The following is a 115343-nucleotide window of genomic DNA, read 5'->3' on the forward strand; positions in this document are numbered from 1 at the left end:
AACACCGTGCCGGCGAACATCGCGATACCGACGAAGAGCGAGGCCAGCGAGGCCAGCGTGATCGTGCGGTTACGGAAGAGCCGCAGTGGGATGATCGGCTCGCGCGCCTTCGACTCGACGAGGATGAACGCGGCGCCGAGCAGCACCGATCCGCCGACCATCGCGTACGACTGCCACGAGATCCAGTCGTACTTGTTGCCCGCGAAGGTGACCCAGACCAGCAGCAGCGAGACGGCCGCGCTGATGAAGAAGGCTCCGAACCAGTCGACCTTGACCCCTTCGCGCTTGACGACCGGGAGCTTCAGGGTCTTCTGGAGCACGACCAGCGCGATGAAGGCGAACGGGACGCCCACGTAGAAGCACCAGCGCCAGCCCAGCCACGAGGTGTCGGTGATGACACCGCCGAGCAGCGGGCCGCCGACGGTGGCGACGGCGAAGGTCGCGCCGAGGTAGCCGCTGTACCGGCCCCGCTCGCGCGGCGCGATCATCGCGGCCATCACGATCTGGGCGAGGGCGGAGAGACCGCCGACGCCGATGCCCTGGACCACCCGGCAGGCGATCAGCATCCCGGCGCTCTGCGAGAGGCCGGCCACGATCGAGCCCGAGACATAGATGACCAGGGATATCTGAACCAGGAGCTTCTTGCTGAAGAGGTCGGAGAGCTTGCCCCACAGCGGGGTGGTCGCCGTCATCGCCAGCAGCGACGCGGTCACCACCCAGGTGTAGGCGCTCTGTCCGCCGCCGAGGTCGGAGATGATCTCCGGCAGGGCGTTCGAGACGATCGTCGACGACAGGATCGCGACGAACATGCCCAGAAGCAGCCCGGAGAGCGCCTCCATGATCTGACGGTGTGTCATCGGCGCACCGCTCGCGGAGGCGGGGGCGCCGCCTCCGCGCTTGGCGTGGCCGCCCCGCACACCCGCTGGTGTGGTCGTAGCCATTGAATTCCTTGTCTTACGTTTCTTGCCGCATGGGTGTACGGGTGTACGAATCGTGGTAACGCCAGTCCCGGCAGTCGCCGAAGCTGCTGCGCAGCCGCTCCAGCATCGTCACCAGCTGCCCGACCTCGTCGTCGGTCCAGTCGTCGAGCGTGCGCGCGAACATCTCGGTCGTCCGCCGGGCGAGCTCGTCGATCAGCTCCGCGCCCGCCGGCGTGAGCCGCAGGATGCGTGAGCGCTTGTCCGCGGGGTCCGGGGACCGCTCGATCCAGCCGCGCTCGGCGGCATGGGCGACATGTCTGCTGGTCACCGACATGTCGACGGCGAGCAGCTCGGCGAGGCGGCTCATCCGCATCTCGCCGTGGCGGTCGAGCAGGGTCAGTACGGCGGCCGTGCCGGCCGGGCACTCGGCGGGCAGGATGCGCGCCAGCCCTCGTTTGACGGCGCCGATGGCACTGAGCTGTCGGGCCAGTTCCGCGTACTGACTCTGTGCTGCGGCCATGGGCCCTCCCGACATCTTGTTGCTTAGAGCAACCATAGAACCATAGAAGCCGTTGGTTGCTGCAGGCAAACGAAAACGGGCTGAGTGGAGTAAAGGAACCCAAAAGGCTTCGCATGGCCGAGGTCAATGCCCGGCGCGGGGGCTGTCCGTCCTGGCAAAGGGAGCACCGGTCGGCCCGGCAAGGGGAGCGATCGGCCCGGCAAGGGGAGCGGTCGACCTGGCAAAGGGGGGCGTATCAGTCGGCGGGCAGCGCCATATCAGTCAGCGTCGGGCCCGGCGTTGGACGGGGTCCGCGCGTTCGCTAGGGTCCTGGCGTATGGCACACAATCCCCATGCCCCGCAGGGCCCCGAGGGCAATCCCGACCCCGCGGGCAGCACCCAGATGTTCCGTGCGTTCGTCGACGACGGCGAGCCGCAGCGCCGGCAGGCGCCGCCTCAGCAGAGCGGGCCGAAGGCCGGAGTGATCGTCGGCGTTGTCGCGGCCGTCGTGGTCCTGGCCGTGGTGGCCTGGCTGGCCTTCGCCTGACCCGGTCCGGTCGTTTCCGAACCCCGCCCGCGACATCGCCCGAGAACGGGCGAGGGGCGGGGTCCGCGGGCCTCAGTCCGAGATCAGCCCTTCCCGCAGCTGCGCGAGCGTACGGGTCAGCAGCCGCGAGACATGCATCTGGGAGATGCCCACCTCTTCGCCGATCTGCGACTGGGTCATGTTCGCGAAGAACCGGAGCATGATGATCTGCCGCTCGCGGGGCGGCAGTTTGGCCAGGAGCGGCTTGAGCGACTCGCGGTACTCGACGCCCTCCAGCGCCATGTCCTCGTAGCCGAGCCGGTCCGCGAGCGAGCCCTCCCCGCCGTCGTCCTCCGGAGAGGGCGAGTCCAGCGAGGACGCGGTGTACGCGTTGCCGACCGCGAGGCCGTCGACCACGTCCTCCTCCGACACGCCCAGTACGGCGGCGAGTTCGGGGACGGTCGGCGAGCGGTCCAGCTTCTGCGCCAGCTCGTCGCTGGCCTTCGTCAGCGCGAGACGCAGCTCCTGGAGCCGGCGCGGCACCCGCACCGACCAGGAAGTGTCCCGGAAGAACCGTTTGATCTCGCCGACGACGGTCGGCATCGCGAACGTCGGGAATTCCACGCCGCGTTCGCAGTCGAACCGGTCGATCGCCTTGATCAGGCCGATCGTGCCGACCTGGACGATGTCCTCCATCGGCTCGTTACGGCTGCGGAACCGGGCCGCCGCGTACCGCACCAGCGGCAGATTCAGCTCGATGAGGGTGTCACGTACGTAGGTGCGCTCCGGGCTGTCCTGATCCAGCACGGCGAGCCGCAGGAACAGGGAGCGGGACAGAGTGCGGGTGTCGATGGCTTCCGGCTGGGACACACGCGGCTGGACCACGTGGTCGAGAGCATCGGGCGCGGGAGCGCTCTTTGTGAGCGTGAGCACCTTCGAGCTGCCCTGTTCTACGGACATGCCACCCCCTTGAGGTCGCGGACGGTCGCGTCGGCCGCTCCCGTCGGTGGAACGCAGCCTCCACCTGAATACCGGCGCCGGGACTGCGGCAAACGCGGTTCCAGCAGAATGTCACATGTCGGCAACACGCTGTAGTGACATGTCGACAAGTAAGCGCTGAATCCGCCCTGGAAAGAGGGGGTGTGGGGCTTTTCGGACCGCGAAGAGGAGTCGAAGCGGGTCTACCCCTGAGAGTTACGACTCGATCCGATTTGCGGATCGCAGCCGGGCAAAACTTCTGGCCAGAAGCCTTGACACATGCATCTGGGAAACCCCCAATTCCTGACTGATCTGTGACTGCGTCAGGTTGTTGTAATAGCGCAGCATCAGGATCCGCTGCTCCCTCTCGGGCAGTTGTACGAGCAGATGCCGCACCAGATCGCGGTGCTCGACCCCGGCCAGCGCCGGGTCCTCGTAACCGAGCCTGTCCAGCAGGCCCGGCAGCCCGTCGCCCTCCTGGGCGGCCTCCAGTGAGGTCGCGTGGTACGAGCGCCCCGCCTCGATACAGGCCAGTACCTCGTCCTCGGAGATCTTCAGCCGCTCGGCGATCTCGGCGGTCGTGGGGGAACGGCCGTGCGCCGTCGTCAGGTCCTCGGTCGCGCCGGTGACCTGTACCCACAGCTCGTGCAGCCGACGCGGGACATGGACCGTCCGCACATTGTCCCGAAAGTAGCGTTTGATCTCGCCGACGACGGTCGGCATCGCGAACGTGGGGAACTGCACCCCGCGGTCCGGGTCGAACCTGTCGATGGCGTTGATCAGACCGATCGTGCCGACCTGGACGACATCCTCCATGGGCTCGTTGCGGCTGCGGAACCGGGCCGCCGCGTACCGCACCAGCGGCAGATTCGCCTCGATGAGCGCTCCGCGTACGCGGGTGTGTTCCTCGCTGCCCGGCTCAAGCTCCTTCAGTTCGGCGAAGAGGACCTGGGTCAGTGCCCTGGTGTCCGCGCCCCGGCTCTGCGACGTGGGGCGGGGCTCGGTCTCGATCTGGGGCAGCAGTTGAGGCGTAGTACTGGCCGGCACGGTGACGCCACCCCTTTGCGGTCGACTACGTCAACTCATCCGTCAAAAGCGGTCATAGCATCACAAGACATGTCCACTGTGTGCAAGCACCTGAAAAAACCGTGTTGACGGCAAAATGGAGCAATAAACCTCAAAAGCCCCACACCGAATGGGTGCGGGGCGAGGAGGCGGACGGCTCAGAACTCGTAGTCGGCGATCACCCGGGTGGCGAATTCACGCCACTGCGCGACGCCCGCCTGGTGCGCCGGATGGTCCAGATAGCGCTGGAGCGCATCGCGGTCGGAGACGGCCGAGTTGATGGCGAAGTCATAGGCGATCGGGCGGTCGGTGATGTTCCAGGCGCACTCCCAGAACTCCACCTCGGGCACCTGCCCGCCGAGCTCCTTGAAGGCCTCCGCCCCCGCGACGACGCGCGGCTCGTCGCGCGAGACACCCTCATTGAGCTTGAAGAGGACCAGGTGGCGGATCACGGGCACTCCTTGGAGGACGCGGAGGAGAGAGGGAGGGAGCGCGGACCGGTCCGTGGCTGAATGTCGGTCAGTTGATGAGCTCGGACATGAACTCGCCGACACCTTGGGCGGCGCTCGAAATGCCCTCGAACCCTACCTGGACAAGATCGGCGGCCCGGGCAGGCGACGTGATGATCGTGTACAGCACGAAAACGGCGACCGCGTACAGCACGATCTTTCTCGCTTGCCCCATCCGCCGCTTCCTCCCCTGTCTCCCCAGTGCGGTCGCGCGTGAGTCTAACCGTATGAACGCCTGTGCCCAGCGGTCGTTCTCCCGCACCGCTCCGGTCCCGGACGCCGGACTTCCTGGCCCATACATGCCGGAAGGGCCCCGGCGCACTGCGCCGGGGCCCTTCCAAGAGCGGTAGCGGAGGGATTTGAACCCTCGGTGAGTTTCCCCACACTCGCTTTCGAGGCGAGCTCCTTCGGCCGCTCGGACACGCTACCGAGAGAGAGCTTAGCCCAAGGTGTGCCGTGCTCCGAAATCGATATCCCGAGAGCGGCCCGAAAGCCGCCGGATGGCTGGTCAGCGGCTGCCGGACGACCGGTCAGCGATCCCGGAAGAACGACGTCAGCAGCTCGGAGCACTCCTCCGCGAGCACCCCGTGGATTACCTCGGGCCGGTGGTTGAGCCGCCGGTCCCGTACGACATCCCAGAGCGAGCCGGCCGCCCCCGCCTTCTCGTCGAGCGCGCCGAACACCACGCGGTCCAGCCGGGACTGGACGATCGCGCCCGCGCACATCGTGCACGGCTCCAGGGTCACGACCAGCGTGCACTCCGTGAGCCGCCAGGCTCCGAGCTTCCCGGCGGCCCTGCGGATCGCCAGGATCTCCGCATGTGCCGTCGGGTCGCCCGTGGCCTCGCGTTCGTTGTGGCCCGTGGCGAGCACCGTGCCGTCCGGGGACAGCACGACGGCGCCGACCGGTACATCACCGGACAGGGCAGCCCGTGCCGCCTCCTCCAGGGCAAGGCGCATGGCCGCCCGCCACGGTGCGCGTACCGGATCGGGCGCGGGGTCGTGCCGGATCACTATCGGACGGTCTCCAGCACCTCGGCGGCTCCCAGAGCCTCCGCGATCTCGGCCATCGCGTCGGAATCCAGCGCCAGCAGATCGGCCTCGGACAGGCCGAGGTCGGTGAGAATCTCGCGGTCGCCGACGGCTCCCGCGGGCACGGTCTCCCCGTTCTTCACGGGAATGTCCTCTTCCTCCTCGTCGTTCTCGTCCGGTTCGCCGTCCTCCGTACCGTCGAGGTCCAGCGTGTCCAAGTCGTCGGCCGGGTCGTCGTCGTCCCTGCCGAGCAGTTCATCAATGAGGATCTCCCCGTACGAGGAGCGTGCGGCCGCGGCCGCGTCGGAGACGTAGATGCGAGGGTCTTCCTCGCCCTCCACGCGGAGGATGCCGAACCAGGCATCCTCCTGCTCGATAAACACGAGCACCGTGTCCTCGTCCACCGAGGCTTCGCGGGCCAAGTCGGTCAGGTCCGACAAGGTCTCCACATCGTCGAGCTCTGTGTCGCTCGCTTCCCACCCGTCTTCGGTGCGCGCGAGCAGTGCGGCGAAGTACACCGTGACTCTCCCACTGGTCAGAGGTGTGACGATCCGGCGGTGCGCTGGTCTGCCCCGCCCACTCGGAATCGTGGCAGAAACGAACGCTTCGCGAGAGGTCTTCCACCGTTGCGTCGTCGGGCCATTTTATTAGGCCCCTGTTCGGCCCCGGGCGCCGGATGCCTTCCATGAGCATGCGGGACGGACGTGACGTACGTCGCGCGCCGGGCGCGGCTATCGGCCGGTCACCACCGGAACGTACGCATCCGCATCTGCTGACGCATCCGCGCCGCGCGGGCCTGCCGCGGTTTCACGCGCTCGCGCAGCGCCTTGGCCTCGTTCAGCTCCCGCAGGAACTGCGCGCGCCGCCGACGGCGCTCCGCCTCGCTCTCCTGCGCGTCGTCCTGACTGTCCGCCCGGGCCTCCGCCTCGGCGCGCTGATCCCGGCCTTCCCGGTCCTCGTCCGGCATGGAAGCGTCACCACCTCAGGCTGCTCACTCGGCTCCGGGGTCGTACCGGGGCCTTCTCACACCTTCCCTCGCTGACCGGGGTTGATGCCAGCCGGGCGGTGGCAGCGCGTACAGCCTTGGCCCCCGGTTACTGTGTCGCCATGCGGATTCATGTCGTCGACCACCCGCTGGTGGCGCACAAACTCACCACGCTGCGCGATCGGCGCACCGACTCCCCGACCTTCCGGCGCCTCGCCGACGAACTGGTCACCCTGCTGGCGTACGAGGCCACCCGGGACGTTCGGACGGAACAGGTCGACATCCAGACACCGGTGACGGGCACGACGGGCGTGAAGCTCTCGTATCCGCGCCCGCTGGTGGTCCCGATCCTCCGGGCCGGCCTCGGCATGCTGGACGGCATGGTGCGGCTGCTGCCGACCGCGGAGGTGGGCTTCCTCGGGATGATCCGCGACGAGGAGACCCTTCAGGCGTCCACGTACGCGAACCGTATGCCCGAGGACCTCTCGGGGCGCCAGGTGTATGTGCTCGACCCCATGCTGGCGACCGGCGGCACGCTGGTCGCGGCGATCCGCGAGCTGATCAAGCGCGGCGCGGACGATGTGACCGCGGTCGTCCTGCTCGCGGCGCCCGAGGGCGTCGAGGTGATGGAGCGCGAGCTCGCGGGCACGCCGGTGACGGTCGTCACGGCGGCGGTCGATGAGCGCCTCAACGAGAACGGCTACATCGTGCCGGGTCTCGGCGACGCGGGCGACCGTATGTACGGGACGGCCGAGTAGGACATTCCTTGGGCCCCGGTTCGCGCGGCAGGCGAACCGGGGCCCACAAGAAGGTACGGCGGTCAGTGCTTCGGGGTCGCCCCCAGATCCCCGCAGGCGGGATCCGACGCGGGGCTCGACACGGTGGCCAGGGCCAGGTCGGCGTCCTTCTGTTCGGTCAGCTCCTTGAAGGCCGCGCCGAGGATCAGATCGACATCCGGTGTCTTACGGGTGTCGGTCTTCGACGTGGCCCCCTTCAGTTGGGCGCCGAGGACGGTGAAGAACCCGTCCTCGGGCTTCGCCCCGCCGACCAGTATCCCGGCGCCCGGGACCTTCTTGTCGTACGCGGCGGGGGCGTTGCCCACCTTGCCGATGACGAAGCCACGTTTCTTCAGCTCGTCGGCGGTGGTCTTGGCGAGTCCGCCTCGCGGGGTCGCGTTATAGACGTTGACCGTGATCTGGCCGGGCTTGGGGAGCGCCTTGACGGGCGCGGACGAGTGCTCGCAGCCGGACTTCCGGGCGGCGGCGGCGCTTTTCGTGCCGCCCCCCGTGAAGACGTCGATGAGCTGCAGCGTTCCCCAGCCGGCCAGGCCGAGGGCAACGACGGAGGCGACGGCCGCGAGCACGATCCTGCGACGATGACGGGGGCGGCGCATGCGCGGGTACTTGGAACCCGTAATGCGGTACTTTCCGCCCATGCCGGGGGGAGTCAGCATGCTCATGGCCGCAGCGTAGTGCGCGCTGCAGGTGTTTCCTACTAAATGATCAACTGGTTGCGCGGTCCGGGTGACGATAGGCCCCGAAAGGCTCAGTGCCCGAAGGGCCGGCCCGCCGCGGACCTCGCCGTAGACCCTGTCCATACGGACCGGATCAGCCCAGATCGAGCTCCAGCACGCGCGCGTGCAGCACCTGGCGCTGCTGGAGCGCGGCGCGGACGGCGCGGTGCAGACCGTCCTCCAGATAGAGATCGCCCTGCCACTTCACGACGTGGGCGAACAGGTCCCCGTAGAAGGTCGAGTCCTCGGCGAGCAGCGTCTCCAGGTCGAGTTGACCCTTCGTGGTCACGAGCTGATCGAGGCGGACCGGGCGCGGCGCGACATCCGCCCACTGCCGGGTGCTTTCCCGGCCGTGGTCGGGATACGGCCGCCCGTTACCGATGCGCTTGAAGATCACACGGAAAGCCTACCGGGCGAGCGGCTCCGGGCGCAGCCATGGCGCCCGAGTGCAAAGGTCGCATTCGGTGGCAAAGGGGGAGCGAAGCGTGAGTGGAACCAACCCCTCCGGTGCCCGCGCCCCCAGGAACGCGGCCGTCGGCGGCCGGAGCGTGCCGCTGATTCGCTCGAAAGGGGTCCGGTGAGGCGCGCACGGCTCACCCCGGCCACCCGTCCCTGGGCCCCGTCAGACGGGCGGGGTGCCCGGTGGGGACTGCGGGCGCGGGTTCGGCGGCGGATGCGGGCCCGGATCGGGGGGTAACTTGGGGCCGCCAGGTTTCGCGTGCTTTCCGTTGCTCATTCCGGTCTTCCGGTTCGAGAGCCCGAAGATTCCGAACGGAGGAAAGATATCCACGCGCCTCGGGAAATTCGCCTCGGCGCATCTGAGGCACAGCAGGTCCATACAGCCGTCCTGGGTGGTGCGTGCCGCCTCCACGCTGTTTATCCAGCAGGATTCGCAGTACCAGCAGTCCGTCTTTGAAAGCAGCACGGTGGTCAAGGTCGCCCTGGGCATCACGTCACCTTTCCGTGCGCCGCGTTCTGGTGCCCTCCAGGGGATCCCTGAAAATAGACCGGCTCGTGCAATTCACCTGCTTCGGCGGGTAGTTGTTCCGCCCGGCGCCGCCGGGGCATAGTCGTGCCGAGGACCACGGCCTCCAATTCAGGGGGACGGTGTGTCATTGAGTTCGATTCCTCGCGCATTGTCGTCCTCGGGGCGATGCAACTACGTTGCACAGGACAAGGGTTGCGTTGCGCGGGGCGGGCGCACAACGTTGCACGCGTTCCAGTCGAGATCTGTCACATGACATGAGGGGAGCGGCCATGGGCCGACGCAACGCAGGGGGCGGGGAGAAAGGCGCCAGCACGGCCGATGTGTTCGGCGAAGTTCTCAAGCACTGCCGTGAGTCCATAGGTGTTACGCAAATAGCACTGGCTGGCGAAGTCCCCTGCGATCGCTCCTACGTTGCCCGTGTGGAAGCGGGAACACGTGTTCCTGACGAGAAATTCGCTGAGACGTGCGACATCGTGCTGCGTACCGGCGGCATCCTGCAGAAGCTCTGGCACAAGATCGACTGGTATCCGGAGGTGGACCATCCGGACTGGTTCAAGCGCCGTGCCGCCATGGACGCCGAGGCGACGGCGCTCCGTGAGTACCAGACCCAGATGATGCCGGGGCTGCTGCAGACCGAGGACTACGCCCGCGCGCTGCTCTCGCGCCGGGCCGGCGGGGACGAGCTGGAGAGACGCGTGCGCGCGCGGCTCAGCAGACAACACAGGTTTCTCTCCCCCGAGGGGCCGCTTCTGCTCATGGTCCTGGATGAGAGCTGCATCAGGAACACCGTCGGAAGCGCGGCCGTCATGCGGGATCAGTGCGCACATCTGCTGCGCGTGGGAAAGCAGCCGAACATCCGTGTTCAAGTCGCCCCCGCGGGTCTCCCGGGTATTTGGCGTCCCAATACGTCCATGTCCCTGATCACCCTCTCGGATGGCCATGTCTGGGTGTACTCGGAATCGCTTGACCGCGGGCACTTCAGCGACGATCCGGAAGTTACCGGCCGTCATGCACAGACCTATGCTGTTCTGAGGGCGGATGCGCTGTCCGCCTCCGAGTCTGCCGCGTTGCTCCATGACGCGATGGAAGGGTACGGGCACCATGATGAATCGCGATTTCAGAGCGACAACGTGGGTAAAGAGCAGTTACAGCGGCGACAACAGCGGAAACTGCGTGGAAATAGGCACCGGTATCCCGGGCATTATCCCCGTCCGTGACAGCAAGAATACCGAAGGCCCGGTCCTTGTGTTCAGCAGAGCTGTTTTCTCCACTTTCGTTTCCGGCGCCAGAACTGCCGCGCACCCCACCGCCTGAACGCAATGGGGTGCGCTGCGCCGTCGGGTCTCCCCGCTACGCGGTGGGCGTGTGGCCGCGGGAGTGCGAAACAGTGCCGGTCTTGCCGCCCTTGAGCGGGATCCGCGCCGCTTCGGCCTTCGCCGCCGGCTTGGTCAGCGAACTCAGATCGTGGGCGTAGGTGCCCACCGCGTTGGCGATCACACCGATGTTAATGCCGAACGCCTTCATATTGATGTTCGAGAGGTCGTCGCAGGCCGAGTGGTAGCACTTGTCGTACGCGATACCGGCCTCGCCGCCGTACTTCAGGGCCTGGGCCTCGGACTTGATGCCCTCGGCGCCCGTGAAGGTGCCGCCGGACGGGATGCCCGCGTCGATGAAGGGCCCGTAGTCGGAGCGGCCGTCGAAGTCCGTGCCCTCGTGCGGAACGTTCCTGCTGTCGAGGAAGTCGGTGATGCCCTTCTCCAGCTGGGCGGAGCCCTCGGGGCCGGGGCCCGCGCCCGCACCGTCCGAGTCGTCGCCGTCGTACACGAACTGGGCGAAGTTCGGCGAGGCGATCATGTCGAAGTTGAGGTAGAGGGCGATGTCCGCGCGCTGTGCGGCGGTGAGGCCGTTGACGTACGCCTCGGCGCCGAGCAGGCCCAGTTCCTCCGCCGACCACCAGGCGAAGCGCACCTTGTTCGCCGGCTTCTCATGCGTCTTGGCGAGCTTGAGGGCGACCTCCAACAGCCCGGCGGAACCGGAGCCGTTGTCGTTGATGCCGGGGCCCTCGGTGACGGAGTCCAGATGGGAGCCGAGCATCACCGTCCGGTCCGCCCTGCCGCCCTTGGTCTCGGCGACCACATTGCGGGTGGTGCGCTCCTCCTGGAGCTGGCGGATGTCCAGGGAGACCTTCACCGCGCCCTTGGCGGCCTCGGCGGCGAGTGCCTGGCCCTCGGCCTGCGTGATGCCGCCCGTGGGGATCTTCCCGGCGTCCGGGCCGCCGAGCGTTCCGTTGAGCGAGCCCGCGGTGTTGTTGTAGATGACCGCGGCCACCGCACCGGCCGCCGCCGCTTCCTTCTGCTTCGTCGCGAAGTCGCAGCCGCCGCGCTGGATCAGCGCGATCTTGCCGGTGAAGGCGCCGGCGGCGTAGTCGGCGGGCTCGCATCCGGTGGTCGCGTCGACCGGGACGGCGGCGAGGTCGGCCGCGATCCCGCCCTCCTTGGTGGACGTCGTGTACGACATGGCCACGATCTCGACGTCGCGCGGCGTCGGCGCGGTGACCGTGAGCTTCTCGGCGAGCGTCTCGATATAGGTGATGTCGAACGTGTCGTACGAGACCTGGTAACCGGCCTTCTTCAGCTGGCTGTACACATACGCGGCGGAGGCGTCGTGGCCGAGCGTGCCCGCCGCCCTGTTGCCGCTGGCGGAGTCCGCGATGGCCTGGAACTTCTCCAAGTGCCGGTACGCGTCGCCGGCCGATGCCTCGCGCACCAGCTTCCGGGAGAGCTTCGCCGCGTCCTTGGCGGCGTCCTTGGCCGGGTCGTGGGAGCGCGCGGTGGCGGGCGAGGCGGACAGGAGAAGCGGGGCGGCGAGCGCGGTGGTGGCGGCGACTGCCAGGAGTCTGCGGGACGTTGCGTTCACAGGGGCTGGGATCCTTCCGGTGCGAACAAATGTGAGGGAAAGCTAGCCAGCGCCGCGCTCCCTGGGAACAGCTGTGTCACAGCTCACGGTGCGTATCGGTGGATCAGCCGCGGATCAGCCGCGGATCGGGCGGCGGTCAGTCGGTCCTCGGCGCTCGCGCCGCCTTCGCCGCGCGCTTCGTCTCCTGCTTGAACGCCCGTACCTTGGCCAGCGATTCGGGTCCGGTGATGTCCGCCGCCGAGCGGTACGACCCCACGTCCCCATAGGCGCCCGCGGCCTCGCGCCAGCCCTTGGGCTGCACCTCGTACTGCTTGCCCAGCAGCGCCAGGAAGATCTGGGACTTCTGCGTGCCGAAGCCGGGCAGCGCGTTGAGCCGGTCCCGTACCTCCGCGCCGGTGGCGACGTCACGCCAGATCGCGGTGGGATCGCCGTCGTAGTGCTCGACGAGGTACTGGCAGAGCTGCTGGATCCGTCTGGCCATCGACCCCGGATAGCGGTGCACGGCGGGCTTGTCCGTGAGCAGCGCGACGAACGCCTCAGGGTCGTACGCGGCGATCTCGCGGGCGTCGAGGTCGTCGTGTCCCATGCGTACGGCGATGGTGTAGGGGCCGGAGAACGCCCATTCCATCGGGACCTGTTGGTCAAGCAGCATGCCGACGAGCGCGGCCAGCGGACTGCGGCCGAGCAGCTCATCGGCCTCGGGCTGTTGTGCGAGGCGGATTGTGGTGCTCATTCAGCGATGATCACCCGGGCCGTGCCGTGGGGCGCGTACGCCACGCGCTTGCTGTGTGTTCATATGACTAATTTGTGGTCCGGATGGCGGAGTCGGGCGAGGGGTAGATCACGACGGAGGGAAAACCACCGGAACCGTCGGGAAAGGCCGCTCGCCCGTGACACAGCCGTTTGAATTGCCGGATTTCTATATGGCTTATCCGGCCCGACTCAATCCGCACCTGGAGGAGGCCAGGGCGCACTCCAAGCAGTGGGCCAGGGACATGGGCATGCTGGAGGGGTCGGGTGTCTGGGAGGAGCACGACCTCGATTCCCATGACTACGCGCTGCTCTGCTCGTACACGCATCCGGACTGCGACGGTCCGGCGTTGTCGCTGGTCACGGACTGGTATGTGTGGGTGTTCTTCTTCGACGACCACTTCCTGGAGGTCTACAAGCGGCCCCAGGACCGCGAGGGCGGCAAGGCGTATCTCGAACGGCTGGCCGCCTTCATGCCGATGGATCTCGCCGCCGGATTCCCGGAGCCGACGAATCCGGTCGAGGCGGGGCTGGCGGACCTCTGGGCGCGTACGGTCCCGAGCATGTCCATGGCGTGGCGGCAGCGGTTCGCGGAGTCCACGGAGAATCTCCTCAACGAGTCCGACTGGGAGCTCGCGAACATCAACGCGCGCCGGGTCGCGAATCCCGTCGAGTACATCGAGATGCGCCGCAAGGTCGGCGGAGCGCCCTGGTCCGCGGGGCTCATCGAGTACGCGGCGAGCGCCGAAGTGCCCGCGCAGATCGCCGACTCACGCCCGCTGCGGGTTCTCAAGGACACGTTCTCGGACGGTGTCCATCTGCGCAACGACCTGTTCTCGTACCAGCGGGAGATCGAGGAGGAGGGCGAGCTGAGCAATGGCGTGCTCGTCCTGGAGACCTTCCTCGGCTGTACGACACAGGAGGCGGCGGACGCGGTCAACGATCTGCTCACCTCCCGCATCCAGCAGTTCGAGAACACCGCGCTGACCGAACTGGGGCCGCTCTTCGCCGCGAAGGGGCTGGATCCGCAGTCGTGCGCCGACACCCTCGCCTATGTGAAGGGGCTCCAGGACTGGCAGTCGGGCGGCCATGAGTGGCATATGCGCTCCAGCCGGTATATGAACGGCGCCGGTTCCGGCTCGGGTGGCGAGGCCGCCCAGGGGACCGGTGGCGGGGCGGGCGCGTCGTTCTCGATGGTGCCGGTCGGTCTCGGTACGGCCGCGGCCGATGTCGCGAAGACGATCGGCGCGGGTGCGCCGGCGCGGGTGCGCAGCCACAGCCATATCCCGTTCCAGCGGGTCGGCCCCGCCGTACTGCCCGAGTTCCGGATGCCGTTCGGGCTGTCGCTGAGCCCGCATCTGGACCACTCGCGGGAGCACACCGTCGAGTGGGCCCACCGCATGGGGATCCTGGAGGCGCAGCCGGGTATCCCCGGCTCGGACGTCTGGGACGAGCGGCGGCTGCGCCGTATCGATCTGCCGCTCTGCGCGGCCGGTATCCATCCGGACGCCACGGCGGAGGGGCTCGATCTCACCTCGGACTGGCTGACGTGGGGGACGTACGGCGACGACTACTACCCGGTGGTCTACGGCGCCGCGCGCGATGTGGCGGGCGCGAAGGCGTGCAATGACCGGCTGGCGCTGTTCATGCCGGTCGAGAGCTTCGAGACGCCGGTGCCCGCGACCGGGCTGGAACGGGGGCTGGCCGATCTGTGGGTCCGTACGGCGGGCCCGCTGGACCCGGACGCGCGCCGCGTTTTCCGTAAGTCGGTCGTGGACATGACCGACAGCTGGCTGTGGGAGCTGGCCAATCAGGCGCAGAACCGTATCCCCGACCCCGTCGACTACATCGAGATGCGCCGGCAGACCTTCGGCTCGGACATGACGATGAGTCTGTCCCGGCTGAGCCACGGCCAGGTGGTGCCGCCCGAGATCTACCGCTCCGGCCCGATGAAGTCCCTGGAGAACGCGGCTCAGGACTACGCGGCGCTGATGAACGACGTCTTCTCGTACCAGAAGGAGGTCGAGTTCGAGGGCGAGGTGCACAACGGTGTGCTCGTCGTGCAGAACTTCTTCAACTGCGACTACCCGACCGCCCTCGCCATCATCGACGACCTGATGAACTCGCGGATGAGCCAGTTCCAGCATGTCGTCGCCCACGAACTGCCCACGCTCTATGACGACTTCAACCTCGACGCGGACGCGCGCCGGGTGCTCGACGGCTATGTGAAGGAGCTGGAGAACTGGCTGGCCGGGATTCTCAGCTGGCACCACGGCTGTAAGCGGTACAAGGAGGCCGAGCTGCTGGAGGACCGGGCCGGTATCCCCCGCTGGCGGCCACCCGTTCCGAGCGGGCTCGGCACCTCTGCGGCACGGATTCACCTACCTGGGTGGGAACCGGCTCGATCTTTGCCCCAAATGGCGCAGTAACTCGCCTACGGGCGCGCCCGTTTGTCATCCGGTCGATGTGATCGTTTACCGGATGGGGGCCGTGGGTGGCGAGCGGAAACGCACTGTACGGGCGCATGGAGGCGCGAGGCCCGCGCGCGAGGGGGCGCGCGGAGAGCAACCGGGAGGGGGTGGAGTCACGGACGGCGGTGCTTGAGGGCGTCGCCGGATGGGTCCCGGGGGAGCCGGTCCCCAATGGAGCGTTGCCCGCTGAGTGGGAGGTGGATGACGCCTGGATCCGTAGGCGCACGGGCATCGCCGGCCGCCATCGGGCGGCTCCGGGGATGTCCACGGGGGACCTCGCGTACGAGGCGGCGAGGCTGCTGGTCGGGGAGGCGGCTTCGCCGGGGGCGGGTCCGGGGCGGGCGGGGTCGGTGGGGTCAGTGGGGTCCGCCCCTGCGGGGCAGGTGGACGCCGTGGTGCTGGCCACGGCGACGCCGGACCATCTCTGTCCGGGGACCGCGCCGGCGCTGGCGGCGCGGCTGGGGTTGGGGACGGTACCCGCGTTCGATATCGGCGCGGTGTGCAGCGGCTTTGTCTACGGTCTCGCCGTCTGCCATGGACTGGTGGTGTCGGGGCTCTATGAACGGGTGCTCCTGGTGGGCGCCGATGTGTACTCGACCTGGCTGGACCCCCGGGACCGCTCGTCGGGCGTGGTGTTCGGCGACGGCGCCGGCGCGGCGCTGATCGGTGCGGGCAGGGCCGGGGATCCGGGCGAACTGCTCGCCTTCGATCTGGGCAGTGACGGCACGGGATATGACCTGATCACCGTGGTGGGCGGCGGGGCGCGGTCGAGGTCGGTGGCGGAACCGTCCGCCGAGGGCGACGAGTACTTCCGGATGCGGGGGCGGGCGGTCTATCAGCACGCGGTCGAGCGGATGACCGGTTCGTGCCGCTCGCTGCTGCGCACGGTGGGCTGGGACGCCGCCGACGTCGACCATTTCGTACCGCACCAGGCCAACGCCCGGATCCTGCGGGCCGTCGCCGAACGGGTGGGGATCGGCGCCCGGAGCTGTGTCACCCATCTCGACCGGGTGGGCAATACCGGCGCGGCCTCCATCCCTCTCGCCCTGGCGGACGCGGACGCGCGGGGACGTTTCCGCGCGGGCGACCGCATGCTGCTGACCGCCTTCGGCGGCGGCCTCACCTGGGGAACGGTGGCGCTGCGCTGGCCGGCGACGACTGCGCCCGCGACGGAAACGCCCGCGACGGAAACGCCCGCGACGACCACGTCCGAGGCCGTACGGCCCGAGAACGCACGGGCCACGGCCCTCGACGGAAGGAACGGATCATGACGCCGACGGCTGAACGGGGGCGCGAGCAGGGGAACAGGCAGGGGAACAGGCAGGGGAACGCGCAGATGGGCGGACAGGAGAGCGGGACGGTCGCGGTGACCGGGCTCGGGGTGGTGACCCCCGCCGGTCATGATGAACGGTCCTTCTGGGAGGGGCTGTGCGCGGGGCGGTCGGTGGCCGGGCAGCGCCCGGAACTGGCCGGAATGCCGGTCGACTTCGCCTGTGCGGTCGAGGGCATCGATCTCGACGCGGTGATCGGCGGTCGGTCGGTCTGGCGGATGGCGCGGTTCGTGAAGCTTGCGCTGATCGCGGCCAGGCAGGCCGTGGCGGACGCCGGACTCGACCCTGTGAGCTGGGACGGCGGCCGGGTGGGCGTGGTGCTCGGCGTGGGCGTCGGGGGCGTCTCCGTACTCGTCGACAACGCGCTGAAGCTCCAGGCGGACGGCCCACAGGCGGTCTCCCCCGTACTCGTGCCGATGATGATCCCCAACGCGGCGGCGGGAGAGGTCGCCATCGCGCTCAAGGCCCGGGGGCCGAGCCTGGCCCCGGCGACCGCCTGTGCCTCGGGGGCCACCGCGATCGCCGTGGCCAGGGATCTGCTGACGAGCGGTCAGTGCGATGTGGTGGTGGCCGGGGGCGCCGAGTCCGTACTGACCCCGCTGGTGGTGACGGCCTTCGCGCGGATGGGCGCGCTGTCGACGCGTACCGGCGATCCGGGCGGGGCGTCGCGGCCGTTCGCGTCGGACCGGGACGGGTTCGTGATCGGCGAGGGCGCCGCCATGCTCGTCCTGGAACGGGAGGCCGACGCACGGGCCCGGGGCCGGGTGCCGCGCGCGCTGCTGGCCGGCGCGGGCGCCAGTACGGACGCGCACCACCCGACGGCGCCCGCGCCGGACGGCCGGTGGGCCCAGATGGCGGTGGAGGCGGCGCTCCGGGACGCGGGGTGGAGCCCGTACGACGTCGCGCATGTCAACGCGCACGGCACGTCGACGCCGCTCAACGACGCGATGGAGGCGACACTGATCGACCGGGTCTACCCGCACCGGCCGTCGGTCACGGCGCCGAAGGGGGTGGTGGGGCACACGCTGGCGGCGGCGGGGGCGATCGAGGCGGTGGCGACGGTGCTCACCCTCGAACATGGCGTGATTCCGCCGATCGCCAACGTGGACGCGCCCGCTGTCGAGTTCGACCTCGACTGTGTGACGAAGGAACCCCGGCGGCAGTGGGTGGAGACGGCGGTCAGCCACTCATTCGGGTTCGGCGGGCACAACGTGGCGCTGGCGTTTCGGCAGGCCTGACGACAGGTCACATCAGGGAGCTGATCGTACGAATGTCCCATGGTTCTGCGGGTGGGAGAGTCGTTTCTTCGCCATTGATTGATCGTTATACCGGCGTGAGTATAAATATCAACGCCGTTGTCGTGAACTCGGTGAATCAGGCGGGCTCAACGGACCCGACGGTGGATCCGCTGACGCGCGTGCTCTTCGGGGAGAACTTCGACCGGGAGCACGCGCCGTGGCGTCGGCTCGCCGCCGCGGCGCCGTTCCGCCGCCGGCCCGGTGCCTCGTCCGGGGAGCGGCTGGCGATGGCGTACGAGCGGCTGCGCACCGTCAACGACACGCTCGACAGCCCGGCGGAGCTGGTGGCCGACCCGCGCGGGCTCGCCGCGCTGCATGAGTGGCTGGGCCCGGTCGATCCGGCCTTCACGACGGTCGCGGGCATTCACTACAACCTGTTCCTCGGCAGTCTCCTCGACCACGCGGAGGGCGAGAAGGAAGTGGCGCGCGGCACGGCGCGGGATGCGGTGGGCTCGGCGGATGCGGCGGATGCGGCGGATGCGGCGGATGCGGCGGATGCGGCGGAACTGGCCGACTTCTTCGCGCTGCGCCGGGTCGGCACCTTCCTCTGCACGGAGGTGGCGCATGGAAACGACGCGGTCGCGGTGGAGACGACGGCGGCCTACGACCGGGAGCGGGACGGCTTCGTCCTGTGCACGCCGCATGCCGGGGCGCAGAAGTTCATGCCCAACACCAGCCCGGTGGGCGGCCCCAAGTCCGGTGTGGTGGCGGCCCGGTTGCTGGTGGACGGTGCCGATCAGGGCGTTTTTCTGTTTCTGACGCCGCTGACCGATGCCGTCGGGGCGCTTCCCGGCGTTCGGGTGCGCAGGCTGCCCGCGCGGCTGGGCAGCCCGGTGGACCACTGTCTGACCTCGTTCGACCGGGTCTTCGTGGGGCGCGACGCGCTGCTGGGCGGTGCGCAGGGGCGGATCGGCGAGGACGGTGTGTTCCGGAGCGAGCAGAGCAACCGCCGACGGCGTTTCCTGACCTCGATCGGGCGGGTCACGGCGGGCAAGCTCTCGATGAGCGCGTGCGCGGTCGGTTCGGCGCGGGTCACGCTGGCGCTCGCCGTGCGGTACGGCGGGCACCGGCGGATCTCCGGTTCGAGGGGAGGGGAGCGGGTACCGGTGTTCGCGCACCGCAGCCATCACGGCCCGCTGGTCGGAGCCCTGGCCATGGTCTTCGGGATGACGTTGCTGCACCGTACGGCGCTGGACGCCTGGGAGTCGCGTACGGAAGCGGGTACGGCCGAGGCCGAGCGGCTGGTGGCCGTCGCCAAGGGCTGGATCAGCTGGCGGGCGCGTGAGGTCATCGTGGAGTCGCGGGAACGGTGCGGTGCGCAGGCGCTGTTGGAGAACAACGGCATGACCGAGCTGCTGGCGGGTATCGAAGGCGTCATCACGGCCGAGGGCGACAATGTCGCGATCTACGCGAAGGCGGCGGCCGAGATGCTGTTCTCGGCAGCCCTGGCCCCGGGGCCGGGGCCGGGTCCGGAGCAGGGTCAGGGGCAGGGACCAGGTAGGGAGCCGGTTGCGGTTTCGGGTCCGGAGCCGGGGGACGGATCGTACGGTCCCTCGCGCCGCGAGCTGACCGACCCGCTGTTCCTGGACGGTCTCCTCGTCGCCGTCGAGGCCGTATGGCTGGCGCGGGCCCGCCGCCGGATGAGCCAGGTGCCGCACGGCGACTCGCTGGCGCGGTGGAACGCGGCGTCCGGGGCCGCGCTGCGCGCCGTGGAGGCGTACGCGTACCGGCGCGCGTCCGAGGCGTACGCGGTGGCGGTGGCAGGACTGGAGCCCGGCTCGTCGCCCTCGTCGCCCTCGTCGCCCTCGTCCGGTTCCGACACGTCGACGACCTGTGCCCATGACCTGCTGCGTTCGCTGCACCGGCTCTTCGCGCTCCAGTGGATCGACCGCAACAGCGGCGATCTGCTGGCCGGTGGCCGACTGGCCCCCCGTCATCTCGACGAACTGCCCGAGGCCGTCGAACAGCTCATCTCGCGGCTGGCCGGCCATGCCCCCGCCCTCGTCGAGTCCTTCGCGCTGCCGGAGGAGATGTTCGCCGACTGGCCCATCTCCGGGGCCGGTTACGTGGACGCCTACGACGACGCGGAGGGCGCGTGGCACGCCGTACTCGCCGTACCCGTCGCACCCGCTTGAAACCACCGACCCCTTCAACCGACCCAACCCCTGAAAGGACATCCCATGAGCGAGATCCACCCGAAGATCACCGAGGTGCTGACAGCGACGTTCAAGGTGCCCGCCGCGGAAATCATCCCCGAGGCCACGATGGACAGCCTGGAGATGGACTCCCTCGCCGTCGCCGAGTTCGCCGTCATCATCAAGGAGACGCTGGGGATCGACGCCGACTCGGACTCGCTGCTCAAGGGCGCCACGCTGGCGGAGATCACCGCGTTCCTCGACGGGGCGCGGACGGCGCGCACGGCGCGCACCGCGCACGCGGGGCACGCGGCGCACGCGGGGCACACGCTTCGCGCGGTGCACACGGTTCACGTGGCGGGCACGACTCACGCGGTGAGCACGGCGAGCGGCGTCAGCGAGACGAACGAGGCCCCGGTGGGCGTCGGCCGATGACCGGACCCGCCATCGCCATCACCGGCCTGGGGATGATCACCCCGGCCGGGAACGACACCGATTCCACCTGGCACGGCGTGTGCGAGGGGGTCTCCCCGGCCCACCGGGTGCCCGAACTGAGCGGCTGCGCGGTCGACTTCGCCTGTACGGTCGAGGGCATCGATCTCGACGCCGCGATCGGCGGGCGTACGGCCTTCCGGATGGGCCGGTACGTGAAGTTCGCGCTGCTCGCCGCGCGCGAGGCGGTCGCCGACGCCGGACTCGACCCGGCGAGCTGGGACGGCACCCGGGTCGCCGTCGTGGTCGGGACCAGCAGCGGGGGGTCCGCCAGCCTGACGGAGCAGTCCGTCGCGCTTGACCGACGCGGGCCCGAGGCGACCTCCCCGTCCGGCATCCTGCTCACGATCCCCAACATGCCGGCGGCCGAGATCGCCATCAAGATGCGGGCCACCGGACCCAGTATGGCGCCGTGCACGGCGTGTTCCTCGGGGGTCACGGCGCTCTCCGTGGCGCGGGACCTGCTCTCCACCGGGCAGTGCGACATCGCCCTGGCGGGGGCGACGGAGTCCATCGTCTTCCCGGTCGCCATAACCGGGTTCGTGCGCTCGGGCGCCGCCGCGCTGGCGGGTCCAGGCGATGACCCGGCGCTGCTGTGCCGGCCCTTCGCCTCGGACCGCGCGGGGCTGGTCCTGGGGGAGGGCGCGGCGATCATGGTGCTGGAGCGCGAGCAGGACGCGCGGGCGCGCGGCGCGGGGCCACGCGCGCTGCTGGCCGGCGCCGGTGCCACGACCGACGCGCACCACCCGACGAGCCCGCACCCCTCGGGCGCCGTCGCCCAGCGCGCGGTGGAGGTGGCGCTGCGCGACGCGGGCTGGCAGTCCGGTGATGTCGAGCATGTCAACGCGCACGGCACCTCGACGCCGCTCAACGACGCGACCGAGGCGGCGCTGATCAGCCGGGTCTATCCGCACCGTCCGCCGGTCACGGCGCCCAAGGGCGTGCTGGGGCACTGTATGGGGGCGGCGGGCGCGATCGAGGCGGGCCTGACCGTGCTGACGCTCCAGCACGGCGTCGTACCGCCCATCGCCAACCTGGACGCGCCGGCCGTCGAGTTCGACATCGACTGCGTGACCAAGCAGCCGCTGCGCCAGCGGATCGACCGCGCGGTCAGCCACTCGTTCGGCTTCGGCGGGCACAACGCGGTACTGGCGCTGCAACGCGCCTGACCCGCGCCGCCGCACGCCGTCCCGCACGCCGTCGTACGTACCGCCACACGCCGTCGTACGTACCACCGTGCTCACCGCCGTACGGACCGCGTCAGCGCGCCCTCGTACCGCGACAGTGCGCGCGATGCGCCGGTGCACACAATGCGCCGGCGCACGGAATGCCGTCCTCCAGCCACGCGCCGGGGGGCGGCCTCCCCTCACTCTCACCCCGGAGGCCCCACCATGAGCAGGCACCCGCCGCTCCGAGGACGTACCGCCGTCATCACCGGCGCCGCGCGCGGCGTCGGCGAACAGCTCGCCCGGTCCCTCTCCGAGCGGGGCGCCCGGCTGGCGCTCGTCGGCCTGGAGAAGTCCGAACTCGCCCGTGTCACCGAGTCATTGACGGGCGAGGCGGAGCACTGGCACGCGGATGTCACCGACGCGGCGGCCATGCTGCGTACGGCACGGCTCGTCGAGGAGCGCTTCGGTACGGTCGACGTCGTCGTCGCCAACGCCGGGGTCGCGGCGGGCGGACTCTTCCGTCACTCCGAGCCCGACGCGTGGCGCCGCGTCATCGAGGTCAACCTGATCGGCAGCGCCAACACCGCCCGCGCCTTCCTCCCCGCACTGCTGGACTCCCGCGGCTACTACCTCCAGATCGCCTCGCTGGCGGCCCTCGCCCCCGCGCCGATGATGACGGCCTACTGCGCCTCGAAGGCCGGGGTGGAGTCCTTCGCGCACACCCTGCGCACCGAGGTGGCGCACCACGGGGTGGAGATCGGCGTCGGCTATCTCACCTGGACCGACACCGACATGGTCCGGAGCGCCGAGCAGGACTCCACGCTCCGCGAGCTGCGCTCCCGTATGCGCTGGCCCGCCAACCGCACCTACCCGCTGGCGCCGGCCGTGGACCGCCTCACCACCGGCATCGAACGCCGCGCCCGCCACGTTTACGCCCAGCCCTGGCTCCGCGCGGCCCAGCTTGTCCGCGCGGCCCTCCCGCCCGCCGCGGCCCGCCGGGCCCGCCGCGCCCTGCCCGCCCTGGAACCCGCCTCGGCCGCGACCCCCACCACCCTCCTGGGCGCGGGCGGAGCCGCGAACGAGGTCGGCGGCGCAGACGGCCCGCGGTAGTCCGGCCCGAGAGCCGGGCCTCTCATCAGGCCGCGTCGGCCGCGCGTCCTGCCTCCCGGGACATACCTCCCAGGGACGGCACATGTTCATGGTGCACGTTTCGTGCGTCGTGCATACGCTGGGAACTCCCCGCTCATCCGGCGGAAGCCGCGTGGCGGAAATATGATGAAGATGAGGCTTGAGCGAGAGGCCCCTCTGTACTCCGTTGCGAGGAACAACTCACAGCGGTCCACCAACGGACGTACCTCGGAGCGGTGCATGACCCGGCGTCGTCCCAGCCGGTCGGCGAGCGCCGACGACCTGCTGACCACTCTCGGCCGGCTCACCGCCCAGGCGCGGCGGCGGGTGGAGCTGCAGCACGCCCGGGTGGAGCTGGCGGAGGCCCTCCAGCGCGCGATGCTCCCGCCCTTCCTGCCCGCCGTACCCGGACTGCGGACCGCCGCCAGATACGCGCCCGCGCGGGACGGTCTGGATATCGGCGGCGACTGGTACGACGGTTTCCTGCTGCCCGACGGCGCGCTCGCGTTCTGTGTCGGTGATGTCCAGGGCCACGATGTCGAGGCGGCCGTGATCATGGGGCAGGTACGGATCGGTCTGCGGGCGGTCGCGGCGGCGGCCGGCGACCCCGGGCAGGTGCTGAGCCGGGCCAACGATCTGATGCTGTCGGTGGACTCCACCCTCTTCGCGACCTGTACGTTCCTCCGCTTCGACCCGGTCACGCGCGTGCTGGAGAGCGCCCGCGCCGGCCATGTGGCCTCGGTGTGGGCCGCGGCGGACGGCAGCTCGGGGGTCGCCGAGGACCCGGGCGGGCTGCCGCTGGGCATCCTGCCGGGGGAGACGTACCCGGTGATCCGCCGCCGGCTCACGGACACCGGGGCGTTCGTTCTGGTCACAGACGGTGTGGTGGAAGGCCCCGCGTTTGCTGTCGAGGACGGTCTCGGGCGGGTGGCCGCACTGGCGAGTGCGGCGGTCCTGGCCGGCGAGGCCGCCCGTGACGGTGCGGACCCCGGCGCGCTGGCCGCCGAAGTGCTGAAGGTGGCCGAGCTGACCGGTCACTCGGACGACGCCGCCGTGCTCGTCCTCTGCCATGACTCCGTACCGGAAGGTCCCGTCGGCGCCTACGGTCCGGGGTGACGCGAGCCCTCCGGCAGTGCGTGTCACGGCGTACCCGGGCGGCGGGCGTTGTCTGATGGCTGATGTGGTCCGTACCGAGGAAGTCCGACGTCTGTCCCTGGCCGTTCCGCGGATTCTCGGCGTCGCCGTCGCCTACTACGGGGCCGCACAGCTCGGCCTGCTGAAGCAGCTGGTGATCGGGGGCGCGGTCGTGACGCCTCTCTGGCCGTCCTCGGGGATCGCGCTGGCCGGCCTGCTCTTCCTGGGCCTCGGGGTGTGGCCGGGGATCTCGCTCGGTGCCCTCTTCACCATCGTGACGCTCGGCCCCATCCACCTCTTCGACATCGGGATCATCGCCGCGAGCACCCTCGCGCCGGTCTGCGCCTGTCTGATGCTCCGGCACGTGGGCTTCCGTACGGAGCTGGACCGGCTGCGGGACGGGGTCGCCCTGGTGTTCCTGGGGGCGCTGGCGGGGATGCTGATCAGCGCGACCCTGGGCACGGCCATGCTGGTGATCGGTGGCAAGCTGCGGGGGGAAGGGTTCTGGCCGGCCTGGTCGGCGTGGTGGGCGGGCGACGCCATGGGGGTGCTCGTGGTCACCCCCATGCTGCTGATGCTGCGTGGGGCCCGGTGGCCCCGGGCAGCGGACTTCCGCCGCTGGCCGGAGGCGCTGGCCCTGCTGATCGTCGCCGTCGTAGTGACGCCGCTGGCCACCATGAGCGCCCTCTCCTTGCTCTTCCTCGTCTTCCCGGTGCTCATCTGGGCCGCGCTGCGCTTCCAGCTCGCGGGGAGCGCGCCGTACGCGCTGTTCGTCTCCGTACTGGCGATCTCGGAGGCGACCGACCTCGTCGGGGCCTTCGCCCACCACACTCTCATCCAGCGGATGATCGCGCTCCAGGCCCTCAACGGGTCCGTCGCGCTGACCTCGCTGCTGCTGGCGTCGATCGTCACTGAGCAGCGGAACGTACGGCTGAAGATCGAGCAGGCGTGCGTGGAGCTGGCGGACCTGGTGGCGCACCTCAGCCCGGCGGAGTCGCCGAAGCGGTGGCGGCCTGGCCGCGGCAAGAAGCCCGGGAAGAAGCCCGGGGGCGGCTGATCCCCGTCGGCCCCTGTCGCCCCGCGACCGACGCCACAGGACGTCCGACGAGCCCGACGAAGCCCAGAGAGGCGAGGAAGCGCACCATGCCCCTGACAGGAGCGATGTTTCTCGGCGCCGAGCGGCGGACCGGCCGAGGCCCGGCGGTCGCCTCGATCGATCCCCGTACGGACACCCCGCTGGAGCCCGGTTACGGCTCCGGCACCGCCGAGGACGTCGCCCGCGCCTGCGAACTGGCCGAGCAGGCCGCCCCCGGCTTCCGCGCCACCTCCCCCGAGCGGCGGGCGACCTTCCTGGAGCGGATCGCGGACCGTATCGAGGCGCTCGGCGAGGAGCTGATCGTCCGGGCCGTCGCGGAGAGCGGCCTCCCCGCCGTCCGGGTCACCGGCGAACGGGACCGTACGACGGGGCAGTTGCGGCTTCTCGCCGCCGAGGTGCGGTACGGCGCCTGGGCGGAGGTACGGATCGACCGGCCCCTGCCGGACCGCGTCCCCGAGCCGCGGCCCGATCTGCGGGAGCGTCATATCGGCATCGGGCCGGTGGCGGTGTTCGGCGCGAGCGACTTCCCGCTCGGCTTCTCGGTGGCGGGCGGCGACAGCACCGCCGCGCTCGCCGCCGGCTGCCCCGTCGTGCTCAAGGCGCACAGCGCCCATCTGGGCACCTCGGAACTGGTCGGCTCGGCCGTGGCCGCCGCCGTACGCGAGAGCGAGCTGCCGGCAGGCGTGTTCTCGCTGCTCTTCGGCTCCGGCGCGGAACTGGGCCGGGCCCTGGTCGCCGACCCCCGGATCCGGGCGGTCGGCTTCACCGGATCGCGGGCGGGCGGCGAGGCGCTGATGCGTACGGCCGCCGCCCGCCCCGAACCGGTCCCGGTGTACGCGGAGATGAGCAGCGTCAACCCGGTCTTCCTGCTGCCCGGCGCCCTCCGCGACCGGTCCGCCGCGCTGGTCGAGGGGTTCATCGGCGCGCTCACGGCGGGCGCCGGGCAGTTCCGTACCCGGCCGGGGCTGCTGGCCGCCGTCAACGGACCCGAGCTGGCGGAGTTCCTGGCGGCGGCCGGCCGCGCGGTGTCCGCGCAGATCGCGCGGACGGTGCAGACCCGCGCCTTCCATGACGCGTACGAGCGCGCCGCGGCGGCGCTGGCGGCGGTCGAGGACGTACGGGAGATCGCCGCCGGACAGCCGGGTGAGGGCGCCAACACCTGCGCGCCCCGGCTGTTCACGGTCCCGGCCGAGACGTTCCTGGGCCGGCCGGAGCTCCAGGACCAGCCGTTCGGCGCCGCCGCGACCGTGGTGACCTGCCGTGATACGGCTCAACTCACCGAGGTGGCCCGCGCCTTGCGGGGCCAGCTGACCGCCACGGTCCACCACGGCACGGGAGACCGGGACACCGCCGCCGCCCTGCTGCCGCTGCTGGAGACCAGGGCGGGCCGCGTCCTGTACGACGGCTGGCCCACGGCGGTCGAGGTCAGCCACGCCATGGTGCACGGCGGTCCGTACCCCGCCACCTCGGACGTACGCACGACCTCGGTCGGCACCCTGTCCGTCCGCCGCTTCCTGCGCCCGGTCTGCTACCAGGACGTCCCGGCCGACTTCCTCCCCGCCGATGTCTCCGACGGCAACCCACGCGACCTGCCGCGCCGGCTGGACGGCGCCCGGGAACACCGCTGAGCGCTTCGGCCGCGCCGACCGCCGAGCAGGCCCCGCCCCTTAGTGGTAGACGGGGAACGGCGTGGTCGCCGGGCTGATGAGCGCCGCGTACGGGTCCTCGTGCCGGCGATGACGGCCGGACTGACCACTGTCGGAGGGCGGGGTACGGGGCGTGAGCAGCCCGTCGTTGGCCAGGGTCTGTACGCGGAGCAGCAGCGCCCGCAGGTCCAGGCCCAGTTCGGCGGCGACCGTCTGGAGGTCGAGGCCGGACTTCCAGCTCCACAGCAGGACGGAGTCCATGCTCGCCGACCAGATCACGGTCTCCTCCACGGCGGGGGTGTGGAAGACCGTGGGCGCGGCGACCGTCTGCGCGTCCTGCGGCATCGAGTCCGGCTGCGGGGGCATCTCGCCCCGGGGCTGCGGCAGCTGGACCTCCGACACCGAGAAGGTGTCGACGCCCGGATCGTGCATCGGCGCCTGCGTCGTGGGGGTCTGCGAGGGCTGGGCCGGCGGTGTCTGTGGTGGCCCCTGCGGGGCCTGCGGTGTGAGCGGTGGCGGTGGTGGCTGCGCTCCGCGGATCAGGAGTTCCTCGGCGACGGAGCGGGCGTCCTCCCTGCCCACCGTGCGCCGCGCCACCCGCACTTCCCGTTCGTTCAGCCCCATCAGGTCGGCCACCGCGCCGTCGTTCCCGACCGTCACGGAGAAGGCCGCGAGCGTCCTGCTCCGCTCGGCCTGCGCCTCGTCCAGCACCGACTGCGCCTGGCGCACACGCTCATCGCTGGCGCAGAACGCTTCGGCCAGGACAGTGTTCCGCTCCCAGAGTTCACGTGGATCCACGTGCGTAACAACGTCCATGGCGCGCACAGGAATGGACTATCTGTTCAATTGCACCCAAAGGGCCTAAAGATAGAATAAGGGCCAGTTGGATCAGATCCTTCATGAAGATGTCATTGAATGACAATCTCCGGGTGGCGGCGCCCATCCCGGGGCAGCAGCCGGCGATCGGTCGATCAGCGGGCCGTCTCCCGTACGGGGACGGCGCGGGACGCCTGCGCGGGGGTCCGTTCGGACGCGGTTTCCAGTGGCCGGCGGGACCAGCGGCCCGCGAGGACCGCGCACACCATCAGCTGCACCTGGTGGAAGAGCATGAGGGGAAGGATCACCGGGCCCGCCGAGGCTCCGAACAGTACCGCCGCCATGGGCAGCCCCGTCGCCAGGCTCTTGTTGGAGCCGCAGAAGACGATGGTGATCCGGTCCTCCCGGCTGAACCCCAGGCGCCGCGCGGTGAACGAGGTCACCGCGAGGGCCAGCGCCAGCAGAAGCGCGGCCAGCGTCAGCAGACCGGCCAGCCGCACCGGAGTGATCTGCTGCCAGATGCCTTCCGCCATGCCCCGGCTGAAGGCGGTATAGACGACGAGAAGGATGGAGAACCGGTCCAGCAGGCCGATCCGCTTCTTGTGGCGGCCGATGAACCCGCCGATCCAGCGGCGCAGCAACTGCCCGGCGACGAAGGGAAGCAGGAGCTGGGTGGCGATGGCCACCGCCCCATGCGCCGAGAAGCTGACGGTGGAGCCGATGAGCCAGGCCGCGAGCAGCGGGGTGGCGACCATGCCGAACAGGCTGGAGTACGTACCGGCGCAGATGGCGGCCGGGACATTGCCCCGGGCGGTGGAGGTCAGCGCGATCGACGACTGGACGGTCGAGGGGACGACGCAGAGGAAGAGGAGGCCGGTGTAGAGCTGGTCGGTGAGGAGGAGCGGTACGAGTCCGCCCGCGGCCAGCCCGAGCAGCGGGAAGAGCGCGAACGTACTGGCCCCGACCACGAGATGGAGCTTCCACTGCCGCAGTCCGTCGACCGCCTCGCGGGTGGAGAGCCGGGCGCCGTAGAGGAAGAAGAGCAGCGCGATGGCGAGGTCGGCGGCGCCGCCGACGGCCACGGCCGCCCGGCCGCTCGCGGGCAGCAGCGCCGCGAGCACGACCGTGCCGAGAAGGGCGACGACATAGGGGTCGACCGCCCTTCCCAGCCGGCCCGGCCACGACATCAGCCAGGACTTGGAGGTCACGTCATTCACCGTTCTCGCCTTGGTACGGCGGATGCCCGATCTGCCCGATCTGCTCGATCACACCACCCGAGCCGGAGCCGGAGCCGGAGGACGGGCCGGAGCCGGAGGCCGGGCGGGAACACGAGCAGGGCCCGGCCTGATCGCCGTTCCCGTTCCCGTTCCCGGACCCGTTCCCGTTTCCGTTTCCGTTCCCGGATCCGTTTCCGCGTTCGGAGACATCCCCGGTCTGTACGTCGATGGCGCCACCACCCCCGTCGTGGTCGCTGCCCGCCGTGCCCTTGCTCCTGAACAGCATGTTGAGCGTCCGGTCGACCTCCAGCCACGAGTCGGCGTGGGAGTTGTCGATCACCAGCAGGCCGACGTTACGTCCGGCGACGGGCCCCGACCGCTCGGGCTCGTCGTCGTCGGCCTGTGCGATGCCGGCACCGCACAGGACGCTTGTCGTCGCCGCGACGAGGACACTCGTCGTGGAGACTCCCCTCAGGAGGGGTGTTTTCTTCGGAAGTCGGTGCCGGCCGGTGCCGGACCGAAGGAAATGAGAGGACAAGAGGAAATTCCCGCGATCACACCGAGACCGATACGCGGCTGTCGTGGTGTCTGCTGATGTTCTTTTCCAGCAATTCCGTTGATCCCTTGACCCCGATCGCCCCCGTCTCTCTGGTGTCCGGCAGCCGTCCGTCGGCCATTTTCAGATCGGACAGCGCGCCGTCGATCGCGCCGTGCGCGGCGAAAAGGCACGGCGTGCTGTAGATGGCGAGATTGACGCCCAGGTCGGAGAGTTCGGAGAGGGAGAGCCGCGGCGACTTTCCGCCCGCGATCTGGTTGAACAGCAGCGGCTTGTCGCCGACGACCGAGCGGATCTTACGAATCCACTCCACGCTCCGCACGCCGTCGACGAGGACGACATCCGCGTCCGTCTCCGCCAGCGCGGCGGCGCGCCGTACGATCTCCGACTCCTCCGTGGCGTCCGTACGCGCCACCACGAGCATCTCCTCCCTGCTGCTCAGGACCAGGTCGAGCTTGGCCAGATACTCCTCCAGCGGCAGGATCAGCTTCCCGTCCGCGTGCCCGCACCGCCGTGGCCGCTTCTGATCCTCCAGGATCACCCCCGAGGCCCCGGCGCGCTCCAGCCGCTGGACGACATGGCACGCGACCTCGGGGTCCACATACCCGTCGTCGATGTCGACGAGCATGTGATGGCGGGGAAACGCCAGACGGAGCCGCTCCACGAAGGCCACCATGTCGGGCCAGGCGATGAAACCGATGTCCGGCAGCCCGTAATGGGAAGCGGCGAAGCCGAAGCCGGAGACAAAGAATCCGTTGTAGTGCTGGGCCGCGATCGAGGCCGAGTACATGTCGTAGATGCCGATGAGAGGTGTCGTACGAGGTGATTCGACCGCTTCTCGCAAGGCATTGCCGTAGCGCATGGTTCTCCCTCATTCCAGAACCCGCCCGGTCACGAGTTCAGGCGACGTGCTGACGGGCACACATTTACAGAAGACCAAGACTTCGTAAAACGACACACCGCATCGTTGCCCGATCTGGCAAAAAATACAGAGTGATCGATATGTGTGACATTTCAACGAAGTGACGATTCCTCACCGATGCGGACCGACGCCCGGTGAGGTACAACTGCCGTGCGGGAAGTATGACTTGCGCTGAACGGTGGGCGCCGGGGGACCGAACAGGGGGATGGGATGGCCGGAGAGTCCGTACTCGCGAACCTCCACTTCGGACGGGAGGACGCCGAGCGGGACGTCACCGACGGGCTGTTGCTGCGCGGTGGGTTCCTGTCGACGAACGCGACACGCGCGGCGGTGTCCGGCCGGAAGATGCTGATCATCGGGCGCAAGGGGTCGGGCAAGAGCGCGATCTGCATGCGTCTGATGGCGGACGGGGTGCACGGCGGCGGGAAGGTGCTGATCACGCCCGACGACGCCGCGGGGGACGAGATCCGCCGCTTCGAGCTCCAGGGACTGCCGGGAGACTCGGCCAAGTCACTGATCTGGCGGTATGTGTTCGCCGTCAACGCCGCGCGCCATCTGGTGACGCACGCGGCGGACGCGCACGGCCGGAAGGCCGACTCGGTGAAGGCGCTGCGCCGTTTCCTCAAGCAGAACGACGAGCTGCCGTCCGACTATCCGGGTGACCGCCTCGGCGACCGACTGGCCCAAGGCGCACGGGGGTTGCAGACGGCGCTGTCGCTGGAGGCGTTCGGGTTCAAGGCCGGTGTGGAGCTGGCGCACTCACCCTCCGAGGGCGCGCGGGCCGCCCGCCAGCTGGACGTGGTGGAAAGAGGGGTGGCGGACGCCTTCGCCGAGCTGGACTGCGCCGCCGCGCACGAGCCGTTACTGCTCCTGGTCGACCAGTTGGAGCAGGTCTGGTCGGTGGAGCCGGAGAGCAACTCGATGGTGATCGGGCTGCTGCTGGCGGCGAAGCACGCGGCGGGGCTGTACGGACAGGCGGTGCGGTGTCTGCTGTTCCTGCGCTCCGACATCTACGACTCGCTGTCGTTCGGCGAGGGGGACAAGTTCCACGGGGACGAGCTGCGGATCGTCTGGACGGACCACGCCCTGCGGGAGCTCGCCATGGCCCGCGCGCGGGCCTCGACCGGGGCCGCGGGTCTGTCGGCGGAGCAGCTGTGGCGGGAGATCTTCCCGGAGAGCGTGCGGGGAGAGGACACCGCGGCGTTCATTTTCAGCCGCTGTCTGCCCCGGCCGCGCGACGCCATCCAGTTCCTCAACCTCTGCCAGGAGACGGCCTGGCTGACCCATGGCCGCGACCGGATCACGGACACCGATGTCCTCCAGGCGAGCCGGCAGTTCTCCGCGTGGAAGCTCAAGGACCTGGCGCAGGAGTACCTGATCGCCCACCCGTTCCTCGAACGGCTCTTCCCGCTCTTCCAGAACACGGGGTACGTGGTGTCGCGCGCCGCGCTCGGCAGCCGTTTCGAGGAGGCCGCTCAGACGCTGCACCGGCTGTTCCCCGCGTACGCCGAGGCGCTGACCCCGTCCGGCGCGATCGACATCCTGTACAGCGTGGGCTTCCTCGGGGTGCGCCGCGGCAATGACGTGGTGTTCGCGGGCGGCGGTGAGCTGGCCCCCCAGCCGCACGAGGCGGAGTTCCATGTCCATCCGTGCTTCCGCGAGGCGTTGGGCGCCACCAGCGCGATCGACCTCCGCCGCTTCGAGCCGGTGGTGGCGGGCGACCGTATCGCGTCCGGCAACATCAGCTTCGGCGGGGCGGGCAATACGGGGGTGAGCCGTGAGTACCGGCTGCTGGCGGAGCTGACGCGCTCCTGCCACTCCATCCTCTCCCAGGTCGGCCGGGCGGTCGGGATGGCCCAGGACGCGCGGGACGAGATCACGCAGCAGATCGGCCGCGTACTGGACGACGCCGGCGCCGCTCGCCCCCGCGCCGACGGCGGCGGGCACGGCGATACGGAGGGTCATCTCCTCACTGCCGCACACTACTTCAACGCCCTCGCCGCCCAGCTGCGGGCGAGCGGGCTGGACGACGCCACGGGGGCGGGGAGCGTCACGCAGCGGATCGAGGACGAGGCGCGCCGGCTGAGACGGCTGGCGGGCGGCTCCTACGGGAGTTCGGGCGACTCGGGGGGCCGCTGAGAGGCGTAACGGTATAACGCACGTAGGGCTCGGCTGACGGGGTCCTTTGGCGGGGGCTCAGGCGCGGGCGCGCCGGGTCTCCAGGCCGTCGAGGACGCAGGCCAGTCCGCCGTCGAAGTGGTCCTCGCGGGCGCCGCCCATGTCCTGGCCGCGCTGTGCGGCGTACAGCCTGCGCAGGCGGGGGTACGGCGCCACGGCCTGTTCGGCGGCCGGCCACAGCCGCTCCGTCCACTCCTGCTCGCTCCGGCCGCTGCGCGCGAGCATCGTCAGCCACGCGGCCTCGCTGGTGGACACCCCGATGACGAACGAGACAACGGTGTTCACGGCCTGGTCGGCCTCCGCCAGGGAGAAGCCCGCCTCCTCGAAGACGGTGAGCAGGCTCTCGAACAGCCGCATCATGTTCGGACCCAGGTAGGCCATCCCCGCCTCGCCGAGCACGGAGACGATCCAGGGGTGCCGCAGGAACGCCGAGCGCAGGCTGTGGGCGCAGTGGGTGGTGGCCGCGCGCCACCGCGCCGGGTCGCCGGCGTCCGGCAGCTCGATCTCGCCGTAGACCTCGTCCACGACCAGCTCGATCAGCTCGTCCTTGTTGGCCACGTGCGAGTACATGGAGGTGGCACCCGCGTTCAGCCGGGTACCGAGCTTGCGCATGCTCAGGGCGTCGATGCCCTCGGCGTCCAGCAACTGGAGGGCCGTGGACACGATCTGCTCGCGGCTCAGCGCCGGCTGCTCCCGCCGTTGCCGGCGCGGACGGGTCCACACGGACGGGAACGGCTGCTCGTCGGCCGACATGCGCACTCCTCGGTGTCCTGCACTGCTCAGCGCACTCCTCAGTGGCGCCGGCCGCCCAGGATAGCTCAGTGCGCGCACGGCGTACGGATGTACGTACAGTGTGCGGGCCGGGGTCATCGGCCCGAAACGGGGTGCCGGCTTTCGGCAGGTGGCCGTGGCAGTTGGCGTCGCGTGCGGACCGGTGAGAGGAAGGTGGGGAGAAAGGCCCCCGCGAGGACGGCGGCGCCTGTCCAGAGCGTGCTCTGTACGGAGACCAGCTCGCCGAACAGGCCCGCCAGGGCGGAGCCGACCGCGAGCGCGCCGGTGAGGAGGAAGCGGAAGGTGGCGTTCATGCGGCCGAGCAGGGAGTCCGAGGTCATCCGCTGGCGCAGGCTGACGCCGAGGACGTTGTCCATGCCCGTCTTGAACATGGCCAGCAGATAGCCGGTGCCTGCCAGCCAGAGCCCGGGACCGCGGTCGATCAGCGGTACGAGGAGTCCTGCCGGGGCCAGGCACAGGCCGGCGACGGCGAGTGTGCGGCCGTGGCCGAGGCGGTCGGCGACGGGTCGGGCGCAGCGGGCTCCCAGGAGCAGACCGGCGCCGCCCACCGCCCAGAACAGGCCCAGCGCGCTTGCCGGAAGGCCGAGTTCGCGGATGAACAGCACCGGCAGCATGGTGTTGATGATCTGCGAGCCGAGGTTGGCGAGGGCCGCCGTGAGAGCGAGAGCGCGTAGCTCCTTGTTGCCGAAGACATGGCGCAGACCTTCCGCGATCTGGGCGCTCAGCCGGACGGGGTGCCCCGCCGGGGGCCGCGGAGGCGCCGGTGCGCGGCGCAGGGCGGTGAGCCGGAGAGCCGAGGCCAGATGGGCCCCGGCGGTGCATACGAGGGCCACCGGCGCCGTGAGCAGTTGGACGAGCCCGCCGCCCGCGCCGCGTCCGCTCACATTGCCGACGGCGATGAGGGTCATCACGGCGGCGTTCGCCCGGACGAGCCCGTCGCGGTCGACCAGCCGCGGCAGCGTGCTCTGCGAGCCGATGTCGAAGAAGACGGTGGCGCAGCCGGTCAGCACGACGACCACGTACAGGTGTGTGAGCGTGAGGGCGTCGAACCACCAGACCACGGGAACGGAGGCGAGCAGCGCCGCCCGCGCCAGATCCGCGGTGATCAGCACGCGCCGGTGGCGCATCCGGTCCACCCATGCCCCGGCGGGCAGTCCGATGAGGAGGAAGGCGACCGTGCTCAGGGTGGCGAGGGCTCCGACCTGGCCGGGGGTCGCGTCGAGCGTGGTGACGGCGATGAGCGGGACGGCGACGTACCCGATGTTCGTGCCGAGCTGGCTGAGGGCGGTCGCGGTGAACAGTATGCGGAAGTCGGCCACCCGCCAAGGGGAGTTGGGCTGCATGATCCGTTCTTCTCGGTGGTGGGGCGATATCAGGCTGTTCGAACGCGTCGCGCCGGGCCGCGTTCCCGGCCGCGTGTCATGCCGACGCCGATCAGGACGATGACCATGCCCGCGAGGACGCGGGAGCTCAGCTGTTCGCCGAGGACGATCGCGCCGAGGGTCACCGAGACCACCGGCAGGAGATAGCCGACCGTGGCGGTGGTGGTGGGGCCCTCGTCGTCGAGGAGGCGGTAGTTGAGGTGGAACGTGACGCCCGTGCCCAGGGTGCCCAGGATGACGACGGCGATCACCGCTGTGAGGGTGGGAACACCGGGAGCCGCCGGGGCTGTGGGCAGCGCGAGGGTTGTCAGGCCTGTCGCCGCGAGGAGTTGGGCCGCGGAGAGCGCGAGCGGCGCGGTGTCCCGGCCGGTGAGGTGGCGGGCCATGTAGGCGAAGGCCACCGCGTAGCTGGCCGCCGCGCCGAGCAGGACCAGGGCGCCCCAACTGGTCAGTCCGCTCCGCTGCCAGGGCGCGAAGATGAGCAGGGTGCCGGCGAAGCCGAGGAGCAGACCGGCCAGCCGCAGCGGCCGGATCCCGCGTTCCGTACCGAGCGCGAGTCCGATCAGCAGGGACCAGAGGGGCGTCGTGGCGTTGAGCACGCCGGCGACGCTGGAATCCACAGTCTGTTCGCCGATGCCGAAGAGGAAGAACGGCAGGGCGTTGCAGAAGAAGGCCGCCACGATGAGATGGCCCCATGTCGCGCGGTCGCGGGGGAGGCCCTGGCGGGCGGAGTACGCCAGGGCCAGCAGGACGGCGGTCCCGAGAGCACAGCGGATGACGGTGATGTGCAGGGGGGACAGACCCCCGGTCAGGGCGACCTTGATCCAGAGGAAGCCCGAGCCCCACAGCAGGGCGAGAACAGCCATGCGGAGAAGGGTTCTTCGTGAGCCGCTGGGCACGGTGCGCCTCCTGCGGGGTGGGTGGGGAAGGGATACGGCTTTACGGTGTCCCAGGAGGTTGTCGTAAGACAAGCGAAAAGAACTGCACCCACCGTTAAGCTTTCCTGCATGCTTGATATGCGGCGCATGCAGTTGCTGCGGGCGGTGGTGACCAGCGGTTCGGTCACCGCGGCGGCCCGGAATCTCGGCTACACACCCTCCGCCGTCAGCCAGCAGATGGCGACGCTGGAGAAGGAGGCGGGGATCACGCTGCTGGAGCGGTCCGGGCGGGGGGTGCGGCCGACCGAGGCGGGGCGGTTGCTCACGGAGTACGCGGCTCTCATCGGCAGACAGGTCGCCGAGGCGGAGACCGCGCTGGCGGACCTGCGGGCCGGCCGGACGGGACGGGTGGTGGTCCGCTACTTCGCCACGGTGGGAGCCACCCTGCTGGCCCCCGCGCTGGCGGAACTCCGCCGTGAACAGCCCGGCCTACAGGTCGACTTGAGACTCACGGGTTCCGACGATCCGCTGCCGGAGGTGAGGGAGGGCCGGGCCGATGCGGCGCTCGTGGTCCGGCCGAAGGAGCCGGGAGAGCCGCAGGACAGGTTGTCCGTCGACGGCGTACGGTTCGTGCACCTTCTCGACGACACCTACCGCGCCGTGCTGCCCAAGGGGCACCGGCTCGCCACGAAGCGGGTGCTCGAACTGACCGACCTCGCCGAGGAGCCATGGGTCGGCAGCGAGTGGCCGGGCCCGTGCCTCGACGCCATTCTCACCGCGTGCGGCGCGGCCGGTTTCAGTCCGGACTTCGTGGTGGAGAGCGAGGACTACGCCACGGCGCAGGGCTTTGTCGCGGCCGGGCTGGGCGTCAGTCTGGTGCCGGTCACGGGGCTGGCGGGCCACCATCCCGCCGTGGTCGTACGCAAGGTCAGGAACCCGGAGCCGGTCAGGGCGATCTACGCGGCGGTACGGGGACCGGGCCCGGACCCGGACCCGCTGCGCGGGCTGCTCGACGCGCTGCGGAGGGCGGCGACGCCGTGACGCACCGGGCGTCGGGCGAGTATCCGTCAAGGGCGCTTTCGGGGACCCCCGTACGACGTGTCAGGCCGCCAGGTCTCCGACCGGATGGTCGCCCGGGATGTCTGCCTTGTCGGGGCCGTAGTACCGGCGAGTTGAGCGTCTTTCGCCACTTCGAGCGCCGCTCGCGCGAAGACCTGGACGGCACCGGTGTCGTCCCTGGCCCGCCACACCAGGCCGTACTCGATGGGGTCGGCGTCCTCGAACGGGAGGTACGTGACGCCCGGCCGCGCGTAATACGTGGCGGTGTGCGCGGCCGACAGCAGGGCCCCCTTGCCGCCGGCGACGAGCATGAGCGCCTCTTGCATATGGGTGACGGCCGGGCCGCGGCGGATCGGTCTGCCGCTGGGTGTGCGCGCGGGCACATGCTGTTCCAGCCGGTAGTCGGGGAGTTCACCGGCGATCGTCAGCAATGGCACCCCGGCCAGGTCTTCGAGCGACACCTTCCCGCCGGCGGACAGCGGATGACCGGAGGAGACCGCCAGCACGCGCCCCTCCGTGAGCAGGGTGGGGCCCTCGCCCAGATCGTCCTCGCGAATGGGAAGCTCCGTGAGCTGGACATCGAACGCGCCACTGCGCAGCTGCCCGAACGGATCGGAGAGCGGCACCTCACAGATCTCCACGCCCAGCTCGGGATGGCCGGCGCGCAGCGCCTCCGCGGCCTTCATCACGATCTCCCCGGCCAGCGGGGTGGAGAAGCCGACATGCAGTACGCCACTGATGCCGCGCGCGGTGGCGGCGGCCCGCGCGACGGCGGCGCCGACCGCGCGGTGGTGCGGTGCGAGGTCGTCACGGAGCTGCCGGCCGAGGGCGGTCAGGGCGACGCGGCGGCTCGTACGGACGAACAGCGGGGCGCCGACCCGGCGTTCCAGGCGCTGGACGAGCTGGCTCACCCTGGCCCGGGACAGCCGTAGCCGGTCCGCCGTGCGGCCGAAATGCAGCTCCTCGGCGAGGAGGAGAAAGCACTCCAGTTCAACGCGCTCCATGGACGCCCCCGGTGGGTGAGCCGGCCGGATCGGTGAGCCGGCCGGATCGGTAAGCCGGCCGGATCGGTAAGCCTGGCGGATCGGTAAGCCTGGCTTACCGAACGTTGCGATCTTCGCCGTTGTTCCCCCATGGCCGCTGATCGATGGTGGCTGAGCCAAGAACTTCCCTACACCATCGAGGAATTCAGATGAGTGCGCGTGACTGGGGCGTGCTGTTCGTCCTGTGCGGTGCGATCTTCCTGGAAGGCATCGACGTGGCCATGCTCAATGTGGCCCTTCCGTCCATCCGCTCCGAACTCGGCCTCTCCACCGGCGAGTTGCAGTGGGTCATGAGTGCGTACGTCCTCGGATACGGCGGCTTCATGCTGCTCGGGGGACGGGCCGCCGATCTCTTCGGCCGGCGCAGGATGTTCGTCTTCTGGCTCACCGTCTTCCTGCTCTTCTCGGGCCTCGGCGGGTTCGCCACTGACGGCTGGACGCTGATCGTCGCGCGGTTCGTCACCGGCGTCGCCGCCGCGTTCATGACCCCGGCCGGACTGTCCATCATCACCACGAGCTTCGAGGAGGGTCCGCGGCGAGACAAGGCCCTGCTCGTCTACTCCGGCACAGCGGCGGGCGGTTTCTCGATCGGTCTGGTCGTCGGCGGGCTGCTCACCGCGGTCGACTGGCGGTGGGTGTTCTTCGCGCCGGTCGTCCTGTCCTTCCTCGTCCTGACCGCCGCGCTCGCGCTGCTGCCCAGGTCGCCGCGGCCGGACCGGACCGGAGAGAGCGTGGATCTGGCCGGTTCGGTCAGCGTCACCGCGGCCATCGTGCTGCTCGTCCTCGGCGTCGAACGCGCCTCCCACACCGGGATCGGCTGGACGCTCGGCACGCTCGCGGCGGGCCTGGTCCTCCTCGCCGTCTTCGTCGCCGTCGAACGTCGCTCGGCCTCCCCGCTCGTACGCCTGGGCATCTTCCGCGGCGGACCGCTGGTGCGCGCCAACCTCTCCGCGCTGCTGTTCGCGGGCGGCTTCTTCGGGTTCCAGTTCCTGGTGGTGCTGTATCTCCAGGAGCTGCGCGGCTGGTCGACGCTCCAGACGAGCTTCGCGATGATCGTCATCGGCATCGACGCCGTCCTCTCGCCGACGCTCACACCGAAGCTGGTGGCCCGGTTCGGCAACGCCAGGGTGATCTTCGGCGGGCTGCTGCTGGCGGCGCTCGCCTACGCGCTGTTCCTGCCGGTCGGCGCCGACTGGACGTATCCGATGATGTTCCCGAGCCTGATCATCCTCGGCCTCGCCTTCGCGCTGGCGTACGGCCCGCTCACCATCGCCGCCACGGACGGTATCGAGGAGCGCGAACAGGGGCTGGCCGGCGGCCTGCTCTACACCTCGTTCCAGTTCGGCGCCGCGCTCGGCCTCTCGGCGGTCACCGCCGTGAACGTCGCGGCCACCGACGGGGATTCGCCGGCGGCGCTGCTGGACGGGTATCACGCCGCACTGGTCGTCCCGCTCGCCGCGGCCCTGCTCGCCGCTCTGGTCAGCGCGTTCGGGCTGCGGTCGCCGAAGGGCACGGCGGTCGCGTACGGGGAGACACCGGCCCGTCCCGAGACCGCCGCCCGCTGATCGCCCGACCAGGCTGATCGCCCGACCCGCGTGAGGAGCCTTTCATGGCCGACAGAGCCAGTGCCTTCGCCGAGATCCAGGACACCTTCTTCAGCTACGTCCGCAGCATCACGTACGCCACGATGATCACCGTCGACCGCGAGAACCGCCCCAGGGCCCGCGTGCTCCTCCCGGTCTGGGAAGTCGTCGACGGCCACCCGGTCGGCTGGCTCGCCGTCCACAGGACCCCGGTCAAGACGGCCCACCTCGCGGGCAACCCGCACACCACGTACACGCGACGACCGGCCGGGCCGGGGCGGTCCCGACAGGTCCGTCAGCGCGGGGCCGCCGTGAGGGGGAGCGTGGTGGAGCGCTCGATCAGGCCGTTGACCGTCTGATCGCCGTTGGCGTCCATGGGCGTGGAGTAGTCGCCGACGGCCCAGAAGGCTCCGGAGTCACCGGCCGGGGCCAGATCGTAGAAGGAGTAGGACGGATACCGGGTGTCGCCGTCGGGGGCCGTGGCTCCGGGCCGCTTGGTCCAGCTCGTGCCGTCGTAGTGCCAGAACACCGGCCACGAGCGGGGCGATTCGGACTGGTCGTTGCCGGTGGCCCACAGACCGCCGCGGCCGTCCGGGGCGATCGCGTGGAGGTAGAGGCCGGCGAGCGAACCGGTGACGTCCTTCCAGGCGGTCCCGTTCCAGTGCGTGACGGTCGGGACGGGCGGGCCGGCGTCGGGACCGTCGGCCCATCCGGCGACGTAGACGCTGTCCGGGGAGTCCGCGGCGATCTTGGCCGTGTCCGTACCGGCCCGCACGGGGGGCTCCTCCATCAGGGTCCAGGTCGTCCCGTCCCAGTGGTAGGTCACCGGGTGGCCGCCGTCCACGGGGTAGCGCATGCCGGTCGCGTAGGCGTCGTCCGCCGACAGGGCGTCGATGTCCCGGATGTCGACCAGACGCGGCAGCGCGAACGTCTGCCACGCGCCGTCGGCGTACGTGTAGAGGGCGTTGCCGCCCTTGAAGAGCCGCCCCGGTACGGCCTTGATCGGGACCTCGGGCCAGGAGTCGTCGGAGGGGCCGGTGGTGGGAACGGTGCTCCAGCGCTCGCCGTCGTAGTGCACGAGAGCCTGGATTCTGTTCACCATGCCGTACGCCCAGACGTCGTCGGCGGCGACGGCGCTGACCGACGACCACTCCCACACGGCGGGAAGCCCCGGGGCGGTGTCCTCGCTCCATCTCTCGCCGTCCCAGCGCATGATGACGCCGTGCTGGGCCTTCCTGCCGACCGCCCAGGCGAGATCCTCGCTGACGGAGGAGACCGATTTCAGGGACTCCACGGGGCTGTTCCCGGAGAGGGAGAGCTCCCAGCCGGGGGTCGTACCGGCAGTGCCGGAGGCGACGGCGGCGGCGTTGGCGACACCGGTGGTGAGCAGGGTGGCGGCGAGGGTCAGTGAGGCGGCAGCGGTACGCAGCAGGTGCTGTGTATGCATCGGTTCGCGTTCCTTTGCGGTGAAAGAGAGAGAGCCTCCGCCACCCTGGCGGCGCATGTACGGACCGTAGGGCGGCCGGACGACCAGGCAGACTCGCGGCGGTGCCGGATGGTTGTAGCGCTCCGATCCGACCGGCCGCCCGTCACATCAGGATCAGCAGGACCGCGATGAGCACGGCGATCACGCCGACGCCGGTTCCCACCACGCAGCCCGGGCTGGTCGCCAGTTCGGAGAGGCGGGTCGCGAGGGCGGGGGGTGACGGGCGGGTGGGGGACGGTTGTTGGGTGGTCGGGGAAGCAGGGACCGCTTGGGGCATTCGAGGAAGCTGGGGCACCTGGGGCACTTGGGGCGGCTGAGGTGCGCGCGGCGCCTGGGGTGCGGTGGGTGCGGTGGGTGCGGTGGGTGTGGCCGGTGGGGACGGTGGGGCCGTGTTCTGGGTGATCACGTCTCGCAGGATCTGCTGCCACACGACCGGCGGCAGGTCGGGGACCTCGCCGTTCCTGGGCGTGATGATGCTCTGCCAGAGCCAGTTGCCCGCCGTCGGATGGCGGTCCCGGCCCATGCGGTGCAGCAGTTCCTGGAGATCGCGCAGATAGCGCTCGTCGCGGGCGAGGGGGGCGACGGCCCAGGTGAAGAGGTCGGCCGCGCGTTTGGCCATGGCTGTTCTCGAAAGGGGCTCCGGGTCCGGCCTGTTCGGCGTGTAGTACAGACCGTTGCGGAGCACCTCCGCGCACAGCTCGTGCCGCATGCCCGTCCGGCGCACCCGGACGCGGTGGTCGCTTCCCAGCTCATCCAGCAGCAGTTCTACGGAGTCCTGCGGCAGATCGGCGGAGCGCAGCTCGTCCAGGAGCAGACCGTCGGACAGCGTCCGCAACCGCTCCGCCAGCAGGCCGCGGTGCAGGGCGTTCCCGCGCCGGTGGACACGCAGCTCCGCGTGGAGTGAGCGCGCTTCGTGGGCGGTGGCGGCCTGGGGATAGCCCGTGGTGGGCGCGGGCGTTGGTGCCGGTGTCGGCGGTGGTTCGGGTGCCGGTTCGGGTGCCGGTGCGGGGGTCGGCGGCGATACGGAGACGGGCGCGGGTTCCGGCTCCGGCTCGGGGGCGGGAGCCGTCGGCGCGGGGGTCGCGGACCGGAGCGGCGGTTCCCGGCGGTCCGCGTACAGGATCTCCTTCAGCAGGAGGCGCCGCCGCGCCCACTCCAGCCGCGCGCCGTCCCTGAGCCCGTCGACCAGCTGCGGCACTCCCGGGCTGTCCGCCGGGTGCGCCAGTACATGGTCCACCAGCCGGGCCGCCGCCATGTGCTCGAACTGGGGCTTGGCCGGCGAACGTCCCATGACCCGGGCCAGCGGACCCGACCCGCCCGCGTCCGGTTCCCAGCGCGGGACGCAGGTCAGACGCAGCTGATGGGTGTCGACCGTGTCGTACGTGGCGAACGTCCACTCCTGGCCCAGCCAGGAACCGAACAGCATGAACAGCCCCAGATACACCAGCGGCACCGCGTCCTGGTCCGGCCAGCCGGGCAGCTTCTCCCCGTCCGTGAGCAGCTCGTCCATGAGCAGCGAGACCCGCTGCGCCGGATCGCGCAGCCACTCCGCGGTCACCAGGATCAGCGCGTTACGGACCGTCGGCAGCTGCTGCCGCATCCCGGGCAGCCGTTTGCGCGCCACCGCGTCGAGCTCCGCGCACTCCACCGCGCGCAGCCGCCCGGCGGCCTTCTCGGCGGACTCCCGGCTGCCCCAGCCGCCGTACGCGAGTCCGAGGCACTGCCGGGTCTTCAGGGTCCGCGGGTCACCGATCAGCACATGGCTGACCGTGCTGGGCCGGCCGCCCCGGTCGGTGGTGGGCCAGCGCTGTACGAGCATGACGTCACCGTCGCGGGAGAGCATCCGTACGACGCTCTGCCGCGGGGCCGCCGTACCGGACACCCACAGCAACGGGCCCAGTTCCCGGCCCAGTTCCTCGGCGCGCTCGGCCGGGCAGGAGTGGGCGACGGCCGTCATGCCGGTGCCCTGGCGGCCCTGGTTGCCGTCCCACCGGAAGATCACCTGGTGCACCGAGCCCGCGGCGCCGCTGCCGCCCGCCCCGCCCCCTGCCCGCTGGGACGGCCTCTGCTCCTGGAAGTCGTTCACTTCGCTTCCTCTCCCACAGATCCCGTAGATCCGTCAGATCCCCCGGGACCCCAGGTCTCCGGCGACCGCGGCGCCGCCTCCAACGCGGGCGCCGTCCCCACGGCGAACTCCTCCGCGCCGCCCGGTACGTCGATCAGTCCGTGCATCGCCAGCAGCGACAGCAGCGGCTCAAGGACCCGCCGGGGCCCCGCCCCCGCCGGATAGCGGCCGTGCTCCTCCTGGCCGCCGGTGGCCGACGCGACATGCAGGGTGCACCGGCGGATCGCGTCGAAGGGCCGCAGCCACGCCTGGCCCGCGTGCCGGCGCAGCAGCCCGTACACGTCCTGGCTCTCCTCGCGCATCAGCGCGGGGTCGAGCGAGGTGGCCGGCGCCTCGTCCAGCCATCGGTCCACGGGTGGCTGGAACCGCAGCAGATCGGCCTTGCCGAGCACCATCGCCGCCGCCACGTCCAGATACGGGCCGCTCTTCGGCAGCCGGTCCAGGACGGTCCCGAAGGCCAGATCGCCGTCCCGGTTGACCTCAAGTCCCCAGCGTTCCCTGGCGTGGTCCAGATGTGGCAGCGGGAGTGCCAGCGCCGGGTCGACGACGAAGATCATGGCGTCGACCCCGAGCAGGAAGCGGAGCGCCGCGTCGGTCCGTACGAGATCCTCGCCGCCGAGATCGAAGAAGGCGACCGGACGGACCTGCCCATGGGCGTCCGTGATCAGCAGGGACTCCACGAAGCGGGCGAAGCCGTCCAGGCCGAGGGCGCCGGTGTGGTCGAGGACCTTGCCGTTGCGCAGCGGCTGCACCCGCTCCCGTACGAACCGGGCGTGCTGCTCCGGGTTGACGGACTGCCACTTCAGGCCGAACGGCTCCAGACCGCCGTCGGTGATCTCCGCGATCATCTGGGTCAGCAGATGGCTCTTGCCGGTGGAGGACTGGCCGACCATCGCGACCGTCAGCGGCCGGCCGTAGGTGAGATAGGGCACCGGGATGAAGTGCTCGGGGAAGTCCGGGTCCGCCGTGCACTTCTGGACGGCGCCGCGCATGACGTCCTGGCGGCGCAGGGAGTTGCCGATGCCGGAGGGGTCGAGCCGCTGGTACTGCATCCTGCTGTCGGTGACGTACAGCGAGGTGAGGTCGAGCTGGATGGTCTCCAGGCAGTACGGGCAGAGCACCTCACCGGCCGCCCGCTCGGCCGCCGCCCCGGGCCCGTCGTGGGCTTCGGCGGCGGGCGCCAGCCGCTTGAGGTGCAGCGCCTGCTCGAACGCCTCCCGGTGCGGGCGCGTCTCGTCGGCGGGCACGGTGAGCGCGAGTCGCCGGGCCGCGCCCGGCGCCAGCAGGTCGAGCAGTCGGCCGGGCGTCGGCCGGTCGGCCGCCAGCGGGGCGAAGGCGCCGCGCAGCGTCTCGGCGAGCACCCGGTGTTCGCCGAGATCGGCGGGCGCCCCGTCGGGCGGCCCGGCCCGGCCGGTCGCCAGCTGGTAGAGCACCTGGGCCGCGCTCCACACCATGTCCCGGGAGTCGGCGAAGCCCTCGCCCCCGCGCTGTTCCGGCGAGCAGTAGGGCGCGCGGCCCCACCGGGTCCTCGGCCGTCCGGCGCGGGCCACCCCCTCCAGCCCCCAGAGCTGGACCGACGTGCCGTCCCAGAGCACATTGGCGGGCGAGATGCCGCGTAACACCAGGCCCTGGCCGTCCAGCAGACACAGCGCCAGCATCAGGTCACGGGCGAAGCGTGGCTGGTCGAACGCGGACATCACATGCGTACGTACGGCGGGTTCGCCGCGCGGCGCGGCGTACAGGAGGAACGGCTCGGCCGTGTCCAGCTCGTAGCCGATGACCTTGGGGAAGAGCGGGGCGTACTCCGTGGTGTCGAGCACCCGGTGCAGATGCAGGGCGGTGCCCGCCTCCGCGTCCAGCAGCGCGCGGGCCGCCGGGTTCGCCGCGGCGGAGCCGGTCAGACGCACCTGGAGGCACTGCTGTCCCTCGTCGTCGAGCAGGCCCTTGCGGATCCACTGGGGCAGCAGCGGATCGCGGCGGGATTCGCGGCCGAAGCGGACCGGGGCGGTGCGGCGGCGCCCCGAGGGGGTGGTGAAGGAGAGGGTGGTCCGCTGCGGACCGCCCGGCTCCACGAGGGGGGTGTGCGCCGGAGGGGAGTGCGGGGTGCTGGTCACCGGCGGTCGCCGTCCTTTCGTCGGTACGGGTGCCCCGGGCCGTGGTGCGTGTGCGCCGGGCCTCGGTACGTGGGTGCCGAGCGGCGTCGGTACGGGGTGCTGGTCACCAGTGCTCGCCGTCCCCTCGTTCGTACGCGTCCACCGCGTCCACCCGGTCGGATCCGTATGCGTCCAACCGGTCGGACTCGGGGCTCTGGCGCGACCGGACGGTGTCCACCACCCCCATCCGCAGCGGGGTGAGCCGGATCAGACCCGCGTACCGCCCCGACGCGGTCCACAGCGCCTCCTCCGGCCGGCCGGAACCGCTCGTACGCCAGGCGTTCTCGACCTCGCCGCGCACGGCCTCCGGGGCGAATCTGATCCAGACCGCCGCCGCCGGGTCGCGGCTGAGCAGGGCGCCCTGCTCGGGTGAGGAGAGTTGCACCACGATCCGCCGGTCGGCCTCCGCGCCGACGAGTTCGGCCACCCGGTGCGGGTCGGTGCCCAGCAGATTCGCCGACGTCGTACGGGTGCGGTGTGCGGCGGCGAACGGGGGCGGGGCCAGCACGCCGTTGCGCTGGAGGTGATGACGTGCCGTCGACAGCAGCTCGCGGACCCGTGCCTCGGTGCGTCCGACGGCGAGCGTGCCGGCCTGGCCGCGTTCGACGGCGCCCCAGTAGGGCGCCATCGCGACCAGCGCCGCGTCCGTCAGATCGCCGGCCAGGGTGGCGACCAGTTCAGGACCGCCCTCGCCGCTCTCGCGGTCCAGCCAGCGCGGAACCCCGGCGGTGCGGTCCGCCGACGGGTCGGCGGGCCGGGCGGTGCTCTTCGTCCCGGCGGGCTCGTCCCAGGAGGGTCCGTCCTCCCAGGCGTACGCGCTCGCCCAGTCGGTGTCCTCGTCGTCGGCCGTGCCGAAGGCGTCCGGCTCCAGGGCCGAGGCGCTGGTCAGCCAGTCGTCCTCGGCGGCCGGCTCGGCGCCGGCCGTATCCGCGACCGTCGGCCGCTCCGGCTCGGGCACCGCCTCGGCGTCCGCGGCGGCGGCCGTCGCCCGCAGCATGCCGGCCACGGACCGGGCCGCGTCGGCGCAGTACAGGCGTTCCTCGGCGGCCCAGTGCTCACGGACCGCCTCGGCCAGCAGACCGTCGAGCCCGTCCAGGGCCCCGCGCAGTACGGCGGTTCCGTGGCCGGCGGCCCAGAAGTCGGCCGCCTCGCCCCAGAGCCGGCGCGTCGTCTCGACCGCGACCCCGAGGCCCACCAGCAGTCCGGCGGTGCCCAGCCAGAGCGGGGGCTCGGCGACATACGCCACCACCACTCCGGCCACCGCGCCGCCGGCCGCCGCGACCCGGGGCCCCATGGCCCAGCGTCCCGGCCGCCCCGCGCCCCGCAGCCGGGCCGTGCCGAGCACCGCCACGGCGATGAACACCAGCGGTACGACGACCGCGAGCGCCGCCAACGGCCCCTGCCACAGCGCCCCGAGCAGCCCCGCCGCGGCCGCCACCGGAGCGACCAACGGACCCGGCACCGGAACGGCGCCCGCCGCCGTGCGCAGGGCCACCGCGTCGGCGGAGTGGTCGGCGAGCTTCGGCAGCAGCGCGGAACCGGGCACCGGCTCCACCCGCCCGGCCAGCCCGGTGAAGCGCCTGGCCACCGCGCGCAGCGCCAGCCCCTGCCCCAGCAGCTTCCCGGCGAACTCCCGCAGGCCCTCGCCGATCCGCTCGCCCACCCCGTCGGCCGACGGCACCCGCAGCCCGAGCGACGCGAGCCGGGCCGCCGCCTCGGCGGCCGACGGCGCGCCACCGGAGCCGCCACTGCGCAGAGCCGTGCCGACGAGGTCCCGGTAGCCGTCGAGCCCCCGGCGCGCCTGGTCGAGGTCCGCCTCGAACGCCTCCCTGCGGGCGCCGCTCAGCAGCCCGGGGAGGGAACGCAGCCCGGCCTGCGCGTCCTCGGCGTCGGCGAGGGCGTCCGCGCAGGCGCGGTACGCGTCGTCCGCGACCCCGCCCGTCACGCGATGCCGCTGGTCATGGCCGCCCCGGCCCGCCACAAGACCCCGCAGTGGCTCCGGCAGATCGACGCCCGACCAGGCCGTCACCGGCAGGTCCGGTACGCCCGCGCCGTCCTCGCCCGCGATGCCGTCCTCGCCCGCGAACCGGGTGAGCGCGTCGCGCCAGGCCCGGTCGCGCACCTCCGGCGGCAGATCCTGCTCCAGCAGCCGCACCCCGGGCGCGGCGACGGCGTCGGGCAGCGATCCGAGATCGTCGAGCACCCGCAGGAAGACGTCCGGCACCGACAGCAGGTCCACCAGGACCGCCAGCGCCTCCGGGTCGTCGGGCGCGGGCTGTTCGAGCGCCGTACGGGCGGAGCGCAGATCGCCCGCCCACAGCAGCGCGATGCCGGAGCCCCGCAGCAGCGCGGGCCGCAGCAGCCGCCGGTCCGGCTGGAAGGCCTCGTCCTCACCGGCGTACGAACCGGGCGCGCTGCCCACCAGCAGGACGAGGATCCGGACCTCGCCGATGGCCCGGTAGGCGGTGATCAGTTCGTACTGCCGCTGATGGTCGGTCAGCCCGGCCGGGGTGTCGACCACCAGGAACAGCGGGTGGTCGGGCTCCGGCAGTCCGGCCAGGCCCAGCTGCCTGGCGACCTTGGCCCGCAGGACGGGGGCGGCGTCGAGCTCCGCCGCCCCGGCGCGCAGATCGAGACGGATGACGGTGGCGATCTCCTCGGACGTGATCACTCCGCATCACCGTCCCAGGGGTTGCGGCGGGAGCCGTCGCGGTCGCCGGTGCTGTCGTCGGTGTCGGGGTCCGGCCCGGAGTACGGCCCGGAGTACGGGCTGCGGGGATCGCCGGGGTCGTCCCAGGGCACCGAGGGCCGGTCGGCGCCGCTGGAACGGCCGTTGACACCGTCCCCGGAGGCGCGCCCGGGCCGGTCGTCGTACGCCTCGCGGTCGCCGTGCGCTTCGCCGGTGCGGCCGTACGTCTCGCGGCTGCCGTGCGCGTCGCGCTCTCCGTACCCGTCACCGCTGCCGTACACCTCGCGGTCGCCGCGCGTCTCACGGGTGCGGCCGTACGCCTCGCCGTCGAAGCCGCCGTCGAAGCCGCCGTCGTTGGCGGACGCGCGCCGCGGACGCTCCCCCGCGCCACCCGTACCCCCGGCCGGATACGTGTCGCCGGAAGCGCGCGGCGCGGTGCCCCAGTCGTCGTCATCGGCCACCGCGCGCCGGGGTTCCGGCAGTTCCTTGCGGACACGCGGCTTCGGCGTCCCGCCGCGTACGTGCTCCAGCAGCGTCCGCAGCGTCGGCTGGATGGCGCGCTGGTCCCCGAACTCCGTGTCCAGCGCGGCCGGCAGCGTCTCCGCCCAGAACTCCCACAGCGGCCGTACCCACCCCTCGACCCGCTCGCCGCCGCGCTCCCGGCGGTCCTCCAGCAGCTCCAGCTGGCGCGGGGCGATCTTCTCGACCAGCTCGACGAAGAGCGGATGCGGATCGCTGCCGCTTCTGGCGAGACCCAGCGGCTGGGTCCCCATCAGCTCGCGGCAGTAGTCCTCGACGGTCCGCTCGTCGTCCAGCACGGTCCAGCGTTCGTACGAGCGCAGCAGCTCCGCCCAGCTCGACACGCCGCCGGGGAAGTCCCCCAGCCGCAGCCGTACACCGGGCACGTTCTCGCCCGTCTCGGGGAACAGCCGCAGCCGTACCCGGCCCGGCGACGCGGAGTCGCCGTCGACCACGTCCACCTGGCCGTTCCACATGCAGCACAGCAGCCGGTGCAGGATGGTGCGGCGGTCGTCCTCGCCGCTCACCATCCAGCTGTCCCGGAAGCCGAGCCGCTGCCGCCACCGCAGCACGTCCTGGGCCTGCTCGGAATCCTTCGCCCTGGCCCACTGCCTGAGCACCTTGCGGGCCTCGGGCACCTGCGTGAGGCTCATCTCGCTGCGGAAGAGGACCACGGTGATCGAGTCGCTCTCCACCCCCCGGTACTCCACGGAGTTCTTGGCGTCGGAGGGCAGCCGCAGCGCCTTGCCGAGGTACTCCTGCACCTCCTCCACGGCCTGCACGCGCGGGTACGTGACGAGGGCCCGCAGCGGTCCGGTGCCCTCCGGGGTGAAGCCGACCGGCAGCAGCCCGGTCAGCTTGCGGCCGAACAGGTCCAGCGCCTCCTTGCTGACCTGGTCGGTGGCGTCCGCGTCACCCGCGGCGGCGGCCAGCAGGGTGCTCATGGACGGCAGCAGCGGGCGCTCCTCCAGCTGTTCGCCGCTCTCCGCGAACAGCCGCGTGATCCGGCCCTCCAACTGCGCCTTGACCACCGCCACCGCGCTGTCCGGGCTGCGGCGGCTGAGCGAGTGGACCCGGCGCCAGGTGTCCCCGTCGATCATCTTCAGCAGGAGCGTGGCCTCGTCGTCGTTCTCGCGCAGCCCCTCCCGGTGGATCATCCGGGTGACCAGGTCCTCGTAGAAGTGGTTGAGGGTGCGCTGCGGCGGCAGCAGATACGAGATGCCGGTGCGGTCCTCGTACAGTTCGAGGCCCTTCTGCGCGGACACCTTGCGTTCCAGGTCGGAGTGTTTGCGGAAGGAGTTCACCAGCCGCCCGAGGTCGGTGCCCGCCACGTCCGCCTGGGGCTGCCAGCGCTGCTGCTGTTCCCGCCACGCCTCGTGCCATACGGTCCGGCTGCGCCACTGGTACCAGGTGTCCTGGTCGCGGAGGGCCGCCTGTACCTCGTCGTCGCCCCAGCGTGCCGGGGACATGCCGGCGAGACGGCCCTTGATCCGCGGGCTCTTGGGCGGCTGTTCGGTCACCCCCGGCGGGCGCTGCGGGGCGGTGGCGCGGCTGTTGAGCATGCCCAGGAAGCCGAGCCGGGCGATCGGTTCCTCGCTGCCGGGGACGCCCCTGACGACGCGTTCGGCCAGGAAGGGGTCCACGCTCTGGAGGAGCTTGTCGATGGCGGGGCGGGGGGCGAACCGGTCGGCCATCGAGGCGGCCTGACGGTCGGCGATGGACTGGAGGTCGGAGAGCAGCCGCTGCATGTCCGCGACCCGCTCGCCCAGCGCCTGCTCGATGGCCTTGCTGCCGCGCGGCAGCGGATCGGGCTCCGGCACGGTCAACTGCTTGCGTTCCCACAGCTCTTCGAGGTACGAGTCGGTGAAGAGCTGACGGATCAGCGGCACCGCCTGCTCCCGGAGCGCGGCGCGGGGCCGCTCCACGAGATCGGTGACCGCCTCCCGCAGCAGCCGGCCGGCCACCAGATCGGCCAGCTGGTCCATCGGCGCGGTCATGGAGGCGACGAGGCTGGTGGAGACGCCCTGCCGGCCGATGCCGGTGGGGGACAGCGCGCTGCGGTGCACGCCCCGGTTGATGAAGCTCGCGGCGAACGTCTGGAAGTCGTCGTCGGCCGCCGTCGACCGGCCCCGGGAGCGGCCGTCGCCCAGCTCGGTGCCGATCAGCGACATCACCAGGGAGACGATGGAGCGGCGCAGATCGTCCTGGCGGATGCCCGCGGTCGGGCTGAACAGGAACGCCGTGGGCAGAATGCCCGTCCGCAGCCGGATCGGTGTCGTGCCCGGGTAGCGGATGCCGAGTCCGGACTCATGGTCCAGATCGCCGATCTCCGCGCCCTCCGTCGGTGCGTTCTGCCCGTCCACCAGCCGGAAGAGATCGACCAGCGCGCGGGCCGCGTTCAGCTCCGCCTCCCGCCCGCCGCCGGCGGCCGAGGAGAACGAGGACGGCATCACGACCAGCGGGTAGATCTTCACCCCGTCGAAACGGCGCAGCTGGAACGCGTAGTTGATCAGATGCAGATAGTCCAGGAAGATCCCGGCGCCGGTGCCGCCGGCCACCGAGAAGGCGACGAACACATCGCAGCCGTTGACCTTGCCGCCGCCGAGCTCGCTCAGCTCACCGGCCGACCTGGCGATCGCGTCGATCGCCTGGAGCAGCGGTTCGAGGACCGGCGCGAGGCTGTGCCTGAGCGTGGCGAACAGGGCGGCGCGCCCGACGGTGGGCAGCTGGCCCGCGCCGTTGTGCAGCGGCGTGACCTTCGGCTCGTCGATACGCGGCGGCAGCCAGTCGGCGACCTCGTCGCGCAGGCTCGCCCGCAGCATCTTGGTCACCTCCGGTGAACTGTCGAAGTTCGGCAGCAGGTTGTGGGTGGCCCGGGAGGTACGGGCGTACGCGGCCCGCAGCGACGGGTCCACGTTGAACTGCGGCAGCCGCTGGAGGTCGGACTCGCTGTAGTCCGCGTACACGAACTGGAGGCAGTCGGGCAGCTGGTAGGGGGCGTGGCCGCTCAGATGGCTGAGCGCGACACCGTCAGGACCGCACAGTTCGGCGCGCAGTTTGCGTTCCAGCTCGGCGCCGACCAGGCCACCGGTTCCGCCCAGGCCGACGAAGAGCATCGGCTGGAAGATCTTCATGGGGTTTCCTCCCGCTCGCGGCCGTACCTGCGGCCGGTCCGTCCTCGATACGTCTGTGGATTCCTCGCGGCGTTACGGCCGCGACGCGGTGCCCGTGTCACAGGTACGACTCGTAGGTGCCCGAACTCCCGCCCTCACCGGTCGCGGGGGTGGTGGTGGGCGTGGTGGTCCGCGACCGCGAGGGCCGCGGCCGGCGGGGCCTGGGGGTACGGGTCTCCTCGCCGAGCGCGAGGCTCAGCGTGTCGGTCAGCGGGACCTGGCCGTTGGCGGGCAGCCGGGTCCGGCCGCCGCCGCGCGTGCGCAGCACCGCGCCGCCTTCCGGGCTGCGCTGGACGGCGTACGGGCCGTGGCTGCGCCGCTCGATGCGCGGGCTGCGGTGGGGTTCGACGACGGCGAACTCGTACCACTGCTTGTGTCCGTGTCCTGCCGGGTGCTCGCCGAGGATGTCGCCCCCCTCGGAGACCAGCCGCAGCACCAGGCCGAACGGGTCCCTGCGGGTGCGGCGCTGGCGCAGCCAGGCGAGGGCCGCCACGACGACGAGCGCGGCCACGACGACGGCGGAGAGGAACGCCCACCAGTACTTCTCCCAGATTCCGGGCTCCGGCGTCACGTGTACGGAGAGCGGGGAGCGCACCAGCGTCCGGTCGTCGTCGGTGGTGTCGACGACCGTGACGGTGCCGCCGAGCCGGAGCCCGCCGTCGCCGAGGCGGTCGCCGAAGACGTCTTCGGGGGCGACCTCGACCGTCACCTTCCGGGTCACCGACTCGCCCGGCTTCACCTCGATCTCGGCCGGGGTGACCGAGAGCAGCCCGTCCTGGAGGTCGGCGACGGACAGCCGCAGGGTGTGCGGGGTGTCGCTGGTGTTGTGGACGGCCAGGGTGCCGGTGACCGAGGAGCCGGGGTGGGTGGTCGCGGCGGGCAGGGTGAGCGCGGTGGTGACGGGCAGCACGCCGGGCGCGATCTGGCCGGCCTCGCTGCGGGTGTCGGCGCTCAGCCCCGAGGCCGTGAGCGTGCCGCTCACCTTCAGCGCGCCGTCCGCGCTCTCCGGGATCTCCACGGAACCGGTGAAGGAGCCGTCGCTTCCCTTGGGGTCGGTCCCCTTTCCGTCGTCGGTGAGGCGCAGCTCCAGCGGGGCGAAGCCGTCCCCGGTCAGCTCACCGCGGACCCGCAGCCCCTCGTAGTCGCGCGGGTCCTTGATCTCGTACCCCTCGCGGGTCTGCAACCGCATGGTCACCGTGGTCTTCTCGCCGGCCTGCGGTGACGGCGGGTCCATGGTGATGGAGCCGCGCAGCTCGCCCTGCCACAGCACGCTGACGCCGACGGGCAGGGAGCGGTGCCCCTCGGGCGCCTCGGCCTTCACCTTCCAGATGCCGGGCACGGGATCGACGATCTTCAGCGCCTCGACCGTGCCGCCCCCGCCCGCCAGTTCGAACCGGGAGTCGCGGTACGTCCCGGAGGTGGGCACCTCGTGGCCGCTCGGGTCGAGATAGGTGACCGTCACCTCGGGGTCGCCCTTGTCGACCACGATGCTGCCGACGGTCGCCAGCGGCGAGATCCCGATCTCCAGGGTGGCGGGCGGCCGGTTGCTGGGTCCCCGCTGGTAGCGCAGGCAGTGGGCGGCGGCGAAGATCTTCTCCAGCGTCGGCCCGACGTCCTTCGCGCCGGAGACCTTGCTCGCCTTCGGACGCGCGGAGGGCAGCTCGACGCAGCCCTTCTGGTAGCCGCCGGCGGCGATCCGGTCGAGCTGCTCCTTGTCCGGGGCGGGCCCGAATCCGAGCGGCCAGATCTGAACCTGCTGCTCGGCCGCGTTCTTCAGCTCCAGCTCCAGCTGGCGTTCGCCCTCGGCCTCGCGGTGCGCGGGATCGCCGTACTTGGGGCTGCCGGTGACGTCCATCTTCCCGTCGGTGAGCAGGAACAGCACGCGCGGCACCGACGGGTCGGTGCCGGTGCTGAGGTCGTGCACGCCCTGACGTATCGCGCTCGGGAAGTCGGTGCCTGTGCCCTCGCTCTTCTTACGGCTGCGCAGCTTGCCGACGCACGCGCCGACCGACTCGCGGCCCGCCGCGTCCAGCGTGGTGCGCGGGCACACGGGGTCCACCGCGCGCTGGTCACCGGACTCGGCGGCGGCGAAACCGAAGACCGTGACGTTCGAGGACGAGGAGACGTCACCCAGCGCGATCCGGGCGGCGGCGGCCTTCTCGGCCTTCATGTCCTCGGGCGCGAGACTGGCGGACTCGTCCACGGCGACCGCGTAGTTGACGGAGGTGAAGGCCGGCTCGGACGCCGCCGCCGGCACCGGCCGGGGACCGGCGGGTGCCAGCAGGGACACGAGCACCGCTGCGCCGCCCAGCGCGGAGACCGCGCCGCGGCGCGCCCAGCCCTTCCTTGTCCGCTCTCTTCCCCTGAGTGTTCCCACGGCCGTCCCCTTATTTCGTCTCTGCGTGGTCTGCGCGGTGTGCGTGTAGTGGCGTGGTGTGCCGGGTGTGCCGGGTGTGCCTGGTGTGCGTGTGGTGCCGGGCGGCGCGGGTCAGCGCGCGGTCAGACTCCAGATCAGTGCGAGCGCCGCCGCGGGGGCCAGCGCGCTCACTCCCCAGCGGATGGCGCGGTACTTGGCGGACAGGATCGAGCTGACGTCCACGGCCTGTATGAGCAGCCACCCGGCCGGGTCACGCCCGGCCTCGGTGACCTCGGCGGACAGCCGCGCGAAGTCGTGCGGGGCCAGCAGATCGCCGAAGTACGTCACCCCGTCCTGGGCGCGGATCGTGCCCGTACGCGGCATGAGCGCCCGGACCAGCGCGGTCACCGCGATCGCCCAGAGCACGCCCGCGACGACCAGCGTGGCGTCGGCCGCCCCGTGCCAGTCGGGCGCGCCGTGCCGGCTGATCAGGAACGCGGGCAGCGCCAGTGCTCCGGAGAGCAGTACGGCGGCCTTCGAGTCGGCCCGGCCGAGGTCCTCCCTGACCGTGCTCAGCAACCGTTCCGCGATACGTTCCCCCGCCCGGTCGTTCCCGTGCAGACCCCCGTCCGGCACGGGCCCGACCGGGTCGGAGGAAGCGCGTGCGCCGCTGTCGGCGGTCATCAGTCCTCCTCCGCCCAGGACCATCCGTCGTCCCGGCCGCGGCTCCGGCGGCGCGGCGGCTCCGGTACGGCGTCCTCGTCCTCCGGCGGGTAGGGCCCGCGCCCGGCCCGGGAAGGCGGTGCGTCCTCCACCCAGTCCGGGGTGAACGGCTCGGCCGCGGGCGGCTCCAGCCGCGGGGTCTCGCGGCGGGCGGGCAGGGAGCCGATGGGTCCCTGGACGCGGTGGCGGCCCCGGTTGAGCAGCTCCAGCGCCTGTGACTCCACGTCGTTGGACTGGATCTGGCCGCTGGCGACCATGTCGAAGAGCCGGTCGACGCGCTCCTTCTCGTCCTGCCTGCCCTCCTGGCGGATCTTCTCCAGGAAGTCCTTGGCCGCCTGGGGTTCGGCCGCCAGCATGTAGCTGAGCTGGTCCAGCTCCCCGCCCTGGAGCATGGCGCGGAACCTGCTCTGGTGCACCCGCGTCACCTCGGCCGAGGCGTGCGCGTCCCGGATGTCGTCCATGTGGTGGATCGTTCTGTCGTCCACCCGCAGCCGTACGTACAGCCGTACCCGCAGGCCGAACTCGGCGCCCAGGTCGTCCCAGCGCCCGCCGGCGCAGTTGCGGGTGATGACGCGGTCGGCCTGTTCGGCCTGGGCCACCGGGAACTCCGAGGAGACCTCGCGCAGCCGCTCCAGCGTCGGGGCGGTGAGCCGCTGCGCGACATCGGTCACCACCTCGGTGGCGACCAGATGGGGATCGGTCACCGTCCAGTGGATGTCCACCTCGGCCTTGAAGAAGGTGGTGCCGCCCGCGGCGGGCAGCTCCATCTGGAGCGTCGTCACGAACGTGCCGAGCGCGATCTCGCAGATGGTGCGCGGCCGGGCCAGCGCCGGCTTGTCGTAGTGCTGGATACCGGAGACGGTGGCCACGCTGTAGCCGCCGTTCCGGTAGAACAGCACCGAGGCGGTACGGGCGCCCGCCTGCCGGAACGGTCCCGTCGGCGCGTACTCCCGCAGGAACGGGCCCGCGGGTCCCGAGCCGTCGGCCGCGCTCCGGTCAGCCGCCGCACCCCGGTCCGGCGCCACGCCCTCGTCCTCAGCCATGCCTCTCCTCCTCGCCCGTCCGGTCCGGCGACGGGACGGCGAGCCACCACAAGGAGCGCGCCTGCGCGTCGGGGAGCGGATTCTCCGGATCGTTCATCATTCGGCGCAGCAGCCAGTCCAGCCGCCGCCGGTCGTGCTCCTCGGCCGCCAGCGCGGGCAGCAGCGCCGCCAGCCCCGGCCGGGCCCACTCGGTGCCGTCCTTGCGCACGGCCGCGCGCAGCAGGGTCTCCAGCGCGTCCATGGCCACGTCCTTCGACCGCGGGGTGTTCAGCGCCGTCCACAGCAAGTCGGCCATCGGGCGGACGAGTTCGGGGCGGGTGGCGGCGAGGGCGAGCGGCAGCGGCCAGTCGCCGCGGTCGCCCAGCGGGGAGCCGGGCTCGGCGGCCGGTACCTCGTCCACCCCGGTCACCGCCAGCCGGACGGTGGTCACCAGACCGAGGTCCTGGTACGCCTCGCGCCGGTGGTGGGTCCAGTCGGCCATCCGCCGCAGCACCTTCGCGACGTCCGGCAGCGCCAGCAGCCGTACGGCATTGAACGAGGCGACCGCCAGCTGGTCCCCGTCGTCACGGACCCCGATCCGGGCCAGGGCGTCCAGCGCGTCGTCGGTCGTCGCCGCGGCGTTTCCGTAACCGAGCGCCATCGCCGCCGTCCAGCGCAGCGACTTCGACCCGTACCTGCTCCAGTCGTCGACCAGCTTCCACACCGCTTTACGGTGCGAGGCATGGCCGGCCGCCTGGTCCATCGTGGTGGCCGCGAAGATCCGCCGACGGGGGGTGGCCGCCTCGGCGAGCGGCCGGATCAGCTCCGCGTAGCTGTGGTCGAAGTCCCGTACGCACAGCTCCCCGGCGGCCACCGCGGCGCGCATCCACACATGGGGGCGCGGGTCGTCCGACAGCAGCCGCAGCCAGCGCACGACCGGCGCGCGTACGGGGAAGTGCCGGTCCCAGAGCTCGGCCAGCACCGCGGCGGGCAGGGCCGAGCCCCGGTACCAGATCAGCCGGGCGTCCACCTCGGCACCGGCCACCTCGACCCGGCCGTCGGTCAGTTCGGCGCGCGAGAGCGCCAGATCGGATTCCGGGTCGTCGCAGAACAGCGGGCGGGCCGGGGTGTTGTCCGGATCGCTCTGTACGGACAGTTCCCAGGTGAGCAGATGGGCGGCGGCGGCCACGGCGCTGTGCGGGGCCCCGCCGAGTACGGCGAGCGCGATACGGAACGCCACGGGGTGGAACAGCGCCGCCGTGCCCGGCCGTCCCGTGCCCGGCCGTCCCGTGTCCCCGTCCGTGGCGGGCGGGAGCGCGGCCAGTGCGCGGTCCACCCCGGCGAACCACTCCTGGGCCTGGCCGGCGGCGAGGCTCCGGCAGCCGGACAGCAACTCGTCGTAGGAGAGGTCTCCCAGCAGATGCCCGGCCAGCAGCGAGGCGAGCAACTCGGCCTCGGCGGGGCGCAGATCCTTCAGCCCGACCGCGTCGCGGACCTCCTCGCGCTGCGCCAGCTCCTCGGCGGCGGTGAGCAGGTCTTCCGGGCGGGGGTCGTCGTCCGGGCGGGGGCCGTCGTCCGGGGCTCCGGCGGCGTGGTCCGCCGGCCCCTCCCGGCGTTCCTCCAGCTTCTCCCGCAGCCGGGTGGTGAGGAGTTCCTGGGTGGGCGCGGGCGGGCAGATCATTCCGTACCGCCCGGTGAGCAGCGGGTTCGCCGCCGACCCGAGCGTCACGACGATCACCGCGAAGGCCTTGCACCCGTCCAGGGCCGCGGCCAGCCCGTCCAGGTCCATGGCGTCCGGCGGCAGCGAACCGGGCTTGGTGAGGGCGAGTTCCAGCAGATACCCGGTGCCGTGCCGGTCCTCCGCGCCCTCGCCGCCCAATAAGTCGGCCAGCCGCCGCACGCCACCGTCCGGACCGACCCGCGACACCCTGGGGCCCGACCCGGGCTCCGTGCGCGCGCCGGCCGTGACCTCGTCGAGGAGGGAGAGCGCGGTGCTCGTACGTCCGGTGCCGGGCGCGGCGCCGAGGACGAGTAATCGGCGGGCGGTGAGCGCGTTGCGCAGCCGTACGTACCCCTGCGGTTCGACATGGACCCGGCGCAGGGCGCGCAGTTCGTCCTCGGGCACGGGGCCGCTGCGCATCCCCGCACCGGACGGGCGGGAGTCCAGCCGCAGATGGATATCGCCGATATGGGCACTCTGGATGAAGGAACGGTCGAAGCTGTTCAGATCCCGGCCGGTGTCGAACAGCATCCGGGTGGAGTGGCGGGCCCGTGAGGCGGCGGCCAGATCGGTGGGTCCGTCGTCGCCCTGCTCCTCGGCGAGCGGATCGCGGGTGTGCTCCTTGAACCGCCCGGTGACGCGCTCCCGTTCCCGCTCGCGCTCTTCCTTCTCCCGCTCTTCCTTGTCCCTCTCCGCGGCCTCGCTGCCGGCGGAGCCGCCGTCACCGTCGGCGCGGCCCTCTTCTCCGCGGGGCCTGTCGTCCTTGGGCCTGTCGTCCTTGGGCCGGTCGTCCCTGGCTCTGGCCTGGTCGTCGGGCTGGGGTGCGCGTTCGGGGGCTCCGGCCGGCCGCTGTTCGTCGTCGGACATGTGGCTCAGCCCTTCCGCTGCTCGGTGATCCGTCCGATGTGCACGGGCTGCTGGTAGACGTTGTCGGAGTGCTGGGACATGTCGCCGTGGACGGTGTAGTGGGCGCGGGGGGTATCCGTCTCCGAGGCGGGCGGCGTATCCGAGGCGGATGGCGTCTCCGAGGCGGGCGGCGTATCCGAGACGGATGGTGTATCCGAGACGGGCGGCGGACCATCGGCGGGCGCTGCCTCCGCCGCCGTCGGCGGATCACCGGCCGGGATCACCGGAGCGGGCCGCCCGGGAAGGTGGAACCAGGCGTTGACATCGCCTTCCTTGATCTTTAGGCGGGCCAAGGCGTAGTGCGCGGGCTCGATGAACTTGCCGCCGCTGCTGACCACGTCCTCGTACAGCGCGTCCGAGACCACCAGCACGAGATCGGCGCGCTCGGCGTCCAACAGCCGCCGGGCGACGGGGGAGTCGGCGAGGCGGCACGCGAGATCGACCGCGCGCCCGCTGATGCCCCGGTCGTCGTGCCGGACCGGGCCGACATGCATGCCCACCCGCAGCCCCAGCGGTACGCGCAGGGCGCGGTTCTCGTCCCGCAGATTCTCGTGCACCTCGACCAGCCACAGCCCGAGCAGCCGCGTCACCGCGATCCGGCCGGCCACCGCCAGCAGCACACCGTCGCCGCGGTCCTCCATATGAACGGCGTCGCGCGCCACTTTGGCGTGGGTGAACGCCGCCTCCAGAACCCGGTAGATCCGGGCCCGCATACGTGGCTTGTCCACGTCGTCGTACTCCCCGGAGCGCCGCGCGTCGACGCTGATCACCAACTCGTAGCGCGCCTCGGCGACATCCATCGCGTCGTGGTCCACCCCGTGCCCCCTGTCCTGTTCGCTTGCCGTCCCCCCTCAGCTTCGCGCCCGGGACGAAGGCCGTCTGTAGCCGTTTACACACACCGGCCCGGACCTCCGCCCCCGTTCTCTACTCCGGTCTCTCCTCGTGATGACCGTCGGCGAGGAGGGCGAGCAGAGCGGGGTCGAGGATCTCCACTCTTCGGTTGCCCGTGCGCACGATCTGCTGGCTACGCAGCAGCCGCAGGGCTTTGGCCACGGCTTCCCGGGTGGCCCCGACGGTGGCGGCCAGCTCGTCCTGGGCCAGATGTACGACGGTGCCCGCGGGCGCGGTCCCCGTGACGGAGGGGCTCGTTACGGACGGGGGCGCCGCGGAGGGGGGCGGTACGGAGGAGGTCGGTACGGTGGGCGCGTACGGGCCGGAAGGTTCGGCCCGCGACAGCTCGGTGAGCCGGCTGGCCAGGCGCTGCAGAACCGTGAGAGAGGCGAGCGCCGACCGCTCCTGGTCGGCGCTGCGGAGCCGGAAGGTGAGCTGGCGTATCACCAGACCGCTGACCCGTGGGTGCAGCGCGAGAAAGCGGCGGAACGCGTCCCCCGCGATGACCTGGGCCTCGATGGGGCCGAGCGCGCGCACGGTGGCGCTGCGGGGATGGCTGTCCAGCGCGGCCATCTCACCGAGCAGTTCACCGGGGCCGCGCAGCCCCAGAATCAGCCGGGTGGCTCCCCGGTCCGTCGCCACGGAAACGGTCACCCAGCCCTGAAGTATGATCACGACGTGAGTGGACCGGTCGCCCTCCGTCAGGAGATGGGCGTCGGCCGCGTAGCGCTTCCGGTTCCCGAGAGCCATCACGCTCTCGTTCTCCCGGTCGGTCAGAGCACGCGCGAACGCCAACTCATCGCCGAGCAGCCCCATGGCCACTCCCCCCACGGCAGTCAGGACGCTGTTTTTCGTTGGCGTTGATGGTCCCAGAGTGACGTACTGGTTGGAGCGAAACGCGCCACCTTGCCCATACTGGCCGGTAATTACCGAACTGCCAGCTAGACCACCCAAGCGCCCCGAGCCCCGGTCACCCCGCCACCCCCCGCACCACCCCGCCCACTCCGCCTGCCCCGCCCTCGGATCCCACCGACGACCCGAAGGTCAGGTCCCCCCACACGAGCGAACCGGGCGCGCCGACGGGACAAACGGGCAGCGAAAGCAGACTTGGCGGAAACTCGGGTTTCGTCCAGCCGAGGACGGACGCGTGTGCGGCGTCCGCCGCGGTCCGGGACCGGGATCAGGCGGCCGGCTGCCAGCCGAGGGCCGGGCCGAGCTTGGTGGCCATGTCGGTGAGGATCTGTACGTAGTCCTCGTGGTCGAAGGTGAACGGCAGCGCGAACGCGACCTCGTCGACCTCCCGGAACGCGGCGTGGGCGTAGAGCTGTTCGGCGAGTTCGGCGGAGCTGCCGACGAGATCGGGCGCGAACATCAGGCGGGCCGGCCCCTGTGGCGTGGCGGTACGCGGCAGCCGCTGCCGGGCGTACTCCTCGTACTTCGCGCGCTGCTCCGGCGAGGCGCTGTCGGTGGGGATGACGACGAGCCCCTGGGACACGCGGGCGCGATCGCCGTCGGGGTGGTGGGCGCGGAAGGCGCGGATGTGCGAGAGCTGGATCTCGGCGAAGTCCTCGGACTCCTCCGCCTTCACGACGCTGCTGGTCAGGAAGTTCATACCCTGCTCACCCGCCCAGCGCGCCGACCGCAGACTGGCCCCGCCGTACCACATACGGCCCGCCAGGCCGGCGGCGTGCGGCTGGACGCGGTCGGAGAACGTTTCGACGCCCTCCGTACCCCTGAAGTCCGTGGCCGGCTCCCCACGCAGGAACGCCAGCAGCCGCCGCACCCGCTCGTAACTGAAGTCCTCGGCATCGGCGGTATCGGGATAGAGCGCCTGCTTCACCCGCTCGTACCGCATCGGCGGGCCGACGCTGATCCCCGGATGGAGACGCCCTCCGGACAGGATGTCGACGGTCGCCAGATCCTCGGCCAGTCGCAGCGGATTCTCCCAGCCCAGCGGGATGACGGCGGTGCCCAACTGGATACGGCTGGTGCGCTGGGAAGCCGCCGCCAGCACGGCGACGGGCGAGGAGATGCCGTACTGCAGATGCCGATGCCGCAGCCACGCACTGTCGAACCCCAGCCGCTCACCCAGCTCGATCACCGCGAGCGTCGACTCGTGCCCCCGCCCCGGATCGGCCTCGTCGAACAGCCCGATGGTCAGAAACCCCAGCTTCCGCAACGGCTCGGAGGTCGTCGGCACAGGATCCCCCCTCGTCCACGGCACACTGTGCCGTACAACAGCGTCCCCCCGATTGTCGCAGGGCCGTAACAGATGCCCAGCATGGGTATCGCTTGACTACGTAATGCCAATGCACCTCACCAATGTTCCGCTCGCCGAGTGCGATGGGCGGTCGTCTCGCTACAGTCTTCGCAGGCTCGGTGACACTTAGCAGTGGGGCGGTTGAGTGAGTCGGCGATTCTTCATAGCGCTGGGGAGCGGTCGGTACCGTCATCTCTCCGAGGCCGAGCAACTGCGGTCCGTGCCCAACGACGTTCGCGCGACCACGGAGCTCTTCGCAGCCTTCGGGTACGAGTCGGCGCTGCCAGGGCTCGGCGAGTACGACGGGGCCGAGCAGATCCGCCGGAAGCTGGCTCACTGGTCGGAAGACGCCGCCTTGACCGGGGACGACGTGGTCGTTGTGTACTTCGCGGGCCATGGCTCCGTGGAGGAGCGCGACCGCCACTATCTGTTCTGTTGGGATTCACGAGACGGGGATCTTGTGACGACGGCACTGGCCACCGAGGATTTGGTGCGCATCCTGTGCCGGGGCGACCTGCGGCATCTTCTGCTGATTCTCGACACCTGCGCGGGTGGCGCGGGCGGAGCCGAAGCGTCGGTGGTCGCGCTGCGGACGATCGCGTACCGCAACGCGCACGCCGACTCAACAGGCCTGTGGTTCCTCGCCTCCGCCCGTCGCAAGGACATCGCTGAGGACGGCGCGTTCGTGGCCGCCCTCGGTGAGGCGGTGGAGACGACGACAGGGCGTACCGGCCGACGACAGCAGTACCTCGACCTTATCGAATTGGTGAAGGCGGTCAACGAACGCTTCGAGGGGGACGGACGCGGTCAGCGAGCCGAGTTGGCCAGCGGACTCGTCACAGGGCTGGCTCCCTTCCTGCCGAATGTCGGATACGAGGAAGAACTACCGCCCATAGGCACCGATCTCGAAGTGCAGCGCCGGGTGGCCGCGCGGGACCTCACCGAACACTTCGGACCACGCTCGCGCGGTGTGGAGTTCGAGTCGGAGCAGGGCCTGTCCGTGGCGCTGACCATGTACCGTCAGGCGCTTTGAGCGGCTGTGCTGGCTCGCCACTCCAGTGCCTGCGGCACTTCGCTGAACTCGACCACATGCTCGCCCACGTAGCGTTCCAATGTGTCACGTACCTCGCCGGGCGTCACGTAGAAGAACTCCTTCCTGCTGTTGACGCGGTTGACGCGACGGGACGCGAACTCCTGGTGCAGGCGTGTCTCCAAGCCGACCGCGTCCTTGCTGAAGATGAGGGCGTGCACGTCGAAGCGGAAGGGGACTGCCGCTCCGCTCAGCTCGTAGACGCGCTCCAACGGCTCAAGTCGCCGCGTCATTCCGATCTTTACGATGCGGTCTCCGAACGCTCCTACGTTGGAGATGACGTAGACATATCCGGTCCTCACGTTGGCGGCTCGGGCCTCCACATCGTTCAGTGCGCTCTCGATGTCTGCGAGCTTCGCCTCCATTTCTCTCACCGCTGCGTGGTCCCCGCGCTCTCGCAGGCGCTCAAGCGCGGACTGGTAGTGGCCCATCTCCTTCTGCAGCTTCTCCCGCTCACGGTCCAGTTCCTTTTGAGCGGCTGCTTCTTCCCGGTCGCGGGCCCGGGCCTCGCGCTGTGCTTCCTTCTCCTCTTCCTTCTTCTGCAGGAAGTCGGCCGTCAGCTCCAGTTCCCGGACGCGGGCGCTGTGGTAGGCGTCCGAGATGCGGATGTGCATGGTGGCGCCCAGCCTGGCGACGGTCTCCCGACTCTTGTAGAGGCGGTCCACCAGCGAGGTCAGACGGTGCGGGCGCATACTTCGCACCGCGTAGTCGGCTTCGGCGTTGTAGGCGCGGAGCATGAGTTTGGAGAAGTCGCGCACCATTTTGCGCCCTTCCCGCACCGAACCATTGACTGTCCAGTCCGTGGCCGCCAGGACAGCCCGGTCATTGCGGGCAAGATCCTTGATCTCGGTGCGCAGTGAGTCCAGGGTGCTGCGGTAGGCGATGGCGTCCTGCAGCGGATGGCGATAGGCGTAGATGCCGACCTGCTGGAGCATCGCCGTCTCATCGGTGGTCACGATCTGCGCGCGCAACTCGGTCAGATGAGTCTCTGCATGGAAGGCCTCACTGCGGTGCCGGTCGGCCTCCTTGCGGACGCGCTCGGTCTCCTGCGCTGTTCGGCGGGCGTCTGCCTTGATCTCTTTGACGACGTCGCGGGCTTCACGGAGGATCTCCTCCGCCTCTTCCGATGCCTGTACGCGCAGATCTTCCGCCTCATCGCGGGTTCGCTGCATCAACCGGGCCACTTCCAATGCGTCGGCTCCTTGCGTGGTGGAGATCCACTCGCGCAACTGCTCGACCTCGGCCTGTCCGTCCCGCCTAAAGCGCCCGAGCATCCCACCCCGCCGGGCAGGAGGTACGAGACCGGTCACTGCCGCGTCGGAGGGCGAATGCTGGGCGGCGCCCGGCGCCATTCCGCTCGATGCGCCTTGAGGCACGGATATGGAGTCCACCGGCACCCACAACTGCCAACCGTCAGGCGGCGCCGGCCAGGACGGCTCAGGCTCCCACCCGGGCGGCGGCACCCACCCCTCCGGCGGAGTCGGCCAGCCGGGCGGCGGATTGAATCGGTATTGGTTCATTACGTACCCCCAAGCGCCCGCGCCCGGACGCACCCAACGTGTGCGGTATTCCTCCCGGCCGACGCCGCAGAGAAAGCGCTGACGCTACAGGCTGTAGGTGGCCGAGCACACCCCGAAGGGGAAGTCTTTCGCCCGGGGATGTCCGCGCCCGAGACCGGCCCGCCCGCTGAGACCGGCTGTCAAGGTCGGTCCGAGTGCACCCGGGCGATTAAGGCTGGGGTGCAGTAGGCACGGGCGGGACTTCTGGACGGTGGTGCAGGTCGGGGAACGAGGCCGGGACCGGGACCACGGAGCAGCCGGGGTCCTGGCGCTCTGGCGGGCATCGGTCAGGTTGGTGTTGCGGGTGTTTGGCGGGGTAGTTCCAGCGTGGCGACGGCTCCGCCGGGGGTGTTGGCGTTCGTCAGGGTGAGGTGGGCGCCGATGACTTGGGCCTGGCCGATGGTGAGGCCGAGTCCGAGGCCGGGGCCGTGGTCGCGTACGACGATGGTCGTGCCGTCGACCATGACTTCGACCGGCGCAGCGCCGTGGCGGTGGGCGTTGAGGATCAGGTTGGTGACGATGCGGTCGAGGCGGCGGGGGTCGGTCTCGGCGACCGGTTGGCCCGTCACCGTGATGTCCGTCTCCAGGCCCGTGCGCCGTACGGATGGGGACGACGGCGAGCGTGGCGAGGGCCGCGTATCTGATGTGCCGGTCCAAGGCCTGGAGACTGCGCAGCTCGCTGCCCACGTCCACGCTGACGGCCAGCACGGTGCCGTCGACGCGGCCCGCCGCCCAGATGCGCGGCCCCTGGAGCGGCTTCCTGGTGTCGTACCAGGTCACGGGCCAGGCCCGGGCCCGGGCCTGGGCTCGGAGTCGAGCAGGCGCATCAGTTCGTCCGGCCGGGGTCGCGGCGGCGGCCTGCAGGGCGCGCCGCCCTGCCCCGGCTGCCCTCGTTGTCGCCGGAGAGCCCCATCAAGCCGCCGCCCCCGGCCGAGGCGATCACGGCGGTCGAAGTCCACACCGCCCCAGCAGCACGCGTCCGGACACCACCCGAGTCGGCGGGTCTGCTCGTCGACCGGCGGCAGGGCGGCGAGATCGTCGTCATCCAGCAGGCTCTCCGGGGTCGGACCGATCAGGCGCGCGCGATGCACGGGAGCCCCGCCGACGGCGGCTCTCCAAGCCACCGTGGCCGCATCAGCCCACCAGGAGACAAATTCGTGAGTGGCATCCCGTTGCCGTTTCGCCGCCTTGTTCGCCAGGTCCAGACGGATCGAGACCAGCACCGTCCGGGGGTCATACATAGAACCGAGCCCTTTGCTGCGTTGCTCAATGAGAGAGTCGCTATGTTCGTGCAGTTTCTCCCTGCGCTCCTGTTGAGCCTCATGCTCCCGGAGCAGGACGTCGCCGGCCTCAGCCATGGCCGACAGAATCTTGTCAACTTCCTCAGCATGTACGGTCGCTGAAGGTATGGCCGATGCCCGAATTGAGCCGGAGGAGGCCAGGCGATCGCTCATGACGCACTCCTGTGCGGAGATGGAGGAGACGGGGTCGGATGTCCTTGCGGGTACGCTCTGCTGGAGTGGACCGTAGTTCTCCTGCGGTGGAGTTCGCTCCGGAATGACGGAACTCCACATGTCCGAGTGGCCCCGGCGGCATGCGGGCCAGTTTGGTACTGCAGCCGTACACGGCCTGCCTGAGATCGAACGCCCTGGGGATCTCGGTACGCATCGCCTTGACCTCCGGCGCCTCCGCACCGTTCCACCCTCCGCGATGGCGCGATGTCGTCAGCCGACACTCATTCCGTGGTCGGGCCATTGTGACACCTCCTCATACAGTGCATTGATCTTGCGTGACGCCTTGAGGAATGCGTAGTCGATTTCGCCATCAACAGGTAGGGACCTGCGACTCTTCGTGTCCATCAGGAGCCGACGAGGCGGATCGTTCGTATCGAAGCCAAAGATGTACTCGACGGAATCAATCGATTCGGCAACCTTGCGAAAATAAACCAGCGAAGCCATTGCCAATCTCCTTCCAAATATTCCGTCGTTGCGCTGGCGGCGGGCGTCCTTGAGGATCTCGTGCGTCCATCCTTGTACGGGGCGATCGCTTCGCGTGCTGTTGCCTTTTACGGTGACCTCTTCCGCTCCGCCGACCACCGTGGACTCGGCGGGTCTCCCCAAGACACGGTGACGCCGGCGACCGGCTCGGTGTGCGTACCCCATCCCAGGTCAAAGCTCCGCCACGAGGTCAGCGAAATCAGACATACGTACTACGGGTGAATGTGCGGAGAGTGCGATACGCCCGGGCTGAGATACCGGCACTCTGCTGGGGGTCGATCTCAGCGGCGCTCGCGGCGGGGGGACTGTGTGGTGACAGCCGGGGGGAGCACATGTGACGGCTGAAGGAGACCGCGGCACTGCTGCCGCGTCGTCGGCCCGTACGCCGGCACGTGGCCCGGTCGCCGAGGGCGGGCAGAGGAGCGTGCCGCGGCACGTCGCCTGCGTCATGGACGGGAACGGCCGGTGGGCCGCGCAGCGGTCGTTGCCGCGTACGTCGGGTCATCGGGCTGCCGAGGCGACGGTGATCGACGTCATCGAGGCGGCGCGGACGGCGGGGGTGGAGTGGCTGAGCCTGTACGCGTTCTCCACCGAGAACTGGCAACGCCCGGGCAGCGAGGTCGACTTCCTCATGCGACTGGTGCGCCGCGTCGTACGCAAACACGCCCCGCTGCTGCACGCGCGCGGCATCCGCTGCCGTTTCCTCGGCGTGGCGGACCCGAGGATTCCCTCACCACTGGCCCGGGACTTCGCCGATCTGATGACGCTGACCGGCATGAACCGAGGCATGACGCTGACCGTGGCGTTCGATCACGGCGGACGCAGGGACATCGTCGAGGCGGCACGGTCCCTCATCCGCAGCGGGGTGGCGGCCGATGCCGTCGACGAGCGGCACTTCGCCGCGCATCTGCCCTTTCCCGACACACCCGATGTGGATCTCGTCATCCGGACCTCCGGCGAACAGCGCATCTCCAACTTCATGCTCTGGCACGTGGCCTACGCCGAAATGATCTTCCCGTCGGTGCTCTGGCCCGACTTCCGCGCGCCGCACTTCCTGGAGTGCCTGCACACCTACCAGCAACGCGATCGCCGCTTCGGCGGCGTGACGCCGAAGGCGAACGGAGAACCACACTCGTGACGGACACAGGCAGCAGCCGCCCCCGGCGCACCCGTTCCGAAGCCACCGATCACCATCCCGACCCCGCACGACCGACCCCCGGAACACCACCTGAAACACCACTCGGAACGCCGCCCGAGTCTCTGTTCGGCCCCGACTCGCAGTTCCACCGGTTCTTCAACGATCCGCGCTGGGCACTGGCCATGCTCAGAGCTACGGTGCTGGAAGCCGCTCACCCGCAGATCGGCGCGGCCCTGATCGACAACTCGACGTTCGTGGCGCACCCGTGGCGACGGCTGCGCAACACCCTCGTAAGCCTGCAACGCATGTTCGGCCCCGACGAGGAGACGCGGCAGAGGGAGGCGGCCCGGCTCAACCGCCTGCACGCGCGGCTGAGCGGTACGGACGCGCGGAACCGGCCGTACGACGCGATGGACCCCCAGGTCCGCGCCTGGGTCGTCGCGACGTTGTTCGAGAGCTCCGTCACCATGTGCCGACTGGGCGGGCAGCCGCTCGACCAGACCACCATGAACCAGCTCTACGCCGAATTCCAGGCGCTCCTCGCGGCCTTCGGGGATCAGGCCGGCCATCTGCCGCCCACGTTGCAGGAGTTCTGGCAGTACTACGACCACATGGTCCAGGAGGAGCTGGAGAGCACGGAGGCGCTGCGCATCATCCTCTACAAGCTCTTCGACCATCTCCCGGCGCCGCCTCTGCTGGACGGCCTGCCCACCGTGTGGGCGGCCGGCCGCGCGCTCGCCGGCCCGGTCATCGGCGCGATCACCGTGGCGTCCCTCCCCGAACCCTTCCGCCGACGGGCGGGTCTGCCCGAAATCCCCGGCGCCCAGACGCTGATGCAGAGCGCCTACGTGGCCGCCGGCCTGGCGCGCTTCCTGCCCGACGGCTGGCTCCGGACCGAGAACGTCACCAGCCTGCTCTTCCTGTCCCCGGACAGCGACGACCCCCGCGCCGCGACGCTCACCGCACTGCGCGGCCGGATGAAGCGGGCCGGCGCCCTGTTCCGGCTGGTCACGCCCTTTCCCGCGCAGCACGGTCCAGCCGAGGGGGCCGGGCCGGGGCGGGATGCCGAAGAGTTCTTCACGGCGGTACTGGACCAGACCGGGGACGGCTATCTGGACTGGCCCGATCTCGCGGCCATGGCACGGGAGTTGTCGTCCCGCCTCGATCTGGACGAACCGGCGGAGACCAAGCTCTACCACGCGTACGCCGAGTGGTGGAGGGAACTCCAGACGGCTCTCGACACCGACGGCGACGGCCGCATCAGCAAGGAGGAGTACGCCGCCGGTGTCCCCTCCCTCGCCGGGCCCGCGCTGATCAGGGTCGCCGAGGTGCTCTTCAGCGCCACCGACAAGGACGGCAACCAGTTCATCGACGCGGACGAATACCGGGCCCTGTTCCGGACGGGGTTCCGCCGCACCGTGACCGGCGCCGACGCGAGCTACTCCCGCAGCGCGTTCGTGAAGGACTTCCTCTCCTTCATGTCGGGTCGCGAGCGCTCGACCGCCTTCGACCCGCTGCTCGCCGAGGCGTAGGCGGCAGACCACCCCGGACCACTCGGCAGGCCCTAGCCCCTGTCCTGGGCGGGCATGACGCTTTGGACGCGGGAGAGCGTGAAGACACGTTCGTCGTTCCGCAGATGGCACCAGGCCCGCAGGTAGGGCGGGTCCAGGTCCAGATCGCTGAGGCTCCGTACGGTGTGGCTGCCCGAGGCGGCGACGTACTCGATGGTGATCGCCTGGCCGGCGTCGACGGCGTGGGCCAGCTGGCGTACGTCGGCGAGGGACAGCGCGCTCGCGTACCCGGCGATGATCTCCTCGGTGTCGGTGCCGAAGGGGACCCCGTTGTCCGGGTCCGGCGCCGGGCTGGTCGCCGGGGACTCCCGCAGCCTGACGGCCAGCGCCCGCAGGCCGTCGGCCGACTCCCGACCCCGCTTCATCCGCGCGACCGGTCGCTGTGCGCCGGCGGTGCCCCGGGCTGCGCGAGGAGAAGGGACCGGCGCGGCGGCGCGGTGCTGCTCGGCCTTTTCGATACGGACGGTTCCGTCGGCGGTCTCGGCGACGGGCGCGTAGCCCTCGGCCCGGAGTGCCGCGAGGGTCTTGTCGAGTGGCGTACGGCTGATCAGTACGGTCGGTGCCAATTGCCGCAGGCCGAGCCCCGCGAGCTTGCGGTGGACGGTGAGCTCGGCCAGAAGCGCGGGTTCCTCACCGTGGATCACGCAGGCGGCGGGCGCGAGGCGAACGTGTCCGTGGCGGCGCGCGGTATCGGCGATCAGATACGACAGCGGCTGCGGCAGCGGCCCGGCCGCCACAGCGGTCAGGTCGGCGGTGATGCCGTCGGGGGAGCGCCCGGTGTCCAGTGCACGGCGGACACTGCCGGGGCTGAACCGCCACACCGATGCCGTGCCACCGGCCTCCCGGTCGGCGACGGAGTCCAGGAGCGCGGTGAGCCGGGCGGAGGGGGTCCCGGTGGCGACGGCCGTGAGATCGGCGCCGATGAGGGCCGTCTCGGTGGCAGCGGGCAGCAGCCGCCGCGTGCCGGCGAGGAGTTCTTCCGCGTCGTCGGCGAGCAGGGCGGCGCCGATCCCGGACAGGGCACCGCGGGCGAGGACGCCGAGCAGCTCCGCTTCTCGGATGACGGTGGCGAACGGCGTCGTGTCCTGCGGCAGTTGGTCGGCGAGGGGACGGTGCCAGGCGACCAGCGGTCCCAGATCCTCGGACGCTTGCCGCGCCCCCCGGTCGGCCGGGAGGTTCGCCGCGGCGGCGAGCAGCCCGTGCCGGGCCTGTACGCAGCCGTTGCAGGGCGGTTTCCCGGCGAGCGCGGGAGCGGACTTGCCCTCCTCGTCGCGGGTCTGGGCAGGGGTGAGCGGCAGCGACCACCACGTCCGAAGCAGCAACGGGATCCGTTCCCCGGGCTCCAGCTCCGCCCAGGCGTCGTACGCCGCGGTCACCGGTACGAGATCGCCGTCCCGGGCCAGCAGTCCGGCCGCGTACGCCGTCTCCAGCACGACGCGCAGCACGGTCTCGTCGCACTGCGCCGCCTTGCCGATACGTACCAGCTCGCGCACCCCGACCCCGCCGGACTTCAGCCTGACCGGCGGCTTGGCCGCACACACCGACAACACGGAGGAAGCGTGAGCGGCGAACGCGGTGACCGCGGCCGCCGCCTCCCGCTCCACCTCCTCCGTGGTGACCGGCAGCAGCCGGGCGAGGGGCGGTACGGGTTCGAACGGCGCGCGCCAGTCCGGGCCGCGCAGAGCCAGCGCCACCTGGGCGGGCATACGGGCGGGTCCGTACCGCTGGCGGTCCTGGACCAGCAGTCCTCTGTCCAGCGCCCACCGGGCACCCGGCCCGGCGCCCGGCCCCGGGGCCCCGAACATGACGGACTGCCGCCGTCGGAACTCGGGGTCGGCCAGACGCTCAAGCAGCTCCCGGGTCGCCGCGGGCGCCCGCGCGACCACGGCGGTGACCCGGTCCGGATCGCTGTGGTGGTCCACCAGGTCCGTGAGCCGCTGCCGCTTGGTGCCGGGCGGCTTGATGCCCAGCGCCGCCAGCATGCCGCGCAGATCCTCGGAGGTCACGCCCGCCAGCAGCTCCGAGACCGGCGGGTCCAGCCCCAAAGGCGCCTCCCACGCCTGCCTCAACGGTGCCGCCATGTGGAGCGTCCCATTGCCGTCCGACCAGACCAGCGCATGATCGGCCAGCACCTCCAGCGCCGCGTCCAGCCTCGGGGCGCCCTCCTCGTCCGCCACTCCCAGCAGCCTCACGAGCGCGTCACGCGTCGCGGACGCCCCCAACGCGGCCAGCGCCTCAGCCACCTGCAGATACGGCAGCGCGAGCCGGGGCAGAACCAGCGCCACCGACCCCGGGCGCTGCAACCGGTCCGCCAGCTCACCCACGGACCGCGGCTCCGGCGGGGACACGGTGTCCGAACGCGCCCCCATCACCCGTTCCAGGCGCGGGACATCAAGACCCCGCAGCCATGCCGCCAGCGTTGATCCACCTGACTTACCGATGAGGACACCTCACCTCACACGAACAACAACACCCGTCGGCCGACCGGCGCTGCACGAACGTCAAGGATGACGCATCCACGCCCGACGCGTGCAACAACGGCGGCGGCTGAGACGACGAACGTCGAAGGGCCCCACCGCGAGCGGTGGGGCCCTTCGACGTATTGCCCGGTGAGAGCAATGGCGGAGGATACGAGATTCGAACTCGTGAGGGGTTGCCCCCAACACGCTTTCCAAACGTTCGTCCGGGGGTTTGGGCATGTGCGGGCGCGTCTTGGCCTGCGGCGGAGCAGTCGGTGGCGGGGATCCTGAACGGCCCCGGACGCATGTGAACGAGACCAGAGATGAGACCACGGGCAAGGGTGTTTCGGCTGGTCAAGGCAGCGCTGTTGGTGTGGACGCGCGAGTGGACGTTGCGCGGATGACGCCCTGCTCCCGCCGGACGAAGGAAGCTGCACAACGGCCCCGGCGTATACCCGCCGGGGCCGCCCTTTCAGGTCGTTGCACGTGAGAGTGCGCGGACCCGGTTTTCATGCTACGCCTAAGGCGCCTTCTGTGACATAAAGGGGATTTCATGCCAATTCGGTTGACTCCTCCAGGGGACGCCTTCGTGTCGCGTCAGTCCCGTTCCTCCTCTTCGGCCTCCATGAGCCGGATTCCCTGGTGCGTCAGCGTGACCATCACGGGGGTGTTTCCTTGTGCCCAGTCGACGGTGACGAGTCCTTCGCCCACCAGATATGCGCAGGCGGCGGCCAGATCCTGGTCGGGGATCTGAAGATCGTCGCGCAGCTTCGCCCCGGTGACGCCAAGGAAGCGATTGCCTTCCGTGGTCTCGTACAGGGCCTTCGTGATCCTCTCGCGATAGAGCTTCCGCTCGTGCAGTGTTGCCATGATTACCACCAACTCGTGCCGGGCGCCGACTCGGAGCCTGCGGGCCATGCGCGGTAGTACGCCTGCCCGTCGCCATTGCGGGCCCTCGTTTCAGATTTGGTCCGTTTGTGTGCGGGCGTCCCCGGAGGATCGACTGGATACCAGCCAAGGCTGCGCCGACTCTGGTGTGTGGGTGGTGTCGATGGTGAGGTGGAGGCGGGTTCCGCCTGAGTCGTCGACGGGGTAGCTGCGCTGTTCGGTGGCGGCGAAGCGACGACGGAGAACATCTGCGACCTGACGGGCGGCTTCGGGGGACGCGGCGACGATGCGCACGTCAGCGCGCCCGGCCGAGGGGAGTTCTGGTGGCTTCATGGTGACCTCACTCATCATCAGGGACGACAGGGATGACGTGTTGATGGGTGTGATGCCGTCGCGTCACACCCACCGCCCCAGTCAGAAAACGGTCGGTGCCATCCGCGGTCCCTCGGCGTGGCGCTCGTAGCGGATGGCCACGGGCGGATCAATGGGCTCGGTCGGCTGTCGGCTCGTGCGGTTCTGCCGTCCGGATCCCTGCGGGGCGTCGCCGTAGCGGAAGGCCGCGATCCGCTCGTCGTGCTGCGTGTTGAGCCGATGGATCAGGAACATTCCTCCCGCGATCATGACGACGATCGCGGCCACAGTGATGATCGTCTCCACGTCCTCACCTCGCTCGGGCGGAGGCCAGGAGCCCGGCTGGGTCCCCGGTCGCTGAGACGGCTCCGCCGTCGGTCTCCCACTCTTCTTCCCGCCACATCGCCTCCTGCGCGTGCCGGGTGGTGTTCTCGCTCGCCATCAGCGCACTGGCGGTGCGGAGGCCGCCGGGGGTGGCCGCGGCGGACATCAGCCGGGCGGCAGCAGCAGCGCCGGTCTCCGGCGGGATCACCAACAGGTCCCAGCGACCTGTGGTGTAGGAGAGGAGGATCAGCTTGTTCGGGTCCTGCTCTTCGGCGAACCAGCCGACGTGCACCGTGTGCCCGGTCACCGGCACCTTTCGTGGCACCACGGGCCAGTGGGTCGGGTTCACCGTGACACGAGTGATCCGATCCCAGCGCGCGTCCAGCACCTTCATCAGAGCGGGAAGTTCGTGGAAGAGATCGCGAGAGCGGGGCCACCAGGCGCCGTCCAGGAGACCCGGAGGCGATCCTGCCGGAGTGAAGGAGAGGCGGGCCGGTGACGAAGGTACACGCTCGCTGACGATCGTACGGTCGATGGTCGCGGTCATGGCGCGAACCTGTCCCCGGGGCTCCTCTTCGACGTCCCGGTGTTGTTGCTCGCCGGGAACGACACTGGCCTGAGAGTCGGTGTGCGAAGTACTCCCGGCCTCTTCACCCTACTCCGGCTGGCGGTCCGTGAAGGTGCGCGTGACCAGGAGCTTTCCTGGCGAACGCGGGTCCGGCTCGCCGCCGCGCGGCACGCCCGCGCCCCGGCACGCGGAGTGCGGTGAAGTGACGAGGCCACCTCGCCGGGCGTACGCAAACCCGGGAAGACGGCGGGACGGGCGCCTGCACGATGCTCGGCACACCGTCGCCACGGTCCTGCTCATCCTCGGTGTCCCTGAGCGAGTCGTGATGCAGATCGCGGGCTGGTCGTCCACCGCCATGGCGGTGCGCTACCAGCACGTGACGGGCGGCATCCTCGCCGACGTGGCGCAACGAGTCGGCGGGGGCTCATCTGGGAGGTGGCCAAGGACGCCGACGAGGGCAGGCCGGAAGGCTCCGAAGGGTCCCGTTGAGACTGTAGATGAGACTACGAGCGTCGAAGGCCCCCGCTGCGAACAGCGGGGGCCTTCGACGTATTGCCCAGTGAGAGCAATGGCGGAGGATACGAGATTCGAACTCGTGAGGGGTTGCCCCTAACACGCTTTCCAAAGGTTCGCCCGGCGGGTCGGTGACGCTCGGGGGCGTCCTGACCTGCGGCGGAGCGGGGTATTGGGCGGATGGTGGACTGTGCTGGACGGAGATGAATGAGACCAGAACTGAGACCGGGGCGCCGGGTCATACCTTCTTGACGACGATGGCGTCCGGGAGGAGCTGCTCCAGGTCGTCCACGTCCGAGGTGAAGACGGTGACCTGCCCCTTCTGCCGGCGCGCGATGACGGCGAGCATGGCGTCGATCGCGTACTTATGGCCGTGCAGCTTGGCATCGGCCAGGAGGCGTCGAGCCTGGCGGGCCTCGTCCTTACCGATGTCGGCGACCTTGAGCCGGGAGAGTACCCAGTCCCAACGCTGCTCGGTGGTTCTGCCGTCGTACGCCTCGACCAGCGTCATCGGAGACGTCACCACCTCGGCTTCCCCTCGGGCCGCGAGGTTGAGCCAGGCGATCATCTTCCGATCGCCGCGCACTGCCAGGGACAGGGCTTCGCAGTCGAGTACGAAGACGCGCAGGGGCCGCTGCCTGTGCTCAGTGCCCCGCTTCTTCACGCGGCCTCTCCGGCGTCGTGCCCTCGGGCGGCGCGGCGGCGCCCGTGCTCGGCGTCGAGATCCTCCAACTCCTCGAACGCTGCCGTGCGCTCCTCCTCGGTGAGGGGGCCGTGTTCCTCCTGCAGCCAGTCGGCCAGTTCCCGCAGCCGGTCCCGGTCGCGCTTGAAGCGCAGCGCCTCGGCGACGTACGCCGACAGGCCCCGTTCCGCCGCCTCCGCGCGGATCTCGTCGAGGAGGTCCTCGGGGATCGTCACCGTCACCTTCTTGGTGGTCGCCATACAAGAGACCATACTCCTGGTGTTGACCCCCTTACCAGTGCGTGCCGCGAATGGTGGCGTGGCCGGACGGCTCGTCTGTCATGGTGCTGTGACGTGCAGCAGCCGCGCGTTGGCCTCGTTCGGCGTGAAACGGTCCGGGGCGAATTCCGTGGCGGACCGAAGTCCGAACCACACCAGCATGGCGTGGTGTTCCTCATGCGCCGGGTCGGCGAGGATCACTTTGAGATCGCTGTAGCCGGGGGCGCCGCCGCAGTCCTCGGGCGGGCACGCCCCGACACCGTCCACGCAGTGCGGATAGGGAAGCCCGGCTGAGGCTGTCTGGACCTGCTCCACGGTGATGAGGTGCTCCCAGGAGTCCCCGAAGTCGTACGTGTACACGAAGTGGGCACCCGGTTTGAGCAGGGCGCCCAGTGTGGCGCTGCGCTCGTCGCGGAGTCCGAGTTCGCCGTCGGGGCGGCCGTACTGGACGCCGTCGATGGTGAACGCGTGCATGTGGCAGTTCTGCCAGCCCATCGCGTCCTGGAGCACGGAGTGAAGCCGGTCCAGGCGGAGTGAGGCGGGTACCAGCAGCTGCCGCCAAACCCGGGGGTCGTCCACGTCTGCGAGCTCGACGAGGATCCGCAACACCACGTCGCCGGGCTCGGGCTCGCCGCGCATCCGGGCCGTCTCGGTGCGTCCGTCCGCCGTCAACTCGGCGCTGTCCTCCGTGAGATGGACAGCGCCCAGGGAGGCGAGGGCCTTCAGGGACCGTTGGATGTCGTGGTCGTTGGCGGTGCGCAGATGCCGGAGGCGGTCGGGGGACAGGTCGTCGAGCACGTACAGCGGGCTGACCGCCTGCCACACCACCTCGTACAGGTCACTGCGCGGCACCGGGGCCGTGGCCGCATACAGCCGCTGCAGCAACGCCCGCAGGCCCCGGTCGTACTCGTGTGCGAATAGTGATTCCAGCCAGCCGGAGACCGTCACGGCCGGGCCGATGTGCGGCAGCGCTGCGAACAGCGCGCCACGCAGCTCGTCGGGGCGGTCCAGCAGCTTGGCGTTCTTCTTCACCGGCAGCAGGCGCCCGCCCGCTGTCCGCAGCAGTCGTGCCGCCTTCGCCCACTCGACCAGCAGCGTGAGGTGGTACAGCTCCTCGCTGGACTTCGTCTTGAACGTACGGTCCCCGATCACCGGGTCCATCCGGTCGCCGGTGTCCAGAACTTCCACCAGTGCTCGCGCGTCGGCAAGCGTCACACGGCCGGTCTGGGTCAGCTTGCGGCCCGTGCTCACCCAACCGACCAGCGCTCGCACCTGCTCGACGGTCCTGCCCACTGTCTCACCCATGCTGATCTGCCCGTTCCGCTTCGTGTCCCGACTCACCCGAACCCAGGATGGCAGCACCGCCGACGCACCCCGTGCTTCGCGTGGAACGAGACGGAAGTGGCAGACCGTGACGGTGACAACGCGCGACGAGGAACTGCTGGCCCGGGTCTGGGAGATGAGGGAGCGCGGCAGCGCGCCGAAGCAGATCGCGAAGGCGCTGGGGCTGCGCCCGGCCCAGGCCACCGCGCTGGTCAGACGGGTCGCCGAGGCGGCACTGGCGAACCTCGCGCCGGTTGAGCGGCCGGTGGTGGGCTGCTGGGTCAACGCGGGCTGGAGCGTGGGACTGGACCTGGCCAAAGCCCCGGAGTGGGCGGCGGCCGACCCCCTCGGCCAGGAGCCGGACCCGGACACAGGCGGCTTCGCCCAGATTCTCCTGGCCCGCCAGGAACGTGGCAGCAGGGTGACCGTCACCGGGTTCCTGGTGGACGTGTACTGCCTGGGAGTCAAGAACGTCACCGACCCCGAGGTGATGGGGTCCGGATCCCAAGGCCGGCCACCCGATCAACCAGTCCGCAATCTGGCGCATCGAGAGCGGCAAGCCGCGCCGCAGGGTCAACCTCGACGAGGCACTCGGCTTCTGCAAGGTCTTCGACCTGCCCCTCGACGAGCTGACCAGCCCTCCCGGCGGCCTGATGAATCCGCAGGTGAGACGGCTCGTCGGCGAGTACGTCGAGAAGTGGAAAGAGTGGCGCGCCCTGGGCAGGGCCCAGGACCGGATCATGGCCGAACTCGACGACTACGCGAAGGCCCACCCCGACCAGGCGGACATGGCCAAGGTCATGCTCATGCACGAGCTTGAGGTCGCCTCCGACGGCGAATTCCGCCACCACCGCGGCTCGCGCAGCAAACTCCGGAGCTGGCTCGGCCCCGACCGGATGTCTCCGGCCGACGAGACCGAGCAGCCACCGGCCCAGTAGCCGCTCCGCCACGGTCACGTCGCCGCTGCGAACGCCGACGACCTCCCCCTGTGAACCCCGCAGTCCCACAACCGCCATACCCAACGATCGACCGGCATCGCTGCCTGGGTTGCCGCCCTCGCCCGCCGGTCAAGGAGCCTCCTTGCCCCAGAGCACTTCCCTGCCCCTTGCCCAGATCGCCCAGCTCCTCGACGTCCCCGAGGACTCCCTCCGCGCGCTCATAGCCGCGCGCGGCGAGCAGGGCGACGTCACCCTCGTCGGCCTCACGGTCGCCGAGGCCGCCCGCCGCATGGGCGTCGGCCGTACCACGCTGTACAAGTACATCTCCTCCGGCGAAATCCCCTCCGCGAAGGTCGGCCGCCTGCGTCGTGTCCCGGTCGAGGCGGTGAACGAATTCCTCCAACGCCGCCTCGGCCCTGAAGGCTTCGGCACTGCGGCTTGAGGGGGGCGCACATGACCAACCCCAAGAACTCCCGTCAGCCCAACGGCGCTTCGACCATCTACCTCGGCAAGGATGGTCGCTGGCATGGCCGCGTCACCGTCGGCGTCAAGGACGACGGCAGCCCGGACCGCCGCCACGCCAGCCGTAGGACGCGCGCCGAAGTCACCAAGGTCGTACGAGACCTGGAGAAGCAGCGCGACTCCACGGGTGTCCGCAAGGCCGGCCAGACCTGGACGGTCGAGACGTGGCTGACTCACTGGGTGGAGAACATCGCCGCGCCGAGCGTGTCCGAGAACACCATCGATGGCTACCGCGTCGCGGTCTACCACCACCTCATACCCGGCCTGGGCGCCCACCGCCTGGAGAAGCTGGAGCCCGAGCACCTGGAGCGCTTCTACAAGAAGATGCAGGCGGACGGCAGTTCCGCCGGCACCGCCCACCAGGCGCACCGCACCGTGCGCACCGCGCTCAACGAGGCCAAGCGCCGCCGTCACCTCACCACCAACCCGGCTTCCATCGCCAAGGCGCCCAAGATGGAAGAGGAAGAGGTGGAGCCGTACTCCCTGGAGGAGGTCCAGCGCCTCCTCCTCGAAGCGGACAAACACCGCAACACCGCCCGCTGGGTCATCGCCCTCGCACTCGGCCTGCGCCAGGGCGAAGTCCTCGGCCTCAAATGGGCGGACGTCGACTTCGAGGCGGCGTGATCCTCGTACGCCGGGGTCGTCTTCGGCCCCGCTACCAGCACGGCCGTGACGACAAGTGCGGTCGCAAGCCTGGCTATTGCCCGCAGCGGATCAGCATCCGCCGCGAGACGAAGGACACCAAGACGCGCGCGGGCAAGCGCCCCATCGGTGTGCCCGAGGAACTGCTGAGGCTGCTGCGCCTGCACAAGGAACAGCAGGACCGCGAGCGGGCCCTTGCCCGAGACCTGTGGGTGGAGAAGGGGTACGTGTTCACGTCACCGACCGGCGAGCCGCTCAACCCCAACACCGACTACCACAAGTGGAAGGACCTGCTGAAGGCGGCGAAGGTCCGCGACGCTCGCCTCCACGACGCCCGCCACACCGCCGCCACCGTCCTGCTGATCCTCGGCGTCCCCGATACGGTCGTCGACCGCATCATGGGCTGGGAGCCCGGCAAGTCCGCCCGGATGCGCAGCCGTTACCAGCACCTCACCGGCCCCGTCCTCCAGCAGACAGCCGCGAAGGTCGGCGCCCTGATCTGGGGTTCGTCACCGACACCGCACCAGCACCCACCGACACCTGGAGGTCCTGTACCTGACCCCAGCCAGAGCCTCGCGCCGGTGGAGTCGAGGGTGTACGTAGCCCGCCTCGGCGAACGCCTCATTCCTTTCCTGGACCGCGCGCACGCGGAGGCCCTGATCTCCCAATGGGAGGAGGACCACCCCGACCACTCGGCGGACGTCGAGGAATGGGGTCGGGATAAATGGGAACACAAGGGCCCTGGTGGTATGCGAGCCATCCGCGAGGGCATGCCCGACCGCAGGATCGTCCACCATGGCCACGCTGCGTTTCTGCCTGGCGGCGAGCGGCTCAACATCGGCCGTTACGAGCAATGGGCTGTGGTGGCCTGGGAGTTCGAGACGGAGCTCTACACGGATCTCCCAGTCCGCTGGCACACCACCCGTCGCCCCGGCTGCGAGGTCGAAGCCCAGGTCCGTGGCACGGATAAGGACGCCGTCGCTGCCGCCATGGCCGAGGCGTGTGCACAGGCAATGGATCGTGCGAAGAACCCCGGAAAGTATGGCGACGCTAACGAGTGGTAGGGGTGGCGGCCCGCCGAGATCTGCCTGATGTGCCCATGCGGGCCCCGACCGATTCGGTCGGGGCCCGCATGGGTTTGTCTGCCTCGCAGCCCTTCGCCGAATTCTGCCGAAACTCTCGCCGGTTCTCGCCGAACTGCGCCGAATGTGGTTTCATTGGTGGCACGACGACTGGGGGAGGTGCGACTGCATGGCGGAATCTCGGTTGCCCGACTGGACCAACGTGAAGATGGGGACCATGGTTCGGGCCGCCCTGTGGCTCGTTGCCGAGGTCGGCGAGGGGAACGTCTACACCAGGGATCAGTTGCAGGCGGCGTTTCCTGGCGTCGCGCAGGTCGACCGTCGAGTGCGGGACCTGCGGAGTCACGGCTGGGTCATCGCGACCAACCGCGACGACGTACTGTTGGCGCCTCATGAGACCCGCTTCGTGCGGGCCGGCGATCCTGTATGGGAGCCGGGCGTGCGCCGGGCGCCCCGTCGGCAGGAGCGGTCCTCCGAGCTGGTGCCGATTCGTGCGGCGGGGCCTGAGTCATTCCGCATCCGAGAGCCTCTGTACGAGGTGCGGCGCGCGCAGGACCCGGAACAGGTTTGGGAGCGGCTGCAGAATCTGTCGTTGTCTGAACGATCGCTCCTCCTGGCCTGGATCGCCATGGGGCGCAGACCTAGCTCCCCCGTCGAACTCGCTTGGCGCGCCTATCGGGGCCTGTCCGAGGAGAAACGCCAGGAACTGGCAGCGAAACTCGGCGAACTGGTCAGTTCCGAGCTGTACGAGGAGTCGCCCGTGCCGGAGGACGGCAGCGACGAGAAGTAGACGAAATGCTTCCGCCGGATCCCGTGTCACCTTCCACAGATCTCCGGGGTCCGGCGGATGGTCCAACCCATCTGATGAGGAGAAGAACCGTGTCCAGTATGCGTGTCCCCGTGGTCGGAAGCGAGCGTCCGCCCAGGTTCGAGGTGTTCGTGGCCGCTGTGGCCGTCGGCTATGCGGCGGGCTACAGCGCCGGCGTCGGCAACGAGACCCAGAGGGCGCTGGGCCTCCTGACGGTCACGGCGATCGGGTGGCTCTGGGACAGGTGGCGCCGCTGACCACCCCCGAAGGCTCGTGACCCCTTGGGCCTCGACTGATCAGGTTGAGGCCCAAGTCCACGACAAAGGTCAAGAAGCCGTTGCTGCCGCGGTTGCCAAGGCACATGTACAGGCTATGGACCGGGCGGGGAACCCGGGAAGGCACGGCGAATGACGTAGGAAGGGCTCTGGAGGGGGCGACTGCGCAGTCGCCCCTGCTGCAGATCGTGCCGGTGGAGGACCAAAAGCCCAGTATCAGCATCGTCCTGCCTTGTCGTGCTCGCGGTCGATGAGGGCCACGAACTCGTCAATGCTCTGCGGGCGTCTCTCGATCTTCTGCTGCGTTGCTTCCTTGACGATGGTCCGCCACGGCTCCTCTGCCGGCAGGAGAGGGATATTCGCTTGCGGCCACTCCCCAGTGAGAGCCCAGGCGGCTACTCGGCCGAGGCTGTAGATGTCTGTCGCCGGTACAGAGAGGTCATGCGGCCCGGCGGAAAGCTCAGGCGGGGCGAAGCCAGGAGTGCCGATATGGGAGCCGGTACGACCAGCAAAAGTCGTTTGGCCGCGTGGCCGGCGGACGACGCCCCAGTCGGCCAAAGTCCAACGCCCGTGCAGCAGCAGAATGTTCTGTGGCTTGACGTCGCGGTGACGCCAACCGTGGCGGTGAGCTTCTGCGAGGGCGGATGCAACCGCCTTGATCATCCTGCGGAGATGCTTCGGCTCCTTCAAGTGGAGAAACTGTTCTTCAGCAGTTGCATCGGCCAGAGGCATGATGAACCAGTGGTGCTTTGCCTCAAAGTCGAGGACTGGCATGACGTTTGGGTGCGCACTCAGGATGCGGGCGATCTCGATCTCGCGCCCCATCCGGGCACCTGCCTTCGTCCACTGAGATAGTCTCCGCTTGAAAGCAATCTCGATGCCTGACGCTTTGTGCACCCCCCCCGGAGTACTTCTGCTTGCCCGCCCCGCTTTGGCACGCGCTCCAGAGAATAGTCCTTCTTCTCGCCCCGTGCGGCCTCGATCACTTCTCGGTACCGCTCCAGGTTCGGCGTGATCTCTTCTAGTGGACCTACAGCTCGTGCGAGCAGCCGACGGCTGAACCGGTCGACGAACCGCTGCACCGACATGCCTTCCGATGGTTCACGCAGTCCCACGTCGGAGTAGCAGGTGTAGGCAATCTCGTCATAGAGCTCGTCGTCGAGGAATTGATTCAGTGCCGCTTCAAGCCTTGGCTGGACAGAGGTACTTCCTCCCTGCTCCAACATGATGAACAGTCCGAGCTGTGGCTGCAGCCCGCCGTTGTGGTCAGAGCTTCGTACCGCCAGGGCCCGTGAGGTCGCCTCGTGGATCCGGTTGTTCAAGTTCTTTGCGGCGGACGACCCAGACTGTGCGGTGAACTCGATTGCTCCCAACGGAACGTCATCCTTGGTGATGACAATATCCCACCGGGTATCCCTCAAGCCGAAGGATGCTGGCAGAGAAGCCGCATTACCCGTCTGAATCCAAGAGCGGTCGACGCCGCGTTCAACGAGTGCATCGATAGTGGCGCTGACGATGGGCTCCATGCGTTGATTTATACGGATCCAGGTGTCGGAATCAACCCAGTAGTTCCGCACCGCAGCTGTCAACGCCCCTGCCATCTGCTCCCCCTTGCCGAGTGCTTCCTGCCCCGGAGGAGCCTACCTACAGAGTCGTCGGGTTAGGGGTGCGTGATCGTCCGGTTCCGATCTGTGCGGAGCCAGACGCAACGTCCACCATCGCTCCACCCGCCTGTGCGCCCATCCGCTGACCTCAGTCTCACTAGGCTTCCCACTGCCCGGAACCTGCACTCGGACCGGCAGCGCTGACGACCGGGATTCGGCCAGCTCCCGTGCACAACTCCCCTTGTCTGCCCTTGAGGTGGCGGTGCATCGACGTAGCCTCCGCGTCGACTGTCAGTGCCACCCCTCACACTGGGTCAGCTGGGGTTCCTGAACGGAAGCCCTCGAGACAAGCCGAACGATAAGGAGTGGTGGCATGAAGCACGAGGTAATCCAGCAGGCTGCCCAGGACTTCTGGGACAAGCGGGCTGAGCAGAGAGGGAAGCAGGCAGACGACGGAAAGGCTGGGGGAGAAGCCCGTGCCAACGGCCACATTGCGGGGTTCGAGAATGCCGTGCGGGATATCTTCATCGCTTGCGATCTCTCGGAAAGTGATGTTCGGACCGGGAGGCCGTACCTTCCGGGGTACTATCGCGTTCGCAAGTCCTGGGACCTCGTGGTGATTTACAAGGAGGTCCTTATTGCTGCCTTCGAGTTCAAGTCCCAAGTCGGGAGCGTAGGGAAGAACTTCAACAATCGATTCGAGGAAGCGCTTGGCAGCGCCACTGATTTGTCGGTGGCTCAGGATATGAATAAACCCTTTGGTGCTGTGCGGCCTTGGCTTGGCTACGTCTTCGTTCTTGAGGAGACAGAAGAGACTGAGAAGCAGAATCGTGAGGCACACGCACTTTTCAAGACTGACCCGGCATTCGAGGGGATGTCATACACTCAGCGCTATCAGGAGATGATCAGTCGTTTCGTCGGTAAGAATGTCTATGACCTTGGGTGGTTCGTGACCACGCAGAAGGCCGAGGACGGAACTGTGACGTACAAGGAACCTCTGCAGACCGCGACCGGCTACGCTTTGCGGGCTGCCATCGAGGGTCGCGTCAAGCACGTTAAGGCAATGCTCGGCGAACGCTAATAGTCGAAGGTCCCTTTCTTCCTGGCGAGTTCCTGGAAGAAAGGGGCTTCTGGGTAACGGCCGAGTATTACCTCGATGAGTCAGATGCCGCAGACCTCGCCATCTTAGAGTCGAAGGGTGAACTGGCCGATATATTAATAGGCGACGAGTTGACAGAGTTGATGGTCGGACGGGCGGGGCTGTGAAGGTCTGCAGGGCCACTGGAGACGGCTGGAAGTGTGACAGGCGGGTCATAGCGAAGGGCCTGTGTAACGCGCACTACCAACAACATAAGCGAGGGGTGCGGGAGTTCAAGCCTGCACAGGTAAAGCGTCGCAGTGATAAAACGTACTCGAAGTTCCGCTGTGAGGCGTCGAGCCAGCACCCCCTAGCTATGCCTGGGTCCTCCGTTTGGGAATGTGATCGGGAGGTCCGCAATACGAACAAAGGTCTGTGCGACACCCATTACATGCAGACTCTCGCGTCGAGTGTGGTCAAGCCATTCAAGGCGAAGCTCCCCATGGCGACGATCCTTGCGTATCGAGACCAAGGACTGAAACAGTGCTGCACATGCAAGCAGGTCAAATCGTTTGAGGAGTTCTATAAGAGCAAGACCTCGGCTGACAGTTATCGGCCACAGTGTGTTTCATGCATCAAATGGGTCCATATTGAGGGGAGCTTCCACCTCACGCAGGAGGGTTACTGGGCACTGCTTGACCATCAAAACCAGTCCTGTGCAATCTGCAACGTGAAGGGGCTCTGGGAGGTTGGGACTTGGCACATCGATCATGACCACTCTTGTTGCTCGAAACAGGGTAGATCGTGCGGGAAATGCATTCGAGGTCTCCTCTGCAGCAGTTGCAATGCGAAGGGGCTCTCCTGGTACGAGAACCTTCCGGCGGACCTCCGTAACATCCCGATATTTGAGTCCTACCTTTCCGATCCCCCCGCAAAGAAGGTCCTCCTCTGAGGGCAGTCCCGTAACCGCTGGTCATGGGCGAGATGACCTTTGCGCGGCTGGTGTGGTCACGGCGTCGGAACCGTCTTGGATAGGCCCGTTCACCGGGCTGAGCCCGTGCTGCTTCGGCAAGTTGGTGACCATGGTGCAGCGCGAGAATGCAGCCGAACCACGGCTGAGACGTCCGTGGGGTCCGTTGCTTGAGGGCTGCATTCTGTTGGTCGCGGCCTACTGGCGCACAAACTTGACGATGCGCCAGCTGGTCCTGCTGTTCGGAATTTCGAAGTCGGCGGCCGACCGGATCATCGACCACATCGGCCCTCTGCTGCCATTGCCGTCTCGGCGCCGGTTCGCGAGAGGCACGGTGCTTAGTGCGTCGAATCTGTGCCGTTACCCGGGGAGGCCGAGGTCTTTCAAGTAGGTGAGGCGCGCATTGATCGCTGCTGAGAAGTGTCTCCAGTCGAGGCTCGGCACGAGCTCGATCGGCTTCGGTGCCTCGGCCGAGGACGTGACGTAGCACGCGGCATCGTAGAGCTGTTCGGCTATGAGGCGCTCGCAGAAGATGCCGAACCGGTCCTGGTACGAGGTGCCATGCCAGATTGCGTCGGTCGGCAGGGCGCCCTTCGCGGTCTTGACCGGCCTCCGGGAACCCTCCCCGTCCTGCATGATGAAGAAGTAGCCGAGCCAGGGCTTCTCCTTCGGATACAGCTCGGCGAGGGCGGCGCGGCGGAGGTCCACCGCGCTGCCCAGCGCTTCCTCGACCCGGTTGTTGTAGTTGTTGCCGTACGAGGGCCCGCCGAGCGCCTTCATCTCGAAGGCCGCGACGAGTACGCCCTCATGCACGACCACGAGGTCCCACTGCTTCTGCGGCCGGTAGTAGCCGGGCAGCTCCAGCCCTTGGGACTTGCTGACGCGGATGCTCTCGGCCGGGTAGCCGGCTTCCAGGAAGAACTTCGCCAAGAGGGCCGCGATCACATCGAAGTGCTTGCCGCCACGGACTGACCCGGCAGTGCCGGCCCCAACCTTGGCCTTGATCGCAGACTGTTCGCTCTGCAGCTGCTTGGCACCCCAGTACGTAGCTATGGCGTCCTCGAAGTCTTGGCGGGTGACCGTCAAGATCCGTTCCTCCTAGTCAGGCAGCTCGGCCAGTCCGTAGACGCGCAAGGCAGCCTCTGTCGCGGCCTTCACGTCGCGCTTGTCGAATGCATCCGCGAGGGCTGTGCGGTCACTCTTACTGATGGCGGCCGGGTCGGGCACGCGGATCTTGCGGAGGTACTGCGCCTGGAACCGGAGGGTTCCCCCTCGCATCTTGACCGCGTACGCCTCCACGAACGCTTCCGCGACCTTGGACAGCAGCAGACCACCGAGTACGCGCATGTCCCAGTTGTCCGAGACGATGAAGTACAGGTTGTGGTGAGGGTACAGCGCGCCTTCATCGAGGACCGGATGGATCGTCAGCTTCATGTCCGGAAACAGCAGCTTGGGACGTCGCGTCAGGCGCTGGTCGACCTTGTCGATCGTCTTGTACCAGCGCTGAGGTTGCTTGACCGCAACGTACCGCTTGCGGAGTGCGGCCCCGTGCTCCTCGAAGTACGCAGCGAGCTGCGGGTAGGCCGTGAGGTCGACCAGGTCGCCGTCCGCTGTCCACGGGTTGACCAGGTAGGTGCCGTTCCAGTTCAAGGTGCCGCTGGTGGTGTCACGGACCATGGCCATGGGCAGCAGCCGGTCGCTCTCGACCAGGGCGTCGTCGTCAGTGAGGAAGACCTTGTCGGCGCCGGTGGCGATGCCGATGCCGACACGGGTCCCGGTCTCGGTGTCCTCCAGGAGCCGGAAGCGTTCGGTGAGCTCTTCGAGGAGGGCCAGCCTGGCTGGCGAGGCGGCCGGCCACGAATCCTCGTCGGGGAACCAGTGCGGCATGCGGGCGGCCTGGAATGCGGCGGTGGTGATCGACTCCGTCGCGTCCTCCGCGTACCAGGCCGCGAAGTCGCCAGCTTGAGTGCTGCCGAATGCCCGAGTGGTGTCGGCTGCCACCGCTCCGCCCTGGGGCCGGTTCGAGATGAGAGTGATTGCCGGATAGGCCGAAACCTGATCCTCGAAGGCATCCACGTCGTGCATGACCAGGGCCAGGTCCATGCTGAAGTGGCTGGTCACCAGCTGTCGGAGCCGACGGCCGTACTGGTTTCGCATCCAACGGTCGGCGCAGATGAAGCCGAGCCGCCCGTCAGGGTTGAGGCTTCGCAGCGCGACCTCGTAGAAGCCGATGTAGATGTCTGCCCTGCCCCCCATCGTGGAGCAGGCACTGCGGTAGGCCGCCATCCGGTTGTCGGGGACGTCTTCGAGGCGGATGTACGGAGGATTGCCGACTACGTAGTCGGCTCGGTGATCTGCATCGGGCTGGAGCAGGTAGTCACCATGTTCGACCCAGGCGGTTGCCACCTGTCGGGCTTCCTCAGCCTGCCACCCTTCACCCACCAGCTGCATCTCGATGACGGCGCGGCTCTGCTGCACGTTGCGGTCCAGCAGATCCAGAGCGCGTACGGCCGCAAGCGCGTCCCCGAGGGAGCGATTGTGCGTACGGCAGGAGGCGCTGATCCGTGACGCGACAGCGACTAGGAAGGCGCCTGAGCCGCAGGCCGGCTCGACGAGCTTCACGTCGCAGAGGTCCTTGTCGGCCGTGTACCCGAGGAGGTCGAGGATCAGGTCGACCACCCAGCGTCGAGTGAAGACCTCGCCGTGCTCCACGGCCTCCGCGGGGAGGGCGGGAAGGTTGTGCCGGTCGATGTCAGAGAGCAGAGGAGTGGCCACGTCCATGACCCTACTAGGGACAATTCCGGCCACGGGTCCCTTCACCGAAGGGGTGCTGTTGGCGTCGAGCCACGATCCGGCTGCTTCGGTGCTGGCCTTGAGTGGCTTGCCCGGCGAGGCAGTGGGCTCGGACCGGTTAGAGCTGCGCGGCATGCGGATTGCTCAGTCCCGGGATCAGCGGCCGGTCGTGGTCGAAGTCGTGGACGAGGACATGGCCGCGCACGGACGCAGGCAAATCGTTGTCGGCGACGAGGACCTGGAACGGGGCGGTGGTGATGCCTGCTCCGGTGCGGGCGGTGACGAAGTCGACGAAGCTGCTGTAGATGCGTTGAGCGAAGCGCGAGTCCCAGGTGTTTGCGCCGATGTTCTTGGTCGGTGAGTCGATCATGAGGAAGGCGGGGAGGTCGCCGACGCGGTTGGTGAGCAGGTAGCGCAGCAGGGTGGCGTGGTAGCCGACGGTGAGGGCGGCGCGGGTGCCGCCGCCGTGGCGGTCGACTCCCTGTCCGTCGACGATGGGCAGGTAGGTGTCGCGGTCGATGCGGGCGTCTCCCGCGTACCAGGGCAGATCCATTTCCTCGACGACATCGGCGAAAATGTCGTTGAGGTTGTCCAGGACGTCGCCTCGGCGCACGGCGTAGCTGGCGATCAGGTCTTTGCGGGCCTCGGTGAGTTCGGTACGGCGTTCCTCGGCTTCGCGCAGTTCTTCCGCCAGCGTGCGCAGCCGCTGGTGGGGTTCGACGAGGCGTTCCAGGCCCTGCAGGCGGGTGGTGGCTTCGGCGACGGCTGCGCGGGCACTGGCGAGCTGGTCGGCATGCGGGGCGATCAGCCGGCGGGTTGCCTCGTCGAGGCGCTGCTGGAGGTCGGCGACGTGTGCATCGGCAGTGGCGGCTTCCTTCTCCGCCTCGGCCACCCGAGCCTGGCCCTGGACGACCCGGTCGCGGGCGGCGTCCAGCTGCCGCTGGAGCGTGTCCAGCGCGGCTGCGAGATCGGTCTGTGTTTCGGTGCACTGCGGGCAGGCCCCTGCTGGGAGTGTGCGCCGGGTCAGGTCGGCGTTGCAGTGGGAGCACTGCACGACCGGCTTTCCAGCCTTCTCCAGCCGCTTGCGCAGCTGGTCCACACTGCCCTCGCTGTCCGCGACGGCGCGGCGGACGTTGCCAGCGCGGCGGTGGGCGGCTTCGGCTTCTTCGCTGGCCTGCCGCAGGGCGGCGCGCAGCGGATCGGCGGCCCCGGTCAGGGCGGTCAGTTCGTTCTCGATGACCTTCAGCCGCCGCTCGGCCGCTTCGCGCGCTTCAGCGGCACGGGTGATCTCGGCGTGGATGGCGTCGAGGTTCGTGGCGGTGGAAGCGTTGAGGAAGGTCGAAATGCTGGCTTGGTCCTGGGTGAGCTGCCGCACGGTGGCTTTGACAGCGCTCAGTTCGGCTTCCAGGGCCGGGAGTTCCGGGGTGGACATCCCGAAGAGCAGCTCGAACAGGGTCTGGCGCAGGGCACTTGGCCGGTCGACGCTGTGACCGGCGATCTTCTGGTCGATGGTCAACTGCCGTACGTACATGAAGTCCAGCAGGTCGGCGAAGGCCACCGGCTTGCTCCCGCGGCGCGCGGTGGCCAGCAGCCGGGACAGGCCGACTGCTTCCAGCAGCCACTGCGACAGAGTCGTGCGGCCGGTCTCGTCCGAGTCCTTCAGGGGCAGGATCTCGCTCAGCGTGCCGTCGGGTTCGAGCAGCTCGACTTGGCCAGTGCGGCCACGTACGTTCCGGCGCAGCCGCACCTGCTGGCCGTCCAAGAGGAGTTCGGTCTCGACCCGGTGGACGTAGCGGTCCATGGCCACGGGCCATTTCGGGGTTGAGCCCAGGGTGTAGGAGACGCCTTCGAAGAAGGTCGTCTTGCCGGTGTTGACCGCGCCGACCAGGGCGACGAGGTCGGCGTCGAGGGCGTAGGAGTGCCAGCCCGCCGCAGTCTCCACTGAGTAGCGCAGCAGCTTGATCGAATGTGCCATGACCTGGTCCTCCACGACTCGCTGCCCCGGCTGGGCGGCCGACGCGTCATGGCCTGCGTAACGATGCAGTGTGGCGACGGGAAGGCTGTGAGCGCCCAGAAGTGCCTGAACGGGCCTCCAGTCCTCTGGTTGGTTGACGGCATGCGTCGTGACCGCTGGACCGTCTCCTCGTTGCTGGCGGCGGGGGCAATCATTCGCGGAAGTGAGGGCGCGGCATGTACGGCGGCGGTGGTACTCCCTGGGGCAAGATCCACGCTGATCGCCGAGCGAGGGAAGCGCAGGACGAGACGTTTCGGGTGCGTGGCGAAGCGACTGCGTGGAAGTCGCGGGCTCAGGAGCTTGAGGCGCTGGTGTACGAGCTTGCCGACCAAGCTCATCCAGAGCATGCCCAGGAGGCACCTGGCTGCCGTTGCCGTGGTTGCTGCGGCGAGGTGCTGAAGGAGATTCGGGCTCGTCACCCAGTGACCTGATCCTTGGCGGAGGCGGCCGAAGCCTGTCCGTGGATGTCCACGGCCGTCCGCCTCGCGCAACTGAGACCAAAACTGAGACCACGCAACGACGAAGGGTCCGACCGCTAAGCGGTCGGACCCTTCGTTTGCCCTGATGGGCGGGTGCGGAGGATACGAGATTCGAACTCGTGAGGGGTTGCCCCCAACACGCTTTCCAAGCGTGCGCCCTAGGCCACTAGGCGAATCCTCCGCGGCAAACAATACAAGACGCCGGGGAGTGCTCGCGAACTCGATCCGGGCCTCCGGGATCGGGTACTGTGTGCGGAGCCCCTCACGTGGCGCTATCTGACTGAACTCCCCCAGGGCCGGAAGGCAGCAAGGGTAGGTCGGCTCTGGCGGGTGCGTGGGGGGCGCTTGCGTTGGGGGTGGTGGTAGGGGGGCGTTGTCGTAGCGGGCCGATATCGTCGTAGGTGTGTCGTCCCTTGCGCTGTACCGCCGTTATCGCCCCGAGTCATTCGCCGAGGTCATCGGGCAGGAGCATGTCACTGACCCGCTGCAGCAGGCCCTGCGGAACAACCGGGTCAATCACGCGTACCTGTTCAGTGGGCCGCGTGGCTGTGGGAAGACGACCAGTGCGCGCATCCTCGCGCGCTGTCTGAACTGTGAGCAGGGGCCGACGCCGACGCCGTGCGGTGAGTGCCAGTCCTGCAAGGACCTGGCCAGGAACGGGCCGGGGTCCATCGATGTGATCGAGATCGACGCCGCGTCGCACGGAGGTGTGGACGATGCCCGTGATCTTCGCGAGAAGGCGTTCTTCGGGCCCGCGAGCAGTCGTTACAAGATCTACATCATCGACGAGGCGCACATGGTCACCTCGGCGGGGTTCAACGCTCTGCTGAAGGTGGTCGAGGAGCCGCCGGAGCATCTCAAGTTCATCTTCGCGACCACCGAGCCCGAGAAGGTCATCGGCACGATCCGGTCGCGTACGCACCACTATCCGTTCCGGCTGGTCCCGCCGGGGACGCTGCGCGACTACCTCGGCGAGGTGTGCGGGAAGGAGCGGATCCCGGTCGCGGACGGGGTGCTGCCGCTGGTCGTACGGGCCGGCGGCGGGTCCGTGCGTGACTCGATGTCCGTCATGGACCAGCTGCTCGCGGGCGCGGCCGAGGACGGTGTGACGTACGCCATGGCGACGGCCCTGCTCGGTTATACGGACGGGTCGCTGCTCGACGCGGTGATGGACGCGTTCGCGGCGGGGGACGGGGCCGCGGCGTTCGAGATCGTGGAGCAGGTCATCGAGGGCGGCAACGACCCGCGGCGCTTTGTCGCCGATCTGCTGGAGCGGCTGCGGGACCTGGTCATTCTGGCCGCCGTGCCGGACGCCGGGGAGAAGGGGCTGATCGACGCGCCCGCCGATGTCGTCGAGCGGATGCAGGCCCAGGCGTCGGTCTTCGGCGCGGCCGAGCTGAGCCGGGCGGCCGACCTGGTCAACACCGGGCTGACGGAAATGCGGGGGGCTACCTCACCCCGGCTTCAGCTGGAGCTGATCTGCGCGCGGGTGCTGCTGCCCGCGGCCTTCGACGACGAGCGGTCGGTTCAGGCACGGCTCGACCGGCTGGAGCGAGGGGCGGCCGCCGCCGCGTCGACCGCGGGGGCCGCGTTCTCGGCCGGGGGGCCCGGTCCCGCGACGGGGTACGTCCCCGGGCCCGGGGCTCACGCGCCCGTACCGCCCGCCATGCCCGTACCGGCCGCGCCCGCGCCCGTACCGCCGGCCATGCCGCATGCCGCACCGGAGCCCGCCGCTCCGCCGCCCGCCGTGCCCCCGTCGGCCCCCGCTCCGGCCTCCGCCGCCGAGCCGCAGCGGCCCGGTGCCTGGCCCTCCGCCGCGCCGCCGGAGGCTCCGGGGCGCCGTCCCGGCGGCTGGCCCACCGCCTCGACTCCAGGGCAAGGGCAAGGACAGGGGCAGCCGGCCGCTCCGACGCCGGGACCGGCGGCACCCGCGCCGGCCGCTCCCCAGCCCGCTGCCGCCGCGCCGGCCCCCGGAATGACGCAGGGCGCAGGACAGGTACGGAACATGTGGCCCGACATCCTGGAGGCCGTGAAGAACCGCCGGCGCTTCACCTGGATCCTGCTCAGCCAGAACGCGCAGGTCGCGGGGTTCGACGGGACGACGCTCCAGGTCGGCTTCATCAACGCGGGCGCCCGCGACAACTTCACGAGCAGCGGCAGCGAGGACGTGCTCAAGCAGGCGCTCTCCGAGCAGTTCCATGTGCAGTGGAAGATCGAGGCGATCGTCGACCCGTCGGGCGGCACCGCCGGGCCCCCGGCGAGTGGCGGCGGAGGAGGCGGCGGCGGAGGAGGCGGTGGCGGTTACGGCGGCCCAGGCCCGGGCCAAGGCGCCGGAGGTGGCGGCTACGGCGGGGGCGCGGGCGGCCCCGGCGGCGCGGGCGCGCCCGGCTCCGGCGGCGGGTACGGAGGCGGCGGGTACGGGGGCGGTGGCGGTTACGGCGGTGCCCCCTCCGCCTCGAACGCCGCCTCGGCCGCCCCGCAGGCACAGCACCCCGCCCAGCCCGCGCACTCTTCGCAGTCGTCGGCCGCCCCCGCGTCCCAGGCCCCGAGCGGTCCCGGTACGGCGCGACCCGAGCCGCAGCGCCAGAACGGACCCGACCGCTCGGACCGGCCGGACAACAGACCCGTCGCGCCCGCGAAGCCGCCGGTGGCACCGGAGGACGACATTCCGGAGGAGGACGATCCGGACCTCGTCGACTCCGCGCTCTCCGGCCATGAACTGATTGTGCGCGAGCTGGGAGCGACGGTTGTGGAGGAATACACAAACGAATAGCGGTCCGTCTTTCGGCGGCCCGTCCAAGGCCCGCACACGGAGCGGCGCTCTGTCCCGGCTAGGCTGCCCCTCGTGAAGGTCCTTGTCATCGGCGGCGGCGCCCGCGAACACGCCCTGTGCCGCTCTCTCTCCCTCGACCCCGAGGTCACCGCTCTGCACTGCGCGCCCGGCAACGCCGGCATCGCCGAGGTGGCCGAGCTGCACCCGGTGGACGCGCTGGACGGTACGGCCGTGGCCCGCCTCGCCACCGAGCTGGAGGCCGGGCTCGTCGTCGTCGGGCCCGAGGCGCCGCTGGTGGCCGGGGTCGCCGACGCCGTACGGGGTGCGGGCATCCCGTGCTTCGGCCCGTCCCGGGAGGCGGCCGAGCTGGAGGGCTCCAAGGCCTTCGCCAAGGCTGTGATGGCGGCGGCGAACGTTCCGACGGCCCGTAGTTACGTCTGCACCACCCCCGAGCAGATCGACGAAGCGCTCGACGCCTTCGGCCCGCCGTACGTCGTCAAGGACGACGGACTGGCCGCCGGGAAGGGCGTCGTCGTGACCGCGGATCTCGCCGTGGCGCGCGAGCACGCGCTCGGCTGCGACCGTGTCGTCATCGAGGAGTTCCTCGACGGCCCCGAGGTCTCGCTCTTCGCCATCACCGACGGCGAGACGGTCCTTCCGCTCCAGCCCGCGCAGGACTTCAAGCGCGCCCTCGACAACGACGAGGGCCCCAACACGGGCGGCATGGGCGCGTACTCCCCGCTCCCGTGGGCCGACCCCAAGCTGGTGGACGAGGTCCTGGAGACCGTTCTCCAGCCGACGGTCAACGAACTGCGCCGCCGCGGTACGCCCTTCTCGGGGCTGCTGTACGCGGGCCTCGCGATCACCGGACGCGGCGTGCGGGTCATCGAGTTCAACGCCCGCTTCGGCGACCCCGAGACGCAGGTGGTCCTGGCCAGGCTCAAGACGCCGCTGGCCCGGGTCCTGCTGGCGGCGGCGGAGGGCGACCTCGCCGTGCTGCCCCCGCTGACCTGGCGCGACGACGCGGCGGTCACGGTGGTCGTCGCCTCGCACAACTACCCGGACACGCCGCGCACCGGCGACCCGATCGCGGGCCTCGCAGAGATCGCGGAACAGGATGCCCCCGACGCGTACGTCCTGCACGCCGGCACCCGGCGCGACGGTGACACGGTCGTGAGCGCCGGCGGTCGCGTGCTGTCGGTGACGGCGACGGGCAAGGACCTGACGCAGGCGCGGGAGCGCGCGTACACGGCGGTCCGCCGTATCCGTCTGGCGGGCTCCCAGCACCGTACGGACATCGCCCGCGAGGCCGCCGAGACCGCGGAGGCCGCGGAGGCCGCGGGAGCCTGATCCGACCCGGCCTGGCCGGATCTCTTGCGGGCGGGCGCCCGCTGTCCTCGGGACGGCGGGCGCCCGTTCGTCTTTCCCGCTCCTCCCGCTTCTTCCCGCTTCTCCGGCTCTCCCGCACCGCTCTCCGGCTCTCCCGCACCGCCCGAACGCACCCGTCAGCAGCTTTGCCCAAAGCCATTCCATCGAGTGACCGTTGGGCCATCCGGATGACGGGTCTCCAGGGTCCAACTAGGGTGCGGCGCAGGCGTTCCGGCACTTGGCCCCATCGGCATTGCGATGTCAGTGGCGGGTGCCACAGTGGGGGAGTGAGCAACGCAGGCCGCAGGGCAGAGGGGGTGATGTCCGACCATGTCCGGTTCCGGTATCGGTGAGGAGATGGGTGCTCAGGGCGCCCGTGTACGGGCTCTCGCCGTGCTGCGCATCCGCAGCAGGGCGCTGGCCGTGGCGCTGCTGCCCGCCGCCGTCGCCGTCGTACTGCTCGTCGGCGGGGCCACGGGGCGCCTCGGCGGCGGAGGCTGGGACATCGCGCGCTGGGCCGTGACGGGCTTCGCGCTCGTCGTGCTGCTGCTCGCGGGCGCCGTCGCCGCCGTGGTCGCCCGCGCCAGGCCCGCGCTGAGCCCGACCGTCCCGGTCACCGAGAAGGCCGCCCCCGATCTCTACCGGCTGGTGCGCGATCTCGCGGAGCGGCTCGACGTGCCCGCCCCCTCCGCCATAGCGCTGACCCCGGACTGCGACAGCTGGCTGGAGGACCGTACGCATCCGGCGCACGCCGAGGCGCTCTCGGGTACGCGCCCGGACGCATATGCGCATCCGCGCGCGCTGTCCGGCTTCGGCGGCGGCCGTCGGCGCGCCGCCCGGCGGATCCCGGCCGCCCCCGTCCTCGTGATCGGTTCGCCCTTCCTGTGGTGGATGCGGGTCGCGGAGCTGCGCGCCGTGCTCGCCCCCGTCGTGGCGGGTACGGGGCCCTCGGCGCATCCGGACATAGCCGCGGCCCGCCGGTTCGTCCGGGGGCTGGACGCGGCGGTGGCCGTCGCGTCCCGGCCGGGCCTGGGGCCGATACGACGCATGGCGCTGGGCTTTGTCGGCCGGGTCGCCAAGCTGCTGCTGCGCGGCTGCGGTGAGCATGCCGCGCTGATGGAGCGTGGCGTCGCGGCGGCCGCGTCCGAGCGCGCGCAGGCGGTGGACTACGGTCTGCGGATCGTAGCCCAGGAGCAGGTGGGCCTCGCGTACGCGGGCTGGGACCGGCTGCTGACCAGGGTCGCGCTGCCCGCGTGGCGCATGGGCCGCTGGCCCTCCCGGCTGGACGCCGGCGTGGTGTCAGCGCTCACCGAGCTGTCCCGCCGCGACCGCCTCGCCGAGGGTTTCGCCTCCCGGCTCGGCGAGCGTCCCGCCTGCGATCTGCTCGAAGAACCGGGCGTGGTCGACGAGGCGGCCTCCCTGCTGGCCGCCCGCCTCTTCCACGGCGGTCCGGCCGAGGCGGGCCCGGACTGGTCCCCGGTGGACTGGCAGCAGTATCCGGAAGAGGTGGTCGACCGTAAGTGGCGTACGGAAGCGGCCAGGCTGCACCGTGTCCTCGACACCATGGGGGTACGGCGCTCCGCCGACCCCGCGGGCTCCGCCCTGAGCCCTGGCCCGACCCTGGAAAGGGTCATCGACCACCTCTCCCGGCACGATGCCGGTACGGGCGGTCCTACCGGAACCGGCGGTCCTACCGGAACGGGTGGCCCTACCGGAACGGGTGGCCCCACCGGAACGTGCGGCCCCACCGGGATCAACGGACTCACTGGCTCCAATAACTCCACCACGGCCGACGAGGCGAGTGGAACCGTCGGGCCCGGCCACCCCGCCGGAACCCCCGAAACCCCCGGCGCCCCCGGAAGCCACGGGCCTGCCGGAACCCCCGGCGCCCCCGGCGCCCCCGGAACCCCCGGTGCCCCCGGAACCCCCGGCGCCCCCGGAAGCCACGGGCCTGCCGGAACACCCGGACCCCCCGGAACCGCCAGGACCGGCGAGGTCAGTGAGGCCGGCGACGCCCTGGCCGCCGGCATCAGTGCGGAGCTCGCCCGCGAAGAGGCAGCCGCCGCCCCGGCCGCCCCGGCCGAGGCCGCGAGCGACGCGCTCGCGCTCTGGGGCACCGACCCGCTGCCCCTCTTCCCGCTCCAGCCGCCCCGCAGCGGCCGTGAACTGCTCGCCGACCATGTCACGGCGATGGTCTGCTGCTCCGCCGTCGATACGGCGGGCGCCGTGCCCGGCCTCGACTGGCTCGACGGCCCGGCCCTCCTGATCGACGGCGAGCGCCGCGCGGATCTGGGCGGGCGCGTCCTCAGCCTGGTCGAGGGCGGCGACGCCGAGCCGCTCCGTTCGTGGCTGACGTCGCTCGGCGTACGGGCCGAGAAGCCCGTGCGCCTCGTGTGAGCCCCACCACACACCCCCACGCGCCACCCGGCACCACCCGCCAAAGCCCGGCGCCGCCCGCCAAAGCCCGGCGCCGCCCCCGTACCTGCCTCTTACCACCTCATCGACCGCGATCGCGGACCATCCCTTATCACACCGTGAATCACCATTGTCGCGTTCCGTTAAGGTTAATTCGCAACGAACGGTGACGGAGTGCGTGCGTAATGTGATGTGCTGGGGGTCGCCGCTTACACCCGACCGCTTCACCGGCCGGATAAACGGTCGTATCACCGGCGCGTCGGTGCTCGCGTCGGCGCATTTGTCAACGGTCGTGCCACCTGATGGCGCGGGGGCTCGGAGGAGGGGCGCACCATGGGGGCGGACCAGATCCGGCGGTGGGAATCGGGCGCGCTCGCCCACGCGGTCAGCGATCCCTTCGGCCAGGGCCCGCTGCCCTGGCTGCGCGGCAGCGAGAACTACTTCGACGACACCGGCCATGTCGTCCCCTGGTACGCCGATCCGAATCTGGGCAGCGGCAGCCAGGGCAACCACGCCGGTTACGGCCACCACGGCGGCAGCGCCGGCAGCGGTGGCACCCGTACCGCCGATGACGTACGGCGTCAGATCAAGGGCTTCGCGTCCACCGGCGCCGTCGCCCCCGGCGAAGCCATCGACTTCCATGTCACCGTCGACCCGCCCCAGCAGTTCTCGGTCGACATTTACCGGATCGGGCATTACGGCGGCGACGGCGCCCGCAAGATCATCACCAGTCCCCGGCTCTCCGGGATCGTTCAGCCGCCCCCGCTCGCCGCCGACCGGACCGTCTCCTGCCATCACTGGTGGCTCTCCTGGCGGCTCCAGATCCCGGAGTTCTGGGCGCTCGGCGCCTATGTCGCCGTCCTCACGACGGTCGACGGCTACCGCTCCCACATCCCCTTCACGGTCCGCGACAGCCACCCCGCCGACCTGCTTCTGCTCCTCCCCGACATCACCTGGCAGGCGTACAACCTCTACCCCGAGGACGGCCACACCGGCGCCAGCCTCTACCACGCCTGGGACGAGCAGGGCCGGCTCCTCGGCGAGCAGGACGCCGCCACGACCGTCTCCTTCGACCGTCCCTACGCGGGCGCGGGGCTGCCCCTCCATGTCGGCCACGCCTACGACTTCATCCGCTGGGCCGAGCGGTACGGCTACGACCTCGCGTACGCCGACACCCGCGATCTGCACGCGGGCCGCGTCGACCCCAGCCGCTACCGGGGCCTGGTCTTCCCCGGCCATGACGAGTACTGGTCCGTCCCCATGCGCCGGACCGTCGAGGCCGCGCGCGACGGCGGCACCTCACTGGTCTTCCTCTCCGCCAACACGATGTACTGGCAGGTGGAGTTGGGGCCCTCGGCCTCCGGCGTCCCGGACCGGCTGCTCACCTGCCGCAAGCGCCGCGGCCCGGGCCGGCCCGCGCTCTGGCGCGAGGTGGACAGGCCGGAGCAGCAGCTGCTCGGAATCCAGTACGCGGGCCGCGTCCCCGAGCCGCGCCCCCTGGTCGTACGGAACGCCGACCACTGGCTCTGGGAAGCCACCGGCGCGACGGAGGGCGACGAGATCGAGGGTCTCGTCGCGGGTGAGGCGGACCGTTACTTCCCGCGCACCGCACTCCCCGACCACCAGGACCGCATCCTGCTCGCGCACTCCCCGTACCGCGATCTCGACAACAGCCGGCGCCACCAGGAGACCTCGCTCTACCGCGCCCCGTCCGGCGCGCTCGTCTTCGCGTCGGGGACCTTCGCCTGGTCCCCGGCGCTGGACCGGCCCGGCCATGTGGACCCCCGTATCCAGCGCGCGACGGCCAACCTCCTGGACCGGATCTGCAAGCGGGACTGACGGGACTGACACGGGACTGACAGGGGACTGAACGGCGCGCGCGGCCCCGCGCCGACACTCCTGAACGGCGCGCGGCACCCCTGCGAGCTGGGACTTCCGGCATACGGGAGAATCGAGGCGATCTCTCAGATCGGACAGAACCACGGGGAGGAACCGTGTCCGGATTCGTAGAAAAGCCCGAGCCCGTAGAGGTGCCGGGTCTGGTGCATATCCACACCGGCAAGGTGCGGGATCTGTACCGGAACGAGGCGGGCGACCTCGTGATGGTCGCCAGTGACCGAATGTCCGCGTACGACTGGGTGCTGCCCACCGAAATCCCCGACAAGGGCCGGGTGCTCACCCAGCTCTCGCTCTGGTGGTTCGAGAAGCTCATCGATCTCGTGCCCAACCATGTGATCTCCACCGACCTCCCCTCGGGCGCGCCCGCCGACTGGGCCGGCCGCACCCTCATCTGCCGGTCGCTCCGGATGATCCCGGTGGAGTGCGTCGCCCGCGGCTATCTGACCGGCTCGGGTCTCGCGGAGTACAAGGAGTCCCGCACCGTCTGCGGGCTCGCGCTCCCCGAGGGCCTCATGGACGGCTCCGAGCTGCCCGCCCCGATCTTCACGCCCGCCACCAAGGCGGCCGTGGGCGACCACGACGAGAACGTCCCGTACGAGGAAGTGGCCCGCCAGGTCGGCGCGGAGACCGCGGCCCTGCTGCGCCGGACGACCCTCGACGTCTACGGCCGGGCCCGGGACATCGCCCACGACCGGGGGATCATCCTCGCCGACACCAAGTTCGAGTTCGGCTTCGACGGCGAGCGGCTGGTGATCGCCGATGAGGTGCTGACCCCCGACTCCTCGCGTTTCTGGCCGGCCGAAGCCTGGGAGCCGGGCCGCCCGCAGCCGTCGTACGACAAGCAGTACGTACGCGACTGGCTGACCTCCCCGGCGTCCGGCTGGGACCGCGCGAGCGAGCAGCCGCCGCCCCCGCTGCCGCAGGAGATCGTCGACGCGACCCGTGCGAAGTACCTGGAGGCGTACGAGCGCCTCACCGGCCTCAGCTGGCAGTAGGCCCGGCACGAGCAGCGGCCGGAACACGCGGCGGAAGCCGCCGGAACACCAAGAAGCCCCCCGACCGATCCGGCCGGGGGGCTTCTGTACGGAGCGGACGACCAGGTTCGAACTGGCGACCTCAACCTTGGCAAGGTTGCGCTCTACCAACTGAGCTACGTCCGCATGCGCCGTGGCGCGGAGCCAACTATACCCAACCTCGCTCGCGTGCGAGACGCACCGCCGTATGACGGTTCTCCGCCCCCAGTTTGGAGGCCGCCGACGACAGATAGTTCCGTACGGTCCCCTGCGACAGCGACGCCCGCTCCGCGACGTCCGCGATCGGCGCCCCGTCCGCCGCCAGCTCCAGGACCTCGGCCTCCCGCGCGGTCAGTGGCGAGTCCCCGGCCGAGATCGCGTCCGCCGCCAACTCGGGGTCGACGAAACGGTTCCCGGCGTGGACGGTACGGATGATCTCGGCGAGCTGCCGCGCGCTCACGGTCTTCGGTACGAAGCCGCGTACGCCCGCGGCCAGCGCCCGCTTCAGATGGCCTGGCCGGCCATGGCTGGTCACGATCATCGTGCGGCAGCCGGGCAGTTCGGTACGGAGCGATGTGGCGACTTTCACACCGTCCGCGCCCGGCATCTGGAGATCCAGTACGGCCACATCGGGCCGGTGGGCCCGTGCCATCGCCAGCGCTTCCGGCCCGGAGGCCGCCTCGGCGACCACGACCAGATCGTCTTCGAGCGCGAGCAGCGCGGCGAGCGCACCCCGGATCAGATGCTCGTCGTCGGCGAGCAGGACGCGAACAGGACTCATACCGCCACCTCCTCGCCGGTCTCGTCGGCCTCATCGGCCACAGGGCGGACGTCCCCGGTGGCCGTCCCCGGCAGCGGCACCCGCGCCGTCAGTACGAAGCGGCCGTCCGCCGTGCTCCCCGCGTCGAGGGTCCCGTCCAGCGCGGCCAGCCGCTCCCGCAGCCCCGCGAGCCCGGAGCCCTTCCCTGACAGTCCGGAGTGCTTCCCCGCCAGGCTGGAGTCCTTCCCGGCCAGCCCGGATCCGCGTCGCGCGAGCCCTGGGCCCTTCCCGATCCGTGCACCGGCACCGGCACCGGCACCGGCATCCGGCACCCCGTCGTTCTCCACGGTCAGCACCGCCTCCCGGCCGCCGGATCCGTCGCTCGGCCCGCCGCCCGGCCCGCCGTGCGACCCCTCGCCGGCCCCCGGCCCCCCGGTCTGCGACAGCCGTACCGTGCACCGCCGGGCGTCCCCGTGCCGCAGCACATTCGTCGTCGCCTCCCGTACCACCCACCCGAGAGCCGACTGAACCTCGGCGGACAGTCCGCCGACATCGCCCCCCTTGATCCGGCAGTCGATGCCCGCCGCCTTCAACACGCCCCGGGCTCCTTCCAGTTCGGTGTGCAGATCCGCTTCCCGGTAGCCGCGTACGACCTCCCGTACCTCCCGCTGCGACTCCTGCGCTATCCGCTGCACCTCGGTCATCTGGGCCGCCGCCCCCGGCCGGTCGCGCTCGGCCAGCTGGACCGCCAGCTCGCTCTTCAGCGCGATCACCGCGAGGTTGCGGCCCATGACATCGTGCAGATCGCGCCCGAAACGCAGCCGCTCCTCCGCGATCGCGAGCCGCGTATGCAGCTCGCGCGCCTCGTCCAGCTCCCAGACGACGCTGACCAGCCAGGCCGAGAAGACATAGGTGACGGCGAGAGCCGCGCCCGTGGCGGTGACTCCGGCCGCGTTCGCGGCGGCGTTGTTCCACTCCAGCCCGAGCAGCAGACTCATGGCCGCCGTACCGACCGCCGTACCGAGCACGGCGTACACCCTGTGCGCCGCCGTGCGCAGGCCCAGCGTGATCGCCGCCAGACCGAAGCCGGCGATCCCCATCAGCAGAAACGCGTAGTCCTGGTCCTGCGGAAGCGTGTCGGTGCTCCGCAGCGCGAGCAGGAGGATGATGCCTCCGCCCGTCAGCGCGGAAACGCCCAGAATCAGCCGTACGGGCTGCTCGCGCCGCCCAAGGCGCCAGTCCATGGCCGTGGACAGCAGTGCGCCGGACAGCGTGGCATGCGCCATGACCAGAAGGAACAGCCAGCCGCCGAGCTGATCTCCGCCCTCGTCGAGGAGCTGCGGAATGCCGATCGCGCCGACCTCGATGCCCGCGAGGGCATGGAATGTCCAGCGGGTGTAGAGCTCGACCTTGGCCATGTTGCTCCTGGCCGGCCCGCCCCTGCTGTGCCACCAGCCCGTCAGTCTGGACATCGCGCCCTTCCTCGGTGTCCTGGTGCCTGTGTCCGTGTCTCAGCGACGTGGCTCCCAGCGGAACCATCGCTGTACAGCAAACACTGAGAGGATGGTCCAAACCAAGGCGCTCAGCGCCGCGCCGAGCAGGTCGTTCCCTTCCGCCCCGCCGAGCCAGCCCGCGCGGATCAGCGTCATGGCCCCGGTCACCGGCAGCAGTTCGCACAGCGAGGCCACCCGGTCGGGCAGCGCCTCCAGCGGTACGAACAGCCCCGAGCCGACGACCGAGATCATGAACAGCGGCATGCTGGTGATCTGGGCGCTCTCGACGGTACGGGTGAACGCGGAGGTCACCGCCGCCAGCGCGCTGAGCAGCACCAGCCCGATCAGCAGCCCGCCGACCAGCACCACCGGCTGTCGCGGCGCGCGTACGTCGAGGAACGCGACCGCTGCGGCGATCATCACGGCGGACTGTACGAACGCCAGCCCGGCCGCCGGCAGCGCGGTGCCGACCAGGATCTCCCGGTCGGACGCCTCCATCGTGCGCAGCCGCTTGAGCACCAGTTCCTCGCGCCGCGCCGTGTACGCGGAGGTGAGACTGCCGTAGACGGCCATCACCAGCACCATGCCGATGCCGCCGGTCATCGACGCCTCGATGACGCTGAACCCGGTGTCGCCGAGGTCGATCCTGCCGAGCGATTCCCTGATCGCCACGATCATCCCCAGCGGCACGAACAGGGCGGTGAACAGCGCCGTCCTGTTCCGTACGAGCAGCGAGAACTCGGCCCGGCCGAGCGCCTTGAGGCGGTCCCCGGTCGTGGTCGTCCGTACGCCGGTCTCCCGGCTCCGCGGGCTCTCCGTCTCCCCCGTGCTCACCGTGCTCATCGCGCGTCCACCGTTTCCACTGCTTCCACCGTTTCCGCGCCCCGCGCCGCGATGTCGAGAAAGGCTTCTTCGAGGGAGGCGGACCGCGCGTCCAGCGCCCCCAGCTCCACGTTCGACTCCTCGGCCCACCGGAGGAGTTCGCTCAGATCCCGCTGGAGCCGCTGCGTACGGATCTCCACCGCCCTGCCGTCCGCGGCCGCCCGCAGGGACAGCGGGAGCCGTCCGGCGGGGACGTCCTCGGGCAGGACGAAGCGGATCCGGGCCGGCCGGGTGGCGGTCACCTCGGCCGGGGTGCCGGTGACATCGATCCGGCCCCGGTGCATGATCGCCAGCCGGTCGGCGAGGCTCTCGGCCTCCTCCAGATAGTGCGTGGTCAGCAGCACGGTGGTGCCGCCGTCCCGCAGCTCCCTGACCAATTCCCAGGTGTCGCGCCGGCCCTCGGCGTCCAGCCCGGTCGTCGGCTCGTCGAGGAAGAGCACCTCGGGCCGGCCGAGCAGCGCGAGCGCCAGATCCAGGCGCCGCTTCTCCCCGCCGGAGAGCTGTTTGACGCGTACGCCGGAGCGCTCGGTGAGCCCCACCAGATCCAGCGCCTCCTGGGTCGCCCGCGCCCCGCTGGTGCAGCCGGCGCACATCCGTACGGTCTCGGCGACCGTCAGATCGGACGGGAAGCCGCCCTCCTGGAGCATCACACCCATGCGGGGCCGGACGGACCTCCGCTCGGTGTACGGATCATGGCCCAGCACCCGGACCGTGCCGCCGCTGGGCCGGGCGAGGCCCTCCAGCAGCTCGACGGTGGAGGTCTTGCCCGCGCCGTTCGTCCCCAGCAGCGCGAACAGCTCGCCGCGCGCCACGGAGAAGGAGACACCGTCCACCGCCGTGAAGCCGCCGGCGTACGCCCGTCTCAGCTCTTCCACCTCGATTACCGCGTCGTTCATCATGTCTTCGAGGTTTCCGCCCGGCGGGTGCGGTCGGCAGTGCGCGGTGTCATCGCGGCGGATGACATTTGTCATCGGCCGCGATGGGGGATGCACCGGAAGATACCCGGGGGATACGCCGGGATACGCCGCGATACCCCGGCAAATACGAAGAAGGCCCCGGTCGAAGTGACCGGGGCCTTCATCTCTGAGCGGACGACCAGGTTCGAACTGGCGACCTCAACCTTGGCAAGGTTGCGCTCTACCAACTGAGCTACGTCCGCAGTGCGTCGGAAGACCGGCGCGAACACCACTCTACCTGATCCAGATGAAGCACTGAACCATCAGGCCGGAGGCCCGGAGAGCGATGCAGAGCGGGTGACAGGAATTGCACACTGCGCCTCCCCCTTGGAAAGGGGGCGTTCTACTACTGAACTACACCCGCACGCTGCTTGGGGTTTGGCCTTTCGGCCTTGCCCCTCGGCGTGGTCCAAACTCTAGCCGATCAATGGGGGTGCTGTGCAACTCCGTGCGCCGAGGGGCGCGCTGTCCGCGGGACCGGGCCGCGCCGGGCCCGCGGAGCCGGGCGCAGCGGGCTCAACTCGCCTCGCGGAACGCCTCGTACACCCGCTTGGGGATCCGGCCCCGGGCCGGCACCTCCATCTTGTGGGACTGCGCCCAGGCGCGGACCGCCGCCGGGTCGGGCGCGAGGGCGGTGTGCCGGTAGGTGGTGCGAGACTTGCCGTGCTTGCTGGCGTTTGTCTGCTTTCGGCCTGCGGCCATGAACGGTGCCAGGGCCTTGCGTAGTTTCTTTGCATTGGCGGGATTGAGGTCGATCTCGTACGACTTCCCGTCCAGGCCGAACGTGACCGTTTCCGCCGCTTCTCCTCCGTCGATGTCGTCGGAGAGCGTGACCACTACGCGCTGCGCCACGGATATCGGTCCTTTCCTGCGGTACCGCCCGCGCCCGTCACCTGCGGGAAACGCGGCTGACGTGCGGCGATACCGGCCTTCCGGCTGTTATGGGGCAATGCTGCTTTCTTCTGTATTCCTTTGTACAGCGGCAGGTGTCGCATTGTGAAGCCCAGCCAATTACATCAGCGTGTCCCGCGGCAATGGTGGATGCGACTTTTTCCCTGGATTTTTCCCGGTGTCGCCGGGGCCGATATCGCGACGTGATCTGCGAACCAGCATATCTACCCGCGTAGATTTTCGGGCCGGGTACGCTGGCAGAGCTCGGGGGGTCTGGGGGATTCCCCGGAGAAGACAGCAGCGAGAACCAGCCGCACCACACCACCGGGAGTGCCAGTGGCACGCGTCGTAGTCGACGTCATGCTCAAGCCGGAGATCCTCGACCCGCAGGGCCAGGCGGTGCAGCGCGCACTGCCCCGGCTGGGTTTCGAGGGGATCGCCGACGTCCGCCAGGGAAAGCGTTTCGAGCTTGAGGTGGCAGGGCCGGTCGACGACGCCGCCCTCGCCCGTATCCATGAGATGGCCGAGACGTTCCTCGCCAACACCGTCATCGAGGACTTCATCGTGAAGGTCGAGTCCGAGAAGGCCGAGAAGGCCGAGGAGTCGAAGTGACGTCCCGTATCGGAGTCGTCACCTTCCCCGGCACCCTCGACGACCGGGACAGCCTGCGCGCCGTCCGGATCGCCGGGGCCGAGCCCGTCTCCCTCTGGCACCGCGACAAGGACCTCAAGCAGGTCGACGCCGTCGTGCTGGCCGGCGGCTTCAGTTACGGCGACTATCTGCGGGCCGGCGCCATCTCCCGGTTCTCCCCGGTGATGGAGACGGTCATCGAGCAGGCGAAGGCCGGTCTGCCGGTCCTCGGTATCTGCAACGGCTTCCAGATCCTCACCGAGTCCCATCTGCTGCCCGGCGCGATGCTCAGGAACAACCACCTGCACTTCATCTGCCGCGACCAGAAGCTGCGGGTGGAGACCACGGACACCGCCTGGACCGCCGATTACGAGGCCGGTCAGGAGATCTCCGTACCCCTCAAGAACATCGACGGCCGGTACGTCGCCGACGAGCGCACGCTCGACGAGCTGGAGGCCGAGGGCAGGGTCGCCTTCCGCTATCTGGACGGCAACCCGAACGGTTCGCTGCGCGACATCGCCGGTGTCACCAACGCGGCGGGCAATGTCGTCGGCCTGATGCCGCACCCCGAGCACGCTGTGGAGCCGCTGATCGGTACGGGCCGTACCGACGGCCTGGGATTCTTCACCTCGATCCTGAAGAAGCTGGTAAGCGCCTGATGACCCTCAAGACCCTCGACACGGTCAAGCACGCGAGCGGCACGCCCGAGGCCGAGCAGCCCTGGAAGGAGCTCGGCCTCAAGGAGGACGAGTACGCCCGGATCCGCGAGATCCTGGAGCGCCGTCCCACCGGCGCCGAGCTGGCCATGTACTCCGTCATGTGGTCCGAGCACTGCTCGTACAAGAGCAGCAAGGTGCACCTCAAGCAGTTCGGCGAGAAGGCCCCGGCCAACGACGCCATGCTCGTCGGCATCGGCGAGAACGCGGGTGTCGTGGACGTCGGCCAGGGGTACGCGGTCACGTTCAAGGTCGAGTCCCACAACCACCCGTCGTACATCGAGCCCTACCAGGGCGCGGCCACCGGCGTCGGCGGCATCGTGCGCGACATCCTCGCCATGGGCGCCCGCCCCGTCGCCGTCGTGGACCCGCTCCGCTTCGGCGCCGCCGACCACCCCGACACCAAGCGCGTCCTGCCGGGCGTCGTCGCGGGCATCGGCGGCTACGGCAACTGCCTGGGCCTGCCGAACATCGGCGGCGAGGTCGTCTTCGACGCCTGCTACCAGGGCAACCCGCTGGTCAACGCCGGCTGTATCGGTGTGATGCGGCACGAGGACATCCACCTCGCCAAGGCCTCGGGCCCCGGCAACAAGGTGATCCTGTACGGCGCCCGCACCGGCGGCGACGGTATCGGCGGTGTGTCGGTGCTGGCGAGCGAGACCTTTGAATCGACGGGTCCGGCCAAGCGGCCCGCCGTCCAGGTCGGCGACCCCTTCCAGGAGAAGCTCCTCATCGAGTGCACCCTGGAGATCTTCCGCGAGAAGCTCGTCGCCGGTATCCAGGACCTCGGCGGCGCCGGGCTCTCCTGCGCCACCAGCGAGCTGGCGTCCGCCGGTTCGGGCGGGATGCGGGTCGAGCTGGACACCGTACCGCTGCGTGACGCGACCCTCTCGCCCGAGGAGATCCTCATGAGCGAGTCGCAGGAGCGCATGTGCGCGGTGGTCGAGCCCGACAAGGTCGACCGCTTCATGGAGATCTGCGAGAAGTGGGATGTCATCGCCACCGTCATCGGTGAGGTGACCGAGGGCGAGCGCCTGGAGATCTTCTGGCACGGCGAGCAGATCGTCGACGTACCGCCGCGCTCGGTGGCCCACGACGGCCCGGTCTATCACCGGCCGTACGCGCGCCCCGACTGGCAGGACGCCCTCCAGGCGGACGACGCCAACAAGCTGGCACGCCCGGCGAACTCCGCCGAGCTGAGGGAGCAGGTCCTGCGGCTGATCGCGTCGCCGAACCAGGCGTCCAAGGCGTGGATCACCGACCAGTACGACCGGTTCGTGCAGGGCAACACCGTCCTCGCGCAGCCGGAGGACGCCGGAATGGTCCGGATCGACGAGGAGTCGAACCTCGGCGTGGCCATGGCGACCGACGGCAACGGCCGGTACGCGAAGCTCGACCCGTACGCGGGCGCGCAGCTCGCGCTGGCCGAGGCGTACCGCAATGTCGCCGCCTCCGGCGCCAAGCCGCTCGCGATCTCCGACTGTCTGAACTTCGGCTCGCCCGAGGACCCGGCGGTCATGTGGCAGTTCGCCGAGGCCACGCGCGGTCTGGCGGACGGCTGCCTCCAGCTGGGCACCCCGGTCACGGGCGGCAATGTCTCGCTCTACAACCAGACCGGTGAGACGGCCATCCACCCGACGCCGGTCGTCGCGGTGCTCGGTGTGATCGACGACGTCAACCGCCGTACGCCGATCGCCTTCAAGGAAGAGGGCCAGCTCCTCTATCTGCTGGGTGAGACGCGCGAGGAGTTCGGCGGCTCGGCCTGGTCGCAGGTCGTCCACGACCACCTCGGCGGGCTGCCGCCGGCCGTGGACCTGGACCGGGAGAAGCTGCTCGGCGAGATCCTGATCTCGGCGTCCCGTGACGGCATGGTCGACGCGGCGCACGATCTGAGCGACGGCGGTCTGATCCAGGCGGTCACCGAGTCCTGCCTGCGCGGCGGGAACGGCGCCCGGCTGGTGGTGCCGGACGGTCTGGACGCGTTCACGTTCCTGCTCAGCGAGTCCGCGGGGCGCGCGGTCGTCTCCGTACCGCGCAGCGAGGAGCTCCGCTTCACCGACATGTGCGGTGCGCGCGGGCTGCCCGTGACCCGGATCGGGGTCGTGGACGGCGACGCGATCGAGATCCAGGGCGAGTTCAGCGTCACGCTGGCCGAGCTGAAGGACGCCCACGAGGGCACGATCCCCGCGCTGCTGGCCTGAGGTCCGTACCCGACTGAACGCGACGAGCCCCCGCCCGGTCTCCACCGGGCGGGGGCTCCGTCGTGAGCGCGACCGGCCCTAAGGGTGTCCCGTCCGCTCTCCGCGCATTTCCGCGCGGAAATGTCCAGGGACCGCACAGGTCGTTGATCTTTCCGCTATTCCGGAGGCCCGGCGAAATAAGGTCAGGACGGAATTCGCCAGGAAGGGGCGGCGGCGGGACCACGCGCCGGCGCGATCACTTCGCGCCGGTCATGGGGGGAGATCCGTACGGACCCGGGCGGCGGGCCTGGGGCCGCGCATATGCTCGCGCCATGCCACCGGCCAAGAAGCGTCTGCGCAGCTACGACTCCGCCAAGATCCGGACCGCTGTCCTGACCCAGTTCGGGACCGTACGCGAGGCAGTCGCCCGGCTCACCCCCGAGCAGCTCGCCCTGCCCACCGCGCTCGGCGACTGGACCGTCCGCGAGCTGGCCGCGCATCTGAGCATGGCCGTCGAGTCCGTGAACCGCTATCTCGAAGAGCCCGAATACCCCGGACCGCCGCCCGGCCCCGTGGTCGTCCTGCCCGAGTGGCCGTTCACGACCGCCGCCCACGCCCCGGCCATCTCCGAGGACATTCGCGCGCTCGCCGCGTCCGCCACCCCCGACGAGCTGTTCGAGCGGGCCGGGACGCGGATCGCCGCGCTGCTGCCCGGCGCCACGGGCGACCGGCTGCTGGCGACCCGGATAGGCGCCATACGCCTCGGGGACTATCTGGTCACCCGGACCGTCGAGCTGATCGTCCACACCGACGACCTGAACCGGGCGGCCGGGCTGAGCATCCCGTACGAGCGGCAGGCGCTCGCCGCCTGTACGCGGCTGCTCGCCGACGCCCTCGCCGTGAAGGCGCCCGGGGCCTCGACCGAGGTGCGGATCCCGCCGTACGCCGTGGTGCAGTGCGTGGAGGGTCCCCGGCACACCCGCGGGACGCCGCCGAACGTCGTGGAGACCGATCCGCTGACCTGGGTCAGGCTCGCCACCGGACGTACGACCTGGCGCGAGGCGCTCGACGCGGCGCAGGTCAGCGCCAGTGGCGAGCGCGCGGATCTGGCCGGGCTGCTCCCGCTCATGGGGTGACGGAACCCCCGCCACCCGGGCGACACCGGAAGAACCACGGAACCGGAGCCCCGCCCGTCCCGTCCCACGGGTATGCCGAAGCAGCGGATCACCTCACTCACTACTGTCACAGCCGTCACTACCGTCGCTCTGCTCACACTGGCGGCCTGCGGTACGGAGTCCGGCAAGGGCTCGGGATCGGGCGCCGGCGCGGGCTCCGGCGGAGAGGTACGGACCGAGACCGCCCTCACCGATGTGCGCTGGAACGTCGACAGCGTGACCGTCGGCGGCCGGAAGACCGCCGCCCCCGCCGGCGCCAGCGTGGAGATCGACTCCCGGGGCCGGGCCAGCGCGAAGACGGGCTGCAACTCCATCGGCGCGGACGTCACCGTCGAGGGCGACACGGTCACCGTGGGCAAGAAGCAGTCCACGCTGATCGGCTGTCCCAAAGAGCTGGAGACCTTCGAGAAGGCGCTCGACGGCGCGTTCTCCGGCACGCTCAAGGCCACCGTCCAGGACAAACGGCTCACGCTCACCACCGCCGACGGTGACGCGATCGCCCTGACCTCGGAGCCCCCCGCGCCCCTCGTGGGCACGGAGTGGACCGTCGACGCGCTGGCCCAGGGCGCCACCGCGACCTCCCTGCCCAAGGGGACGGACGGCAAGGCGCGTTTCACGTTCCGTGAGGACGGCAAGGAGCTGTCCATGGAGGGCAGCCTCGGCTGCAACTCCTTCAGCGCGCCCGTGAAGCTCTCCGAGTCCGCGTCCGGTGCCCCGGCCACCCTCACGATCGGCCGGGTCAGCTCCACCCGCAAGCTCTGCCCGGGGCCCGAAATGACCCTGGAACGCCAGGTACAGAAGGTGCTGGAGGGCAAGGTCGCCTATGAGCTGCGTCACCGCGGGCTGACCCTCACGTCCGCCGGCGGCCAGGGACTGAGCGCCATCGCGCCTGCTCCCGGGAAGTAGTCCGGGGGCGGCCGGGGGGCCGGTCCGTATCCCCAATTCGGACCAGTGGTCGATCTCGCCTACACTCGGTGGCGTGCCTCGTGGTGATGGACGACTCAACCACGACCTGCTCCCCGGAGAGAAAGGCCCCCAGGACGCTTGTGGCGTCTTCGGAGTCTGGGCCCCGGGCGAAGAGGTCGCCAAGCTCACCTATTTCGGACTGTATGCCCTGCAGCACCGTGGACAGGAGTCCGCGGGCATCGCAGTGAGCAATGGGTCCCAGATCCTGGTTTTCAAGGACATGGGCCTGGTCTCACAGGTCTTCGACGAAACCTCACTCAGCTCACTCCTCGGGCATATCGCGGTGGGCCATGCCCGCTACTCCACCACCGGAGCCTCGGTGTGGGAGAACGCGCAGCCGACCTTCCGGGCCACGGGCCATGGCTCCATCGCGCTCGGCCACAACGGCAATCTGGTCAATACCGCCGAGCTCGCCGAGATGGTCGCCGATCTGCCCAAGGAGAACGGCCGGACGACCCGCGTCGCCGCCACCAATGACACCGACCTGGTCACGGCGCTGCTCGCCAGCCAGGTCGACGAGGACGGCAAGCCCCTCACGGTCGAGGACGCCGCCGCCAAGGTGCTGCCCGACGTCAAGGGCGCCTTCTCGTTCGTCTTCATGGACGAGCACACGCTCTACGCCGCCCGCGACCCCCAGGGCATCCGCCCGCTGGTCCTCGGCCGGCTCGAACGCGGCTGGGTCGTCGCCTCCGAGGGCGCCGCTCTCGACATCTGTGGTGCCTCGTACGTCCGGGAGATCGAGCCCGGCGAGCTGATCGCCATCGATGAGAACGGTCTCCGTTCGCAGCGATTCGCGGAAGCGAAGCCCAAGGGCTGTGTCTTCGAGTATGTCTATCTGGCTCGTCCGGATACGGACATCGCCGGGCGGAACGTCTATCTGTCCCGGGTCGAAATGGGGCGGAAACTCGCCAAGGAAGCTCCGGTCGAGGCGGATCTGGTCATAGCGACCCCGGAGTCCGGCACCCCGGCCGCGATCGGCTACGCGGAGGCCAGCGGCATCCCGTACGGCTCGGGCCTCGTCAAGAACGCCTATGTCGGCCGGACCTTCATCCAGCCGTCCCAGACCATCCGCCAGCTGGGCATCCGCCTCAAGCTGAACCCGCTGAAGGAAGTCATCCGCGGCAAGCGCCTGGTCGTCGTCGACGACTCGATCGTCCGCGGCAACACCCAGCGCGCCCTGGTCAAGATGCTCCGCGAGGCGGGCGCCGCCGAGGTCCACATCCGGATCTCGTCGCCGCCGGTGAAGTGGCCGTGCTTCTTCGGGATAGATTTCGCCACCCGCGCCGAGCTGATCGCCAACGGCATGACGGTCGAGGAGATCGGCGTCTCCATGGGGGCTGACTCCCTCGCGTACATCTCCCTCGACGGGATGATCGAGGCGACGACCATCGCCAAGCCGAATCTCTGCCGTGCCTGCTTCGACGGCGAGTACCCGATGGATCTTCCCGACCCCGAGCTGCTCGGCAAGCAGCTGCTGGAGACCGAGCTGGCGGCGGGCCCGGCCAATACCGCCGCCACGGACGCGCTCCGCCGCCCGTAGCAGCCCGCGTCCCTCCCCGCCCGTGACCGTGCGTCCCTCCGACGACCGCAAGACGACAGGAAAGTATCCAGCCATGTCCGAAACGACTACTGGTGCCAGCTATGCCGCCGCGGGCGTCGACATCGAAGCCGGTGACCGCGCGGTCGAGCTGATGAAGGAGTGGGTCAGGAAGACCCGACGCCCCGAGGTCCTCGGCGGCCTCGGCGGCTTCGCCGGCCTCTTCGACGCCTCCGCCCTCAAGCGCTACGAGCGCCCGCTGCTCGCCTCCGCCACCGACGGCGTCGGTACGAAGGTCGACCTCGCCCGCAAGATGGGCGTGTACGACACGATCGGTCACGATCTGGTCGGCATGGTCGTCGACGACCTGGTGGTCTGCGGCGCCGAGCCCCTCTTCATGACCGACTACATCTGTGTCGGCAAGGTCCACCCCGAGCGGGTCGCCGCCATCGTCAAGGGCATCGCCGAGGGCTGTGTGCTGGCCGGCTGCGCCCTGGTCGGCGGCGAGACCGCCGAGCACCCCGGACTGCTCGGCGAGGACGACTTCGATGTCGCCGGCGCCGGTACGGGCGTGGTCGAGGCGGATCGGCTGCTGGGCGCGGATCGTATCCGTACGGGTGACGCGGTGATCGCCATGGCGTCCTCCGGTCTTCACTCCAACGGGTACTCGCTGGTCCGGCACGTGGTCTTCGACCGGGCCGGCTGGTCGCTGGAGCGCGAGGTCGCGGAGTTCGGCCGCACCCTGGGCGAGGAGCTGCTCGAACCCACCAAGATCTACTCGCTGGACTGCCTGGCGCTCGCCAGGACCACCGAGGTGCACGCGTTCAGCCACATCACCGGCGGCGGTCTGGCGGCCAATCTGGCCCGGGTGATCCCGGACGGACTGCACGCCACGGTGGACCGCTCGACCTGGACGCCCGGCGCGGTCTTCGACGTCGTCGGCACGGCGGGCCGGGTGGAGCGCCTGGAGCTGGAGAAGACGCTGAACATGGGCGTGGGCATGATGGCTGTCGTCCCGGCGGAGTCGGCCGACGCCGCGCTCACCACGCTCGCCGACCGGGGGGTGGACGCCTGGATCGCCGGAGAGATCACCGACCGGGCCGGCCACACCACCGGCGCCACGCTGACCGGCGACTACGCGGGCTGAGTGCCGGGAGATCCGTCCAGGGGCCGCCCCGGCACCGCCGGGGACCCCACGGACAGGGGAGAAGCGGACAGCACAGAACCCGGTCCCGGACTACCGCCCAGGACCGGGCAATGAGCTACTGCTCGGGATATACCGACGTATAAGGACGTCAAGCGCCGCGGCGCCGCGTCGAGGGTCCGGACTCGTCGTCCTCGTCCTCGTCGTCGTTGTACCGATCCGCGTACTGTGCGTACGGGTCATCTTCCTCGTCGTCATCCTCGAACGGCTCCGCGTTCGGTGGTTGACTTGAAGGCGATGCGCCCAGCTCGTTGGCCAGACGCGACAGGTCAGTCCCGCCGCTGTTGTACTTCAGCTGGCGGGCGACCTTCGTCTGCTTGGCCTTGGCCCGGCCGCGCCCCATGGCTCGACCCCCTCGGTGACGGGGCTCGACGGCCCCAGAGTCTTGACACGCGTTCATGAATCAGAACGAGCTCTCCGCGGAGAGACCCGTCCGTAGGGCTTCAACGGTACCTGCTTCCGCGGCCATACGGTACGCCGCCCGCATGACGCGCCCCGGCGCAGGACCAACGAGGTGCCCCGTCCTCGCTGGTCAGCTGCGATTTTAACCTCTTCTTGAGGGGCGACCCGCCGACCGGCGTGAGTCTGGTCTCCCGAACGGACTCCCGTACGGTCCCCCGGACGTCACGCCGGCCTCCCGCACGGTCAGCGGTGGCGGGCTTCCGCCATCCTGTGCTCGGCGATCCTGTCCGCCGCGGCGGCCGGCGGAATCCCGTCTTCCTTCGCACGTGCGAATATCGCCAGCGTGGTGTCGAAGATCTTCGCGGCCTTCGCGCGGCACCGCTCGAAGTCGAACCCGTTCAGTTCGTCGGCGACCTGGATCACCCCGCCGGCGTTCACCACGTAGTCGGGCGCGTAGAGGATCCCGCGGTCCGAGAGGTCCTTCTCGACGCCGGGATGGGCGAGCTGGTTGTTGGCCGCTCCGCACACCACCGCCGCGGTGAGAACGGGTACGGACTCGTCGTTCAGCGCGCCGCCGAGGGCGCATGGGGCGTAGATGTCCATCCCCGGGGTGCGGATCAGCGCGTCGTTGTCGGCGACGACGGCGACCTGCGGATGGCGGTCGGTGACGCGGGTGACCGATTCTTCCCGTACGTCCGTGATGACGACCTGCGCGCCGTCCTGGAGCAGATGCTCCACCAGGTGCTGCCCGACCTTGCCGACGCCCGCGATCCCGACCGTACGGCCGCGCAGTGACGGGTCGCCCCACTGGTGCCGCGCGCTCGCCCGCATGCCTTGGAAGACCCCGAAGGCCGTCAGGACCGACGAGTCGCCCGCGCCGCCGTTCTCCGGGGACCGGCCGGTGGTCCACCGGCACTCGCGCGCCACGACGTCCATGTCCGCGACGTACGTGCCGACGTCGCAGGCGGTGACGTACCGGCCGCCGAGCGAGGCCACGAACCGGCCGTAGGCGAGCAGCAGCTCGGTCCGGCGGCTGCCCTCGGTCTGCGCGGAGTCCCCGATGATCACGGCCTTGCCGCCGCCGTGGTCGAGCCCGGCCAGGGCGTTCTTGTACGACATGCCCCGGGAGAGGTTCAGCGCGTCGGCGACGGCCTCTTCCTCGGACGCGTAGGGGTAGAAACGGGTGCCGCCCAGGGCTGGACCCAGGGCGGTCGAATGAATGGCGATCACGGCCTTGAGGCCGCTGGCACGGTCCTGGCAGAGCACGACTTGCTCGTGGCCTCCCTGCTCCGAACGGAACAGGGTGTGCAGTACATCGACAGGAGCGCCGGTCACATCGGTCACTGTGGTGACTCCCAAGTACGAAGCGGCGGTGGGAAGGCCCCTCCCATGGGTTGGGGGAGGGCCCTTATGGAGCGGTTGTGCGGGTGGGGCGGTCGAGCAAGCAAGAGAGTAAGTCCTGCGGGGGCGCAGATCAGCCGCACTGCCAAGGATCACCCCCTTGTGGGGTACAGGCATGGGACGATGCGCCGCATGCCGGCGGTGTCTTCAGTTCTCGTCCCTTACGCGTCCTACCTGCGGGTCTACGAGCCGCTGGCGGCCTTCGCGGAGCCCGAACGCGGCCATTGGCGCCGCTACGCCGCCCGGGACGGCACGCCGACCGCACAGGACGAACTACGGCGCTCCCTGGCCGACTTGTTGCCCACCCCGCCGGTGCCGGTGCCGGTGCACGAGAGCGCGGACGCCTTCATCGCGGAGGTGGACGGTGTGGTGTGCGTGTGTCCGTGGCGGACCCGGCTGCGCGGCTGGCTGGCGCTGGAGGAACTGGGGGAGGTGCTGCCCGTACCGCTGCTGGACGCCGTGCTGCCGCCGGTGGTGCGCGGGCAGGCGGCGAAGGACTACGAGCGCTGGCGGGACCGCAACCCCGACGCGCGGCCGTGGATCCGGACGGCGGTCTGGCAGGTGCCGGTGCGCTGGTTCACGCTCTTCTCCGACGACGAGCGCACTTTTCAGCCAGGCGCGGCCGAGGGGGGCGCGGGGGCCGAGGGCGGCGAGGACGGCGGGGCCAAAGCGCGGGTGCTGCGCTACCGGACCCCGATGGTGCAGGCCCGGCGCCGGCTGGCCCGCTCGCTGAAGACCCTGCGGGACACCGTGGACGACGGTCCGCTGATCGAGGGCCTGGTGGACGTGGGGCGCTGGCTGGAGGAGTTCCACCCGCGCTCACTGGTCGAACTGGACTACGGAGGTCTGGTGCACGTACTGTCCTGCGCTCAGCTTGCCGAGGACCACTCGGCGGCCGACGTGGCGGCGGCGATCACGGCGCTGCGGGACGGGGACGACGAGGGTGCCGGGGAGGCGTACGGGCGGCTCACGGAGCGGTGGCGGGCGGTCAGGGACCGCCAGTTCGCGAACTGAGTTCATACTCTGTCTCACTCCCCGACTCCCACGGGGCGGAGAGTGGCGGGCAGCGGGCAGCGGGCAGCGGGCACGCGAAACGGGCACCGAGACGGGCAGTGCGCGGTCCTTCACGGGCCGTGAACCGGGCCTAGGGCAGAGGTCCCGATCCGGGCCTTTGCCTCAAGCGTGACGGACCGCACTAACGGGGCTCTTGCGCCCATCACCCACCCTCGTGTCAAAATAGGACAAGGAGTCCGGGGAGGGTTCCTTCCGTCCAAGTGTGGGCGGAACGCTCAGCATTGCACTCTATACGGGGGGTCTGTTGACTCCTGATCGCTCTGTGACTGATCGTATCTGTGACGTGACTGTCCGCTATGGCATGGTCCATCGGCTTCCGCCACTGATGAGCACCTCAGAGGGCAATTCCATCGGTTTGGCCGACGTGGCTGGACGGATGGTGTAGTTGTAGTGCCGAGGACAAGCCGTTCGTCCTATAACCGACTCGGCCCGCGTCCGCCATTTCGGGCAACGCGGGTCAAGGTGCAGAATTTAGAGGAAAGAACCGAGATAGTTCGGTTCTCCCGAGGAGGCCGCTCATGACCGCTCGCACCCCTGATGCCGAGCCGCTGCTGACCCCGGCTGAGGTTGCCACGATGTTCCGTGTGGACCCGAAGACGGTCACGCGCTGGGCAAAGGCCGGCAAGCTCACGT

General features: G+C 70.1%; 96 protein-coding genes, 5 tRNA genes, 1 other RNA gene and 5 pseudogenes (2 of these 107 cut by a window edge). 45 read left to right on the forward strand and 62 right to left on the reverse strand.

Annotated features, from left to right (window positions below; translation table 11 throughout):
• Positions 1 to 857, reverse strand: the 5' portion of a protein-coding gene (locus tag IF11_RS0103750) for an MFS transporter (RefSeq protein WP_478212515.1). The gene continues 1600 nt to the left of window position 1, outside the view; the window shows 857 of its 2457 coding nt (coding positions 1-857); the start codon lies at positions 855 to 857; the stop codon falls past the left edge of the window.
• 97 nt (positions 858 to 954) lie between these two features.
• Complete coding sequence (locus IF11_RS0103755; protein WP_106979099.1) at positions 955 to 1440, reverse strand: MarR family winged helix-turn-helix transcriptional regulator; 486 nt, start codon at positions 1438 to 1440, stop codon at positions 955 to 957.
• Positions 1441 to 1756: 316 nt separating this feature from the next.
• On the opposite strand from IF11_RS0103755, the gene IF11_RS0103760 reads away from it, so the two are divergent.
• Positions 1757 to 1966 carry a hypothetical protein gene (locus IF11_RS0103760; RefSeq protein WP_030349952.1) on the forward strand — a complete coding sequence of 70 codons (210 nt, stop codon included), beginning with the start codon at positions 1757 to 1759 and terminating at the stop codon, positions 1964 to 1966.
• A 72-nt stretch (positions 1967 to 2038) separates the two neighbouring features.
• Here IF11_RS0103760 and IF11_RS0103765 read toward each other — a convergent pair whose 3' ends face one another.
• The 8 genes from IF11_RS0103765 to IF11_RS0103800 all read right to left on the reverse strand — a co-directional run bounded on the left by IF11_RS0103765 (position 2039) and on the right by IF11_RS0103800 (position 6495).
• Positions 2039 to 2905 carry an RNA polymerase sigma factor SigF gene (locus IF11_RS0103765; protein ID WP_030349953.1) on the reverse strand — a complete coding sequence of 289 codons (867 nt, stop codon included), beginning with the start codon at positions 2903 to 2905 and terminating at the stop codon, positions 2039 to 2041.
• 234 nt (positions 2906 to 3139) lie between these two features.
• A complete protein-coding gene (locus IF11_RS0103770; protein ID WP_030349954.1) occupies positions 3140 to 3970 on the reverse strand; it encodes an RNA polymerase sigma factor SigF in 831 nt (276 codons plus the stop codon).
• A gap of 176 nt (positions 3971 to 4146) precedes the next feature.
• Positions 4147 to 4440, reverse strand: a complete 294-nt coding sequence (locus IF11_RS0103775; protein WP_030349955.1) for a Dabb family protein — start codon at positions 4438 to 4440, stop codon at positions 4147 to 4149.
• 67 nt (positions 4441 to 4507) lie between these two features.
• The gene (locus tag IF11_RS41205; RefSeq protein ID WP_165371796.1) at positions 4508 to 4672 is read right to left on the reverse strand and encodes a hypothetical protein; all 165 of its coding nucleotides are present in this window, start codon (positions 4670 to 4672) and stop codon (positions 4508 to 4510) included.
• A 169-nt stretch (positions 4673 to 4841) separates the two neighbouring features.
• Positions 4842 to 4926 (reverse strand) — tRNA-Ser (locus IF11_RS0103785).
• 101 nt (positions 4927 to 5027) lie between these two features.
• Positions 5028 to 5456 (reverse strand): tRNA adenosine(34) deaminase TadA, encoded by a 429-nt coding sequence (gene tadA / locus IF11_RS0103790; RefSeq protein WP_078490448.1) that lies wholly within the window; start codon positions 5454 to 5456, stop codon positions 5028 to 5030.
• A 53-nt stretch (positions 5457 to 5509) separates the two neighbouring features.
• Positions 5510 to 6046 carry a tRNA adenosine deaminase-associated protein gene (locus IF11_RS0103795; protein WP_030349957.1) on the reverse strand — a complete coding sequence of 179 codons (537 nt, stop codon included), beginning with the start codon at positions 6044 to 6046 and terminating at the stop codon, positions 5510 to 5512.
• Positions 6047 to 6270: 224 nt separating this feature from the next.
• Positions 6271 to 6495, reverse strand: coding sequence for a hypothetical protein (locus IF11_RS0103800; RefSeq protein ID WP_030349958.1), 225 nt, complete (start codon positions 6493 to 6495; stop codon positions 6271 to 6273).
• Between the two features lie 140 nt (positions 6496 to 6635).
• Between IF11_RS0103800 and upp the strand changes: the two genes are divergently transcribed.
• The gene (gene upp, locus IF11_RS0103805; RefSeq protein ID WP_030349959.1) at positions 6636 to 7271 is read left to right on the forward strand and encodes a uracil phosphoribosyltransferase; all 636 of its coding nucleotides are present in this window, start codon (positions 6636 to 6638) and stop codon (positions 7269 to 7271) included.
• Between the two features lie 62 nt (positions 7272 to 7333).
• Here upp and IF11_RS0103810 read toward each other — a convergent pair whose 3' ends face one another.
• The gene (locus IF11_RS0103810) at positions 7334 to 7972 is read right to left on the reverse strand and encodes a LytR C-terminal domain-containing protein (protein WP_037726964.1); all 639 of its coding nucleotides are present in this window, start codon (positions 7970 to 7972) and stop codon (positions 7334 to 7336) included.
• 148 nt (positions 7973 to 8120) lie between these two features.
• Positions 8121 to 8423 (reverse strand): type II toxin-antitoxin system VapB family antitoxin, encoded by a 303-nt coding sequence (locus IF11_RS0103815; protein WP_023540426.1) that lies wholly within the window; start codon positions 8421 to 8423, stop codon positions 8121 to 8123.
• Between the two features lie 860 nt (positions 8424 to 9283).
• On the opposite strand from IF11_RS0103815, the gene IF11_RS41530 reads away from it, so the two are divergent.
• Positions 9284 to 10231, forward strand: coding sequence for a helix-turn-helix domain-containing protein (locus tag IF11_RS41530; protein WP_030349961.1), 948 nt, complete (start codon positions 9284 to 9286; stop codon positions 10229 to 10231).
• A complete protein-coding gene (locus IF11_RS41865; protein WP_240045375.1) occupies positions 10188 to 10328 on the forward strand; it encodes a DUF397 domain-containing protein in 141 nt (46 codons plus the stop codon). Before IF11_RS41530 ends, IF11_RS41865 begins: the two co-directional genes overlap by 44 nt.
• Positions 10329 to 10364: 36 nt before the next feature.
• Here the strand turns inward: IF11_RS41865 and IF11_RS0103825 are convergent, their stop codons facing one another.
• Both IF11_RS0103825 and IF11_RS0103830 read right to left on the reverse strand, forming a co-directional pair.
• Positions 10365 to 11930, reverse strand: coding sequence for a M28 family metallopeptidase (locus IF11_RS0103825; RefSeq protein WP_240627510.1), 1566 nt, complete (start codon positions 11928 to 11930; stop codon positions 10365 to 10367).
• Between the two features lie 136 nt (positions 11931 to 12066).
• Complete coding sequence (locus IF11_RS0103830) at positions 12067 to 12663, reverse strand: HhH-GPD-type base excision DNA repair protein (RefSeq protein WP_030349963.1); 597 nt, start codon at positions 12661 to 12663, stop codon at positions 12067 to 12069.
• 157 nt (positions 12664 to 12820) lie between these two features.
• Here IF11_RS0103830 and IF11_RS0103835 point away from each other — a divergent pair, with 157 nt between their 5' ends.
• The 10 genes and pseudogenes from IF11_RS0103835 to IF11_RS0103880 all read left to right on the forward strand — a co-directional run bounded on the left by IF11_RS0103835 (position 12821) and on the right by IF11_RS0103880 (position 26562).
• The gene (locus tag IF11_RS0103835; RefSeq protein WP_030349964.1) at positions 12821 to 15109 is read left to right on the forward strand and encodes a family 2 encapsulin nanocompartment cargo protein terpene cyclase; all 2289 of its coding nucleotides are present in this window, start codon (positions 12821 to 12823) and stop codon (positions 15107 to 15109) included.
• Between the two features lie 167 nt (positions 15110 to 15276).
• Positions 15277 to 16422 (forward strand): beta-ketoacyl-ACP synthase 3, encoded by a 1146-nt coding sequence (locus IF11_RS0103840; protein WP_063759121.1) that lies wholly within the window; start codon positions 15277 to 15279, stop codon positions 16420 to 16422.
• A gap of 65 nt (positions 16423 to 16487) precedes the next feature.
• A complete protein-coding gene (locus IF11_RS0103845; RefSeq protein ID WP_030349966.1) occupies positions 16488 to 17720 on the forward strand; it encodes a beta-ketoacyl-[acyl-carrier-protein] synthase family protein in 1233 nt (410 codons plus the stop codon).
• 32 nt (positions 17721 to 17752) lie between these two features.
• Positions 17753 to 19915, forward strand: a complete 2163-nt coding sequence (locus IF11_RS0103850; protein WP_078490416.1) for an acyl-CoA dehydrogenase family protein — start codon at positions 17753 to 17755, stop codon at positions 19913 to 19915.
• 45 nt (positions 19916 to 19960) lie between these two features.
• Positions 19961 to 20185: pseudogene (locus tag IF11_RS41870) on the forward strand (acyl carrier protein); the annotation flags it as partial.
• Between the two features lie 161 nt (positions 20186 to 20346).
• Positions 20347 to 21576, forward strand: a complete 1230-nt coding sequence (locus tag IF11_RS0103860) for a beta-ketoacyl-[acyl-carrier-protein] synthase family protein (protein ID WP_030349969.1) — start codon at positions 20347 to 20349, stop codon at positions 21574 to 21576.
• A 222-nt stretch (positions 21577 to 21798) separates the two neighbouring features.
• Positions 21799 to 22686, forward strand: a complete 888-nt coding sequence (locus IF11_RS0103865) for an SDR family oxidoreductase (protein WP_030349970.1) — start codon at positions 21799 to 21801, stop codon at positions 22684 to 22686.
• 258 nt (positions 22687 to 22944) lie between these two features.
• Positions 22945 to 23820: a PP2C family protein-serine/threonine phosphatase gene (locus tag IF11_RS0103870; protein ID WP_030349971.1), complete on the forward strand. Its 876-nt coding sequence runs from the start codon at positions 22945 to 22947 to the stop codon at positions 23818 to 23820.
• A 64-nt stretch (positions 23821 to 23884) separates the two neighbouring features.
• Positions 23885 to 24895, forward strand: coding sequence for an MASE1 domain-containing protein (locus IF11_RS0103875; protein WP_037727005.1), 1011 nt, complete (start codon positions 23885 to 23887; stop codon positions 24893 to 24895).
• An 86-nt stretch (positions 24896 to 24981) separates the two neighbouring features.
• Positions 24982 to 26562: an aldehyde dehydrogenase (NADP(+)) gene (locus IF11_RS0103880; protein ID WP_030349973.1), complete on the forward strand. Its 1581-nt coding sequence runs from the start codon at positions 24982 to 24984 to the stop codon at positions 26560 to 26562.
• Between the two features lie 39 nt (positions 26563 to 26601).
• Here the strand turns inward: IF11_RS0103880 and IF11_RS36335 are convergent, their stop codons facing one another.
• The 4 genes from IF11_RS36335 to IF11_RS0103900 form a co-directional block, all read right to left on the reverse strand.
• Positions 26602 to 27378 carry a hypothetical protein gene (locus tag IF11_RS36335; protein WP_051745463.1) on the reverse strand — a complete coding sequence of 259 codons (777 nt, stop codon included), beginning with the start codon at positions 27376 to 27378 and terminating at the stop codon, positions 26602 to 26604.
• 173 nt (positions 27379 to 27551) lie between these two features.
• Positions 27552 to 28583 carry a bile acid:sodium symporter family protein gene (locus IF11_RS0103890; RefSeq protein WP_030349975.1) on the reverse strand — a complete coding sequence of 344 codons (1032 nt, stop codon included), beginning with the start codon at positions 28581 to 28583 and terminating at the stop codon, positions 27552 to 27554.
• Between the two features lie 22 nt (positions 28584 to 28605).
• Complete coding sequence (locus tag IF11_RS41535) at positions 28606 to 29151, reverse strand: hypothetical protein (RefSeq protein ID WP_051745464.1); 546 nt, start codon at positions 29149 to 29151, stop codon at positions 28606 to 28608.
• Between the two features lie 16 nt (positions 29152 to 29167).
• Positions 29168 to 30031 (reverse strand): isocitrate lyase/PEP mutase family protein, encoded by an 864-nt coding sequence (locus tag IF11_RS0103900; RefSeq protein WP_030349977.1) that lies wholly within the window; start codon positions 30029 to 30031, stop codon positions 29168 to 29170.
• Positions 30032 to 30301: 270 nt separating this feature from the next.
• On the opposite strand from IF11_RS0103900, the gene IF11_RS0103905 reads away from it, so the two are divergent.
• Positions 30302 to 32230 (forward strand): P-loop ATPase, Sll1717 family, encoded by a 1929-nt coding sequence (locus IF11_RS0103905; RefSeq protein WP_030349978.1) that lies wholly within the window; start codon positions 30302 to 30304, stop codon positions 32228 to 32230.
• A gap of 57 nt (positions 32231 to 32287) precedes the next feature.
• Here the strand turns inward: IF11_RS0103905 and IF11_RS0103910 are convergent, their stop codons facing one another.
• From IF11_RS0103910 to IF11_RS0103920, 3 genes are all read right to left on the reverse strand, one after another.
• The gene (locus IF11_RS0103910; RefSeq protein ID WP_030349979.1) at positions 32288 to 33022 is read right to left on the reverse strand and encodes a TetR/AcrR family transcriptional regulator; all 735 of its coding nucleotides are present in this window, start codon (positions 33020 to 33022) and stop codon (positions 32288 to 32290) included.
• 113 nt (positions 33023 to 33135) lie between these two features.
• A complete protein-coding gene (locus tag IF11_RS0103915; protein ID WP_030349980.1) occupies positions 33136 to 34404 on the reverse strand; it encodes an MFS transporter in 1269 nt (422 codons plus the stop codon).
• A gap of 29 nt (positions 34405 to 34433) precedes the next feature.
• Positions 34434 to 35309, reverse strand: a complete 876-nt coding sequence (locus tag IF11_RS0103920) for a DMT family transporter (RefSeq protein WP_030349981.1) — start codon at positions 35307 to 35309, stop codon at positions 34434 to 34436.
• A 141-nt stretch (positions 35310 to 35450) separates the two neighbouring features.
• On the opposite strand from IF11_RS0103920, the gene IF11_RS0103925 reads away from it, so the two are divergent.
• Positions 35451 to 36362 carry a LysR family transcriptional regulator gene (locus IF11_RS0103925; RefSeq protein ID WP_030349982.1) on the forward strand — a complete coding sequence of 304 codons (912 nt, stop codon included), beginning with the start codon at positions 35451 to 35453 and terminating at the stop codon, positions 36360 to 36362.
• Positions 36363 to 36388: 26 nt separating this feature from the next.
• Here IF11_RS0103925 and IF11_RS0103930 read toward each other — a convergent pair whose 3' ends face one another.
• A complete protein-coding gene (locus IF11_RS0103930) occupies positions 36389 to 37384 on the reverse strand; it encodes a LysR family transcriptional regulator (protein ID WP_078490419.1) in 996 nt (331 codons plus the stop codon).
• 188 nt (positions 37385 to 37572) lie between these two features.
• On the opposite strand from IF11_RS0103930, the gene IF11_RS0103935 reads away from it, so the two are divergent.
• Positions 37573 to 38988 carry an MFS transporter gene (locus IF11_RS0103935; protein WP_051745465.1) on the forward strand — a complete coding sequence of 472 codons (1416 nt, stop codon included), beginning with the start codon at positions 37573 to 37575 and terminating at the stop codon, positions 38986 to 38988.
• Positions 38989 to 39032: 44 nt separating this feature from the next.
• On the forward strand, positions 39033 to 39365 hold the full coding sequence (locus IF11_RS0103940) for a pyridoxamine 5'-phosphate oxidase family protein (protein WP_030349985.1): 333 nt from the start codon (positions 39033 to 39035) through the stop codon (positions 39363 to 39365).
• Here the strand turns inward: IF11_RS0103940 and IF11_RS0103945 are convergent.
• The 12 genes from IF11_RS0103945 to IF11_RS0104000 form a co-directional block, all read right to left on the reverse strand.
• The gene (locus tag IF11_RS0103945) at positions 39302 to 40453 is read right to left on the reverse strand and encodes a hypothetical protein (RefSeq protein WP_030349986.1); all 1152 of its coding nucleotides are present in this window, start codon (positions 40451 to 40453) and stop codon (positions 39302 to 39304) included. The genes IF11_RS0103940 and IF11_RS0103945 overlap by 64 nt on opposite strands.
• Positions 40454 to 40595: 142 nt before the next feature.
• On the reverse strand, positions 40596 to 42578 hold the full coding sequence (locus tag IF11_RS41540) for a hypothetical protein (RefSeq protein WP_051745469.1): 1983 nt from the start codon (positions 42576 to 42578) through the stop codon (positions 40596 to 40598).
• The gene (locus IF11_RS0103955) at positions 42575 to 44731 is read right to left on the reverse strand and encodes a serine/threonine-protein kinase (protein ID WP_244888222.1); all 2157 of its coding nucleotides are present in this window, start codon (positions 44729 to 44731) and stop codon (positions 42575 to 42577) included. Before IF11_RS0103955 ends, IF11_RS41540 begins: the two co-directional genes overlap by 4 nt.
• Before the next feature lie 103 nt (positions 44732 to 44834).
• Complete coding sequence (locus IF11_RS0103960) at positions 44835 to 47441, reverse strand: hypothetical protein (RefSeq protein WP_030349989.1); 2607 nt, start codon at positions 47439 to 47441, stop codon at positions 44835 to 44837.
• Positions 47438 to 51112, reverse strand: coding sequence for a tubulin-like doman-containing protein (locus IF11_RS0103965; protein ID WP_030349990.1), 3675 nt, complete (start codon positions 51110 to 51112; stop codon positions 47438 to 47440). The genes IF11_RS0103960 and IF11_RS0103965 overlap by 4 nt, the downstream gene beginning before the upstream one ends.
• A 97-nt stretch (positions 51113 to 51209) precedes the next feature.
• A complete protein-coding gene (locus IF11_RS0103970; protein WP_420894626.1) occupies positions 51210 to 53447 on the reverse strand; it encodes a VWA domain-containing protein in 2238 nt (745 codons plus the stop codon).
• 192 nt (positions 53448 to 53639) lie between these two features.
• Complete coding sequence (locus IF11_RS0103975; RefSeq protein ID WP_030349992.1) at positions 53640 to 54191, reverse strand: Pycsar system effector family protein; 552 nt, start codon at positions 54189 to 54191, stop codon at positions 53640 to 53642.
• Positions 54191 to 55273 (reverse strand): hypothetical protein, encoded by a 1083-nt coding sequence (locus IF11_RS0103980; RefSeq protein ID WP_030349993.1) that lies wholly within the window; start codon positions 55271 to 55273, stop codon positions 54191 to 54193. The genes IF11_RS0103975 and IF11_RS0103980 overlap by 1 nt, the downstream gene beginning before the upstream one ends.
• Positions 55266 to 57839: a hypothetical protein gene (locus IF11_RS0103985; protein ID WP_078490423.1), complete on the reverse strand. Its 2574-nt coding sequence runs from the start codon at positions 57837 to 57839 to the stop codon at positions 55266 to 55268. Before IF11_RS0103985 ends, IF11_RS0103980 begins: the two co-directional genes overlap by 8 nt.
• A gap of 5 nt (positions 57840 to 57844) precedes the next feature.
• Positions 57845 to 58693: a hypothetical protein gene (locus IF11_RS0103990; RefSeq protein ID WP_030349995.1), complete on the reverse strand. Its 849-nt coding sequence runs from the start codon at positions 58691 to 58693 to the stop codon at positions 57845 to 57847.
• Between the two features lie 109 nt (positions 58694 to 58802).
• The gene (locus IF11_RS0103995; RefSeq protein WP_030349996.1) at positions 58803 to 59585 is read right to left on the reverse strand and encodes a Crp/Fnr family transcriptional regulator; all 783 of its coding nucleotides are present in this window, start codon (positions 59583 to 59585) and stop codon (positions 58803 to 58805) included.
• A 364-nt stretch (positions 59586 to 59949) separates the two neighbouring features.
• Positions 59950 to 60969, reverse strand: a complete 1020-nt coding sequence (locus IF11_RS0104000) for an LLM class flavin-dependent oxidoreductase (protein WP_030349997.1) — start codon at positions 60967 to 60969, stop codon at positions 59950 to 59952.
• Between the two features lie 205 nt (positions 60970 to 61174).
• Here IF11_RS0104000 and IF11_RS0104005 point away from each other — a divergent pair, with 205 nt between their 5' ends.
• Positions 61175 to 62062, forward strand: coding sequence for a caspase family protein (locus IF11_RS0104005; protein WP_078490424.1), 888 nt, complete (start codon positions 61175 to 61177; stop codon positions 62060 to 62062).
• Here IF11_RS0104005 and IF11_RS0104010 read toward each other — a convergent pair.
• The 4 genes and pseudogenes from IF11_RS0104010 to IF11_RS0104025 form a co-directional block, all read right to left on the reverse strand.
• Positions 62050 to 63471 carry an SNIPE associated domain-containing protein gene (locus IF11_RS0104010; RefSeq protein WP_240627959.1) on the reverse strand — a complete coding sequence of 474 codons (1422 nt, stop codon included), beginning with the start codon at positions 63469 to 63471 and terminating at the stop codon, positions 62050 to 62052. The two genes, IF11_RS0104005 and IF11_RS0104010, sit on opposite strands and share 13 nt — an antisense overlap.
• A gap of 494 nt (positions 63472 to 63965) precedes the next feature.
• A pseudogene (locus tag IF11_RS0104015) lies at positions 63966 to 64289 on the reverse strand (two-component sensor histidine kinase); the annotation flags it as partial.
• Between the two features lie 165 nt (positions 64290 to 64454).
• Positions 64455 to 65132: a hypothetical protein gene (locus IF11_RS40680; protein ID WP_133243341.1), complete on the reverse strand. Its 678-nt coding sequence runs from the start codon at positions 65130 to 65132 to the stop codon at positions 64455 to 64457.
• A 270-nt stretch (positions 65133 to 65402) separates the two neighbouring features.
• Positions 65403 to 65636, reverse strand: coding sequence for a hypothetical protein (locus IF11_RS0104025; RefSeq protein WP_030350001.1), 234 nt, complete (start codon positions 65634 to 65636; stop codon positions 65403 to 65405).
• 463 nt (positions 65637 to 66099) lie between these two features.
• On the opposite strand from IF11_RS0104025, the gene uppS reads away from it, so the two are divergent.
• Complete coding sequence (gene uppS / locus IF11_RS0104030) at positions 66100 to 66813, forward strand: polyprenyl diphosphate synthase (protein WP_106979101.1); 714 nt, start codon at positions 66100 to 66102, stop codon at positions 66811 to 66813.
• A gap of 122 nt (positions 66814 to 66935) precedes the next feature.
• Positions 66936 to 68345, forward strand: a complete 1410-nt coding sequence (locus IF11_RS0104035; protein WP_030350003.1) for an oxygenase MpaB family protein — start codon at positions 66936 to 66938, stop codon at positions 68343 to 68345.
• Between the two features lie 32 nt (positions 68346 to 68377).
• On the opposite strand, the gene IF11_RS0104040 is transcribed toward IF11_RS0104035, so the two are convergent.
• The 5 genes from IF11_RS0104040 to IF11_RS0104055 all read right to left on the reverse strand — a co-directional run bounded on the left by IF11_RS0104040 (position 68378) and on the right by IF11_RS0104055 (position 72953).
• On the reverse strand, positions 68378 to 70753 hold the full coding sequence (locus tag IF11_RS0104040) for a helicase-associated domain-containing protein (RefSeq protein ID WP_078490430.1): 2376 nt from the start codon (positions 70751 to 70753) through the stop codon (positions 68378 to 68380).
• Positions 70754 to 71440: 687 nt separating this feature from the next.
• Complete coding sequence (locus IF11_RS0104045) at positions 71441 to 71713, reverse strand: hypothetical protein (RefSeq protein WP_030350005.1); 273 nt, start codon at positions 71711 to 71713, stop codon at positions 71441 to 71443.
• 90 nt (positions 71714 to 71803) lie between these two features.
• On the reverse strand, positions 71804 to 72064 hold the full coding sequence (locus tag IF11_RS41875) for a hypothetical protein (protein WP_078490432.1): 261 nt from the start codon (positions 72062 to 72064) through the stop codon (positions 71804 to 71806).
• Between the two features lie 81 nt (positions 72065 to 72145).
• Positions 72146 to 72388, reverse strand: coding sequence for a hypothetical protein (locus IF11_RS0104050; RefSeq protein WP_030350006.1), 243 nt, complete (start codon positions 72386 to 72388; stop codon positions 72146 to 72148).
• Positions 72389 to 72392: 4 nt separating this feature from the next.
• On the reverse strand, positions 72393 to 72953 hold the full coding sequence (locus tag IF11_RS0104055) for a DUF5994 family protein (protein WP_030350007.1): 561 nt from the start codon (positions 72951 to 72953) through the stop codon (positions 72393 to 72395).
• A 268-nt stretch (positions 72954 to 73221) separates the two neighbouring features.
• Between IF11_RS0104055 and IF11_RS43400 the strand changes: the two are divergent.
• Positions 73222 to 73463: pseudogene (locus IF11_RS43400) on the forward strand (tyrosine-type recombinase/integrase); the annotation flags it as partial.
• 262 nt (positions 73464 to 73725) lie between these two features.
• Here IF11_RS43400 and IF11_RS0104060 read toward each other — a convergent pair.
• The 3 genes from IF11_RS0104060 to IF11_RS39930 all read right to left on the reverse strand — a co-directional run bounded on the left by IF11_RS0104060 (position 73726) and on the right by IF11_RS39930 (position 76055).
• Positions 73726 to 74151, reverse strand: a complete 426-nt coding sequence (locus IF11_RS0104060; protein WP_030350008.1) for a PIN domain-containing protein — start codon at positions 74149 to 74151, stop codon at positions 73726 to 73728.
• Positions 74148 to 74429 carry a ribbon-helix-helix domain-containing protein gene (locus IF11_RS0104065; RefSeq protein ID WP_240627957.1) on the reverse strand — a complete coding sequence of 94 codons (282 nt, stop codon included), beginning with the start codon at positions 74427 to 74429 and terminating at the stop codon, positions 74148 to 74150. The genes IF11_RS0104060 and IF11_RS0104065 overlap by 4 nt, the downstream gene beginning before the upstream one ends.
• 78 nt (positions 74430 to 74507) lie before the next feature.
• A complete protein-coding gene (locus IF11_RS39930; protein WP_240627955.1) occupies positions 74508 to 76055 on the reverse strand; it encodes a plasmid pRiA4b ORF-3 family protein in 1548 nt (515 codons plus the stop codon).
• Positions 76056 to 76435: 380 nt separating this feature from the next.
• Here IF11_RS39930 and IF11_RS42875 point away from each other — a divergent pair, with 380 nt between their 5' ends.
• The 5 genes and pseudogenes from IF11_RS42875 (at position 76436) to IF11_RS40685 (ending at position 80019) form a co-directional block, all read left to right on the forward strand.
• Positions 76436 to 76708, forward strand: coding sequence for a hypothetical protein (locus tag IF11_RS42875; protein ID WP_338119975.1), 273 nt, complete (start codon positions 76436 to 76438; stop codon positions 76706 to 76708).
• A gap of 142 nt (positions 76709 to 76850) precedes the next feature.
• The gene (locus tag IF11_RS0104080) at positions 76851 to 77150 is read left to right on the forward strand and encodes a helix-turn-helix domain-containing protein (RefSeq protein ID WP_030350012.1); all 300 of its coding nucleotides are present in this window, start codon (positions 76851 to 76853) and stop codon (positions 77148 to 77150) included.
• An 11-nt stretch (positions 77151 to 77161) separates the two neighbouring features.
• Positions 77162 to 78378 (forward strand): annotated as a pseudogene (locus IF11_RS43110) (tyrosine-type recombinase/integrase); the annotation flags it as partial.
• Positions 78379 to 79123: 745 nt separating this feature from the next.
• Positions 79124 to 79744 carry a hypothetical protein gene (locus tag IF11_RS0104090; protein ID WP_030350013.1) on the forward strand — a complete coding sequence of 207 codons (621 nt, stop codon included), beginning with the start codon at positions 79124 to 79126 and terminating at the stop codon, positions 79742 to 79744.
• An 89-nt stretch (positions 79745 to 79833) separates the two neighbouring features.
• A complete protein-coding gene (locus tag IF11_RS40685; RefSeq protein WP_133243340.1) occupies positions 79834 to 80019 on the forward strand; it encodes a hypothetical protein in 186 nt (61 codons plus the stop codon).
• 234 nt (positions 80020 to 80253) lie between these two features.
• On the opposite strand, the gene IF11_RS36345 is transcribed toward IF11_RS40685, so the two are convergent.
• Complete coding sequence (locus IF11_RS36345) at positions 80254 to 80934, reverse strand: protein kinase domain-containing protein (RefSeq protein WP_157848404.1); 681 nt, start codon at positions 80932 to 80934, stop codon at positions 80254 to 80256.
• Positions 80829 to 81563 carry a PaeR7I family type II restriction endonuclease gene (locus IF11_RS38445; RefSeq protein ID WP_165840705.1) on the reverse strand — a complete coding sequence of 245 codons (735 nt, stop codon included), beginning with the start codon at positions 81561 to 81563 and terminating at the stop codon, positions 80829 to 80831. The genes IF11_RS36345 and IF11_RS38445 overlap by 106 nt, the downstream gene beginning before the upstream one ends.
• 451 nt (positions 81564 to 82014) lie before the next feature.
• On the opposite strand from IF11_RS38445, the gene IF11_RS0104105 reads away from it, so the two are divergent.
• The 3 genes and pseudogenes from IF11_RS0104105 to IF11_RS38455 form a co-directional block, all read left to right on the forward strand.
• Positions 82015 to 82722, forward strand: coding sequence for a PaeR7I family type II restriction endonuclease (locus tag IF11_RS0104105; RefSeq protein WP_030350014.1), 708 nt, complete (start codon positions 82015 to 82017; stop codon positions 82720 to 82722).
• A gap of 499 nt (positions 82723 to 83221) precedes the next feature.
• Positions 83222 to 83671, forward strand: a complete 450-nt coding sequence (locus IF11_RS43115; protein ID WP_425315184.1) for an endonuclease domain-containing protein — start codon at positions 83222 to 83224, stop codon at positions 83669 to 83671.
• A 52-nt stretch (positions 83672 to 83723) separates the two neighbouring features.
• Positions 83724 to 84029, forward strand: a pseudogene (locus IF11_RS38455) (helix-turn-helix domain-containing protein); the annotation flags it as partial.
• A gap of 20 nt (positions 84030 to 84049) precedes the next feature.
• Here the strand turns inward: IF11_RS38455 and IF11_RS0104115 are convergent.
• The 4 genes from IF11_RS0104115 to IF11_RS0104130 form a co-directional block, all read right to left on the reverse strand.
• The gene (locus tag IF11_RS0104115; RefSeq protein WP_030350016.1) at positions 84050 to 84775 is read right to left on the reverse strand and encodes a PaeR7I family type II restriction endonuclease; all 726 of its coding nucleotides are present in this window, start codon (positions 84773 to 84775) and stop codon (positions 84050 to 84052) included.
• 12 nt (positions 84776 to 84787) lie between these two features.
• Positions 84788 to 86464 (reverse strand): Eco57I restriction-modification methylase domain-containing protein, encoded by a 1677-nt coding sequence (locus tag IF11_RS0104120; protein ID WP_030350017.1) that lies wholly within the window; start codon positions 86462 to 86464, stop codon positions 84788 to 84790.
• A 136-nt stretch (positions 86465 to 86600) separates the two neighbouring features.
• Positions 86601 to 88457 (reverse strand): hypothetical protein, encoded by a 1857-nt coding sequence (locus IF11_RS0104125; RefSeq protein ID WP_133243338.1) that lies wholly within the window; start codon positions 88455 to 88457, stop codon positions 86601 to 86603.
• A gap of 614 nt (positions 88458 to 89071) precedes the next feature.
• Positions 89072 to 89156: transfer RNA gene (locus tag IF11_RS0104130), tRNA-Ser, on the reverse strand.
• Between the two features lie 72 nt (positions 89157 to 89228).
• On the opposite strand from IF11_RS0104130, the gene ffs reads away from it, so the two are divergent.
• From ffs to IF11_RS0104155, 6 genes are all read left to right on the forward strand, one after another.
• Positions 89229 to 89327, forward strand: an RNA gene (gene ffs / locus IF11_RS38185) — signal recognition particle sRNA small type.
• Between the two features lie 51 nt (positions 89328 to 89378).
• Positions 89379 to 91748 (forward strand): DNA polymerase III subunit gamma and tau, encoded by a 2370-nt coding sequence (locus IF11_RS0104135; protein WP_030350019.1) that lies wholly within the window; start codon positions 89379 to 89381, stop codon positions 91746 to 91748.
• Between the two features lie 72 nt (positions 91749 to 91820).
• Positions 91821 to 93098, forward strand: coding sequence for a phosphoribosylamine--glycine ligase (purD, locus tag IF11_RS0104140; protein WP_030350020.1), 1278 nt, complete (start codon positions 91821 to 91823; stop codon positions 93096 to 93098).
• Positions 93099 to 93446: 348 nt separating this feature from the next.
• Positions 93447 to 95513, forward strand: coding sequence for a collagen-like protein (locus tag IF11_RS41210; RefSeq protein ID WP_030350021.1), 2067 nt, complete (start codon positions 93447 to 93449; stop codon positions 95511 to 95513).
• Positions 95514 to 95864: 351 nt separating this feature from the next.
• Entirely contained in the window at positions 95865 to 97370 is a 1506-nt protein-coding gene (locus IF11_RS0104150; RefSeq protein WP_030350022.1) for a N,N-dimethylformamidase beta subunit family domain-containing protein, read from the forward strand.
• A 155-nt stretch (positions 97371 to 97525) separates the two neighbouring features.
• On the forward strand, positions 97526 to 98425 hold the full coding sequence (locus IF11_RS0104155) for a phosphoribosylaminoimidazolesuccinocarboxamide synthase (RefSeq protein ID WP_030350023.1): 900 nt from the start codon (positions 97526 to 97528) through the stop codon (positions 98423 to 98425).
• A 92-nt stretch (positions 98426 to 98517) separates the two neighbouring features.
• On the opposite strand, the gene IF11_RS0104160 is transcribed toward IF11_RS0104155, so the two are convergent.
• The 8 genes from IF11_RS0104160 to IF11_RS0104195 form a co-directional block, all read right to left on the reverse strand.
• Positions 98518 to 98590: transfer RNA gene (locus IF11_RS0104160), tRNA-Gly, on the reverse strand.
• Between the two features lie 22 nt (positions 98591 to 98612).
• Positions 98613 to 99224, reverse strand: coding sequence for a response regulator transcription factor (locus tag IF11_RS0104165; protein ID WP_030350024.1), 612 nt, complete (start codon positions 99222 to 99224; stop codon positions 98613 to 98615).
• Positions 99221 to 100675, reverse strand: a complete 1455-nt coding sequence (locus tag IF11_RS0104170) for a sensor histidine kinase (RefSeq protein WP_063759120.1) — start codon at positions 100673 to 100675, stop codon at positions 99221 to 99223. Before IF11_RS0104170 ends, IF11_RS0104165 begins: the two co-directional genes overlap by 4 nt.
• Positions 100676 to 100714: 39 nt before the next feature.
• Positions 100715 to 101539, reverse strand: coding sequence for an ABC transporter permease (locus IF11_RS0104175; protein ID WP_030350026.1), 825 nt, complete (start codon positions 101537 to 101539; stop codon positions 100715 to 100717).
• The gene (locus tag IF11_RS0104180) at positions 101536 to 102477 is read right to left on the reverse strand and encodes an ABC transporter ATP-binding protein (RefSeq protein WP_030350027.1); all 942 of its coding nucleotides are present in this window, start codon (positions 102475 to 102477) and stop codon (positions 101536 to 101538) included. Before IF11_RS0104180 ends, IF11_RS0104175 begins: the two co-directional genes overlap by 4 nt.
• A 187-nt stretch (positions 102478 to 102664) precedes the next feature.
• A tRNA-Gly gene (locus IF11_RS0104185) sits at positions 102665 to 102737 on the reverse strand.
• 89 nt (positions 102738 to 102826) lie between these two features.
• A tRNA-Gly gene (locus IF11_RS0104190) sits at positions 102827 to 102898 on the reverse strand.
• A gap of 152 nt (positions 102899 to 103050) precedes the next feature.
• Positions 103051 to 103386: a histone-like nucleoid-structuring protein Lsr2 gene (locus tag IF11_RS0104195; protein WP_030350028.1), complete on the reverse strand. Its 336-nt coding sequence runs from the start codon at positions 103384 to 103386 to the stop codon at positions 103051 to 103053.
• A gap of 375 nt (positions 103387 to 103761) precedes the next feature.
• Here IF11_RS0104195 and purS point away from each other — a divergent pair, with 375 nt between their 5' ends.
• The 7 genes from purS to purM all read left to right on the forward strand — a co-directional run bounded on the left by purS (position 103762) and on the right by purM (position 111776).
• On the forward strand, positions 103762 to 104037 hold the full coding sequence (purS, locus tag IF11_RS0104200; protein WP_030350029.1) for a phosphoribosylformylglycinamidine synthase subunit PurS: 276 nt from the start codon (positions 103762 to 103764) through the stop codon (positions 104035 to 104037).
• Positions 104034 to 104714 (forward strand): phosphoribosylformylglycinamidine synthase subunit PurQ, encoded by a 681-nt coding sequence (gene purQ / locus IF11_RS0104205; protein WP_030350030.1) that lies wholly within the window; start codon positions 104034 to 104036, stop codon positions 104712 to 104714. Before purS ends, purQ begins: the two co-directional genes overlap by 4 nt.
• Positions 104714 to 106972 (forward strand): phosphoribosylformylglycinamidine synthase subunit PurL, encoded by a 2259-nt coding sequence (gene purL / locus IF11_RS0104210; protein WP_030350031.1) that lies wholly within the window; start codon positions 104714 to 104716, stop codon positions 106970 to 106972. The genes purQ and purL overlap by 1 nt, the downstream gene beginning before the upstream one ends.
• Before the next feature lie 311 nt (positions 106973 to 107283).
• Positions 107284 to 108087, forward strand: a complete 804-nt coding sequence (locus tag IF11_RS0104215) for a maleylpyruvate isomerase family mycothiol-dependent enzyme (protein WP_030350032.1) — start codon at positions 107284 to 107286, stop codon at positions 108085 to 108087.
• 72 nt (positions 108088 to 108159) lie between these two features.
• On the forward strand, positions 108160 to 109032 hold the full coding sequence (locus IF11_RS0104220; protein WP_030350033.1) for an META domain-containing protein: 873 nt from the start codon (positions 108160 to 108162) through the stop codon (positions 109030 to 109032).
• 73 nt (positions 109033 to 109105) lie between these two features.
• Positions 109106 to 110632 (forward strand): amidophosphoribosyltransferase, encoded by a 1527-nt coding sequence (gene purF / locus IF11_RS0104225; protein ID WP_030350034.1) that lies wholly within the window; start codon positions 109106 to 109108, stop codon positions 110630 to 110632.
• Between the two features lie 73 nt (positions 110633 to 110705).
• Entirely contained in the window at positions 110706 to 111776 is a 1071-nt protein-coding gene (gene purM / locus IF11_RS0104230; protein ID WP_030350035.1) for a phosphoribosylformylglycinamidine cyclo-ligase, read from the forward strand.
• A 148-nt stretch (positions 111777 to 111924) separates the two neighbouring features.
• Here purM and IF11_RS0104235 read toward each other — a convergent pair whose 3' ends face one another.
• Together IF11_RS0104235 and IF11_RS0104240 are read right to left on the reverse strand one after the other, a co-directional pair.
• Positions 111925 to 112176, reverse strand: coding sequence for a DUF3073 domain-containing protein (locus IF11_RS0104235; protein ID WP_030350036.1), 252 nt, complete (start codon positions 112174 to 112176; stop codon positions 111925 to 111927).
• A gap of 302 nt (positions 112177 to 112478) precedes the next feature.
• Entirely contained in the window at positions 112479 to 113579 is a 1101-nt protein-coding gene (locus tag IF11_RS0104240; protein WP_030350037.1) for a Leu/Phe/Val dehydrogenase, read from the reverse strand.
• Positions 113580 to 113768: 189 nt separating this feature from the next.
• Here IF11_RS0104240 and IF11_RS0104245 point away from each other — a divergent pair, with 189 nt between their 5' ends.
• Both IF11_RS0104245 and bldC read left to right on the forward strand, forming a co-directional pair.
• A complete protein-coding gene (locus IF11_RS0104245; protein ID WP_030350038.1) occupies positions 113769 to 114650 on the forward strand; it encodes a DUF8083 family protein in 882 nt (293 codons plus the stop codon).
• A 578-nt stretch (positions 114651 to 115228) separates the two neighbouring features.
• Positions 115229 to 115343, forward strand: partial view of a developmental transcriptional regulator BldC gene (gene bldC / locus IF11_RS0104250; protein ID WP_003949541.1) — the 5' portion only. It continues 92 nt past the right edge of the window; 115 of the gene's 207 nt are visible here — the first part of the coding sequence; the start codon lies at positions 115229 to 115231; its stop codon lies beyond the right edge, outside the window.

The organism is Streptomyces scopuliridis RB72 (assembly GCF_000718095.1).
GTDB classification, from domain to species: Bacteria; Actinomycetota; Actinomycetes; order Streptomycetales; family Streptomycetaceae; genus Streptomyces; species Streptomyces scopuliridis.

Coding starts and splice junctions, on each gene's coding strand:
- IF11_RS0103755 (WP_106979099.1), bottom strand. CDS start 1,440: ATGGCCGCAGCACAGAGTCAGTACGCGGAACTGGCCCGACAGCTCAGT.
- IF11_RS0103760 (WP_030349952.1), top strand. CDS start 1,757: ATGGCACACAATCCCCATGCCCCGCAGGGCCCCGAGGGCAATCCCGAC.
- IF11_RS0103765 (WP_030349953.1), bottom strand. CDS start 2,905: ATGTCCGTAGAACAGGGCAGCTCGAAGGTGCTCACGCTCACAAAGAGC.
- IF11_RS41205 (WP_165371796.1), bottom strand. CDS start 4,672: ATGGGGCAAGCGAGAAAGATCGTGCTGTACGCGGTCGCCGTTTTCGTG.
- tadA (WP_078490448.1), bottom strand. CDS start 5,456: ATGCGCCTTGCCCTGGAGGAGGCGGCACGGGCTGCCCTGTCCGGTGAT.
- IF11_RS0103800 (WP_030349958.1), bottom strand. CDS start 6,495: ATGCCGGACGAGGACCGGGAAGGCCGGGATCAGCGCGCCGAGGCGGAG.
- upp (WP_030349959.1), top strand. CDS start 6,636: ATGCGGATTCATGTCGTCGACCACCCGCTGGTGGCGCACAAACTCACC.
- IF11_RS0103810 (WP_037726964.1), bottom strand. CDS start 7,972: ATGAGCATGCTGACTCCCCCCGGCATGGGCGGAAAGTACCGCATTACG.
- IF11_RS41530 (WP_030349961.1), top strand. CDS start 9,284: ATGGGCCGACGCAACGCAGGGGGCGGGGAGAAAGGCGCCAGCACGGCC.
- IF11_RS0103830 (WP_030349963.1), bottom strand. CDS start 12,663: ATGAGCACCACAATCCGCCTCGCACAACAGCCCGAGGCCGATGAGCTG.
- IF11_RS0103845 (WP_030349966.1), top strand. CDS start 16,488: ATGGGCGGACAGGAGAGCGGGACGGTCGCGGTGACCGGGCTCGGGGTG.
- IF11_RS0103850 (WP_078490416.1), top strand. CDS start 17,753: ATGTCCCATGGTTCTGCGGGTGGGAGAGTCGTTTCTTCGCCATTGATT.
- IF11_RS0103860 (WP_030349969.1), top strand. CDS start 20,347: ATGACCGGACCCGCCATCGCCATCACCGGCCTGGGGATGATCACCCCG.
- IF11_RS0103865 (WP_030349970.1), top strand. CDS start 21,799: ATGAGCAGGCACCCGCCGCTCCGAGGACGTACCGCCGTCATCACCGGC.
- IF11_RS0103870 (WP_030349971.1), top strand. CDS start 22,945: ATGACCCGGCGTCGTCCCAGCCGGTCGGCGAGCGCCGACGACCTGCTG.
- IF11_RS0103880 (WP_030349973.1), top strand. CDS start 24,982: ATGCCCCTGACAGGAGCGATGTTTCTCGGCGCCGAGCGGCGGACCGGC.
- IF11_RS0103890 (WP_030349975.1), bottom strand. CDS start 28,583: ATGTCGTGGCCGGGCCGGCTGGGAAGGGCGGTCGACCCCTATGTCGTC.
- IF11_RS0103900 (WP_030349977.1), bottom strand. CDS start 30,031: ATGCGCTACGGCAATGCCTTGCGAGAAGCGGTCGAATCACCTCGTACG.
- IF11_RS0103905 (WP_030349978.1), top strand. CDS start 30,302: ATGGCCGGAGAGTCCGTACTCGCGAACCTCCACTTCGGACGGGAGGAC.
- IF11_RS0103910 (WP_030349979.1), bottom strand. CDS start 33,022: ATGTCGGCCGACGAGCAGCCGTTCCCGTCCGTGTGGACCCGTCCGCGC.
- IF11_RS0103915 (WP_030349980.1), bottom strand. CDS start 34,404: ATGCAGCCCAACTCCCCTTGGCGGGTGGCCGACTTCCGCATACTGTTC.
- IF11_RS0103920 (WP_030349981.1), bottom strand. CDS start 35,309: ATGGCTGTTCTCGCCCTGCTGTGGGGCTCGGGCTTCCTCTGGATCAAG.
- IF11_RS0103925 (WP_030349982.1), top strand. CDS start 35,451: ATGCTTGATATGCGGCGCATGCAGTTGCTGCGGGCGGTGGTGACCAGC.
- IF11_RS0103930 (WP_078490419.1), bottom strand. CDS start 37,384: ATGGAGCGCGTTGAACTGGAGTGCTTTCTCCTCCTCGCCGAGGAGCTG.
- IF11_RS0103935 (WP_051745465.1), top strand. CDS start 37,573: ATGAGTGCGCGTGACTGGGGCGTGCTGTTCGTCCTGTGCGGTGCGATC.
- IF11_RS0103940 (WP_030349985.1), top strand. CDS start 39,033: ATGGCCGACAGAGCCAGTGCCTTCGCCGAGATCCAGGACACCTTCTTC.
- IF11_RS0103945 (WP_030349986.1), bottom strand. CDS start 40,453: ATGCATACACAGCACCTGCTGCGTACCGCTGCCGCCTCACTGACCCTC.
- IF11_RS0103965 (WP_030349990.1), bottom strand. CDS start 51,112: ATGAAGATCTTCCAGCCGATGCTCTTCGTCGGCCTGGGCGGAACCGGT.
- IF11_RS0103975 (WP_030349992.1), bottom strand. CDS start 54,191: ATGACCGCCGACAGCGGCGCACGCGCTTCCTCCGACCCGGTCGGGCCC.
- IF11_RS0103980 (WP_030349993.1), bottom strand. CDS start 55,273: ATGGCTGAGGACGAGGGCGTGGCGCCGGACCGGGGTGCGGCGGCTGAC.
- IF11_RS0103985 (WP_078490423.1), bottom strand. CDS start 57,839: ATGTCCGACGACGAACAGCGGCCGGCCGGAGCCCCCGAACGCGCACCC.
- IF11_RS0103995 (WP_030349996.1), bottom strand. CDS start 59,585: ATGGGGCTGCTCGGCGATGAGTTGGCGTTCGCGCGTGCTCTGACCGAC.
- IF11_RS0104010 (WP_240627959.1), bottom strand. CDS start 63,471: ATGGCGCCGGGCGCCGCCCAGCATTCGCCCTCCGACGCGGCAGTGACC.
- IF11_RS40680 (WP_133243341.1), bottom strand. CDS start 65,132: ATGAGCGATCGCCTGGCCTCCTCCGGCTCAATTCGGGCATCGGCCATA.
- IF11_RS0104025 (WP_030350001.1), bottom strand. CDS start 65,636: ATGGCTTCGCTGGTTTATTTTCGCAAGGTTGCCGAATCGATTGATTCC.
- IF11_RS0104040 (WP_078490430.1), bottom strand. CDS start 70,753: ATGGGGGCGCGTTCGGACACCGTGTCCCCGCCGGAGCCGCGGTCCGTG.
- IF11_RS0104045 (WP_030350005.1), bottom strand. CDS start 71,713: ATGGCAACACTGCACGAGCGGAAGCTCTATCGCGAGAGGATCACGAAG.
- IF11_RS41875 (WP_078490432.1), bottom strand. CDS start 72,064: ATGAAGCCACCAGAACTCCCCTCGGCCGGGCGCGCTGACGTGCGCATC.
- IF11_RS0104055 (WP_030350007.1), bottom strand. CDS start 72,953: ATGACCGCGACCATCGACCGTACGATCGTCAGCGAGCGTGTACCTTCG.
- IF11_RS0104065 (WP_240627957.1), bottom strand. CDS start 74,429: ATGGCGACCACCAAGAAGGTGACGGTGACGATCCCCGAGGACCTCCTC.
- IF11_RS0104090 (WP_030350013.1), top strand. CDS start 79,124: ATGGCGGAATCTCGGTTGCCCGACTGGACCAACGTGAAGATGGGGACC.
- IF11_RS38445 (WP_165840705.1), bottom strand. CDS start 81,563: ATGGAGCCCATCGTCAGCGCCACTATCGATGCACTCGTTGAACGCGGC.
- IF11_RS0104105 (WP_030350014.1), top strand. CDS start 82,015: ATGAAGCACGAGGTAATCCAGCAGGCTGCCCAGGACTTCTGGGACAAG.
- IF11_RS43115 (WP_425315184.1), top strand. CDS start 83,222: ATGGCGACGATCCTTGCGTATCGAGACCAAGGACTGAAACAGTGCTGC.
- IF11_RS0104125 (WP_133243338.1), bottom strand. CDS start 88,457: ATGGCACATTCGATCAAGCTGCTGCGCTACTCAGTGGAGACTGCGGCG.
- IF11_RS41210 (WP_030350021.1), top strand. CDS start 93,447: ATGTCCGGTTCCGGTATCGGTGAGGAGATGGGTGCTCAGGGCGCCCGT.
- IF11_RS0104150 (WP_030350022.1), top strand. CDS start 95,865: ATGGGGGCGGACCAGATCCGGCGGTGGGAATCGGGCGCGCTCGCCCAC.
- IF11_RS0104165 (WP_030350024.1), bottom strand. CDS start 99,224: ATGAGTCCTGTTCGCGTCCTGCTCGCCGACGACGAGCATCTGATCCGG.
- IF11_RS0104170 (WP_063759120.1), bottom strand. CDS start 100,675: ATGTCCAGACTGACGGGCTGGTGGCACAGCAGGGGCGGGCCGGCCAGG.
- IF11_RS0104175 (WP_030350026.1), bottom strand. CDS start 101,539: ATGAGCACGGTGAGCACGGGGGAGACGGAGAGCCCGCGGAGCCGGGAG.
- IF11_RS0104180 (WP_030350027.1), bottom strand. CDS start 102,477: ATGATGAACGACGCGGTAATCGAGGTGGAAGAGCTGAGACGGGCGTAC.
- purL (WP_030350031.1), top strand. CDS start 104,714: ATGACCCTCAAGACCCTCGACACGGTCAAGCACGCGAGCGGCACGCCC.
- IF11_RS0104215 (WP_030350032.1), top strand. CDS start 107,284: ATGCCACCGGCCAAGAAGCGTCTGCGCAGCTACGACTCCGCCAAGATC.
- IF11_RS0104220 (WP_030350033.1), top strand. CDS start 108,160: ATGCCGAAGCAGCGGATCACCTCACTCACTACTGTCACAGCCGTCACT.
- purM (WP_030350035.1), top strand. CDS start 110,706: ATGTCCGAAACGACTACTGGTGCCAGCTATGCCGCCGCGGGCGTCGAC.
- IF11_RS0104235 (WP_030350036.1), bottom strand. CDS start 112,176: ATGGGGCGCGGCCGGGCCAAGGCCAAGCAGACGAAGGTCGCCCGCCAG.
- IF11_RS0104245 (WP_030350038.1), top strand. CDS start 113,769: ATGCCGGCGGTGTCTTCAGTTCTCGTCCCTTACGCGTCCTACCTGCGG.